Genomic DNA, 115,343 nt, shown 5'->3' on the forward strand with positions numbered 1-115,343 from the left:
TAAAATATTTATTATTTTTTAAAATAAAAACTACATAAAAATTTATGATTTGTTATTAATATTTTTTGTTAATTATAATTAATATAATATTATTTATTCTATAATAAAATTAAATAAAGGGGGATTTATTATGCATAAATTGATTATAATAGCTATCGCACTGTAAAGGGCTTTAATCGTCGAGTTCGTTTTCTAGTAATGCATTACACTGCAGCCAACTTTAAATCATCTGTTACAACTCTTACAGGACCTTCAGTCAGCGCCCATTATCTTATTCCTGATCCTTCAGAACAGACATACATTGATGCAGGTTTTAAAGATGTACGCATTTTTAATCTGGTTGATGAAAATGAGCGTGCATGGCATGCTGGTATTAGTTCATGGGCTGGACGTAACAATCTAAATGATACAGCTATTGGAATAGAAACAGTCAATCTAGCAACCGATCATAACGGGAAATTTACATTTCCACCTTTTCATCCAAAGCAAATTGATGCAATTAAAGAACTTGCATTTAACATTCTTCAACGTTATCCAGATATTTCACCAACTAATGTTGTTGGTCATAATGATATTGCTCCTGGAAGAAAAATGGATCCAGGTGCGGCTTTTCCGTGGAAAGAACTTTATGATTCAGGTATAGGAGCATGGTATAATGTAGCACGAAAAGATACTTATCAAGAAGAATTTGCTAAAGATCCTTCATTTTTTATAAAAGCAAAAACAGAAGTCGTAGCTAAACTAAAAAAATACGGATACGACACTTCAGATGCAAATACTGAAAGTGGGTATAAAAATTTGATTATGGCGTTTCAGCTCCATTTTCGTCAAAAAAATTATGATGGAGTTTTGGATATTGAAACCGCAGCAATTATTTATGCATTGGTAGAAAAATATTTCCCCTCAAAATAATTTAGCTTATTTAATTAAAATATACGAGATTGTTACAAAAGGTTTTTTTGCCTTCATAGAATTACTAATTTTACTGACTAAAGGCTAAATACTTTATATTTTTTCAGTATAATAACTATCTATTTTAGAATAAATAAAAGGAAGAGCTAAGAGCTTTTCCTAATCCTTTTATCTTTGATAAGCATAAAGAATTTCATTTAACCTTAGAATAAATTTTTAAAAAAGAGAAAACCGAGTATATTTTTAGTTTTTAAATCTATAAAATAGTTAACTATATAAATTTTAGTTGGATTTAACAATCAAATTAAAATTTTTTCTGTATTAATGATTTCATGTAGGATTTAATAAATTTTTCCTCAAACTTTTATAAGTCAGGAATCAAATAAAAATACCTTTCAATATAATAAAGGTAATAATATTTCTTATTAAGCTTCTCTTATAGAATTATTTTTTCAATAATATCAACTTCTGATCCTCATTTTTGTTAAAGGAAATCCTTTTTCTTTTTTATCAAATTATTTAATAATAAGCACAAGAAATCCACATGCCTTTCCTTAAGAGCATTATCTAATTTAATCCACTTATAAAATTTACAAAGCACAAAATTATCATACATTTCAGTTTTTATTTTGAACTGCAGTATTATTTTTCAAAGAGATGTGGATTCTCAAAAGCAAGATTCTGCCGTGCCTTTTGTAATCGTTGAATAATATCATCAATTTTAGATGAAGAATAAGACGTTTCCTGATTATTAGTTAATGAGTGTTGTTTCTCTTCATCTTCATAAAAATACTGAATTTGTGATTGAATCGTTCGTATTTCTTGGAATAAAAGGCGACTAGTTTCTTTAAAACTATTATTAAGTGAAAAAATTTGATCAGAAATTGACATTAAAATTTGTTTAAAAAAATGCTCGCTTTCTTGACGTTTGCGATACTCTAAAACAAGAGCATAACTTATTTCATCTAATTGCTGTTTGGTAGAATCAATTTTATGTAATAAATCCGGCGCTCCATTTATATTAGCTTTTTTTATTTTCAAAAGCATAGCATAAATATTTAATAGTCTAACTGCAGAATAAGATAAATAATCAACTAATGTAAGTGTCTTAGTATAGTATTTTTGTTGAACCATTATAAATCTACCTAGTGATTAGTTGTATACATTTATTCCACTATTCATTTTAAATCCTATAGAATCATTCTAAAAAAAGTGCTAAAAAAATTTCTTTTCTAATTTGCTGATATTAAATTATTATATTTGATTTTTTATACTTAATAATTAGTTAATGGAGATAAGAGATGCATAGGCGTATAAAGAATAAAATCCGCTGTTCTCTTTAAAATATTGTGACCATCAGCAAGAATCGCCTCACGAGGTGACAACTCCGTCCCTTGCATAATTGTTGAAGCTAAAGATCCTTCTCGAGATAGAGCCATTAATGTTGGTGAAGATGCAAATACATTATGCGTGCCACCATCAATATTAGATAAATCAAGAATAGCTATTCCGTTCTTCTGTAATATTTCAATATTTGAGCCATCTCCTACACGAGGATGTCCACCTGTAAGGCGCCCTGAAAGAGCAAGAGCTTTGTCCTTACGAGATACCAAAATAGCTGTTGGTTGAGGTAATATTTTAATATCATTAAGTTGACGCTCAAATACATCAAGGTCAATATCAGGCGCTGCCATTAAAAAACTCGTAATACGATGAATTAGCTTGTATTTTCCTTGTAATGCTAGAGTTCTAAACGCTTCCATTGTAACAAAATTACCCATAGAGTGTGCAATAATTGAAACCTTATCAGCATCTGTTTCACTGATAGTCATCAGAAGTTCTATCAGCCCATCACGCGCAAAATTAGCGCTATCACGATCATAAATATAAAGAGGTATTGCACCAGCCGAAGGCCATGAATAATGTACATTAACAACATTTAAAGAATAATCGTAAGCAAATTGAGCTGTACGGAATGTACCATCTGCAAAATTGTTATTGTAGCCATGAATAAAAAGAAAAATTTCTTTTTTTCCTTTTGTTTTTTTTGCTAACGCAATATTTAATTGCTGTTTAAACTGTTCTTTATTATCATATTTTTGCAAAGCGACTGCTGCAAAATATTTATCATGACTAGGCTTATAAGCATTTGTCTCCACCATGCCTTTCACATGTTGTTGAGGAATTCCTATATCAACGCGATTGTAATATACTTTATTTGACCGTTCTGCTCCATAAGGTTGAGAATAATTATCCTGCATCATACGACTTGTAGCAACATAAACTGGGATAACAGCCTTTGGAAGAATCTGTTTTTCAACTTTTCTCTGTGTAGCAACCATAGACGGTGTTGCATGTATTCCATGCCAAAGTACAGCACGCGACCCACCACACGCAACCAAAAAAGTAACACAAATAAAAAGCACTAACTGCTTTAACAGTAATACATTTTTCACTGCAATACTACCTAATCTTATCAGATAAACAAGAAATCATATTTCGTACCTATAATAATAACACAAGATACAGTTTCTAATAACCTGCAACAAAGCAATTAATTATATAAGACATTAGAAAAAAAAATGTATAAAATTCGCATCTTAATGCTCACTATTACAGCTTTTATCTGCACTTTAAACATCAATCACAAAAAATATAAATGGTGCGGTCGAGAAGACTCGAACTTCCACGAGTTGCCCCACAGCGACCTCAACGCTGCGCGTCTACCAATTCCGCCACGACCGCACACGATATAAGCAAAATACATTATCTCCGCATTTAACAAATCATACAATAAGGTACAAGTTTATTTTTATATTCTCATAATTTATTTTATTTCACACTACTTCATATTTAATAATATAAATCCTTAAAGGATACATTTTACAGATTACCATAATCAGCGTATTAATGACATAAAACTATCTTGTGCTATTTGATTACTTTGATAATATCCATGAAAACCTGTTGTAATAGTCGTAGCACCTTGCTTTCGTATCCCTCTCATGCCCATACACATATGCTCAGCCTCGATCATTACAGCAACACCACGAGGCTTTAGATGCGTATTTAAAGACTCAACTATTTGAGCTGTCATGTTTTCTTGTGTTTGTAAACGACGAGAAAAAACATCTACAACACGTGCAATTTTTGAAAGTCCAACAACTTTTTTATCAGGGAGATAAGCAATATGGGCTCTACCAATAATTGGAAGTATATGGTGTTCACAATGTGAATAAAAAGAGATATTCTTCAATATAATTGGTTCATTATATCCTGAAACTTCCTCAAAAACTGTATCTAAAATTTCTTTAACTGATTCGTTATAACCAGTAAAAAGCTCACGATACGCTTTAGCAACACGACTTGGAGTATTTAATAGCCCTTCTCGGTTTGGATCTTCTCCTATCCATAATAGTAATGTATGAATCGCCGCCTCCACTTCTTCAATATCAGGCTTTTTTTGCTCAGAGAGAAATAGATTAGTTGCTCCTCCTTTCATGATATCACACATTAAATAACTCCAACTTAATTATGTAGTAAGATATTTATTATTTTTTATATAATCTTTATATAAATGAATTAAAAGCTTAAATAGCAATAACTCTCAAAAATCAGATAATAGCTTATGATTGATAATATCTATAGCAATACAATACTTGAACATGCTGCACATATAAGCAAAATCGGTCGTCTTAACAATCCAGATGCAACATCAAAAAAGTGTGCACGCTTTTGTGGATCAACCGTTACCGTAGACCTAAAAATAGAAAATAGCACTATCATAGATTTTGCTCATGAGATATGTGCATGTGTACTTGGACAAGCTTCATCTTCTATTCTTGCATATCATATCATTGGTCAAAAAACGCAAGACCTTAAAATACTACATAAAATTATTCAGCATATGTTAACAAAAAATGGCCCTCCTCCTTCAGCTCCATTTGAAGCATTTGCCTGTTTAAAACCTATTAAAGACTATCAAACACGTCATGCATCGGTAATGCTTACTTTTGATGCAGTCATAGATTGTATTAAACAAATTGAAGAAAAAATAAATGGCTAAACAACACATAAAAACAAATAAAACATACACAAGAAACTACAAGGGGCCTTGGCAAAAAACACCTGGACGATTACTTGGTATCGGACTAATACGTTTCTATCAAATAACTCTGTCTAGCTTTATAGGCATTCATTGTCGTCACAGACCAACTTGTTCAGAATATGCCTACGAAGCGATTGCACGCCATGGTCTATGGGCAGGCGCATGGATGGGATTTTTTCGTCTTATACGTTGTTGTCCGTTTGGAACAAATGGCTTCGATCCAGTACCAACCTCTATTGAAAATTCCTATAAACCTTGGCACTACTGGAAAATTTCTATCAAACGTAATAAATAGTCTTTTCTTTTTTAATGCGTTATGCATAAAAAAGGGTTGATAAGAAATTAGCCTATTAGCTTTAATTGATTATTGCTAAATGTTCACGAAACCATCTGCAATCGTTAGCAGAATTGGATTAAAAGGGTTCTTTATGTCTTGCTCTATTTTTCTTTCTTTTCCTGATGGCTCAAAGCGCGATTACCCAACCGAAACAACTGGTTTAGAATTAGCTGAATCTATTTCTAAGTCCCTTGCAAAAAAAGCAGTTGCTTACAGTCTTGATGGAGCTCTTAGAGATCTTTCAGATCCATTAGAACAATCTGGACAAGTAGAAATCATCACCCGCGATGATCCACGCGCACTTGAATTGATACGCCATGATTGCGCACATGTTTTAGCTGAAGCAGTACAAGAGCTTTTTCCTGAAACACAAGTTACAATCGGCCCAGTTATTGAAAACGGTTTTTATTATGATTTTGCACGTAAACAACCTTTTACATTAGATGATCTTACTACCATTGAAAAGAAAATGCGTGAAATTATTCAACGCAATAAACCTTTCAGAAAAGAAATTTGGTCTCGTGAAAAAGCTAAGAAGATTTTTTCTGAAAAAAACGAATTCTATAAAATTGAGCTTATTGATTCTATCCCTGATGATCAAGATTTGAAAGTCTATTATCAAGGTGACTGGTTTGATCTTTGCCGTGGTCCACATATGCAATCTACTGGCCAAATTGGTAATGCGTTTAAATTGATGAAAGTTGCAGGTGCTTATTGGCGTGGTGATTCCAATAATCCTATGTTAACAAGAATTTATGGTACAGCATTTACTAATGAAAACGACTTAAAAGCCTATCTTCATATGCTAGAAGAAGCCGAAAAACGGGATCATCGCCGCTTAGGACGAGAAATGGATTTATTTCACTTTCAAGAAGAAAGCCCAGGAATGATTTTTTGGCACCCCAAAGGTTGGAAAATGTTCCAAAATTTGATCAGTTACATGCGTCGTCGTCTTGACAATCATAAATATGCTGAGGTTCAAGCGCCACAAGTTCTTGATAAGTCTCTTTGGGAAATATCAGGTCACTGGGAATGGTATAAAGAAAATATGTTCAAAACAATCCCAGCTGCTGATGACTGGAATAATGAACATATTTATGCTCTTAAACCAATGAATTGCCCTGGCCATGTACAGATCTTTAAACACGGTTTAAAATCTTATCGTGATTTGCCCATTAGACTAGCTGAATTTGGCCTTGTTCATCGTTATGAGCCTTCAGGTTCTTTACATGGACTTATGCGGGTACGTAGCTTTACACAAGATGATGCACATATTTTTTGTACTGAAGAACAATTAGCTGATGAATGTCTTAGTATCAATGATTTGATTTTATCAACCTACGCAGATTTTGATTTTAAAGAAATCAGTCTTAAGCTCTCAACACGCCCAGAAAAACGTGTTGGTTCAGATGAATTATGGGACCATGCTGAAAATATCATGACATCTGTTCTTAAAACTATTGAGAAAAAATTTTCAGGACGTGTTAAAATAAGCGTTCTTCCTGGTGAAGGAGCATTTTATGGACCAAAATTTGAATATACACTGACAGATGCTATTGGCCGCGAGTGGCAATGTGGAACAACACAAGTAGACTTTAATTTACCTGAACGCTTTGGAGCATTTTATATTGATAAGGATTCCGAAAAACGCCAACCCGTTATGATCCATCGAGCTATTTTTGGATCAATGGAGCGTTTTCTTGGTATATTAATTGAGAACTTTTCTGGTCATATACCATTTTGGCTTGCGCCTCAACAGATTGTTGTGGCAACGATTACATCCGATGCGAATGAGTATGCAAAAAAAATAACAGAAAAACTCAAAGCTATTGGTCTTTTAGCAACTCTAGATTCCCGCAATGAGAAAATTAACTACAAAATACGCGAACACTCTTTACAAAAAATTCCTGTAATTTTGGTATGTGGTAAACGTGAAGCTGAAACAAATAGCGTTAATATACGTCGCTTAGGAAGTGTAGAGCAAACCTTTTTACCTATAGAAAAAGTGTTTCAACAATTGTTGGATGAAGCAACACCACCAGATTTACGTTGTTAATTAATGCCTGATGTCATAAAATACTATATAATAGGTTATTATTATCTTGCTTTATCAAGAATACGTTTACACTCAATTAACTCAAATAGCACTTCCTGTAGCAATACTTTATCAGTTTTATCTCGATAATTATTTATAGCACCAACAGGGGCTTCTCCTTCATTCTTCATAAACCCCAAAAGCCCAAATGCTATTTTTTTTGACTTAGTAGGAACAGATTCAGATTCCTGTTCTGCACATTTTTTTTCCATTAAAATATTCATAGCGTCAAGATCACCACTGCCAAGAGCAACAATAAAAGGAGCTCCCTTCTCTTTTAAAATACGTTGTACACCTTTTATGGTATAACCTTGCCCGTAAAGTAATTGTTTTATACCATTGAGTAAATCGATATCATTAGGGCGATAATAACGACGTCCGCCCCCACGCTTCAATGGCTTAATCTGACCAAACCGTGTTTCCCAGAATCTTAATACATGCTGCGGAATCCCCAATAGATCAGCTACTTCACTAATTGTGCGAAAAGCATCGGGGCTTTTATCCATTTATAACACCTCACCTAAAATTACATCAATATTTTATAGTTCCTGATCAATTTAATATTTCTTATTGAGATTGATCACAATATGAAATCTCTTTAATAAGAGCCTCTTCACTTAAAATATAAGACTCTTTCACAAAGAATAAAAATCTTAATATTGTCTGTTTAATATAAAATTATTTTTTCTTCGCACGATGCGTATCTAAAATTCTTTTCTTGAGCACATTTGCAGCCTTGAATGTTACCACACGCCGTGGTGGAATGGATGCTTCAATACCTGTTTTTGGATTGCGTCCAACTCGTTCACTTTTATCACGAACTTGAAAAGTCGCAAAAGAAGATAATTTAACCATTTCACCTTTGACAAGTGAATTGCATATTTCGCCCAAGACCAACTCAACTAAATCGGCTGATTCAGTGTGTGACAAGCCCACTTTTCTACAAACCGCGCCAGCCAAATCTGCACGTGTTACTGTCTTACTTGTCATTATTCACCTATTTAAACATTAAAAATTACAAAAAATTTATACGTTTTATTTAAATGTAGTCAAGCTGCTATAGCTTACCAGCGGATAAGAATCGCTCCCCATGTAAAACCTCCACCCATAGCCTCTAGCATAATAAGATCTCCTTTTTTTATTCTTCCATCTTGAACAGCAGTTGCTAAAGCTAACGGTACCGATGCCGCAGATGTATTACCATGCTGATCAATGGTAATAACAATCCGATCTTTCGTGATCCCTAGCTTTCTAGCTGATGCTTCAATAATACGTTTGTTAGCTTGATGAGGCACAAACCAATCTAATTGAGAAGGCTTCATCTCAACTGCTGCAAAACAATCATCAACTACATCAGTTATCATACTAACTGCATGTTTAAAAACTTCCCGTCCATCCATGCGTAAATAACCTGTTGTTTGTGTTGTTGAAGGACCACCATCAACATATAGCTTATCTGCATAAGCACCATCAGAACGTAATTTAGCCGATAATATACCAAAATCAGCAAAAGTACCTTCAAATTCTTGCGCTTCTAAAATAGCTGCACCTGAACCATCACCAAATAAAACACATGTTGTACGATCTTTCCAATCTAAAATTCGAGAAAATGTGTCAGACCCAATCACCAAAATCCTCTTTGCTACTCCACAACGTAAATAAGCATCTCCTGTTACCAACGCAAAAATAAAACCAGAACAAACAGCTTGAACATCAAAAGCAAAACCATGTTTCATTCCTAAAGCATGCTGAATTTCAACAGCAGAAGCAGGAAAAGTACGATTAGGTGTTGAAGTTGCTAGAATAATACAATCAATATCTTTCACTGTCATACCAGAATTTTTCAGAGCTTCTTGTGCAGCTTTTATTCCTAAAGAAACAGTAGTTTCATTATTATCAGCAATATAACGTTGACGAATTCCTGTACGTTGAACAATCCACGAATCAGATGTTTCAACCAACTTTGTAATCTCATCATTCGATAAGCTTTTTTTGGGTAAGGCACTTCCTACACTACGCATAACTGATCGAATCATGTCGCCTTAACCTTCTCCTTTATACTACGAATCTCTATCATCTTCCCTCCATCATATTCATCTCAGCTTCCCTTTCATCATCCAAAAGTAATGCTTTACTCTCATGAAAAAGTCGTAAATCTGTGGCTATTTCTTTTAAGAGTCCATTACTTACCATTTCATAGCCAACGCGAATAGCAGAAGCGAAACCGTTAGCATTAGTACCACCATGGCTTTTTATAACCACACCATTGAGGCCTAAAAGAACACCACCATTAACCCTATCTGGATCCATTTTATGTTTCAATTTACGAAAAGCACTTCGCGATAAAAGATACCCCAAATATGAAAGAATAGAACTACGCATAGCAACATTTAAGGTTTCGGCCATCTGTCGAGCAGTTCCTTCTGCAGCTTTTAAAGCAATATTACCGGAAAATCCCTCAGTGACAACAACATCAACAGTTCCTTTTCCAATATCATTTCCTTCAACAAATCCTTTATATTCTAAACCATCTAATTGCACTTTACGTAATATCATTCCCGCTTTCTTTATTTCATCCAAGCCTTTAACCTCTTCAACCCCCACATTTAACAACCCAACGCTTGGTTTTTCAATATGATATAAAGCACGGAACATTCCAGCACCCATAACTGCTAAATCAACTAATTGACTAGCAGATGCTCCAATTGTCGCACCAATATCTAAAACAATACTTTCACTACGAAGAGTTGGCCAAATACCAGCAATACCAGGACGTTCAGCTTCTGCCATCATTTTTAAACAAAAGTAAGACATTGCCATGAGTGCACCAGTATTACCAGCAGAAACACAAGCATCAGCTTTGCCATTTTTTACGGACTCAATCGCATGCCACATTGACGATTTACCACGCCCATTACGAAGTGCTTGGCTTGGCTTTTCATCCATACGTGTATAACCTTCTGTAGGATAAAAGCATGATGCTGCAACCAAATGAGGGTATTTTTTTAAAATCGGTTCAACAACTTTACCTATTCCATAAAACAAAAAATGAATATTTGGTAAATATTTTTGAGCAATTGCAGCTCCCGCAAGAGTAATTTCTGGACCATAATCACCACCCATTACATCCACAGAAATTTTAATCACGCTTGCTTATCCTATATCTTTAAATTTACGTCGCAACTGTTTGCTATTAAACAATTATAAAAATTATCGCTACAATTTCTTTTTAGAAAAGACTGTTTTATACAACTATACAACAGACAATTTATATATTTACAATCACTTCCACTCTTTCAAAACAGAGAATGGTGACGAATTTTGTTTAATTTTTTCTAAATCTTTAACTGTTGTATCTAGACTAGCACCTTCTTTACGTGGATATTGATTAATTGATAATTCTAAAAATTCTTCCATGACTGCACCAATATCAATTTTATCTCCATAAAATACTTCTGGTATATCTGGCCCTTCCACATCTAAAAATAATTCACCCGTACCTTCTGATATTTTAGGTTTCACCAAATTTGAATCTTCAGGAACAAAAACAATATTAATATTCTCATGGATAATATCTTCTAGCAGCTCTAATGTAATAACGCATGATTGTATTATACGTGCCTGTAATAAACCTTTTACACGTACTCCACGTTTTTTCCATGGTAAAATACAAAATTCTCCCTCAAATAATTTTACATCAACTAAACCATGATTCTTAGCTAAATATGTACATTCCTGTTGATCTGCGCAAATATGAACTCTTATTCCTTTTATAGGTAATGAGCGCACTGATACTGGATAAGTGAAAGCAAATTCCATTCGGGAAATACTTGAAACAGCCATTAGAAACTCCAAGATATAAAAAAGAGTATATTATACTGTGTCTTCTATTTGACCAGATTATATTTATGATTTTTTTCTTTTCTAAAGAAACTCTATATGGCATTATAATAGTAAAGGTCATCGTAAGATATGGTGAATAATAATTAAATCAAAAATTTAAGAAAGACTTGAGATCACCTTTTCATCATATATTACTAAGTGTAAAATGGAGATATCATTGTTTCAAATACCCCACATAGTAATCACTAAACGTAAATTACTGATTGGCCTCTCAATAGTGAGCATAATCGGAATCGCAGGCTGTAATCCAATTAGTTATTTAAACTCAAGTCAAATATATAACTCTCTCAATTCAAGCCAAATATATAAAGAAGGTTATATTCTTGATCAAAGTGCTCTTGATTCTATTTCTGTTGGTTCAAGTCAAGAGCAAGTTCTTTTAGCTTTAGGCTCTCCCTCTCTGAAAACGCAATATAATAATGAAGTTTTCTATTATATTTCACAAACTCGATATCGAAAAATGCAGTTTATGAAAACAAAAATTACTGATCGCAAAGTTTTAGCAATTTATTTTAACAAAGATCGCCAAGTTATAAAAATAGCCAATTATGGTTTACAGGATGGGAGAATTTTTGATTTCATCACACAAACAACACCAACTGGTGGTAATGATCAACCGTTGTTGATTCAACTTATCAAGGGTGCTCCAGATCCTGCTGACGATCCGGTTGTTAACCATTAGTTTTTACATATTCAATTAAAATCCCAATATTATTGGGATTTTTTTGTAACTTTATTAACATATTTCCTTTGCTATACTGTCAAGAACTGCATTTACAAGCCTTGGTTCATTACTTTCAAAAAAAGCCTTAGCTATATCGACGTATTCATTCATAATAACAGCAACAGGCACATCTTTGCGATTGATCAACTCCCATAAGCCAGCACGCAAAATTGCCCGTAATGTAGAATCAAGACGTGAAAGCGCCCATTCTTCAGAAAGTTGTTGATGAAGCATAGGATCAAGCTGCTTTTGATCTTTTACAACTCCAACAACAATAGAGCGAAACCATTGAAAATCAGCATCAAGATACTGACTCCCATCAATATCTTTTCCTAAACGATAAGCCTTATATTCAGCTATTACCTCCATAACACCAATACCGACTATATCCATTTGATAAAGCGCTTGTACAGCAGCGAGTCTTGCTGCCCCTCGTTTATTAGCTAAAATTAAAGAATCTTTGCCTTTTATATCATCCATATTTAATGATTATCTCCAAATTTTTTCTTTAGAGCAACCATACATAAAGCGGCTTTAGCAGCAAAACCACCTTTATTTTTTTCATTATTTCTCACACGTTCCCATGCTTGCAATTCATTTTCAACGGTCAAAATTCCATTGCCAATAGCAAGTTGTTGATAAACAGTTAAATCCATTAATGCGCGACAGGAATTATCAGCCACAATTTCAAAATGATATGATTCTCCCCGAATAATACAACCAAGAGCTATATAACCATCATAGTATATTTCATTATTTTTTTCAGCCAGAGTTATTGCACAAGGAATTTCTAATGCTCCTGGAACCGTTACAATATCATAACTCACTTCAGCTTGTTGCAAAACACTAACCGCACCTGCAAGAAGAGAATCAGAAATTTCATCATAGAAACGCGCTTCAACAATCAAAACATGCAACTTTTTATGTGTATTTTTTGTCATATGGCTCCTATCAGAAAAATAAAATAATTTTACATCTTATTCATTTTAAAATCTGAAAGTCTAGCTACATAACGAGCCAATTGATCAACTTCCAAGTTCACCTGATCCCCAACCTTAGCTTGTCCCCACGTTGTCATCTCAAGCGTATGGCGGATAATAAGAACATCAAAAATATTATTTTCAACATAATTAACAGTCAATGATGTTCCATTAAGTGCAATAGAACCTTTTTCTGCTATAAATGGAGCTAATTTCATTGGAACCTGCAGATGAAAACGAATCGCATCACCTTCATTTTTTTTCTCAATAATTTCAGCTAAACCATCGATATGGCCAAAAACTAAATGTCCTCCCATTTCGTCACCAAGTCGTAGTGAGCGCTCTAAATTAATAAAAGTTCCTTTTGTCCATTGTGTAAGATTAGTTAAACATAGTGCTTCTTCCCATGCTTCAACAGTAAACCAATGAGCAACTGTGGACTTTAATGTGCGCTCAACAACTGTCAAACAAATACCTGAACACGCAATTGATGCACCTATCTCTAAACTCTCCACATCATAATGAGTAGAAATATTTAAACGTATTCCCTGTTTTAAAGGTTGAATATCTTCAACGCAACCAATATCCGTTATGATCCCTGTGAACATAATACCTTACGTCTCCATTTATACAAACGATCATTCCCCAGCATTCTCATTTCAATTTCATTAAACTCTGAAAGATAAGATTGAAAATGAGGAGCCTTAATTCGATCTTCCCCTAAAATAATCGGCGCATAAAAACATATCAAACAATCTACACAACCAGCATCTAAAAATATTTCTCCTGTCTTTGCTCCTCCCTCAAGTAAAACACTATTGATTTTGCGCTGATAAAGCAGTTGTAAAATAGCAAAAGGTGATATCAAATTATCATTAGTATCCACTGAACATATGGTTACACCATATTGTTCTAAAGCTGTTTTTTTTCTTTTTTTAGACAGGACTGTACCACAAATAACCCATGTAGGTATATTTGCTGCTGTTTGAACGACTTTCGCATCAAGAGGAATGCGTAAATCCTTATCCAAAATAACGCGTATAGGTGAACGCGTTTCAAGTCCTGGCAAACGACAATCTAATTGTGGATCATCTGCTAATATAGTGCCAATACCAACCATAATCACATTATTTTGAGCACGCAAAATATGAGTTTGTGCACGAGAAATTTCTCCACTAATCCCTACACTACTTTGCCTTTTTTTGCCTATGCCATTATCTGCGGAAATAGCCATTTTTAAAGTGACCTCACAGCGCTGCAATTTCTTTACACACAAATAAGCACTTAATGTTTCAAAGGCCTCTTCAGCTAAAACCCCTTCAACAACTTCAATACCTGCTGCACGTAAAAGAGTAATACCACAACCATAAACTCGCTGATCGGGATCAGAAAGAGCAATGACAACTCGAGTAATACCTGCATTAATAAGTGCATTAACACATGGTGAAGTTTTTCCATAGTGTGAACATGGTTCTAAAGTAACGTAGGCGGTTGCACCATAGGCCAAAGGACCAGCCATAAGTAAAGCTTGCACTTCAGCATGAGGTCTTCCTTGAATAGCAGTTACGCCATAACCAACAATAGACGCGCCTGTTTCTTTATTTTGTACAATTAATGCACCGACAGAAGGATTTTCACCCGTAAGACCAACGTGACGTTCTGCTAAACGAATAGCAACAGCCATAAATCGCTTATCTTGTGCTGCTTTATTCATTAAAACAAGCTTCTATATCCATTGCACCTTTTGATAATTCATCTATCACATTATGAAAATCAATCGCATTACGGAAATCACGATATACAGAAGCAAAACGAATATAAGCGATATCATCTATACCTTTTAAAGATTCCATTACAAGATGACCAATTTTTGCTGAGGAAATCTCAGGCTCTCCTAAACTCTCAAGCTGTCTCACGATACCGGAAATCGCCTGTTCAATACGCTCAGGATCAATATCACGTTTACGTATTGCTATATTAACCGACCGCATTAATTTATCACGATCGAACAACTCACTCCGACCACTTTTTTTGAGAACAAAAAGTTCACGCAACTGGATACGTTCAAAAGTTGTAAAACGACCACCACAAACAGAACACACACGTCGACGACGAATGACTGTTGCATCTTCCGCAGGACGTGAATCTTTAACCTGTGTATTTTCACATTGGCAATAAGGGCACCGCATATTTTCTATACCTCAACAAGAAACCAAATAAGAATAAAGAGGAAATTTACTTGTCATATCATGCACCTTCTTTTTGACAGCTGTTTCAACTGAAGTATTCTCTCCATCGCTTCTTGCCAAACTAAGACCATCAAGAACCTCTGTAATAAAATTTCCAATTTGAGTGAACTCACTTTCTGTAAAACCACGTGTTGTTGCAGCAGGTGTACCCAAACGAATTCCTGAAGTTATTGATGGCTTCTTGGGATCAAAGGGAATACTATTTTTGTTGCAAATAATATTAGCACGCCCCAAAGCTTGTTCCGCACCCTTTCCTGTTATATTTTTAGAACGCAAATCGACTAAAAATAAATGATTGTCTGTACCACCAGAAACAATATTAAAACCATTATTTTTTAAGCTTTCTGCTAAAGTTTTAGCATTAATAACTACATTAGCAATATAATCTTTAAAAGTAGGTTGCAAAGCCTCTCCCAATGCAACAGCCTTAGCTGCAATGACATGCATTAAAGGACCACCTTGAAGACCGGGAAAAACTGCCATGTTAATTTTTTGAGCTAAAGCTTCATCATTTGTCAATATCATACCACCACGGGGACCACGCAATGATTTATGCGTTGTTGTAGTGATAACATGAGCATATGGTACAGGTGAAGGGTGAGCATTTCCAGCAACTAAACCTGCAATATGAGCCATATCAACCATCAAATATGCTCCAATTTCATCTGCAATGTCACGGAACCATTTCCAATTCCATAAGCGTGAATAGGCTGTGCCACCTGCCAAAATAAGCTTTGGTTTATGCTTTTTTGCCAAACGATATATTTCCTCCATATCCAGAAGCTGATCTTCTTGACGCACACCATAAGAAACAACATTAAACCATTTGCCTGACATATTAACAGGCGAACCATGGGTGAGATGGCCACCAGAATTCAAGTCCAACCCCATAAATGTATCACCAGGCTGAAGCAAAGCTAAAAATACAGCTTGATTCATTTGGCTACCAGAATTAGGTTGCACATTTACAAAAGATGCACCAAAAAGTTTTTTTGCTCGCTCGATTGCCAATTCTTCAACCAAATCAACAAAATGACAACCACCATAATAACGCTTTCCTGGATAACCTTCTGCATACTTATTGGTTAAAATAGATCCCTGAGCTTCAAGAACTGCCCTTGAAACAATATTTTCTGATGCGATCAATTCAATCTCAGAGCATTGACGTCCAAGCTCACCACTAATTGCATCAAAAACTACAGAATCAGCAACTTGTAAACTATCATTAAAAAAACACTTACGCAGATCATTTGCTTGCTTGGTCATAAAACATGTCCTAAATTAGAGTAATGGAAGGTAACACAGCAAATCTTATAGACAAAACTTTTTAAAATTTAAGTTCAAAAACTGTAAATACAGCAAGAATTCAGCTTATATTTTTTTTAAAACAATAAAATTCTATCTTCATAAAAAATAAATGACGCAAAAATTACATGTTAAAACTTATATATGTAATACTATTATACTGTTTTCAAACAAGAAAAATAATAAACTTATAGTTCAAGATATCCAATCATTTAATTGGATAGGGTATTATAAAGTGGGATCACAGAAAAAATTGAATTCAAGGATAATAGATGGCAACAAAAATTTTTATTGATGGTGAACATGGAACAACCGGACTGCAAATACAAAAACGATTGGCAAAACGTTCTGATCTAGAATTGCTATCTATCCCTCACGAAGATCGCCATAATCTTGATTCTCGAAAAGACTATCTTAATCAAGCTGACATTGTTATTTTATGTCTTCCAGATGAAGCCGCACGGGAAACAATTAAACTCCTTAAAAACAATAAAAAAATTAGAATTATTGACAGCTCAACAGCACACCGCATTGCTGCAGATTGGGTCTATGGCTTTCCTGAAATGACAAAAGGACAAAAAAAACGTATCCAAGAAGCACACTATGTTGCAAATCCTGGATGTTATCCAACCGGTGCAATTAGTTTGATTCGACCATTACGTGAAGCAGGCTTAATAGACTCTAATTACCCAATATCAATTAATGCTATATCTGGCTATACAGGTGGTGGTAGACAATTAATTGCTCAAATGGAAAACCAATCCAGAAAAGATTCTCTGGAAGAAAACTATTTTATTTATGGTCTGAATCTTAATCATAAACATATTCCCGAAATCAAAACTCATGGACAAATTAGCCAAACACCTGTTTTCGTGCCAAGCGTTGGTCGTTTTCCCCAAGGAATGATTGTTAATATCCCCCTACATCGCAATTTATTTACAAAATCAGCTAACTGTTCTGATCTTCGTGAAATTTTTCATACCCATTATAACGAACAAAATACAATATCTATTGCATCACAAGAAGAAACCGAAACACTGACTAAACTAAACCCAGAATCCTTAGCACATAAAGATAGTATGAAACTTTTTGTTTTTGGCAATGATAATGACGGTATTTTCAATCTTTGCTCTATATTAGATAATTTGGGAAAAGGAGCATCCGCATCGGCTGTTCAAAATCTTGATTTAATGCTCTCAGGCTGAAATGTTGTTTAAAAAATTCTTATTTAACAACAAGATATGCTCCCTTTGTAGCTCGCCAATGAACAACTGAAAAGCATAATACTACTAACGCAACACTTTGATGAATAAGCCCCCAACTAATTGGCACTTCATTTAACAATGTAATGATACCCAAAAATGCCTGAACAACTATGATAATAAATAACAACAATGCACGACGAGCATGCATTGAACGAGGATTTTTTTTGCTTACATACAAAACATGAACAATCGCTATAATAAACAAAAAATACGCAAAAACACGATGTATAAATTGCACTGTTAAAGGATTTTCAAATAAACTGAGCCAAACGGGATTATAGTTCAGTAATCCGTCAGGTATAATCTGGCCATCCATTAATGGCCATGTATTATAAACCTTGCCTGCATGAAGACCTGCAACTAAAGCACCAAAATAAATCTCAACTAAAATGCAAAAAACAAACCAACCTGCGAAACGTTGCACAGCTTGATCTGCCGGTTGTTCTGAATATTCTGTGAGACCTCGAGATAAATAAGTAACAAAAATAATTACAAAGCATGCCGTTATTAGATGAAGCGCTAAACGATATTGACTAACGCTTGTTAAATTACTTGTCCCCAAACCAGAAGCTACCATCCACCAGCCAATCACACCTTGAACAGCAATAAGAACCGGTACGGATACAAGCTGAAGAAAAATATTTTTTTCAATACGCTTAGTTGCCCAAAACCAAATTAAACCCAACAAAGCTACAAGGCCAACCAAACGACCAAGAAAACGGTGTCCCCATTCCCACCAGAAAATCACTTTAAATGCGTTTAAAGTCATATCATGATTGAGTATTTTATACTGCGCTATCTGTTGATATTTCAAGAACTCTTCTTGCCATTGTTCTATAGTAATCGGTGGAATTACACCATAAATTGGCTTCCATTCAGTTATTGATAATCCGGATCCTGTCAAACGGGTAGCTCCGCCTATTACAACAATCGCTAAACAAAGCAGTAAAACAGCATAAAGCCATATCTGTATTTGTTTTCTATTTTGTTTTTGTAGTGGCGTCAAAGCTATCTCATTCAACCTTTTTATTGTCATTTTCGATTATCTCCAGTTCATCTACAACTACAAATTTGCAAAATTTAAATATTAAGCTTTAGTTATTACGACATATTTATTCATCAATGCACAAAAAACCAAAGTCTTGCTATTAAGATATAATTACCGCTGTTTTGGCACATTACAACTATGCATTGACACGATAAACCTTTTTGGGGAATTTATATACCATCTGCGCTATCCAATTATGTTTATAAAGTGGAACACCACAAACATAATAATCTGTCCATTCTACAATTTCTTCAAGTCCATATTGAGGCTCGATAGTCATCTCTAAAATAATAAAATCATAATCTTTTTTAAATTCTTGTAATATAACAGGAATAGCATTTGAAAATTTTTTTGCACGCTCAGCACTTGTTATTCCACGTGGAAAAATATCAATCCCTGTATCATAATCATGATAAATAACATCATGCAATTGCGCACATCCTGTTAAGACATCGCTCAATCCTGAACGTGAGCCAATCACTTTTTCTATTTGTTTCCCAGAAATATCTACCAACAAGATTGTTTTATGTTCCTTGATAAGATGAAGAGATAATTTTGCTGCTATTCGTGCGGCTTCTGGTCCGATTATTGAAACAACTGTCGAAACACGTGATTTCAGGAAAACTGATAATTCCTCTATTGTACTCAAAGTTTCAGAATTTCTTTTTGTCTTGAATAAGGAGATACTACTATTACATTTAAAACTTTCTTTCTCTGAGTGCTTTTTTTTTGCTCCAGAATATTTTTGCAATAATAGCCCTCCTCCCAAAGCGATTAAACTTGCAAATATAATAACAAAAATATTTCTGCTATAAAAATCGATAAAAGAAATTGAGGTTACTTCTATGGGAGCTATCACGTGAATCTTTATATTCTGTAATGAAAGAGTATCCTTACTTATTTCTTGGCTTTGTATATCTATCGCTGCTTTTATTTTATTTTCTAACTTATTTAACATCTGATTTAAGGATTGAGACTGATCCTCCACAAAAGTACTAATTTTCTCTCTTAACTGTGTTTCAACATTCTCTGCAATGATTTCATCTAAACGAGTTTGCTCAACAATCTGCGAAATTTTACTTTCTAACTGAGTAGAAAGTTCCTCTATTTCTGCAATCATTGCCTTGATTTGAGGGTGTCCCCAACCTAATTGAACAACCATATGAGCTTTTTGTGCATTCAAGAGATCAAGTTTAGCCTCTAGAGCCATAACAGTAGAATTATCTGCTATAAATGATAAGGATAATAAAGATTGTCCTTGTTGACGCATCATTTTAATAGTTGAATTTAAACTTTTTAAACGAATACGTCTCAAAATTGTATCCGTTAACTGTGCGTAAAGGCTATTAAACTCGACCTGTTTGGCTTCATGATAAATGATAGAAGCAATAGATGAACGAAATGTTTGAAAAATATGGAAAAATGCATTTTTATCATATTTTTCATCTCGCTTCATGATCTTCTCAGAAAAGTTAGAAAACCAAGTTTCTAAGCCTTGTCGAGCATCTTCGATAGTTTTTGCTTCAAAAGAAAGATCAATAAAATCACCTTTGCGTAATAATTGGATATTTTTATAAAAATTTTTCACGTATGAATCATAAGAAATTGCCCTGTCAGAACTTGAATAATTTAGAAGAAGAGGTTGCGAAAACAGTAATGCGATAATATTATTTTTTTTATCAGTCGATAATGGTACCCCACTAGAATCGGATAACATAAATGTTAATGTTGCTTGATAAGTTTTTGGATAAACAAAATAATATAACAAAATTGACAATACGCAGTGTATTGTTACTAACAAAGCAATTAGAGCTTTTCGCGGCATTATGAGTGCTAACAATTTTTTATCGCACTTAAAATTCATTTTTATTTTAATCCCAAAAATACATTACTTTTTTTATTTAAGAGAAAGTAGTAACTATCCCCTTAACTAAAGATTATATTATTGAGAGATAAGAAAATATAAAAATAAATTTTTTATTTACGATAACTTTAGTACATATTTTATTTTATATAGTTCAATCGTTTTTTTGCTTCAGCAGTAAGTACTGCTTTAATAGTAATAGAGCCATCATCATTGCTTTTTTGTTCTATTTGACTAGAGTTCTTATAGAACCAATCAATAATCCTCATTTCATTAGGCTTTAAAATCAGCTCAACACTCTGTATGTCCCCAAAAATTTTCTTTTCAATAAGGGCTAACAATTGATCCAACCCTTTACCAGTAAGGGCTGACATCATTAGTGCAGAATTTAACATTTTTTTTGAGTTTGTCTGCAAAACGCCCAATGCGTGGTGATCCAACATATCAATTTTATTCCAAATTTCCACGATATGATCTATGTTATTAATATCAATCCCAAGACTTGAAAGTATTTCAAAAACATCTTGAGCGTGAGCATGATGATCAGGATCGGACACATCTCTTACATGGAGAATTAAATCAGCTTCTATCACCTCTTCAAGGGTTGCTCTAAAAGCTGCAATTAAATGTGTTGGTAAATTAGATATAAAACCCACAGTATCAGATAAAAGAACTGTTTGCCCGTGAGGTAAAACAATTTTACGTAAAGTGGGATCAAGAGTTGCAAACAGCATATTCTTTGCCAGCACATTAGAATTACTTAAACGGTTAAAAAGTGTTGATTTTCCCGCATTTGTATATCCCACCAACGCAATGACAGGATGAGGTATCTTTTTCCTTTTAGCTCTATGAAGAGCGCGTGTTTTAACAACGGTTTCTAATTCGCGACGAATACTGATAATTTTTTTCTGCAAAATACGTCTATCTGCTTCAATTTGAGTTTCACCAGGACCACCTAAAAAGCCACTACCACCACGTTGCCTCTCTAAATGTGTCCAACTACGAACAAGCCTACTTTTTTGGTAAGATAAATGCGCCAATTCTACTTGTAGAACCCCCTCCTTTGTTCGCGCCCGATCACCAAAAATTTCAAGAATCAAAGCTGTTCTATCAATAACCTTACAATTCCATAATTTTTCCAAATTACGCTGCTGCACTGGCGTTAAAAAATGATCAATAATTGAAAGCATAATTTGATGCTCATTTATATAATGAGCAAATTCATTTACCTTACCTATTCTAAATAAAGTTGAAGAACATGGTGTAGCAATATTGATAATTTCATAATGAACAACATTCAACTTAATAGCACGCGCTAATCCTAACGCTTCTCTTACTCGAGAATCTACTGAGCGTTCATTGGAAGTCTTTTGCTGCTTGTCTCCGTAAGAATAGATCGGTACAAAAATAGCAACACGCATCGGCTCCTCAATCTGTGAAATAAACTTTCCAGATTTCTCATTTTTACCTATCATGATAATTTAAATATTATAAAAAGGATAAAAGATATACAATTTATTTATTATCTTCGTTTTCGAAAAGCTGTACAGATTGCCCTGGCATAATTGTAGAAATAGCATGTTTATAAACTAACTGCTCATGCCCATCACGGCGTAGAAGAATACAAAAGCTGTCAAATGATGCGACAATACCTGTCAGTTTAACGCCATTCACAAGAAAAATTGTAAGAGAAATTTTTTGCTTACAAACTGTATTTAAAAAAATATCCTGCAGGTGTTGTGATTGTTCTACCATTATTTTTACACCTTTTGTTGTGAAATGCATAAATATTTATCACAATATTTTTTAATATATATCGACTGAAAGTACTAACTTGTCAATGTATCCGTACTAAAAATTTTATAAGATATCATTTTATATTAATATTAGTTATGAGCATAACAATCAGTAAAATCAAATGCAAAGAAAGTATGATAACTTCTCAGTACTTACTGTACATTAATCAATATTATTTCAAGGTTCACTTTTTATTTTTCGGTAAAATATGATGTTTATTAATTAAAAAATAACAACAATATTTATTTTGTAATTAATAAACGATTAGTCTATCTAAGTCAGAAATATAGGAATAGTAATTTTATAAAATAGACTTGTATTCAAACGCATTTTAAACGCAATTTTTAATATCATGTCTCCTTATACAAGAAACCAAATTAGTGTGACTTAGAAATTTATCCTCATTATATTTAAATACAATTTCTATTAAATCGCCCCCATAAAATGCACTAAACTCGTAATATTTTCTATCAATTTGAGTTATCTATAGATAATTCCGTGATAGCTACAATTTTATATAATATTGTTTTTAATATATTTTTTGTTATTTTTGAACACAAAATAAAAGTTGCGTTAACTTTATCTTGATAAGTTTTTAAATTTTTCTTTAAACGTATTTCTTTCTAAACAATTAACGGTTAGTATATAGAATTATCTGGATAAGGGCGTATTCCTTTTCCATCTGTAAGAGTATGAGGCGAGTATGGCACGCAGAACCAAATTGCAAGCATTTGAAATCGAAGTCGAAGAAGCTCTTGAAAAAGCAATGAACTTTGATTTTGATAACACAGAGATTGAGAAAATAATATCAAGTGACTCTGACAATCTAATTAATGTAGATGATTTGATTCAAAAAATTGCGACTTCAGAAGAAGAAATCCTTTCTGAAAATGAAACTTCAGTTCTCACCTCATCTAATATTCATGATAATGCTGTTGTTGATGAATCAGTTGCTGAATTACTTTTTGGCCAAAAACCGATTCATGAACTTTCAGGTGGAACTGTGCGTGATACACTATTACCCACACACCCTCTCCCTGCTAATGATGATATAACAATACCTTTCAATTTCACATCACTGAAACAAAATGCTGTTTCTCGAATTTATTGGAGCACAACAGCTCTCAGCGCTCTATGGGTAACAGGAGGTGCTTTTATTGCTCATAAATTAGCTCCTTCTGGATTAAGTTCTTTAGCAAATATCATTGCCTTTGTTACATCTCCCCTTGGATTAGCTGTAGCAGCAGGAACTACAATCCCTATCCTTATGTCTTGGGGCGGAGCCCAACTAATAAAACGTTCAAATGAATTGCGTAATATTGCCATTCTTATGACCAATGCTGCACAACGCCTTAGCGAACCACAGAATATCTCTGAAAAGCAAGCAATTGCTATAGGCCAAACCATTCGTAAAGAAGTGGCTGCAATGAATGAAGGAATCGAACGCACCCTCGGTCGTGCTGTTGAACTCGAAGCTATCATTCAAAGCGAAGTTCATAATCTTGAACGGGCCTATTCTGAAAATGAATCACGTATTTATACCTTAATTAAGGAATTAAATAATGAACGTACAGCAATCTTAAACCATGCTGATCGCGTACAAACAGTAATCAAAGGAACACAAGAGCAACTGAGTGATGAATTTGACTTAGCTACTTCCAAAATTGCCACCAATGTCGAGAAACTTGCGCAAACTCTTACTCAAACATTACAAAAACAAGGAGAAGATCTTGTTAAGAAGCTCTCTTACGCAGGTGACGGTGTAACAAATCAGCTCTTTGAAAAATTTAATGAAACAACATTACAAGTTCAACAGAAAAATACAGAATTTTTTCATGTATTAGGGAAGACTTTTGATACTTTTTCAGAGCGTTTTGATAATAATGAAAAACAATTAGCAAAAACTTTCGATGAAACAGCCACTAAAGCTGAAATGCACATTGCTAAACTTGCAACACGTATACAAACTGCAACCGATCAAACTTTATCCAATGTTGATGAGAAATTTAAAACATTAGATGAAGCAATTATTGACCGTAATAATCAATCATTACAAGATTTTGATGAAAAAATTATGCAGCTTGATCAACAGGCATATAAACTCTCTTCTAAATTTGATAATATCACCTCAGAAGCAATTGAAGCGTTTGGAAATCGTCTTGTAAACGTTGACTTATCTCTTAAAAAACACAGCGATACCATTATCGAATCCTTCGTTGCTCGCAGTAAAGAATTAGAAAATAATGCTGAAAAGCTTAGTAGCTTTCTGGAAGCTCACGCCTCTCAAATCAACGTAAATCTTAAAGAAATAACTACTGATATTACTGATGTATTTACAAACGGACATGATCAGATTTTTTCTGCAGTTAATGCAAGCAAAAAAGTTTTGCAAGAAGAAATAAAAAATGTTGATAATGCAATTATTGACATAATAAATGAACGCTCACAAGACTTCAAAACACAAATTGCCAATCAAAGAGATGTAATGGCGATTATGCTCGATAGCGAAAAAAATAAAATTGCTGATACATTAAAAGATCAAATTGATGTATTAACAAAAAATGTTTCAGATGTTGAAAAGATGCTAAGTCAGAATATTCAAATTGTTGATCAACATGCTAAAGATCATGCGACTAACATAGTTCAATGTACAGAAAAACTACAAGAATCCATCACACAAAGCTGTGAAACAACTAAAAATGCTGTAGAAGAACAAATTAAAAATATTGATATACGTGCCGATGCCCTTCGTGATTCCTTGGCTATTAATAGTTTTTCTCTTAATGAAATTCTTGCAGATCAAGCACGTGTACTTGAGCAACGTATAGAAACAATTCACAATCTCATCGCTAAAAGCGATATACATGTTGATATGGCATTAAAACAACAAACAGACTTAGTTGAAAATGCAATTATTAATAGTAATAAAGTCGTCACAGAAACTGTTCAAAACCATATAAAAAATCTTGAAGGACATACTGATCTCCTTAAGAATACTCTTTCTCAGTCAAATGATGTACTCCTTGATACTCTTCAGACACACGTAGGATTATTCGACGAAAATTTGGAAAGCCGTGCACGTCAAGTTTTTGAACGAGCCGCTACATTGGAAGAAACGTTATCCGAAAAACTTGAGAAAGTATGCGAAACTATTGACATACAAACATCCACTTTTGAGGAACGATCCGATAGCCTAAAAAGATCTATGATCCTTAATAATGAACATAACCAAACAATCCAAAAAGCGCTGGAAGAAAGCGCAGATAATATACGTATCTCATTAGAAAGTTCTGTTGATACAATTACAGGTAGCGTACAAGAAAAGTTCATCAATATTTCTGAAAAATTAGCATCAGCAATGGCTAATGAAACAGAAAAGTCAGAGGCTTCTCTTGTCGCTGCTGGTAATCAATTTATTTCATCTTTTGCAGATGTTGCTATCAAAGCAACAAATATTATCTCAGAATCTAGCAACCGTATTACATCAAATGTTGAACAAACAGCCCATGAAACTAGTGAGAAAATCGTTTCTACCCTAACTGAACAGACAACTCATACTGCAAATGCCTTCGCAACAGTAACTAATAATGCACAAGCACTGATTAATGAAACAATTCACGCTTCAGCAGAAGCAGTTAATCAATTACTCAATGAACGCTCCAATGTTCTTCATCAATCGATGTTAGATTTTGAAAATAATTTAAGTCATCAATTAGCTAATGTAAACAATCGCTTAGAAGAGGCAAAAGATCAAACATCCGAAAAAATTTCAGGCCATATGGCGCAATTAACGGAATTAACAGGTTATTTGAATCAAGCTGCATACAATGCAACTGAATCCATTGGTAATTTAACACAGCAAATTGGTGAACAGCTTTCTCTTTCAACACAAGAAGCTGAACAAAGAATTTATGCGCAAAATGAATCCTTAGTGAATACTCTTACACAAAAAAATTCCGAAACTATTCAAACCATGGCTACTGTACAAGAAGATCTTATCAATAATGTTTCAGCTGTGCTCGAACAATTAAATCAGTCCATTTATAATATTCATGAGAATAGTAACATATTGATATCAACGGTTCAAAGTCTTGATGGTCAGTTAAATGAAACTGCAAATAATTTCTTCCATAATACCAATCAAGTAGCAGAATACTTATCAACATCAAATCAAGAGCTCAATAGCAACGTAGAGACTTTACAAGGACTTTCTCAAAATACATTTGAGCAAATTAGTCATATAACAAATAATTTTGGTGAACATGCTAAAACTCTTTCTGAAGCTATTCGAGTTTTTGAACAATCAGAAAACACACTTAATATAACACTCCAAGAAAAGCAAAACGCACTTTCTGTATTAAGTAACGCTCTTGTTTCAAAATCTGATGAAGTTAATCAACTTATAAAACATTACGAAAATGTTCTTAGCTTAACCTTTGAACGTACTGATGAAAATACACGTAACTCGACACATTTAATGCAACGAACACTTCATGAATTGATTAATGAAGCTTCAACACGTTTTTCAGAAGCTGCAGAAAATATACGCTTTTCAGCCAATGAAATTCGCTCAGAATTTTCAAAAATTAATAACGATATTGATGAAAGTATTCAAAAATTACCAGAAAAAGCCAAAGAAACAACACAGACAATTCGACATGCCTTAAGTGAACAAATTACAGCACTAAAAGACTTGACAAATATTATGCAAAATACTGAAAAAGACCAATCAGCACCAACAATAGCCGCGTTGTTAACGTCAAATAGTGTAACTCCTGAAATCAATAAAAAAATAGTACCACCACAACCTGTTGTGCAAACAGGGCAAAACAAAACAAAACAAAACAAATGGGTATCAGACCTTTTAGAAAGAGTCTCACGTGAAGAAATATTATGTTCTGAAAAAAATAACAATTTCTCTTCTTCACCAGAACAAAAAAAATCTGATTCTATGAATGGATCTCTTAACTCATTAGTAAATGGTATTGTTCAAACCATTAATCATAATGCGGCTGTTGAGTTATGGAATCGTTATAAACGTGGACAAAAAAATATCGAAGTTGAACATCTTTATACACCGAATGGAAAAATAATATTTGAAACAATTAGAAAAAAATATCTAAATAATATAGACTTTAGAGATTCAGTTAGTCAGTATATTTCAGATTTTGAAAAATTATTACGTGATATATCTCGCAATTCTGGAGATATCCGTTTAGCTCGCCAATATCTGACATCAGATACTGGGAAAGTTTATACTATGCTTGCTCATGCAAGTGGACGAATTCAATAAAACAAAAAGAAAGGTGAAAAAGAGAAAATTTTTCACCTTTTTTCTTTTCAATTTTATCTATTTTACGTAATTATATTATATCTTTACTGAAAGCTTAATCTATTTAAACTTAATAAATAAACATCATAAAACTTTCCGTCAGAAGGATAAAATAATACTACTAATATTAATGAACTTATCAATTAATACACTCTCACAAATTGGTTTAGCAATCTGGAAAAATAACTTATCCTTACACTTTAATATGAAAAAAAATCAGAGCCTGTAGTAGATAAAATTGATTATAAATAACAACGCTTCTGTAAATATATACTAACTCGGATATTATAAAAATGTCTAAAAAACAAAATAGCAATACTCGCCTGCAACAAACTGAACTTGAAAGTGCAGCACTTTTTTATCACCAACATCCAAAACCTGGAAAACTAGAGATACAAGCAACAAAGCCCTTAGATAATCAACGTGATCTAGCACTTGCTTATTCTCCAGGTGTTGCTGCACCATGTCTTGCCATTTATAATGATCCACAACTTGCATCTCAATATACTTCTCGTTCTAACTTAGTAGCTGTTATATCAAATGGAACTGCCGTTCTTGGCTTAGGAAATATTGGCCCACTTGCTTCCAAACCAGTTATGGAAGGAAAAGCTGTTTTATTTAAAAAATTTGCAAATATTGATGTTTTTGATATCGAGCTTGATGCTCCCGATATCACAAAAATGGTAGAAATTGTGTCTGGATTAGAACCAACATTTGGTGGAATCAATCTTGAAGACATTAAAGCTCCAGAATGCTTTGAGATTGAAGAACAACTTCGTGCTAAAATGAATATTCCGGTTTTTCATGATGATCAACATGGGACTGCTATTATCGCTTGTGCTGCTGTATTAAACGCCTTAGGTCTTGTTAACAAAAAAATTGAAAATGTAAAAATAGTTTCCTCAGGTGCAGGCGCAGCTGCCTTGGCCTGTATTAACCTTTTAGTCTGCCTTGGAGCAAAAGTTGAAAATATTTGGCTTAGCGATTTAGATGGTGTTGTGTATAAAGGTCGCAAAACACTTATGGATCGTTGGAAAATTAACTATGCACAAAAAACTGATGCGAGAACCCTAGCCGACATCATTGATAATGCAGATATCTTTTTAGGTCTTTCAACAGCTGGAGTTTTGAAACCTGAATATTTAAAAAAAATGGCTTCAAAACCTTTAATTCTAGCGCTTGCCAACCCAACACCGGAAATTATGCCAGAAGAAGCAAGCGCAGTACGACCCGATGCAATGATCTGCACAGGACGTTCCGATTATCCTAATCAGGTTAATAATGTTATCTGTTTTCCTTATATTTTCCGTGGTGCATTAGATGTTGGTGCAACTGCAATAAATGAAGAAATGAAAATGGCCGCAGTTCATGCGATTGCTGCCCTTGCTCGTGAAGAAACTTCAGACGTTGCAGCATGTGCATATTCAAAAAAACCACCTAGTTTTGGACCAGAATACCTCATTCCTTCGCCTTTTGATCCGCGTTTAATACTACGCATTGCCCCTGCTGTTGCCAAAGCAGCAATGGAATCAGGTGTAGCAGCACGACCCATTGAAGACATGGAAGCCTATCATGATACCCTTAATCGTTTTGTATTCCGTTCTGGTCTTATAATGAAACCTGTTTTTGCAGCAGCCAAAACAGCAAAATGTAAACGTGTAATCTATGCTGACGGTGAAGACGAACGTGTTCTTCGTACCGCACAAATTGTTCTTGAAGAACAAACAGCTATTCCTCTTCTTATTGGTCGCCCACATGTAGTAGAGACAAGATTAAAACGCTTTGGTTTAAAAATTCGTCCTGGCATAGATTTCGAAATCACAAATCCAGAAAATGATCCACGTTTTCGTGACTATGTTAATTTATTTCTACATTATACAGGCAGACGTGGTGTTTCACCTGAAGTTGCGAAAACAATCGTAAGAACATCAACTACAGCTATTGCAGCTCTTGCAGTTATGCGTGGTGAAGCTGATGCAATGATTTGTGGTCTAGAAGGACGTTTCGAACGTAATCTTGAATTAATTGAACAAATTATTGGACTTGACCCAAATGTTAATCATTTTTCTGCAGTCAGTCTCCTCATCTCTACACGTGGCACTCTCTTTCTAACGGATACTTACGTTAATGAAAATCCTTCTGCGGAAGAAATAGCAGAAATGACAATCCTAGCAGCACAAGAAATTGAAGCATTTGGTATAAAACCAAAAGTAGCTTTATTATCACATTCAAATTTTGGTTCTAAAAACACAGCAAGCGCACGCAAAATGCGTCGTGCTACCGAAATCCTTGCTGAATTATATCCAAATTTAGAAGCAGATGGGGAAATGCATGGTGACGCTGCACTGTCCAAAATTCTTCGTGACCGTGTTTTCCCTGCTTCACGCCTTACAAGCGAAGCTAATTTGCTGGTCTTTCCAACACTTGATGCTGCTAATATCACGCTTAATATCGCCAAAAACTTAACAAATGCACTGCATGTAGGTCCTATTTTGATTGGAGCTGCACGTCCCGCACACATTCTAACACCTTCAGTAACTTCACGAGGTGTTGTCAATATGACAGCTCTTGCAGTCCTTGCTGCAAATAGAAAAAATCTTACAATAAAACAAATGAAAACAAAAAATCCTCACGTAAATAAAACTTAAAAGCCTTTTATAGGAACACTTGAGAGACCAAGCTAAATTTATTGTAAATTCATTTTCAATATTGAAAAGACAATTGTATTTTGGATTAAGTCTTTTTTTTTAAGGTAAAAAAGGCTAGATAGAATCGCAATTGAAGTTTTTGATAAAGCTACTAACATAATAAGGAATCATACATTGTCTTCTACTTTTGACAAAGTCGCTGATATTATTGCAGAAATTAGTGAAATTGATCGCAGCATGATTACACCCGAAAGCCATACAATTGATGATTTAGGAATTGATAGTCTTGATTTTCTTGATATTGTTTTTGCCATTGATAAAGCCTTTGGAATTAAAATCCCACTAGAACAGTGGACACAAGAAATCAACGAAGGTTCAATTACAACTGAAGAGTACTTTGTTCTCAAAAACCTTTGTACAAAAATTGATGAACTCATTGCTTTAAAACAAGCTGACTAATTTTTTTGCTATGCAGAATCATGCTGTATTCATTACTGGTATAGGTATTATAAGCTCTTTAGGTGAAGGGGCTATTCATCATTGGAATCAATTAAATAACCCGGCAATTAAACCGAATCTTGATTGTATAACTTTTGCACCCTATGCTGTCCACCAATTGACAGAAGTTGATTGGAATCTGCAAATCCCAAAACGAAGCGACCAACGGCAAATGGGAATATGGCAACGCCTTGGTACCTATGCAGCTGGTCTTGCTCTTGATGATGCAGGTATGAAAAATGATCAACAGTTAACATCAACAATGGATATGATCGTAGCAGCGAGTGGAGGAGAACGTGACATTACTGTCGATACACAAATTCTTGCAAAAGCACGTACAATCACTCATTATGAACCTATGTTAAATTTAACCCTTTCGACTGAACTTCGGCCAACTTTATTTTTAGCGCAACTATCAAATCTTCTAGCTGGAAATATTTCTATTGTTCATAAAATAACTGGATCTTCTCGTACCTTTATGGGTGAAGAAGGAAGTGGACTTTCTGCTATTCAAATTGCTGCTGCACGTATTCGCTCAGGACAAAGCACACACGTACTGGTAGGTAGCTCCTATAATGCACAAAGCTATGATATGCTGTTAGCTCATGAGCTTGGAGGGCTCTTAACACGTGGTGAATGGACACCAGTTTGGTCTCGTAAAAATTGCTCTGGTGGTGGATTAATTACTGGCTCTGGTGGTGTTTTTCTTGTTCTTGAAAATGGTGAACAAGCCCAAAAACGCAATGCACGTGTTTATGCTGAAATTAGTCAAATTATCACGAATCAAACAAATAGAACAAAAAATTCCCTTAAAGATACAATTACTACAATGTTAAAAACAGTAAAAGCTGAATCTTCCTTTATAATTTCAGCTGCCTCAGGTTGTCATGATGTAACACGAGCAGAACAAAGTGCTCTTGACAATGCTAATATATTTTACCGTGGTATTACGACATTATTTGGCTATATGCGAGAAGCACAATTTCCTTTAGCGCTTGCATTAGCGGCTATTGCTGTTAGAAAAAAACGTAGCTTTCCATCCCTCAGTTCTCATGAAAAGTTATTTTCTGAAGAAATACGTGAAGCATTTATCACAACCATTGGTATAAAAAGAGCTGAAGGTATAGTGCGCCTCACTGCTGCATAAAAGAAAGTTTCTATGATGAAATATAACGATCATCTCGGACGTCCGCTTGTAGCAATCACTGGAGCAGGAGTTGTAACATCACTGGGACAAGGAAAACAGGAAAATTGGAACAAATTAATTAATGGTGTTAGCGGCATCCATAAAATTACACGTTTTCCTGTTGAAGGATTAAATACACATATTGCAGGAACAATTGATTTTCTTGAAGAAAGTACAATCAGTGCTATAGCTCTTTCCGAAAAATTAGCGCATCTTGCTGCAGAAGAAGCTTTAGAACAAGCAAAACTTGATAAAGAAGATTTTAATGGACCATTGTTTTTGGCTGCTCCTCCAGTTGAACTTGAATGGAAAGCGCGCTTCGCTCTTGATAAAGAAGTAATATCTAGTCATGAGCCCACTTATGCACATCTTCTTGAAGTTTGTAGCCAAAAACCTCATCATGAGCTTTTTGAAACCACTCAATTTGGGACAATTGCAGAAAAAATTCAAGAAAGATTTGGAACAAAAGGACTTCCCATTACGCTTTCAACCGCTTGTGCATCTGGTGCAACAGCTATCCAGTTAGGTGTTGAAGCAATTCGACGAGGTGAAACAGATCGTTCCCTCACAATTGCCACTGATGGTTCGGTTTCAGCGGAATCCCTTATCCGTTTTTCACTATTATCTGCTCTTTCTACCAAAAATGATCCAGCAGAAAAAGCAGCAAAACCGTTTAGCCGCGATAGAGATGGTTTTGTGATGGCAGAAGGATCAGGTGCTCTTGTCCTTGAGTCTGTTCAAAGTGCTTTAGCTCGTAAAGTGGAAATTCTAGGAATTTTGGCAGGCTGTGGAGAAACAGCCGATGATTTTCATCGTACGCGTTCAAAGCCCGATGCCTCGCCTGCAATTGGAGCAGTCCGTAAATCTTTAGCTGATGCAAAAATAACTATCAATGAAATTGATTACATCAACGCGCATGGAACCTCTACACCCGAAAATGAAAAGATGGAATATCTAGCATTATCAACAGTTTTTGGTGATATTTTAAAGAACATTCCAGTCTCTTCTAATAAATCAATGATTGGTCATACATTAACTGCTGCAGGAGCCATAGAAGCTGTTTTTTCACTTCTAACCATCCAAACAGGGATACTTCCCCCTACAATTAATTATGATGATCCTGATCCTACAATTCCTTTAGATGTCGTTCCTAATCATAAGCGTAAAGCTTGCATAAATGCAATTTTATCCAACTCATTTGGTTTTGGAGGTCAAAATACTAGCCTTGTTATTACAGCGTATAAAGGATAATTATTTAAATCGATCTGAAAACTATCAATCTTTATAGACATTCAAAGAGAATAACGATGCGTGCACTGCAACTAATTAATGAGCGCCAACTTAAAATTACTAATATTACTCCACCACCACCACCAAATCCGGGTGAAGTCACAGTACGTATAAAGGCCATTGCTCTTAACCATATTGATGTATGGGGATGGCGCGGTATGGCCTTCGCGAAAAGAAAAATGCCACTTGTTATAGGTGCAGAAGCTTCTGGTGAAATTGCTCAATTAGGAGATGGCATTGAAAATTTGCAAGTTGGGCAACTCGTTTCAATTTACGGAGCTCATACTTGTGGTCTATGCCAAGCCTGCTGTGAAGGGCGCGATAATCTTTGCGATCATGTAAAAGGTGTATATGGTTTTCATCTTGATGGATTTGCATGTGAACTCGTCAATCTGCCAGCGCATTTATTAGTCCCAGCTCCTTTAGAATGTGATGAAATAAAAGCAGCTGTTGCTCCTATTACCTTTGGAACCGTAGAGCATATGCTGTTTGATAACGCGAAATTACAAGCTGGAGAAACAATTCTAATACATGCGGGTGGTTCTGGTATTGGATCAGCAGCTATTCAGATTGCAAAAAACACGGGATGTACAGTCATCACTACAGTGGGCTCAGACAACAAAATTAAAAAAGCACAATCTCTCGGAGCAGATCACGTTATTAATTATCGTAAAGAACGTTTCGAAGGTATTGTTCGTAAATTAACTCAAAAAAAAGGTGTTGATGTTGTTTTTGAGCATGTAGGCGCTGATACATGGGCAGGTTCTATGCTAAGCATGAAACGTGGAGCACGTTTGGTAACTTGTGGTTCAACTTCTGGTATTTCAACATCTATGAATTTAATGCAATTGTTTCAACAACAACTGAAAATATTTGGTTCATTTGGTTGTCGTATGGAGAATATGACAAACGCCATGCAGAAAATGGCACAAGGAATTGTATATCCTGTCATTGATACAATTATTAACTTTGATAAAATCGACATAGCTTTAAAACGCATGGAAAGCCGTGATGTTTTTGGAAAAATCATCCTAATGATCAATTAATTATGATAAAGTATTATATTAAATTTTTAATGTATCGTATTAAAATTAATACAAAAAATTATTTTAATTTTTTGTGGGCATACCTATTAACCGGTTTTTTAACCATTTTACGATATCTTCCTGCTAATATCGGTTTTTCTTTTTTTTCCTGGTTAGCAAAAACATTTGGCCCTTTTGTACCTCGTCATAAAATTGTACTTTCTAATCTTAGAGCTGCGTACCCAGAAAAGACAGAACAAGAATTGCGCACAATTGCAATAGAAATGTGGAAAAATATGGGGCGGCTTCTAGCCGAATACGTTTTTCTTGATAAAATTTTTGATTTCGATCCTAATGCTGATAAGCCAGGATTGGTTGAAGTCAACGGCATTGAAATATTTCAACGACTAAAGAACGAAAAAAAACCATATATTTTTTTCACAGCCCATACTGGAAATTTTGAACTCCTTCCTATATGCGCTCAAAGTTTTGATCTTAACGTTACAGTATTATTTAGGCCTCCCAACAATCCCTATATTGCAAAACAAGTTCTTAAAGCTCGCAGAACCTCTATGGGACATCTTGTACCATCCAAAGCTGGCGCAGTCTGGACACTGGCAGCTAAATTAGCAAAAGGTGAAAATATCGGTGTTCTTGTCGATCAAAAGTTCCGTCGAGGTATTCCTGGAAAATTTTTTAACCGACCAGTTAAAACAAATCCTTTAATTATAAAACTCGCTCGGCAATATAATTGTGATATTTATCCAGCACGTTGTATCCGACTCACTGAAGGGCGTTATCGTTTAGATTTATATGAACGTGTAGACTTACCTCTTGATGAAAAAAACGAAATTAACATAGCTGCTGCCACACAAAAATTAAATGATATTGTTGAAGCTTGGATACGTGAATATCCTGAACAATGGATGTGGTTTCATAGACGTTGGGATGTATAATTATACCAGGATAAAGAGACATTAATGCTAGCATCAAAAGATATTAATGACCTTATTTCAATTGTAACAATATTACGAAATCGTGAGAGTGGTTGCGCTTGGAATATAAAACAAACTTTTGAGTCTATTATACCTTATATGCTTGAAGAAACTTACGAAGTTATTGATGCCATTGAACGAGGTAATCGAACAGATCTTTGTGAAGAACTCGGCGATCTTCTTTTACAGATAGTGTATCAGGCTGTGATTGCTACAGAAGAAAAAAGTTTTACTTTTGAAGATGTTGTTTATGCAATTACGGCAAAAATGGTTCGCCGTCATCCTCATGTTTTTGGAAATGCAGAGCAAAGAAGCCGTGGTTTTGTAGAAGGAATGTGGGAATGTATCAAGAAAATGGAAAAAGCTGAACAGACAAAACAATATGGAGAAATAAGTGTACTAGATAATCGACTAACAAGTTATCTTATCCAAGTAAAATCAGCTCAACCAGCAGATCAAGAAGCACTCGCATTACAAAACATAGCTGCTAAAGTTGGTTTTGAGTGGTATGAGAGTGATCAAATTTTTGCAAAAATCAAAGAAGAACTCAATAATCTCAAAGAAGCAATAAAAATCGAAAAAAAATCCGATATAGAAATAGAATTTGGTGATCTTTATTTCACGCTATTGAATCTCGCACGTCACTTGAATATCGACCCACAAAAAGCACTTAAAAAAACTAATATAAAATTTCGAAATCGCTTTGCGAATATTGAAGAAAATCTATCAGCTCAATCTAAAATACTAACCGATGTATCTTTACAAGAAATGGAAGATCTTTGGAATAAAGCCAAAAATAAATAATAAAAAAATAATTTGTAATAGCTTAACAGATACAATTAGAAATATTATTAACCATCTGTTATTTAACTAAATTTTATTGTATATTTCATTTATCTTATTTTGTGAAATAGGACGAATCTCTACGGACTCACCGCATCCACAGGCCGAAACTTGATTAGGATTATTAAATATAAAACCTGAGCGCAGTGTTGTTACTTCATAGTCCATCTGCGTTCCTAATAAAAATAATACTGCATTGCGTGCAACAAAAACACGTGCACCATTAACTTCAACAATATCAGCATCATGAATCTCTTCTGTTACAAGAGTTATTGTATATTCCATACCTGCACACCCACCTTTCTTAACACCAACAAGAATACCGTATGCATTTTTTGTTTCCATAATAGCTTTAACGCGATCTATGGCAGCTTCTGTCAAATTTATTACTGAAAAACGGCTCATCGTTTATTCTTCTTTCACTAAACAAAGATTTTAGCTGCAATAATGTTATTTTTTAAGATTAAAACAAACGTCGGATTAAACAGATAAAATTATGTATACATCTCTTTAGATTTTTATGGCTACTCCTTTTACCATCCCTTTAAAGTAGTTAAAAAGTTCTTTTTGTTCTATTTAATCTATAACTGTGTCAATATAATTGATTTATTCTCAAAGCAGATTCTTAGCATACACAGAAACATGAAAGAGAGTTCCTTTTCTCTTCCACCAATGCCGCAGATTCAAAATCTATCCACTTTCTCCATCATTATACTACAATAATCCTTAAGCTATGCATACAGCAGCTACTAAAAATTAGTAAATAAATAAAAAAACTTGGTAACCTAATTACTTATACCAAATAAATTATAAACACTGGATTATAAAATCTTTCTTTCATCATCTTAGTGGTTCTTTCTTGCCACAAGAAAAGTACTCTGGTAGATTTAATGTTGTTTTTTCCTTGCTTTTAAAGAAACAGTTGTTTAGTCGTGCTAAATAGTTCGGAGCGTAGCGCAGCTTGGTAGCGCACTTGACTGGGGGTCAAGGGGTCGTGGGTTCAAATCCCGCCGCTCCGACCATCCCTTTAAAATCAAGAGAAAGGATCTTTTCCTAAAGAAAAAAATTCTCCAATGTCATATGTAATTTCAAAAATCTATTCTACTTTTTCAATTATTTATGACCGTTTTTTACATAAAGAATCTTCAGAGTTTCTCTTCAAGATCATAAAAAACGCGAGAATTTTATCCCGCGTTATTCAAATAACTTTAAATTATAATTGTTCTTTTGCCTTAAGTTTTAAATTTTCTGTACATGTATTATGATTATTACTATTTTTAGTAACAGATGGCGATGCTTGCACAACTATTTTTCTTGGTTTTAATTCAGCTGGCATTTCCCTTTTAAGTTGAATATGGAGAAGACCATCACTCAGTTCAGCTCCAATAACTTTAACATGATCAGCTAAATGAAAACGACGTTCAAAAGCACGTGAAGCGATTCCTCGATAAAGAAATTCACGTCCTGCACCATCATTTTCTGGCATTTTCTCACCCTTAATGGTTAGCTGATTACAATGTATTTCAATATCGATTTCATTTTGTGAAAAACCAGCAACAGCCATAGAAATTCTATAAGAATCCTCACTTAAACGCTCAATATTATATGGTGGATAAGAAGAAATATCATCCAATTGTGTCCTGGAATCAAACCAATTAAGAAGATGATCAAAACCTACTGTTGAACGATAAAACGGAGAAAAGTCTACTTGACGCATAAGTTTGCCCTCCTTTAGAGCGACTATAATTGATCCTTCAAGTCTTCAAATGACAGATATATTTGCAGACCAACAGTCCCATTATGGCGACTGTAATGTTTATTTGGGAATAAATCTTTTTTATTTCAACTCTTTTGTATCGTAATTTGCAAAAATACAATAAATAACTGTTTTTTAACCCTTTATCAGCATTACAAGTAACAAATTTTTTATTTTGCATCAACTTGTGCACATACCATCAACAAAGGATGCCTAATTGAAAACACCTCTTTATTCTCTAGACTATAATTCTTCTCTCTCTAATATGTGTAGTAGCTATTTCAAAATAGCTAATGATTGTCAGATTCGTTTTGCAATAACAAATTCTGCAACAGAAAAAGCTAAAGGAACAGTTATTATTCTCAAAAACTATGTAGATACTTTAGAAGAATATTTTTTACCAATGAATGAAATCTCTCAACGCGGTTTTTATACCACAATATTTGATTGGTTTGATCAAGAAATAAACCAATTTAATAAACAGAAATGGTATCGACATAATTATTTTAATATTAATAACTATATCAATAACTTATCTGAATTTCTTAAAATAATTATTTATCCTAATTATCCTCCACCTTACTATATGCTTACTTATGGTATGGGAGGAGTAATAGCACTTAGCGGGCTAAGCCTTATCAATCATCAATTTAACAGAATGCTTTGCGTTTCTCCTCTTTTTGCTCCGTTAGGCAATAAAACAAATAGTTTTCAACATAAATTAACACAATTTTTTTCCGATATAGGCCTTGGCTTTTTACCTGTTAAACATGGAAAAAAATTAAAACAGGAAAATACGCAATCTTTTAATCCAACCACATCCCAATGGTTGTCCTCAACACTCAATGCGATCGACGCAATGAAAACAAATATACTTCATGGAAAGTTACAAATCCCAACACTGTTTATCCTTGCTAATCAAAATAATATTGCGAATAATATTGAAGTGCGACAATTATGTCGATCAACACGTTTAATAGACAGTATTACAATTATAGGAGCTGAGCTTGATACTATTATGCATGAAAAATACTATTGTAAACAATTTTGGGCTGCATTTGACTCTTTTATTTCCCAAAGCCATTAAGAATATAAAATTTTCCAATAAATACATAGTTTTCATACTATCAAAGGCATTGCGTTATCACATAAACTTTCAATATAGAAAATAATTAATAAGTTTTTAATATTAGCAGCTCCTACAAACTGATATAATAGCGAAAGTATATAATCAATATAATAAGAATCAGAAGAAGTGAAAAGAAATAAAGCCCGCAATTAAGTGAGCTGAAAACTTATAACTATCTGATTCTTAAATAAAATTATGTGCATAATGAATTAAAAAATTAAAAATAATAATGCGAATTCTGGATAACAGCTAAGAAATTAACCATTTCGCCATTCATTTTGAGTAATACGTATTTTATAGCTTTTTCTATAAATGCTCTCATTGTATAAATCAATATGATAAATTCTGATAAATAAAGTAACTGGACATAATGATGAAACGAATCTTGCTTGCAGAAGATGATAATGACATGCGTCGCTTTCTAGCAAAAGCACTCGAACGTGCAGGTTACGAAGTTACTGATTTCGATAATGGCGTTAGTGCATATGAATGTTTACAAGAAGAACCATTTTCTCTTCTACTTACCGATATTGTGATGCCAGAAATGGATGGAATTGAATTAGCACGACGTGCAACTGAAATTGATCCTGATTTACGAGTAATGTTCATTACAGGCTTTGCAGCAGTTGCATTAAATTCAAATCATGATGCTCCTCCTGATGCTAAAGTTCTTTCTAAACCATTCCATTTACGTGAATTGGTTAGTGAAATCGAAAAAATACTTATAGCTGCTTGAAAAAGGTGTTTTAAATTATTCGTAATTTTATTATAAAAATTCAATCAAGCATTAACATTTATAGTTTTATATGTGATGCTACCATTATATAATGGGCGTGTAGCTCAGCGGGAGAGCACTACGTTGACATCGTAGGGGTCACAGGTTCAATCCCTGTCACGCCCACCAGATTCTTTTATTAATATGTAAGAAAAGATGCAGAAATTAGAGTTTTATACTTTCTTCTAACAAGATATTGTCAATCAATACCTTTTTTGAATTGTTTTTCCGTTTTTATAAGTTCTTTAATTTTTATAGCTTAATCTTTTTTTAATAAAAGAACTAAAATCAAAATTAAGATGTAGAATTTTCAAACTTATCTATAATCTGTTATGTTTTTCTATCTTTACTTTTTTCAATTGATTTTTTTAAACTTTTCTGTGTCTTTTTTTTAAGAATTATTGTAAATATAAAAATAACTTTTCAATACAATAAGTGTAAAATTCTTAGAAAAGATTACTCTCTCTTCTTAAAATAGAAACGTTATCTTAAAATTATATCGCCCAATAATTTTTTTATATTTCAAAGTACTCCTCTCAATTATAACTCATTATATTTTAATTGCACTGCTTTGGACTGTAAGCCTTCTTTTCTTCTTGATAGATTTTTCTTTTCTTTAAATTATAAAGTTTAAGTGCATAAAAACAAATAACAAGTGAAGAAAGCCAAATAGCACCTATAATCAACACTGATCTCGTATTATCAAAAAACCACAATAAAACAAAAATAAAGATCATAAATAAAGTAGCAAAAATTGATCCTATTGGCCAAAATGGCATTGGAAATTTTAGATCAAGGTGTTCTTCTGAAGACATTTTAAGCCGCATAAAAATTTGCGAAAGCAAAATCATCTTCCAAACAAAAACTGTTGCAAATGTCGCCATTGCTGCAATGAGAAAAAAAAGATGATTATGATAATAATAATTAAGAATAACACCAAAAAGAAATACGCTAAATATGAGTAAAATAACAAAAATCGGTACACCGTTTTTTGATAAATACTGGAATTTTTTAAATGCATAACCTTCCTGAGACAAACCATGTATCATGCGAACTGCACCATACATTTCGCTATTAATTGCAGAAACCACAGCTGTAATAACAACAATATTAAGAATATGGGTTGCTGACGAAATACCAAACCTTTCAAAAATTGTAATAAAAGGACTACTAATAAGGCGGATTTCATTCCAAGGATAAAGTGACATTAAAACTGCTAAAGTCATAACATAAAAAAGCAAAATTCGAATTGGAATAGAATTAATTGCTCTCGAGATTGTTTTATTAGGATCCTGTACTTCCATTGCTGCCATTCCAATAATCTCTACGCCACCAAAAGCAAAAACAACAACACTAAAGCAAGCTAGAAAACCAAACAAACCATTTGGAAATACTCCACCATTTTGCCATAAATTATGAATGCCAATAGTAGAGACTGTATTTGTATTCGAATCAAAAAAAATAATTGCTATGCCTAAAATAATCATAGTGATAATGGCGATAATTTTTATGGAAGAAAGCCAAAATTCTAGCTCACCATATACTTTCACTGCTGTTAGGTTAACACCGGTAATGATAAATGTAATGCTCAATGTCCATATCCAAGGAGCAACATCAGGATACCAAAAATTCATATAAGTTGCAAAAGCCGTAATATCAGCTAAACCAACAAGTACTACCTCAAAAACATATGTCCACCCTGTTAAAAAACCAGCTAATGGCGATATATAAGTTGTAGCGTAACGAGCAAAAGAACCAGGCATTGGATTATGAATAATCATCTCACCTAAAGCACGCATAACTATAAAAATAGCTAAACCAGAAATACAATAAGCAATTAAAACACTTGGACCAGCAAGATTAATCGCTTGAGCAGATCCATAAAAAAGCCCTGTCCCAATAGCAGAACCAAGAGCTAAAAATATAACCTGACGCTGATTTATACCCCGTTTAAGCTTATTTGTTGTCATTTCTATCCTTCATCAAATATCATTCCAGCCTTTACAGAACAAAATTGGCAGATTAATAAGAATCAAAATCGATTGAAATGTGAAAAAACTCTAAAATATCTGAAGAACTTAAATTTTTATTTTCTTTAGTTCCATAAAAAAATACAATTCATAACAGCTAAGATGTATAATCTCATCTCGTATGGCAATACAACATATACCGTTTACAATAAAAAAGCTGCACTCTTCTTTCCCCTTCAGATTTGAGGAAATATGGATAATAAGATAATTGTGTTATGATAATACACATCGCCCTCTTACTTAAACTAAGCTGCTTTTCAATTTATCAAAAAAAATTTCGATGAGCAAGTATCATTAAAAAACGAATCTCTAGTCTCTCTCTATTATAATTATAACGTCCTGATCATAGTTCAAAATTAATTGCTTATCACTAATGGTGGAAAATTGTTTTTGTTAAAATAGATAACAAGTATCCTTCACTCACGAATGCACGTGCTTTCCCAAGATCTGAAAACATATAATGATCTTGTTCTAGAATCTGAATATGTGCACGTAAACGCTTCATAACAGATTATAATAAGGGGCTTAAAAGGAACATGATATTCAATTCCTTGTTCTGCAACAAGTGTCTTAATACCAATAATAGAAAAGATTCTCATTTTTCACTAACAACTAACGAGCACCGTAACAAAACCATTGAAACATAATCTTCTTTATTTGCCAAAGTCGGTGTCGAATCAACTGAAGTAGGGTATGCTATTTGTTTGTTTTCAGACAATAAAGTAGCAGCTACCATCAGAATATCAAAACATGCACCCATAACTTGCGGTTGATAACCTATACAATAAGGATCCTTGACATAATTATCTCAACATAAATGTGCCTCCTGAATTTCTGAATCTTCTAAAAGATTTTCTAATTTTTATAACACAATAATTGGTCCATAATAGCCCCGCAGAATATGAATATCAGGATGAAATGATGCCATTGAACTCATAACAACATCTGTTGTTAATGCGCCTAAAAAAAATCCGCCACACAGTTTTTAATAACTATGAAAAGGTCTGCAAAAGCAAGGGATGTCGATGTTTTAGTATCATTGATCAGGACTAATCCTTCTTTCGCTTCTAAAAAATGAGGAATAATACTGCTTTTTCTAAATCAGCCTTTTCGCTCATACGAATATTTTGAAAAAATGCTTCTCCTTCTCCCATTATCACAGCAGCCATATGAGAACAAGAAGCGAGACTAACTGATGTGCTCACTGAATCTTTTCGGAAATGACAGGAATAAGTCCATTTGCAAGCATGTTCTCTAGTAAATACCTAATTCCAGATGAACATCTAAACCCATTCATCTCAGAAAAATAAGCTTCAGAGTCATCATTAATCATACAACATTTTCAGGAGGAAGCACCCCTACTCTATAACAATGTTATAAAATATGATTCTTTGTAAAATGAACATATTATCTATATCAATTTTAATCGAAGCTAATTTGCCAAATCCAGTATTAATTCCATAAACTGGTTCACTGCTAGCAGCAATTTCAGCAATATGTTTCTGCTTCTTTTTAATAACCAAATGTGTATCATGATAAAGCTTGCTCGTTTTGCCATCTCAGTAAACAACAGTTTCAAATTCATCCAAAGTAACTTTAACTGGATTCAGTCTTTATAAGAAATATGAAGCAAAACGGGAAATTTGGTGCACCCGACAGAATTCGAATCTGTGACCTCTGCCTTCGGAGGGCAGCGCTCTATCCAACTGAGCTACGGGTGCTTAAAAATGGCGATTAAAATTGTTATATTCCTTTAGCTGATCATACTCTCAGCTTCAATAATGAATTATTCCTTTTAAAACTTAATAAAGAATATATGCTTATTTTTGATAGAATTATATTATTTTTTAATGCTACTTTGGATACATATCCATCTATTTTAATAAATTACTCTCCATATAAAATTCTTTCTTTTACCAAAACAATCCTTATATAAACTTTTTAAATTCTAAAAAATTTTAAAAATAAGTTGCGAATACCAGGACAATTCTTAATGACTACATTACCAAGCCGCTTTCATTTCATTTCTGCTGAAACCGAAGAAGCTATTAAAGCTACCAATAAATTAATATCTATTTATGGTCACTCTTCTCTTGAAGAAGCTGATGTCATTGTTGCACTTGGTGGAGATGGAACAATGTTGCAAACAGTACGGGATGTCATGAATACTAACAAACCTATTTATGGTATGAATCGAGGCTCAGTAGGTTTTCTAATGAATGAATTTCATGAAAAAAAATTACCAAGCCGTATTGCTGCTGCACATAAAAAAGAAATTCATCCCTTACGCATGATCGCAAATGCACAACCTCAAGGACATATCGAAGCACTTGCAATCAATGAAGTATCCTTATTTCGCCAATCATATCAAGCTGCTAAAATTCGTATCAGCATTGATAACCAGGTCCGCATGGAAGAATTGATTTGCGACGGTATTCTTGTTGCCACACCAGCAGGTTCTACCGCATATAACTTATCAGCACAAGGACCTATTTTACCTCTTATGGCCCCCCTTATGATCCTCACTCCCGTTAGCCCTTTTCGTCCTCGAGGCTGGCATGGAGCCTTACTTCCAAATACTGCCACAGTATGCTTTGATATGCTTGAATATGACAAACGTCCCGTCAATGCAGCTGCTGACAACGTTGAAATGAAATCTGTTTATTCAGTTATTATTTCATCAGCAACAGAAATAACAGTCTCTATCCTTTTTGATCCTAACCATTCTTGGGATGAACGCATTTTATCAGAACAATTTCGTTATTAATTTTTTTTTATCATTCTTTTTGCGGATATTATAGTAGTTACAGTTGACTTTTTTTTAAATGCACCTTAACCCGTCTTCAAGAGGATGGAATGTTTACTTAGCCAATATCCTAAAAAAAATCGTTAAAATTGCAGAGTAATCAGCAAAAAGAAAGAATGATACTAGCTTTGGACAGTTTCGATAGTTTAGGCCTTTCAAAAAAGGTTATTAAAGCTATAAAATCAGCAGGATATACGATCCCAACACCTATTCAAAGTGGGACAATTCCTCATATTCTTCAAAAAAAAGATATTTTAGGGATTGCTCAGACAGGTACTGGTAAAACAGCTTCCTTTGTGCTCCCCATGCTTACCCTACTTGAAAAAGGACGTGCAAGAGCAAGAATTCCTCGTACCCTCATATTAGAACCAACACGAGAGCTTGCTACCCAAGTGAAAGAAAACTTTGATAAATATGGTGTTAATCACAATTTAAATGTTGCACTGTTAATCGGTGGTGTGTCTTTCGAACACCAAGATCGCAAACTTGAACGAGGTGCAGATGTTTTGATAGCAACACCAGGACGTCTGCTGGATCATTTTGAGCATGGTAAATTACTCCTGGTAGGTATTGAAATTCTAGTCATTGATGAAGCTGATCGCATGCTAGATATGGGTTTTATCCCTAACATTGAACGCATTTGCAAACTGACTCCTTTTACACGTCAAACCTTGTTCTTTTCAGCAACAATGGCACCAGAAATTACAAAATTAACAAAGCAATTTTTACATTCCCCCATATATGTTGAAATTACAAAAGCATCTTCAACAGCAAAAAAAATCACGCAACGACTTGTTAAATCTGGAAGTAAACCATGGAATAAAAGAGCTATTTTAAGAGAACTTATTCATAACGAAAGTGACGAACTTAAAAACGCTATCATTTTCTGTAATCGAAAAAAAGATATTTCTGAACTTGTCCGATCTCTTATTAAACATAACTTCAGCGTAGGTGCACTTCATGGTGACATGGACCAACATTCACGCACAAGCACATTAGCTAATTTCAAAGACAATAAACTTACACTTCTTGTTGCTTCTGATGTTGCTTCTCGTGGGCTTGACATCCCAGCAGTCAGCCATGTTTTCAACTATGATGTACCGACACATGCAGAAGATTATATTCATCGTATCGGTCGCACAGGACGAGCAAAACGTAGTGGTAAAGCTTTCACAATTGTCACAAAAGCTGATGAAAAATATATTAGTGCTATTGAAGAAATAAGCCAAGAAAAAATTGAGTGGCTCAATGGCGATCTTTCTACTTTAATAGATTATGATGAAACAAATGACATTGTTGCAAAGACAAAATTTACAAAATTACAACAGAAAACTGCTCAAAAAAAACATAAAACTGAAAAGAAAAAAAATCTAAAAAAAGAAAAACTAGCTTACGTTGAAACTAAAGATAATAAAGAGGAATCATCAAACCAATGTCATGAAAAAAACAAAACTCCTATTTCAATCGGATTTGGCGATGATATTCCAGCCTTTATGCTTATAAAAAAACATACTTAAACTCTCTAATTTTATTACTGAGAAATAATAGTAAGTGTTTTACTGGGCTTAAAGTTTTCCACTGCCTACCGTGATTAATCTTTTTACTATCTTTTCACGTCCTAAAAGTGGCAAAAACTTTCCCATTTCAGGTCCATGTGTCATCCCCGTGAGAGCTTGACGCAACGGCATAAACAAAGCTTTTCCTTTACGACCCGTTTTTTCTTGCAATACCGTCGTCCAAATTTTCCAGCTTTCATCACTCAATATCCCCTCAGGTAACGAATGAACAGACTGTTGCGCATAAGCGCGATCTTCAGGCAAAGTTATATCAAAGCTCTCATCAGTATAAATAATTTTCCACCATAAGACTGCATCACTCACCTTAGTAATATTGTTTCTTACCGTATTCCAAAAATGTTCTGCTTGTTCTCCATAAATAGAAAATTTTTCAAGTCGTGCTCTAATGTCTTCATAAGTTAATTTATGAACAAAATACCTATTCAATACAAGAAGATCAACCACATCAAATTTTGCTGCTGATTTTGATATATCTTGGAGATCAAAATGATTTAAAAGAGCAGCTTGATTAGGGTATGCTTGTACATTTTGCGATGTCCCAAGTAACACTGAAAGACATTGAACAGCCATAGATTCAAAGCCATCTTCGCGCAAAGAACGAACGGAAAGATCACTATTCCGTTTTGAAAGCCCTTCTCCTGAAGCTGTCGTTAATAAATTAATATGACCAAAAATTGGAGGCACCGCATCGAGAGCCTCAAAAAGAGCAATCTGAGCACCAGTATTGGTAATGTGATCGCTTCCACGAATAATATGTGTAATAGCCATATCTATATCATCAATGACAGAAGGTAGAGTATAAAGATAGCTTCCATCTTCACGAATTAAGATAGGATCTGACATAGAAGCCAAATCAATCGTCTGCCTACCTTTTATAATATCATCCCAATGAACTTCTGTTCGTTTAGTTTGAAACGGACTATTTTCAAAATTAGGTAAAAGAAAACGCCAATGAGGCCTACGACCTTGATTCTCAAAGGCTTTTTTATCTTCTAATGACAATTTTAATGCATCACGATTATAAACAGGAGGTAATTTGCGTGAAAGTTGTATTTTACGACGCCGATCCAATTCTTCTGCCGTTTCATAACAGGGATAAAGAAGCCCACGTTGTTTTAAAATTTCTGCAACTTCATCATATCGATTAAAGCGTTTAGACTGATAATAAACTTCATCCGGTTGAATATTAAGCCATTCGAGATCAACCATAAGAGCGTCAATGTATTCTTGTTTGGAGCGCTCAACATCTGTATCATCATAACGTAAAATAAATATACCATTATGCGCTTTCGCATACAACCAATTAAATAATGCAATACGAGTATTGCCTATATGAATATAACCTGTTGGAGATGGGGCAAAACGAACTTTTATCATCAAAATAATGCTCAACTTTTATCGCGAAAATGATTGGTAATAGGATAACGACGATCGCGTCCGAAGTTTTTATAACTAATTTTCACACCTGGTGCAGATTGTCGCCTTTTATACTCAGCTAAATAAAGCAAATGTTCAACTTTCTCAACTGTTTGCCGTGAATGTCCACGTTTAACAATATCACAAACATTCATGTCATCTTCCACAAGAGATTGCAAGATATCATCTAAAATAGGATAAGGAGGAAGAAAATCCTCATCTTTTTGATTTTCCCGAAGTTCTGCAGAAGGCGCTTTCTCTATAATACTAGATGGAATAATAATTCCTTTTGGTCCCAATAAATTCTGCAAGTAATTTTTATTACGCCACTCAGCTAATTTGTAAACCTGCATTTTATAAATATCTTTAATGGGATTAAAACCACCATTCATATCGCCATAAAGTGTCGCATACCCAACAGCCATTTCCGATTTATTACCTGTTGTTATGACCATAGAATCAAATTTATTTGAAAGGGCCATTAAAACGCTTCCACGTATACGACTTTGAAGATTTTCTTCTGTAACATCAGTTCGCAACCCTGAAAAAATAGGAGCCATTATGCTCAAAAAACTCTCAACAGGTTTAAAAATAGGTATTATCTCATAACGACACCCTAAAAGACGCGCACACTCTTTAGCATCCTTTAATGATTCCTGTGATGTATAACAATAAGGCATCATCACAGCACAAACTCTTTCAGCTCCAAGAGCATCGACCGCAATTGTAGCACAAAGTGCTGAGTCAATTCCTCCTGAAAAACCAAGAAGAACATCTTTAAAACGGTTTTTATTGACGTAATCCTTTAATCCTAAAACGCAGGCATGGTAATCAGCAGCTAGCCCATCTAAAAGCTCTTCATTTGGACCAGAAATACATTGCCACCCAATAGATTTTCTTTGCCAATGACTCAAAGCAATATGATTTTCAAAGTGCTTCATTTGAAACACCATTTGACCATGCTCATCAAGTGCAAAAGAGCCTCCATCAAATACTAATTCATCTTGACCGCCTACTTGATTAGCATAAATAATTGGCACATATGATTGAACAGCTTGTGCGCGAACAATGTCTAAACGTTTTTTTGTTTTATTACGGTGATAAGGAGACCCATTAGGAACGAGAATAATTTCAGCTCCTTTATAGCTAAGCTCAGCACAAATAGAAGGATCGTTCCAAATATCTTCACAAATCACAACTCCTAACGTCATCCCCCGATAAACAATAGGTTCAGGACGTGGACCAGGAGAAAATACGCGCTTTTCATCAAATTCACAATAATTAGGTAAATCACACTTAAAGCGTTCCGCAATCACCTGTCCATCATCGAGAAGCATGATACCATTATAAAGGTCATTATCACGTTTTAACGGGATACCAATAATAATTCCCGGCCCCTCTTTCGTAAGCTGCGCTAACTTTTTAACAGCATCTTCACATGCCTTTGTAAAAGCAGATTTAAGAACAAGATCTTCAGGGGGGTAAGCACTTATGAAAAGCTCAGTCAACAAAACAAGATCAGCATCCTGTTCGTAAGCTTTTTGATATGCCATTTCTGCAAGAGCGAGATTTCCTTCAATATCACCAATAATGGGATTTAATTGAGCAATTACAATCCGCAAATCATCTTTTATAAGTTTTTGTGCCATTGCATCAATTTAGTGTGACCATTAATTAGTTTCAATCATCAAAGCATTTTTTATCAAAAGTGCTGAATTTCATAAAAATTAGAAATAAATAACAGGATAGGATTGTTATATAAACCTTCTCTCCAACAATTAACAAATCAGTAACACAACTTTCTTCAGGAATTCAGCAACAAGAAAAGTTAATTCAGTGATTGATTCGCATTTAATCTTGGATTATTATCGATACGGTAATGATCAGAAAGATCTTTTTCTGAAATAGTATTAGCATTATCTGTACATTTAGTTACATTACTTTCTGTCATTACAGAATGGCATCTGGTTAAGTGCCCTCATTCCTAATGAACTGAAAAAATTCTCAACTTCTTTTAAAACATAATCAAAAAGATGCATTTATAACTGTTAGCCATAATCGTATTGCCACACATTAAATCATAAAATTAAACAATACTATGATTCTCTTTGAACCGCACGAATTAATTTAGGAAGATAATTCTAAACTCTATCATCACTAAAACAAACAATTAAGGACAAGCGAACTTGGTTTACAGAATTAAGAATATCAATCAATTTTAAAAACTCGTCAGAATTAATAGAAAGATTACATTTTAATCCGATAAAATTTTTAAGACTACGACAATATTCTACACATATATGACTAAGCTGGCGTGTACGATCGCTAATCTCTATAACGTATGGACAAATGCTGCGTACTAATCATCAGAGGTTTTATCAATCGTGTCAAATTCTCTTCACACCCCTTAATGATATCTCCTTTATAAAATGGTAGCTCCCCTGCACCTTTTCTTTTATATCAGAAAAGCGTGGCTTCTCAAATTAACTAGCAATATAACCAATTTTAATAACTAGCTTTAAGCTGCCAAAGATTAAAATAATTGCCATTTGCAAAAATACATGAAAAAATCATAAATATTATCAGTCTTATACTCAACAAAGCTTTCTGTATTATCACCTCCCTTGCAATAAAAAAGCTTAGCCTTCCGCAACCGCTGTTAATTCATTCTTTAAACTGCGCATTTCATCAGTAAAAACCAAAAGAGGATATTTGCTCAATTCCTTTTCAATTTTCGTAATGCAGATTTACCGGAATAAGTTAGAACTTGTCTAATTAGTTTTTATCTTCAAGATTCGCGCTCATTTTTCATCGTCGCATTCTCTCTAAAGCTTACCTAATCAGCCTACAGTACGCAAAGCTTTGTGTAATTCTCTATAACACTGATTATTTAACTTTCCAATTTTTTTCCATTTTTATATATATAACTTGGTTTATACATCGTCACTAGCTCTTCTGCCGCTGTTGGATGAATTGCCATAGTTTCATCAAAGATATCTTTCGTCAGCTTTCCTTTTAGCGCTATTCCAATAAGCTGCGCCATTTCACCAGCACCTTCTCCTAAAATATGTGCACCAACAACAATACGACTCTCGCCATCAACAACTAATTTCATAAACATCTTTTCTGAATTACCAGAAAGAGTATTACGTAAAGAACGAAATTGTGTACGATAAATTTCAACATACTTATAACAACGTACAGCACATTCTTCTGAAAGACCAACTGTCCCAATTTCTGGCTGCGAAAAAACAGCTGTCGCAATTAAATTATAATCCGGTATAGTTGGAATTTCCTCAAAAGCAGTTTTAATAAAACACATTGCTTCGTGGATAGCAATAGGTGTTAACTGAACATGACCAGTGACATCACCAACAGCCCAAATATGAGATACACTTGTTGTCATTTTTTCATCAACAACAACGGCTCCATTTTCATTAAGTTTAACACCTATTTTCTGGAGCCCTAAATCCTTTGTATTTGGCACACGTCCTGTAGCCAACATAACTTGATCAGTGCTAATAATTTGCCCATTTGATAAAACAACGTTATAGTGATTGTTTTTGGCTTCAACCTGAGCAACTGTAGCTCCATAGATAATAGAAATGCCCTTTTCAATCATCGCATCACTTAGTAATCGCCGCAAATCATAATCAAAATTACGAAGAATTAAATCACCACGATGAACTAATGTTGTTTTGACACCTAATTCGTGAAAAATACTAGCAAATTCAAGACCAATATAACCGCCACCAACAATAACTATTGATTTTGGTAATTTTTCAAGATCAAAAACCTCACTAGAAGTAAGACATAATTCACTGCCTTTTATTGCAGAATTTGGAGCAATCATTGCTCCTGTCGCGATCAAAATCTTTTCTGCTTTTACTCGCTCGCCTGTTGCAGAAAGCTCTAATGTATGCTCATCAATAAAAACAGCGCGACTCTTATAAATTTGAACATTGTTATTTTTTAATCCCCTACAATAAAGTTCCTCCAGCCTCGATATTTCTTTATTTTTAGCTTCAATCAATTTGCTCCAGTTAAAAATTGGATCAACACATTTCCACCCAAAACCAATGCTATCCTTAAATTCGCGCGTATATTGCGACGCATAAACAAACAATTTTTTAGGAACACAACCGCGAATAACACAAGTCCCCCCTACACGATGTTCTTCTGCTATAGCGACACGCTTACCAAGCTGCCCAGCAAGACGAGCAGCACGTACTCCACCTGATCCCCCTCCAATAACGAACAAATCAAAAAGCATTATATAGCACTCCTTCCCGTACATTTTTACTGTACAGGTATTGCTCCTTGTCATCAAATAAAAATTTTTTCTTTTTTCTGAAAATAATTTTTTTGTACAAAGATAATACTTTCAGTGTAATCTTTTTTCTTTAAAGTAATAATCTAACTAATGCTTTTAAATAAAACGCTTATGCAATTACTGCATTGGAGATTTTGAAGAAGTAGACTCCATAGGAGTAATAGAATTATTTAAGTTAAGTGTTTGAGACATTTCTTTTTCTACATTTTTTATAAGATTTTGCATTATAGTAGAACACCATGCATCAAATACAGAATAAGCATCGCGTGCAACATCCGGAACTTTCATCAAAAATTTTTTACCAACATCAGAACTATAAAATGCTGAAATTTTATCAAGTTCTTCCTCACTAAAATGCTTTGCATATACATGAGCAACTTCTTTTTCCAAATCAGCACGTCGTTTAGCTAAAGCAAGTGCTTGTTTATCAACAATCGTAGCAATATTTTTTTCTAAGTTTGGATCAGTACTTATTAATTTTTCTTTAATATCACGTGCTGCCATTGGCAAAAAACTATCAAACTGATCAGTTGCACGAATAGCATTAATCACATTTTGGGCTGAATTTAAATGTTTTTCACTCATATCTTGCGCATAAGTTATCCCAATATTTACAGTCAAAATAGCAACTGCACTAAGCGATATTATAAATTTTTGAAAAAAAACTATTATTCTCATAATAATGATAACTCCGTAAAATATCATAGCTTAAATTTCTAACAACTCTTTAATTACTAGATGACTCTAAAACTTTTATTGTACTATCTGCCATAGCTATAATTGCACGAGAAGCAAAACCTAAAAAAAGACCATGTTCAACAACACCAGGGACTCTCAATAACGCATCTGATAATACTTTTGGATTTAAAATAAATCCTAAAAATGCATCAAAAATAAAGTGACCACCATCAGTCTCAAAAGGAATATCTCCATTCATACGCAACCTAATTTCTCCTGAGAGTCCTAAATCATTCACTACCTTTTCAATTGCTTTACATGTAGCATTCATTCCAAATGGATTAACTTCTATTGGCACCCCACAAGCACCAAGCGTTTTTACCATCTTTGTTTCATCAGCAATAATAAGCATCTCGTCAGATACAGATGCTACAATTTTCTCATGCAATAATGCCCCACCTCTTCCTTTAATCAAGGTCATCTTAGGATCAATCTCATCAGCCCCATCAATACAAAGATCAAGTTTAGATACTTTATCTAAAGTAGTGATAGGCACTCCAAACTGACGACATAACTGCTCGGAATGATATGAAGTAGCAACACCAGTTATCCTTAAGCCATCTGCAATGCGCTCACCAAGAAGACGAATAAATTCATTTATTGTGGAACCAGTGCCTATACCAAGATGCATATTATTTTGTACAAATTCAAGTGCCTTAGCAGCCGCTATTTTTTTTAATTTTTGGATCTCCATATATTATCCTTTCTTCATATCAATTAGCAATATTCATTATAAATTATAAAAAACGATTTATTGCTCTAATCAGCTATGACTTTATTTGTTATCTTATTGAAAATAATATTGGTTACAAAGAATACAGTAATTAACTATTTTGTTTTTTTTAATAAAAGACCTATAATTTATAAAATAATTATTTGAAAATCGTAATACAAAGTGCATTCTTGTGAACTTATAAAGCAAATAAGAATCAAAAAAAATACTTACTTTAAAAAAACGATTATTAACTATTGATTCTTTCTAATTAGTTTAGAAATTAATGGAATGGTGTAGTAAGATGTGATAATTATTTCCCTCATGTTATCGGATCTTTAACATTCAGGATACAGAAGATTAGCCGACACTTAATCAAAGCAATATATTTTGTATTAGTCGTATCTAGTACTACAAAAATAGGACAATAGAATACTATGAAAGGTCACCCACAAATTATCGAGCAGCTCAATAAAGCCCTTTCTCTTGAGCTTAGTGCTGTTAATCAATATTTGTTGCATTCTTCTCTTATAGAAAACTGGGGCTATATCAAATTAGCCAAAATAGAACGTAAAGAATCTATAGAAGAAATGGAACATGTAGATAAACTCGTTAAACGTATTACTTTTCTTGAAGGACATCCAAATATTCAATCTTCTGGGCCATTACGTATTGGAAAAAACCTCAAGAATATTTTAGAATGTGATCTTGCAAGTGAATATGAAGCTCGAGAATTTTATTTAAAATCACGCGAAATTTGTGCTAAGCTTTCTGATCATATCTCAAAGAAATTATTTGATGAATTGCTTGAAGATGAGGAGAATCACATTGATTTTCTTGAAACTCAGCTTCAGCTTTTTAACACAATGGGAGAAGAGAAATATAGTCAGCTCAATGCTAGTTCTACTGAATGTGAATGCTAAAAAGCCATTGTCTCATCTGTGAAAAAGGTTATTATAAATTTATATAGAGGCTGTAAATTAGCTAGTCTTTATAAACTTTTCCTATGAATATTCCATGGTCTATAAGAACCTGCAGAAGACCAAAGAGTGTTTTTATTTTTAGTAAGTATAACACTCCCTCGTGATAATAATTGTTGAGGTGTAAATATTATTGAGTTTATTGTATCGCATGTCCGATTACTTGTTGCATGTTTTCTAATTATAATATCTGCTTTTACACAGTGATCTGTTTCTCCATATAAGATAGCAATTTTAAATCCATTTTCTAATAAAGTTGTACAGATATTATCATCGCAAATAAATTGTCCTTTGAGAGATGGGCCAATCTTTGTTGGTTTAATGGTTTTATTTATGCGAAACGATTTTTCCCATAGAGATATTGTAAACTTAGAAGGATGATAACGATCAATATATAATATATCGTCATTGAAAACACCCACAATTTTCATATTATCTGCTATGATTAACTGTACAGGTGACTGCATCATACAAACTAAAATACCCCCTAAAATAAAGAAACCAAAAAAGAATCTAATAGCTGTTTTTAAAAAAGTGAGCCCAACTAAACCGATACTTAATAAAATCAATGCAGATAACGGGATAAATCCAGGATTTAAAATAGGAGAAATAGCTTTTACAGCATAAGAAATTTTTATCATAAGGCTCGTACCAAATCCCATAATCTGTAATGGCCACCATTCAAGGCCAAAAAACATTGAAAAAACTGAGAGTAGTCCAAATGGAATGATAAAAATTGATACAATAGGGAAAGCTAAAGCATTGCTGATAATACCTAAAAGAGCTACATTAGAAAAATGATAAGCTGCGTAAATCCCACTTGCAAAACCAGCAATCAATGAGGACATGCAAGTTGAAACAATAGATAAAGAGATAAAACGAAGTACCCTTCCTCCAACATAAGAAGGGGCTGTATTTCCTTTATGAGAAAAATGCCCCTCACTCCACCAAGCAAAAGCAGTAATCAAAGCCGCAGTTGCAGAAAATGACATTTGAAAACTAGGCCCTAATATCTCATGCGGACTTATAGCTACAGTTACTAAACCAGCAATAGCAAAATTACGCATTGTGATAGCAGAATGGTTACATAATATAGCAGTCAACATAACAGCAACCATTAAAAAACTTCTTTGTGCTGCAATATTTGAACCAGATAATATCAAATAAAAAGCTGTAACTATTAATGCAGCAATGGCAGCAATTTTTTTAACTGAGTAATAAGATGAAAAGACTGGAAAAAATGCAAAAAAGCTCCGTACAATAACAAAAACCACGCCACTCAGTAAAGCCATATGCAAACCCGATATTGATAAGATATGTGCCAATCCAGCTATACGTAATGCTTCATTAGTATTATTTGAAATCCCCCCTCTCTGTCCTGTTATTAAAGCAGCAGAAACTCTTCCTTCTTCCCCACCAATTGCTTTATTAACTTTTTCAGTCATTTGCATGCGTAAATTTTCAATTTTTTGTAAAACTTTTCCTAACATCGTATTAGACTGAAAAACCGATATCTTTTTTGGTTTTCCTAAATAAAATCCTTGAGCACCAATTCTTTTAAAATAATTATGAAAACTAAAATCATAACTTCCTGGACGTATTGCGCCAGATAAAGCACGAAGCTTTACTTTTCCATATAAGCCGTCTCCAGGATTTAACCCATATGGTAAAGACTTTGCGACTAAATGCACTCGATTGAGCTTATAGGGTAAAGTAGGTCGTTCTGTCTTCAAAACATCTACTTTTAAACGAAATCCCCCTTTTCCTACAGACTTAATAGAAACAATTCGTCCTGTTAGCATGGTTATAACATCGCAGCTCAACATTGGCGTAGACATACGCCATGTTTCTATTTTTGCTGCCAAAGCGCCTAATACAATACAAAATAGAAATCCAGTTATAATCCATATTTTCTGATAACACCGTAAAACATATAACATGCCAAGGAATATAGTAATCAATACAACAAATTGTTTCCAACTTGGTTCTTGCTCTAAACTGAAATAAAAAATAACACCTGTACAAAAAAATACCAAAATTAATGAGAAAAGTAGTCCAAAAGAAATTTCCTTGTTTATGCAATCTATCAGCCATTTCCATAAAAAAACTACTTTTTCTTTAAAAAAAGAAAATAGAGAATCCTCTTTCCCATTATAGGTAGCATTGCTTGCACCATCAATAACAGACCGATCACCCTTCTGTATCAAAATAAGACGTTTGCTCTGTGAGAAAAGACTTTTTGATAGATCATCTTCAACTTTATTTTGATCTAACATCCGCAAATCCTCACTTTACTTGCAACGCGGCTATTGCACACCCTAATACCTATGTTAACATAGTTCTTCAATAAAATATCATAAATAACATCTCAATTTTAGAGGATAAGATCTGTGTCTGTTATTACCCGTTTTGCACCATCACCTACAGGCTTCCTTCATATTGGTAGCGCTCGTACCGCACTTTTTAATTGGCTTTATGCGAAACATACTGGAGGAAAAATGCTTTTACGTATTGAAGATACAGATCGAGAGCGTTCAACAGAAGCTGCAGTTAAAGCTATCATAGAGGGTCTGCACTGGATGGGACTTCACTATGAAGGAGATCCCATTTCGCAATTCAAACGAGCAGAGCGTCACCGTCAAGTCGCTGAACAACTCGTAAAAAATGGCAAAGCTTATTATTGCTATGCAACACCTGAAGAATTAGCTGAAATGCGAGAAAATGCCTTTGCAAAAGGCTTACCGCCACGCTACGATGGGCGCTGGCGTGACCGTGATATTGCTGAAGCCCCCAAAGGAATTAAACCTGTTATTCGAATTAAAGCTCCACAAGATGGAGAAACGATTTTGCACGATCGTGTGCAAGGTGATATTCGCTTTCCTAATAAAGATCTAGACGATTTTATCATTTTACGTTCTGATGATTCTCCAACTTATATGCACGCCGTTGTTGTTGATGATCATGATATGGGGATAACACATATTATTCGCGGTAATGATCATCTTACAAATGCAGCTCGCCAAGCAATTATCTTCAATGCAATGGGATGGGATATTCCTATTATGGCCCATATTCCGCTCATCCATGGTGAAAACGGTGCAAAATTATCAAAAAGGCATGGCGCACTAGGTATTGATGCTTATCGAAAAATGGGGTATCTCCCCGCTGCCTTGCTCAATTACCTTGTTCGTCTAGGTTGGAGCCATGGTAATGACGAAATTATTTCAATAGAAGATATGATTGCTTGGTTTGATATTGATGATATCAATAAAAGTGCTGCCCGTTTTGATTTCAAAAAATTAGATGCCATCAACGGACATTATATACGTCTCAGTAATGATGAAAATCTATGTGATGCTGCTCTTAATATTTTACAGGAAAATGCAAATGAATTAAAAATAACAAAACAACTTGATGAAAAATGTCGTGCTCAATTTCTAGCTGCAATACCAAGTTTAAAAGAACGTTCAAAAACATTACTTGAACTTATTAATAACGCATCATTTATCTTCGCACAACGACCGTTACCTCTTGATGTACAAGCAAAAACACTCTTAAATGAAAATGGTCGGACTATTTTAAAAGGAATTTATCCTATCCTAATATCGTGCCCAAATTGGGATGCAAAAACTTTGGACAAAACCATCCGACATTATGCACAAATACAAGAACTTAAATTTGGAACTGTTGTTCAACCACTTCGAGCGGCTCTTACAGGACGCATAACATCACCAGGAATTTTTGATATGCTTATCTTATTAGGAAAAGATGAGGCTCTTAACCGCATCAACGACCAAATTACCTGAACAGCATATTAATGAAATATATAAAACTAGCAAATATTAAAGTATAATTCTCTTAATGAAAAATAAAATTGTTTTTTAATTTAAAAAATTGAAATAAATATTAAAAAAAAACTATACTAAACAATATTTCAGATTGCCTAACCAAAATTTTAGAGTCAATATATTCTTAATATAAGTAGGAAAAGCTTTAACTATAAATTGCCATAGCGAATAAAACAGCATATTAATTTTAAAAAATGGCAGCACTGAAAGGAAATATTTAATGTCCGAAAATAAAGCATGTATGACTGTCAATGATAAAAAAATAGAATTACCTATCCGTAAAGGGACTATTGGCCCTGATGTCATCGAGATTGCGTCTCTTTATAAAGAAACTGACACCTTTACTTATGATCCTGGCTTTACCTCAACTGCCTCTTGTGAGTCAAAAATCACGTATATCGATGGTGACAAAGGAATCCTACTTTATCGTGGTTATTCTATTGATCAGCTCGCTGAAAAAGGAGACTTTCTCGAAAGCTGCTATCTTTTGCTTTATGGAGAATTACCAACCAAACAAGAAAAAATTGATTTTGATCAGCGTATTATGCAACACACGATGGTACATGAACAATTTGCAAGATTTTTCCATGGCTTTCGTCGTGATTCTCATCCTATGGCTGTTATGGTTGCTTGCCTCGGAGCAATGTCTGCATTCTATCATGATTCCATTGACATTACAGATTCCCAGCAGAGAATGATTGCTTCTATTCGTCTTATTTCCAAAGTGCCAACTCTTGCTGCGATGGCATATAAATATAGTATTGGGCAACCATTTGTTTATCCACGTAACGATCTAAGTTACGCTGCAAATTTCCTTCATATGTGCTTTTCCGTTCCTTGTGAAGAATATAAAATTAATCCAGTGCTTGCTCGAGCTATGGACCGAATTTTCACCCTTCATGCAGATCATGAACAAAATGCATCTACATCAACAGTACGTCTTGCTGGTTCATCAGGAGCTAATCCATTTGCGTGTATAGCAGCAGGTGTAGCATGTCTTTGGGGACCAGCGCACGGTGGTGCTAATGAAACGTGTCTAAAAATGCTGCAAGAAATAGGCGCTGTTCAAAAAATTCCTGAGTTTATTGCGCGTGCAAAAAATAAAAATGATCGTTTCCGTCTTATGGGCTTTGGTCACCGTGTCTATAAAAATTATGATCCACGTGCGAAAATCATGCAGCAAACCTGCCATGAAGTCTTAAAAGAACTCAATATTCAAGATGATCCACTTCTTGATATTGCTATGGAACTTGAAAAAATTGCTCTAAATGATGAATACTTTATTGAAAAGAAGCTTTATCCTAATGTTGATTTTTATTCTGGTATTACATTAAAAGCTTTAGGATTCCCGACTGAAATGTTTACTGTCCTCTTTGCGTTAGCACGCAGTGTTGGCTGGGTTGCACAATGGAAAGAAATGATTGAAGATCCAGCACAAAAAATTGGCCGTCCACGCCAACTGTATACAGGCCCTGCAGCACGCGAATATATCCCGATGAATAACCGTACGAATTCAAAAAAATAAAAAATCAATCAATAAAGCCTTAATTTATTGGGGCTTTATTTTTTTGTATTTTCTTCAAATTACCACTCTCATTTTTAATTGCTCTTTCTATTTTTAAAAACATAGAGACGTTATATTAAGTTAAGATTTAAAATAAGGTTTTATTATATTACGTCTAACTCTTACTTAGCAACGGCTTAAATTGCGTGCCAATAAACCAAAAGTCTTTGAAAGATGTAATATCAATCACAAAAAAAGCAATACAAACTGCTTCAAGCCATGAAAAGTTTTAATTACCTTATTAAAAAATGATTTTGCGCTAGTAATCTATTCTATCATTGCTTTTTTATCTATATTTCACCACGCACAAACTGATTTATCGTATTTTCTACGCTTTTTACATGTTTCTTGCTAAATTCGAGCTGACAGAATTAAAAGCATGTTATCATGACATAATAGAATAGTGCTCAGCCATTCTCAAAATATTAAGCCATCGCATTATTAATGAAAACAAATTGAATAATTTAAAATAATTCTTGTATAAAGATAATGAAAATACAATTCATATTTTACTTACTGTGAACTTTTTCCTGTGCGTATATTATACACTCCTAACATAATAAAGACTTGTTATGATTATAACAAAAATAAACACCAATAAATTTTTGTATTGCTCTTCATAAAGCTTACAGATTATAAAATATGTAATAGCGTAGTATCTTTTTGTGCACCTCATAGGAGAGGATAATGAAATTATTGGCTGCAGCCTTCATAATAAGTGCAACACTATTTTCCCAGTTAGCTCATGCTAAAACTTTGAAAATTGCAACTGAAGGCTCCTATCCTCCATTCAGTTATATTGACTCAAATAATAAACTTCATGGTTTTGATATTGATATAACTCATGCACTCTGCAAAAAAATGAAAATTAAATGTGTCATCACCATTCAAGATTTTGATGGAATTATTCTCGGTCTTCTTGCTCAAAAATATGATGCTATTATTGCGTCCCTATCCCCAACACAAGAGCGACTAAAAAAAATTGACTTCACAGATGCTTATTACAGCACAGAATTAGCTGTAATTGTTCTTAAAAACTCACAAATTAAAGAAATCTCGGCAGAAGCATTTAAAGGAAAAAATCTTGGTGTACAATTAAACACAACACAAGCTATATATGCGGAAAATCATTATGCATCTAAAGGAGTCAACATTAAATTTTATCCCACAACAAAAGAAGTAATACGCGATTTGTTAAGTAATCGCCTTGATATTGTTATTCTTGATAAATTACAAATATTAGATTGGTTTAAAAACAAAGGAAAGGATTGTTGCCATTTTTTAGGAAGTATTAAAGGAACTCAACTTCCTATTGCAATTGCTATACGCCAAAATAACGACGATCTTAAAAACCAGTTCAATAAAGCCATAAAAGAAATTCGTGATGATGGAACATATGATAAAATTACTAAAAAATACTTCTAAAGTGATACTTATTAAACATAAAATTAATTACAAATTGAGCAAATGATTTAAATTTTCAGCAAATAACTACTCAAATCTTTATTAGGAGAATGGAGATGATTGACAGTTTATCATTGCTATCATTTAGCAATGGTGGGTGGGGTGTAGTAATACTTACAAGTGCAGGAATGACATTATCATTAGCTCTGTGCTGCCTAATTTTAGGACTTCCTTTAGGACTTATGAATGCAATAATGATTCAATCCAATATCAAGATACTTAAAGTTACAGCAACTTTATTTTCATCGGTATTTCGCGGGCTACCAGAAATTTTAACATTGTTTTTTGTTTATTATGGCTTACAAAACTTTATTCAAGCTATATTTGATTTCTTAAATATTGACATAATATTTAGTATTAATGCTTTTATTGCTGGTATTATTGCATTCAGTGTGGTTTTTGCAGCTTTTTCTTGTGAAGTTTGGCTTGCGGCATTTAATATGTTTGATAAAAGCCAATATGAATCAGCTCAAGTTTTAGGTCTCTCATGCTCGACAACGTTTTTCCGGATTGTTTTTCCTCAACTTCTCCGCAATGCTTTACCAGGACTTTCTAACAATTGGCTTACTCTGCTTAAAGATACATCTCTTGTTTCAACTATTTCACTTCTTGATCTCATGCGACAAACTAATTTAGCTGCTACAGCAACTAATGAACCTATTCTGTTTTATCTTGTAGCATGCTTACTCTATCTATTGTTTTCAGCAGTTTCTTCCACAATTTTACATTATCTAAATAACATGAACTCAAGTAGGATATAAAAGGTGCTGATCTAATGATTCCTGAATGGCTTTATTTTCTTTTTAATCCTGCACTTTTAAGCCGTTATAGCTTAAAATTATTTGATGGCTTTATTGTTACTTTAAAACTTGTTTCTATTTCTTGTTCAATAGGATTTCTTCTTGGTATATTAATTACATTCATACGTGTATCTAACAATAAACCCTTACAATATTTGGCACGTGCTTATATCTACTTTTTCCGCAGTTCTCCTTTATTGGCACAGCTCTTTCTCTTTTACTATGGACTTGGATCATTGAGCAGTTTCTGGCAACAAATTGGTTTGTGGTGGTTTTTTCAAAATGCTTGGTATTGCTGTCTTTTTATTTTTTCGCTTAATTCTTCTGCCTATCAAGCTGAGATCTTTAGAGGAAGCTTGCTAGCAGTAGCAACAGAACAACGAGAAGCATCAAAAGCTTTAGGACTGAATCGCTCTACAACATTTTTCAAAATTATTTTTCCACAAGCAATGGTAGCAGCATTACGCCCCTTAGGAAATGAATTTATTTTAATGACTAAATCTAGTGCGATTGCTTCACTCGTAACTGTTTATGATTTAATGGGTACAACTAAACTAATCTACTCACGTACTTTTGATTTCCAAGTTTATGTTTGGACTGCTATTATTTATCTTATTATCGTCGAGTTTATTCATCGAGTTATTATTCTGATTGAACACTATCTAACCCGATATTTACGATAAATAAAAGATAATTATAAAAACTCTTAATCCAATAAAGATATTAAATTAATCGATTTATTCATCAATTGAGAAAATAAAAAATGAATCTAGAGAATAAAAATAATCATCCTATTGATAATGCAAAAAGCTTAATTATCTCTATTCGCCACTTAAATAAATGGTATGGGGACTTTCAGGTACTATGTGACATCAATTTAGATATAGAAACTGGCGAACGTATTGTTATTTGCGGCCCTTCAGGATCAGGAAAATCAACTTTAATTCGTTGTATTAATCAACTAGAACAAGCACAAGAGGGTTCAATCTTAGTCCACAATGTTGATATTAATAAAGCTCCCATACAACAGCAAAAAAGTATTTTACGCACAATAGGAATGCTTTTTCAAAACTTTAATTTATTTCCCCATATGACTGTTATACAAAATTGTATCTTAGCACCTATAGCAGTTCAAAAACTTTCTAAACAACGAGCAACAGAAAAAGCAATCCATTATCTTACACAAGTTGGTGTTGAAAAACACTGTAATAAGTATCCTTTACAACTATCTGGTGGACAAAAACAGCGTGTAGCTATAGCACGTGCTCTTTGTATGGAACCTCAAATAATGCTTTTTGATGAACCAACATCAGCACTTGATCCAGAAAGCGTTGGAGAAGTCTTAGAGGTTATGGCACAACTAGCAAATACTGGAATAACAATGCTTTGTGTTACCCATGAAATGGGTTTCGCTCGCAAAGTTTCAGAAAGGATACTCTTTCTAGAAAACGGAAGAATTATAGAAGACACAATATCAAGCACATTTTTTACTAATCCTAAAAGCCAACGTGCTCGTGATTTTCTAGCTAAAATCAAACATTAACCATAAACATTATGGTATCAACAATTTTAAACATTCTGTTTTTCCTTAAGAAAGCGCATAATGGTTTGAGCAGCAATGTCTCCTGAGGGTATTTTTGTTTTCATTTTCGTCTCTATTATATCAAAAGAATCAAATTGTACATGTCGTAATAAATGGTTATGTAAAAGTTGTTCTATCTGCCTCGCTAACATACCAGGTCGCAAAAACTCATTAAAATATTCCGAAACAACAGGCTTATCGGCAATAATATTCGGCAGAGCAGAACTCCATAGTAATACTTTTGAAAAAAAAAATAATTTAGAGAAATAATCAAGTTTATAGCACAGAACCATTGGAATTCCTGCCAGTGCTAATTCAAGTGAAACTGTTCCTAACGCTGCAAGAGCAACATCAGCTTCTGCAAAAGCAGACCATTTTGCATCTTCACCAACAACAATCTCAACCTCATTTTTCCAATCTTGCGTTAAAAGACGAGTCTCATTTATTAAATCTGGTAAAGTTGGTAAAATAATACGTAAATGAGGAATGCGTTGTTTAGCAATTTCTATTGTTTGTCCAAAAATAGGCATCAAATTGCGTATCTCTGAATTCCGTGATCCTGGTAAAATAACAACTGTAGGTTGTGATATTTGTTCATTACGTAAACGTTTTTTTTTCGATTGCACAGCTAAAAGCGGTGGGTAGGTTAAAAGACGATGCCCAACATAAGTTGTAGCTGGCCCATTCAAATCTTTTATAATCTTTTCTTCAAAAGGAAAAACTGCCAATACATGATCAATAAATTTACGCATAATTTTAGCACGTTCTGGCCGCCATGCCCAAACAGTTGGAGCAACATATTGGATAATAGGAATAGAAGGCGCTAAAATGCGTACTCTTTTTGCTACACGATGAGTAAAATCAGGGCTGTCAATAATAATTAAACAATCAGGTTGTTCCTGGGCAATGAACTTAGACAAATTACGAATATGCATCAATAATAATGGTAGTTTCTTTAACACTGCTCCTAAACCTATTAAAGCAATATCATTAAAGTTAAAAAAGCTTTTCAAGCCTAATGCTTCTAAATGTCTGCCTCCAACACCAATCAAATGAATACCGCATCTTGTCTGTTTGGATAAAGATGAAATTAAGTCTGCTCCAAGTAAATCACCAGATTCTTCACCTGCAATAACAGCAATTTTTAAAGAACTATTATTCATTGCCCGTTATCCTAAATGTTTCTATAAACAAAGAATGTTTGTTAGCTTCTTCTATCGTTTTATCTAAAGATAATATCAAACTTTTCTTTGCTTCCACTGCAATGCCAGACAATCCACTTTTGGCAGCATTAATTACTGTTGTAGGTCCAATTGATGGCAAATCCACTCGATGATCTTGTTGTGGTTTTACACATTTCACAAGAACACCGCCTTGCGGCATAATTTGCTGCCTTTCTCGCATTTCCTGGACTCGCTTTAACATATTATCAGTTCCCTCTGAATCTTCTACTGCAACTACTCGGCCATCAATAACTACAGCCGCTTGTCCAATATCTAATCGACCTAAAATCCTTGCTGCTTCAACCGCCACAAGAATATCAGCATTCTGCTTAGGAGTAGCACGTTGCACTGTTAAATTAAATTCTATTGGAGCAAGCAAATCTGGTACAACCTCATGAGCACCAATAACACAAAAACCACGATCCTCCAGAATACGTATAAAAGTTCTTAATAATGTATCATCTCCACTTCTCAATGCCTTAAACAACTTTGATAAAGCCAATAAAGTTGTCCAATCGGGTCGCAATTGCAAAAGAGATGGACGCTTTTTCACACCACCTGCCAAAATAATATTGCGAATTTCAGTCGCTTTTAAAATTTTAAATAACCGTGCTAATTCTACAATTGATAGTTCACAATATTCATAACTATAAAGTGCTACATCGGCTTCACCACGCAAAAGAACAAGAAAAGGATTTTGTCCACGTTTTTCAAGTTCTTGAGCAACTACTGTAGGTAAAATACCGCTTCCAGCAATGATAGCAGTTCTACCGGAAAAGCAACTTCTAACATTAGAAAAAGGCACTTTTAGTCCTTATTTGAATTTATTATGTTATCTTCAAATCTAGGCGTACAATAAAAACGTTTTCCTTTTTCTTGAATAAAACTAATTACATCAATTACAGATTGCGAAGTAGGATAAGAAGAAAAAACATCATTAACACGTTCTTTAAACGGTTTATTACGATCAAAAAGCATAAAAACTGCATGACGTAAAGCATGAATCTCTTTACGTGCAAGACCAGCACGCTTCATCCCAATAATATTTAGTCCGGCAAGTTTTGCTTGTACACCAACAGCTGTTCCATAAGGAATCAAATCTCCAACCAACGCAGATACACCACCAATAAATGCATGATGTCCAATACGAACGAACTGATGAACAGCAGCGCCACCACCAATAATAACATAATCACCAACTGTAACATGGCCGCCAATCATTGCATTATTTGCAAATGTCACATGATTCCCTACACAACAATCATGTGCAACATGAGCATAAGAAAAGAATTGACAATTATCGCCAACAACTGTTGTTCCTGAGCTTGAATCCGAACCTCTATGCATCGTAACACCTTCACGAATCATACAGTTTTTACCAATAAAAAGAGTTGTATGCCCCCCTTTATGTTTATTATTCTGTGGATCTGCACCCAAAACTGCATGAGGAAATATCTTACTATTTGCACCTATCACTGTCTCGCCCATTATTACAACGTGACTCATTAGATGACATCCATCATCAATAATAGCTTTTGGACCAATATGACAAAACGGCCCTATTGATACATTTTTACCAAGTTGTGCTCCTTTTTCTACAAAAGCAGTTGGATGGATTTTTGTATCAGACATTCCCAAATTCCTAATTTACTTTGATTCAACAATCATCGCAGAAACTTCTGCTTCAGCAACGCGAACATCTTCTACTTTTGCAATACATAAAAAACGTCTAATATTTGACCGCTTTTTTAATAGTTGGACATGAATTTTCAGTTGATCACCGGGTATAACCGGCTTACGAAATTTCGCATTATCAACAGTCATAAGATAGACTAAACCTAATTCCGTACTATTTAAACTCAAAAGTGAAATCGCTCCTGCTGTTTGTGCCATAGCTTCTAAAATCAAAACACCAGGCATAACTGGCTTTTCAGGAAAGTGCCCCATAAAATGTGGTTCATTAATTGTTACATTTTTAATACCAATAGCTCCTTGATCACCATCAATTTGGACTATACGATCAATCAATAAAAATGGATAACGATGTGGTAATACTGATAGTAATTTATCAATATCTATAGCCCCTAAACTTTTAGTCTCTTCAGTATCGGTCATATCAGCGTTTCTCCCTTTTTACTTTCCCGATACTACGCAATGCTGCTACTTCGCGAAACCACTGTTTAAATGGTCGCGCCGGACTACCTCCCCACTTTTCTCCATCTGGAATATCATTCATAACACCACTACCAGCAGCAATTTGAACACATTCACCTATTGTGATATGATCCGCAATTCCAACACTTCCCCCAAGCTGAGACATATCTCCTATAAATGTGCTTCCAGCAATTCCGCATTGAGCAGCAATAAGACAATAACGACCAATCTTTACATTATGAGCAATCTGCACCAAATTATCAATTTTGCTCCCCTCACCAATGATTGTATCATCAAATGTACCACGATCAATCGTCGTGTTTGCACCAATTTCTACACCATCTTGAATTATCACACGACCAAGATGTGGAATTTTTTCAACGCCAACGGCACTTCTAACGTAACCAAAACCATCCTGCCCAATACAAACACCAGGATAAATATAAACTCTATCACCTATTAAAGAATATTGGACCGTTACCTTAGGAGCAATATAGCAATCACGTCCGATACGACAATTTTCTCCAATAACAGCTGTTGATGAAATAAGAGTACCTGAACCAATTTCAACGTTTCTACCAATAACAGCTCCCGCCTCAACACACACATCATTTCCAAGCTTAGCACTTGAATGAATATGAGCATGTGGTGAAATTTCTTTTTGACCGAACCAAGGGGTTGGCCTAACAGAAGCAGGAAATAAAATACGCCCCACTTGAGCAAAATCACGTTGCGGCGTAGATGTCACCAAAATTGCAATAGTTTCAGGTACTTTAAAAACAATATCACTCGTACAAAAGACAGCAACTGCAGAACTCCCCAATAGAGAATCAGAAAGTTTTTGATTCTCTATAAAGACAAGAGAACCCTCCTCAGCACTCTCAACAGAAGAAAGAGTATTTATAACTGTATTAGAAAACTCTGGATTAAGAAGCTTTGCACCCGTCAACTTTACTACGTCAGCAACCGTCAACCGCCGAGACGGCGTAAAAAAAAATGTATCCGCCATCAAAACACTTTCTCTCCCAGTTTAATGTAATTTCCCTTAAAACTCACCTTCCTGGAGAAAATCCAAATTAAAACTTGGTAGAAATACCAAAGTTCAGACTTTGCACATTATCGCCTTTTTGCTTAGTTAATGGCCAAGCATAATCAAAACGAAGCGGACCAAATGGAGATTCCCACATTAAACTAACCCCCGCAGATGTACGCCATGAGCTATGGGTATTTGTAACTGGTGTCTCATTTGTCAGAACAGGCTTATAATTATTGCCATAAAGTGTTGCAGCATCTAAAAATACAGCACCGCGGAATCCTAAACTATCAGGCACGATAGGTATAGGAAACTGCACTTCAGCAGTTCCATTCATATATGTTGTACCACCTAAGAAATACACTTCACCCTGCTCAGAAATCTGGCGAGGCCCTATTCCATTATACTTAAAACCTCGAATCATATCATTGTTGCTTTTAAACATATCAAAAATACGAAGACCATTATCACCTATTCCATATATATAACCAGCACCAACAGAAAATAAACCAACAACATCCATTCGATCAGAGAGTGTTTTGTACATCATCGCCTTACCAGTTGTCTTCAGGAACTGCGCATCTCCACCAAGCCCTGCATACTCCTGAAGAAGGCGTGCGTATATACCATCATGAGGATTTTTCATATCATCGATAGAATTATAAGTTAAACCATAACTAATAGATGAACGATGCCAAGGACTATGCTTAGCAGCTTGAACAATTGCACCAGAATATTTTTGGTACAATTCTCTTATAACTTCATCATCAGTTAAATCATATTGTGCACCAAAATCATATTCTTCTTGCACGTAAGAATAAGCTAAATTAGCAGATAATTGATCATTAATTGGTAACCCAAATCGAAGCGAGCTACCTGTTTGCCGTACATCATATGCTTTATCAGCACGATAAGTACTGCGAAAAATATCAAGACCAGCAGATGAACGATAACCTAAGAAATGGGGATCAACAAACGATAAATTATAATTACGGGACTTTTCTTGACCAGCTCCTAATCCCAAACGTACATATTGGCCACGCCCTCCGAGATTACGCTCAGTAACAGATACTTCAAGTGACATACCTGGACTCGTACCACCTGTAGTATATCCTCCAGAGAAAGAAAGATCTCCTGTTGGAACTTCTACTACATCTATAACCAATGTAACCTGATCAGATTGATCCGTCGAAACCATTGAAATATTAACTGCTTTAAAAAAGCCCAGAGATTCTAGTCGACGTTTTGCACGTTGCACCAGCGTTTGATTGTAAGCATCACCTTCATTTAAATCAAGTTCACGCCGAATAATATAATCACGCGTCTTTTCATTACCACGGATCTCAATTCGTTGAACATATGCTCGAGGGCCTTGCTCAATGTTATAAACAATTGAAATTGTATGATTCTTAAAATTACGGTTTCTCCTTGGATCAACCTTAGCGAAGGCATATCCAGAGTCAGCAACTTTATTATTAATAAGTGTTACAGACTGCTCAACATATTCGGCATTATAAACATCACCTGTACGAGTCTTAATAATCTTTTTTAGAGACTGAGTATCAACTCCTTCAATATCACTCTCAATCTGAATATCACCAATTTTATAGCATGCTCCTTCATCAAGAATGAAATGAATTTTATAAGCATTATTGCTTTCATCATAAACTGCTTTAGATGAAACAACGCGAAAATCAGCATAACCACGACTATAATAAAATCGGCGAAGAGCCTCTTCATCAGCAGCTAGACGATCTTCTGTATAAACATCACCCTTCAACAATAATGAGAATATTCCTGAAGGCTTCGTTAAAATCACATCACGCAAACGACGCACTCCAAATGTCTTATTCCCTTGAAACGTAATATCGGCAATTTTTGTCCTCTGGCCTTCAACAATATTGAAAACCACATTTACACGTCCTTTACCTAAATTAATAGTTTGAACTGTAACAGAAACATTATTGCGACCAACAGTCCTATACGCTTCACGAATCACTTTTATATCAGCTGAAAGCTTATCAGAACTGAAAGTTTCATTTGGTTTCAGAGTAATGAAACGCTTAAGATCAGGATCTTTAAATGTTTTATTCCCTTGAAAAAGTACCTGATTAACAGTCTCATATTCCTTAACAGCTACAACAAGCTTATTGCCTACCTGATTTATTTTAATGTCATAAAATAATCCTAGCTCAAAAAGGCGTTTCACTTCAGCATCAATATCACCTTCAGAAAAATTTCTTCCAGTTTTAATTTTCATATTATCTCTAATAGTCTGAGCACCTACATACTTATTACCACGAACTTCAATAGAATGAACAATTGATGCCTGTGTTTCCTTAACAATTGCAATTGACATAACAGCTGCTGCTGGAACAACTGCAACTATAGCTAGCACCAATGCAGATGTTGCGTTTAAAAATCTTGAACTCGCAGTCATTAGCCTCTTCACCTTAATACTCTTTTATTTTTACACATATACCCCAATAAATTAAGCTACAACAACTTTTTATTAGGAACTATTTAGCACTTAAATTACTATCTATAGCCTACTATGCCACAATATTTTGTGAATATAGTAAACAACCTCTTAATCTTTATTATTCCTCAATTTGTAAAATATTTTCCATAACTAATAGCCAAACCACAAAAATAATCATTAAATAGTGCAAAAATCGTAAACACGATGACAGTAAAAAATCCTATACGAAAAGCAATTTCCTGAATTTTAGCTGGAACTGGCTTACCAACTATAGCTTCAATAATATAAAACAATAAATGTCCACCATCAAGCGGTGGAATAGGAAAAAAATTAATAAGCCCAATACAAATTGAAAAAAAAGCTGTAAAATACGACATAGAGGAAAAGCCTGTTTCACTAATTTCCCAAGCAATCTGCACAGTTTTAGAAGGACCACTTAATTGACAATGATCTTCCTGTCCACCGATTAAACGACTAAAAAAAGAAATTGTTTGGATAATAATCAATATTGTACGCCTTAATGACTCTTTTATTGATTCTATCCAATTATAGTGAATATGTTTTTTATAAACTGGATCTAAATGCTCAGGATTATCGCGAACAACCGGAGCTCTTATACCAATCATACCGACCCGAACCTGATTGCCAAATCCATCATCCCGCTTGATTACTTTAGGTGTAATTACTACAGTTAAAATTTGCCCCATACGCTCTATTTTAAATTCTATAGGATCTCGACCATGCAAAGTTACATAAGCTACTAAATCTCCAAAACTTTCAATCTGTTTACCATCCATTTCAACAAAACGATCACCTGGTATTAAACCAGCTTGAATAGCAGGAGAATCTTTTTCTAGATAACCAACAACGGGTTCAACAACTACACGACCATAAAAAAAGAAAAAAAATGTTAAAATAACAATAGCAAATAAAACATTAAATAAGGGTCCTGCAAAAACCGTCATCGCTCTTTTCCAAGCATGAGCAGCCATAAATGAAGCAGGTGGAAATGAAGATGATTTTATTCCGTTACTATCTTCAATAAATTTTACATATCCCCCTAAGAAAAAAAGCCCTAAACGCCACCGTGTACCCCATTTATCTGTATAATTCAGCAATTCTGGTCCAAATCCAATCGAAAAAACAGATGCCTGAATACCACACCATCTTCCAATAAGATAATGTCCCATCTCATGTACAAAAACAATAATTAAAATGGAGAAAAAAACATTTAAACCTCTTAAAAAGAGATCACTTACATTAAGTATATGACTTAAAAAGTCCAAAGTATCATTTTCCAATAAAATCATATAAAAAAGATTAAAGGTATATTCATATCAAATATAAACAAGCCAATTATATAAAAAAGGCAAGTAGCACCGATCAACCCATCCATACGGTCCATAAACCCTCCATGTCCAGGTAACAGAAAACCAGAATCTTTAACAGAGAATCGCCTTTTAAACCATGATTGCCCTAAATCACCTATTTGTGAAATAATGGATAACACTAAAGCAAGAGAGAATATAAAATAATCCACGGCACCGATACCAAAAACATAAATCACAACCACTATACCACTAGAAAGCCCAGCAAGTGTTCCGACAATTGCCCCTGACCATGTTTTATTAGGAGAAAATCGTGGTGCTAACTTAGGACCCCCAAATGCACGACCACTGAAATATGCAGCAATATCTGTGCTCCATACCACTGTAAATAAAAAAATCACTCTCCAAAAACCCAATAAGTCATAATCTCGTAAAAAAGATAAAGCCACTACTGGAAAAGACGCGTATATAAATCCTCCAAGAATCCAACCAGCATTTCCAATAGATGGAAGAGCTAACAATATTGCTAGAATCATTAAAACACTGAAAACTAATGAAGCAGATGTACTGAAAATCAACAAGAAACCAAAAATAAAATAAAAACCACTAGCTAATATTTTTTGTAAGAGGCTCCACTTCTCTTCAGTGATATCAATCCACTCATAAAGAATAAAACCACCTATTCCCCAGGTAAACAAAAAAAATAAAATCCCGCCACACCATGTTAGGTACAAAGTAATAGCACCCAAAACAATAGCTGTCAGAATGCGAGACATAAGATTAGACAAAATAATCTCCAAACGATAAAAAAAGAAGAATTAAATGAAGAAATAATATCCAAAATTTGCTACGCAATATTTTATACTCGTACTTTTCTAAGATTTACTAATAATTGTAATAAAACTTGATAAAAAATAGCATTTACAAAACCAATCATCGTTTATAATTGATTCAAAATTTTATCTATTAAAATTGAAATAAAATACAGTTTAAATATGTTAGTCAATGTAAAAAATTAAAAAACTTCTGTTTATTACTCATATAAATAATTAAGTTTAAGATTTATATTCTGTTCATATTAAGATATTTTACTATCACAATCATAAATAACTTAACTCAAAAGCTAAAAGATTATGTGAGATAATATATTTTACCTTTTTTATCTACAGCAAATGGCAGTATAATAAGAATATGATATCCTTATCTAACGATAAAAATCTAAATTTGCATAATTTCAGTCTCTTTCAAAACCAAAATTTTATCAATCTCAGCTATGGTTTCATCCGTAAGCTTTTGAACTTTCTCAGACAAACTACGTGCTTCATCTTGTCCAATTTCTCCTTCCTTTTCTAACTTCTTTAAGTTATCCATACCATCACGACGAACATGGCGAGCAGCAATACGGGCTTGCTCTGTATATTGATATGCAATTTTTACCAATTCTTTTCGGCGTTCTTCATTTAATTCAGGTAAAGGAATACGTAAATTCATGCCATCAGTAATAGGATTTAAACCAAGACCAGAATCACGAATAGTACGCTCAACAGCCCCAATCATCGTTTTATCCCATACAGAGACTGATAGCATCCGTGATTCCGGAACAGAAATATTGGCAACTTGATTTATTGGGACAACAGAACCATAAGCCTCAACCATCAAATGTTCCAATAAACTAGCTGATGCTCGCCCAGTGCGCAAACTACCTAACTCATGTTTAAAAGATGAAATAGCACCCTCCATGCGACGTTTCAGATCATCCATAATTAGTGTTATATCCATATTTATGTTTCCCTTCATTGTATCCTAAAAATCACTTTCATTCTGATACTATCGTAAATTGTCCCTCTCCATTCAATACTTTAGCTAAACCGCCCTTTTCATGAATAGAATATACAATAATGGGTACATTATTTTCACGTGCTAAAGTCACAGCCGTTGTATCCATAACAGATAACCCCCATTGCAAAATCTCAATATGCGTTAATTGATCAAAACGCTTAGCCATAGGATCTACTTTAGGGTCTGCAGAGTAAATGCCGTCTACTTGTGTTCCCTTCAATAACACATCCGCACCTATTTCTGCTGCACGTAAAGTAGCTGCAGAATCAGTGGTAAAAAATGGATTACCTGTACCACCAGCAAAAATAACAACTTTTCCTTGATTCATATAGCTTATCGCTTTACGCTGCGAAAAACTTTCGCAAATTTGTGGCATAGCAATCGCCGATAATACAACTGATTCAATTCTTAATTTGGTCAATGATGTCCGTAATGCCAAAGAATTAATAGCAGTTGCAAGCATTCCCATATGATCACCAGTTACACGATCCCCACCACGTGAAGCAACAGCAACTCCACGAAAAATATTACCTCCACCTATAACAATAGCAACCTCTACACCCATTGCTCGCACTTCAGCGATATCAGTAGCAATACGATCTACAACTGAAACATCAATGCCAAAACTTTGTCCTCCCATAAGCGCTTCACCAGACACTTTCAATAGGATACGTTTATATCGAAGAGCTAATGTCATTGATAATCTCCCAAAAAGTATTCGTACTTTTTGTCTTCGATACACTAAGGGCATCACCTTGTCACGTAATACCCCTGAAATAATTACAATTTATATTAATATTATTGTGCTATAATTTGAAATTTCTATCAAATAATTCAAAAAAATAACTAGCTCTTTGCTACAGCTGCAACCTCTGCAGCAAAATCAGACTCTTCTTTCTCTAGACCTTCACCCAAAGCAAAACGGATAAAACCCGTGATTTTCACTGGTGCACCAATGGATTTCTCTGCATTTTTCAAAGCAGCTTCAACAGTAATATCAGGATTCATAACAAAAGATTGAGAAAGCAAAACAACTTCTTCATAAAATTTGCGCATGCGTCCTTCCACCATTTTTTCAATGATATTTTCAGGCTTTCCAGATTGGCGTGCTTGATCTGAAAAAATCGATTTTTCGCGCTCAATAGCACTAGCATCAATATCTTGCACCGTTAATGCTAACGGGTTAGTTGCAGCAATATGCATAGCAACTTGACGACCAAAAGCATCAGCAGCTTCTTTATTTCCAGAAGTCTCAATAGCAACTAAAACACCAAGTTTACCAAGACCATCAGCAACAGCATTATGCATATAGGAAGCAACAACACCATCGGTAACAGATAATTTAGCTGAACGACGAAATGTCATATTCTCGCCAATTGTACCAATTGCATCCTTAATAACTGTCTCTACAGTCTCTTTAGAACCTGGATAAACAGATGCAGAAACAGATTCAGCATCCCCCTTCGTATCTAAAGCAGCAATTGCTACATTGCGAACTATTTCTTGAAATGCATCGTTACGAGCGACAAAATCTGTTTCAGAATTAACTTCAACTAAAACAGCACTGAAACCTTTTGATACAACGCCAATCAATCCTTCAGCTGCCGTACGACCAGCCTTTTTGTCTGCTTTAGCTATTCCTTTTTTACGAAGCCAATCAACTGCAGCCTTCATATCACCATTGCTTTCTGCTAAAGCTGCTTTACAGTCCATCATACCAGCACCTGATAATTCTCGAAGTTCTTTCACTTGTGCAGCTGTAATACTCATATTTTCCTCTTTATTTTTATAATAATGAAAGCACGTATAGAAAAATCCCATGTATATTCGAAACCTTTTCTATACAAAACAAGTGCTTTAACAGAAGTTTTCAAATTATTCTTCAGTAATAACAACTGAATCTTTTAAAATGGGTTCTACAGGCACATCTAAAGTAGGCTCTATGGGCGTATCAACTTGAGCTCCTAAATCAACTCCCATTGTACTTTGCTGACGAGCAATACCATCAAGAGCAGCACGCGCAATAAGATCACAATAAAAAGCAACTGCACGCGAAGCATCATCATTACCTGGAATTGGATAATCAATATTATCTGGATCGCAGTTAGTATCAATAACAGCAACAACTGGAATGCCTAAACGCTTCGCTTCTTGGATAGCAATATTCTCTTTATTCGTATCAATGATAAACATAAGATCTGGAACAGATCCCATATCTTTAATACCACCAAGCGCACGATTAAGTCTTTCACGATCACGTTCAAGATTTAAACGTTCTTTCTTAGTAAAACCCTGAACTTCAGAAGAAAGAGTTTTATCCAGCTTCCGTAAACGATGTATCGAATTAGAAATTGTTTTCCAGTTCGTTAACATACCACCAAGCCAACGTGCATTAACATAGTATTGCGCAGAACGATTAGCTGCATCAGAAATAATATCAGATGCCTGCCGTTTAGTACCAACAAATAAAACACGCCCTCCACGTGCAACCGTATCTGAAACAATCTTAAGCGCTTGATGTAAAAGCGGAACAGTCTGAGAGAGATCAATAATATGAATATTATTACGCTGACCATAAATATAAGGAGCCATCTTTGGATTCCAGCGATGCGTCTGGTGACCAAAATGCACACCTGCTTCTAAAAGCTGGCGCATAGTAAAATCTGGTAATGCCATAATTTTATCCTTTCCGGTTTGACCTCCGCGGAAAAAGTAAGCAAGCCTACTACCGGTGGACATTTGCTAGAATCACTCTATCAACACCCAAAAATCCGCGTGTGGAATGATATCACCATAATAACATTTGATTTTTTTTCAAGTTATTTTCTGTACATTATTCAATATTCAATGTTTGCAGTTATCCAGATTATTTTGTTTATCGAGAAATTGAAGACTCTTCAATTTTGAACGTATTGAAAAATCTCCATAATCTATAAACAAATCACGCATCACACCATTTTCATACAAATGGAAACTCTCACGATAAATCGGTAAACCATCTTTATTTTTTGTATCATCGAAATGAGAAATTATGACATGCCAATAGCTACTCTCATCTAATTTTTTCAATTCCTTTATCTCAGAATCAGATATTGATTTTTTCTTTTCCCCAATAACAACACTTGTTTTTATCACTTTATCGGCACCATTATCTCCATCAAATAGAGTTGCATGATAAAAACGATGACCAGCCCTTGCTTGTCGAATAATATTTTTTAGGCTTGTAATTGGAAAATCAGCTTTCGCAAGCTTATACACATTTTCTTTTGGCTTCTTTAATTTAACTAAAGTTTTATCTTTAGTACGCTCAGCAACTCCTTCGATGCTCTTTTCAATATTTTGTTCCATTATCTTTTTTATGTCAAAGCGGAATATGCTGCCATCACCTGCTTCATAAGCTTTTATCTCCTGATTCATTAAACGGACTGGCATACCTTCCGTATAAACGCGAACAATAAAACTGGCACGTATTGTATACCCCTGACATGCAGAACCCGTGATCTCATGAACCATGCGCCCAAATATTCCTACAGCCGTCATTTCCCGAGAAGCATTATCTAACTGAAAATCATAAACTGCCCGATGAGGAACCAAAAAAACAGATTCTTCAGCTCTTACAGAACATAAATAAATAATATAAAAACCTATTATAAACAAAAGCTTAATCATTCTTAACTTCCAACCTCATCTCATACCCATCAGATAATCAAAAACAAGAAAAGCTTATATCTTAATTAACGACAGCATTTTTACTAAATTAAAAATTATGCAATATGCAACAAGTCATTATATAATAATTATGGAGCTAAAATATGACCGAATCAATCGAAAAACGTTTAGAAGAATTCAACATTATCATTCCTGAAGCATTACAACCTGTTGCAAATTATATAACAGTATCACAAAACGGTAATCAGCTTTTTATCTCTGGTCAACTACCACTTACTAATGGCAAACCAATAGCGATTGGAAAAGTTGGTGAAACTGTCAACATTGAACAAGCTTAAAAATCAGCACAAGTGTGTGCTATCAATATCCTTGCACAAATAAAAACAGCCCTTGGTAGTTTAAATAAAATAAAAAAAGTAATTAAAATCAACGTCTTTGTCGCAGCAGATTCCAACTTTACTGATATCTCCCTTGTTGCTAATGGAGCTTCTGATTTATTTGTAAACATCCTTGGTGAGTCTGGAAAACATGCTCGCTCTGCTATTGGGGTTGCTGTTCTACCTATGAATGTCCCAGTAGAAGTTGAAGCCATTATAGAAATCTAATATTTTAAACAAAAACAAAAAAATTAATTCATATGCTACCAATGCTACCAAATTTTCACATTCCTTCTCTTGTTTTAAGATCTAAACATTGTAACTAATGCTCTTTCTGGATTAAAATGCTATGAAAGGAAATACTTCATGCAACAAATTTATGATAATAATAATATTTTTGCTCGATTAATTCGTAATGAAATTCCATCTATTAGAGTTTATGAAAATAAAGATGTTATTGCATTTATGGATATCATGCCTCAAGCGCAAGGTCATACGCTAGTCATTCCTAGAAAAAGCTGTAGAAATTTATTGGATGCAGATCCTAAAATATTATTTCCAGTTATTAAAGCCGTTCAAAAAATTACCAAGGCAGTAAAAAAAGCCTTTGAAGCAGATGGAGTAACAGTTATGCAATTTAACGAAGCAGCTAGTAAACAAACAGTTTTTCATCTTCATTTCCACATTATACCCCGTATGGCAGGAGTAGAGCTCAATGCCCATACTGATGCAATAACTCCCACAAAAATACTTGAAGAAAATGCAAAAAAAATCCGAGCAGCTCTTTTAACACATCCCTAAATTATAAAAATTCTTCTGATACGTTTTTGACAGAAATAAATGAAATGCTATCAACTTTTCCTATTTTTAAAAACAAACATACTAGAAGGTGAAGCTTTAGCTGTAACTTCCCTTCTCCTCTATCTAATTTGGAGATAATTATATTGATTGTATTACTATTTCATAGTTTACCAAATAAAGTTTCATCAGCTATGATAAAATCAGTTATTTTAAAATGGGCTTTTCGATTCACCAATTGTACCTTAAGCTAAAAATAGTTTTTTGCACAATCTAACTAGTAATTATGGAATATATTCTAACAAATTCAATAGCTTATTGTATAATATTTGAGTTATCAGTATTGGTTATCATGATTTAAATATACAATAATCAAATTTCCTTACTATTCTAGTCTACCAACTAGCTATAATGTACTGTCTACAATAAAATATTAAACAATTTTGGATGAGCTTTCTCAAGCTCATCTAACAATACAACTGTATAAAATTTTAATCAATGATATTTATAAAAAACAAATATGATATAATTTAGATCTTTAAATTTATTGAATTACATGATATATAGTGAGTAAGAGCTTGTTTATTTTTTCCTCAATTTTTTACCTTTTTCATTATGTATATGGCATAAGATATAAAATTGGTATTTTATTTTATATCATTATAATCTTATTATTTAGTATACTTCCCTATTTTTATGAATTGCAAAACAGCTGTTGTAATGTGATTGCACATAGAATAAAAGCCTTCCCTTTCGGCTAGATTCTTTATACTTAAATTAAAGTAGGTATAAAAACTCATAAAATGATGCTTATAAATAAATTAGTAATATCATTCGTTTAAATTTATACAAAATAAACTAAAATGATAAAAATTTCTTAGCATAAATAGGATGTTATTTAAGTGTATATCAACTGGCAAAAAATTGTACATTGCTATAAAAAAGTAGGAATTTCCCTTACTGTTTTAGTCATTTCTCACTCTTGGGCAGTAGCCACTCCTAAAGAAGCTCATCCTGACAAATATGCAGCTATTGTTATAGATGCAAATACAGGAAAAACATTATTTCAAGCTAATGCAGCTTTGAAGCGTTATCCTGCTTCTTTAACAAAAATGATGACGGTATACATGATCTTTGAGGCTATAAAAAACGGTCGTATAACGCCAAATACACCCATTCCTATTTCTAATCATGCAGCAACACGCCCACCAACAAAAATTGGTATTAAGGCAGGACAAACAATTTCTATAGAAGCTGCTACTAAAGCCCTTATTACAAAATCAGCAAATGATGTAGCTGCTGCTATTGGTGAATATCTTGGTGGGAGTGAACAAAAATTTGCTCAAATGATGACAATAAAAGCGCGCAAACTTGGAATGAAAAATACTCGTTTTGCCAATGCTTCAGGCCTCCCCGATACACGTAATTATTCTACAGCACAAGACATAGCTACTTTAGCATTAGCCTTACGCAAACATTTTCCGGAACAGTACAAGCTTTTTAAAACAACACATTTTACATTTCGTGGACAGACAATTAATAACCACAATACACTAATCAAAACAATAAAAGGTGTTGATGGAATTAAAACAGGCTATACGCAAATGTCAGGTTCTAATTTAGCAACATCAATGCGTATCGACGGACGTTCTATTGTTGCTGTCGTTATGGGAGGAAAGTCATCTACCACACGTAATATTCATATGGCTAACTTATTGAAGCAGTACTTACCAAAAGCAAGTCGTATAGAGACTAATAAAAATTTGGTAGCTACTGCCCACTATAAATTACCCACTGTATCTGCAACACCTATACCTATTATAAAAGACAATTTAATTAATTCTGATGATGAAATTTCTAGCCTTTTAACAGCACTTGCAGAACAGTCTAATGATTCTAATACAGCTGTAGCCGCTGTAAATCAAGTTATTATACCAATTCCTAATCCTCACAAAACTAAAACTGTCAAAATGAATAAAGTTATTTCTGCTTCTTTATCTAGCAATAGTGGATGGGCTGTGCAAATCGGCTCTCTTCCTAGCGAAAAGCAAGCTAAGATTATGCTTGCAAAAGCAACAAATGCCGCTCATTCTACTCTACAACATGCATCTCCACATATGCAACCCTTTGAAAAAGATGGACGTCATTATTATCGCGCTCGATTTATTGGCTTTCCATCAAAAAAAGCTGCACTTAATACTTGTACTGCTTTAAAGAAAGCAAATTTTAACTGCTATACTGTAGCTTATTAAAAATTTTGAATTCTACGTTAAGGATAGTGCTATGACACATAATGCTACTACCCCATCTAAAAAAGAAAAGCTTTTAAAACAACCATCTCTTCTTTCATTACGATCCCTTCACGAAGCTGCAACGAAACTAGCTAATTTAAAACATAACTCCACTACATTGAATACTCATTCTCTTGTCAGCCTTTTCATTTGCCAAACGACTCGAAATCGTCGTTTAGCAATGCCTTCTGTACACATTCACTTACGTGTTGCAAGTAAAACTGGCAATGTACCTGTTAAACTCCGCTTAGGAGCAACAAATAAATAATCTACAATCAAATTTCAGAAAAATATTTTATAAATAATATTTATTTATGATTTTAAAAATTTGAATAATCCTTGTCTTAAAATCTATTAAAGATTATGTTTAAAATTCTCACTTATGGCTTAATACTTTTTACTGCCAGTTTTAAAAAATATCATTCTTAAAAGAAAATCCTATAAAGAATAACAACAATATTCAGTATTATTTTTAAATAACTTAAAAACTTTCTTCAACAGTACATGACTGCTTAAGTAAAGCGAATATATTATTGACTAGATTGATGCCTACCCTACGTACTAGATGATTTAACAAGATAAAACATTCAGCGCAAGACCACCCTTGCTTGTTTCTTTATAACGCTCACTCATATCATGTCCTGTCTGACGCATTGTTTCAATACAAGTATCAAGAGAAACAAAATGGCTTCCATTGCCATGTAAAGCAAGAGAAGAAGCTGTTACAGCTTTAACAGCACCCATTGCATTACGCTCAATACAAGGAACCTGAACAAGACCAGAAACTGGATCACACGTCATACCTAAATGATGCTCAAGAGCAATCTCAGCTGCATTTTCAATCTGCGCTGGCGTACCACCCAATGCGGCTGTCAATCCCGCTGCCGCCATAGCGGACGCCGCCCCAACTTCACCCTGGCAGCCGACCTCAGCACCAGAGATAGAAGCATTATGCTTAATGATACCACCTATAGCTGCTGCTGTTAACAAAAAATTATGTATTCCCTCTCTATCTGCACCATCATGAAATTGAGTATAATAGTGTAAAACAGCGGATACAACACCAGCTGCACCATTTGTCGGAGCTGTAACAATACGACCACCAGCAGCATTCTCTTCATTCACTGCCATAGCGTATACAGAAAGCCAATCATTTGCTAAAAGCGGTTTGTTGCAATTTTTTTTCTGGTCCTCCAACAGCTTATCATGAAGTTTTTTAGCTCGCCTTTGGATACGTAATCCACCTGGTAATTCACCTTCTTGTAAAAGCCCCCTATTAATACAATTTATCATAGCATAAAAAATCTCATCAAGTGCAATATTAAAGGCAGCACGCTCCATTTTTGTTTCTTCATTTATACGCTTCATTTCTGCAATTGAAAAACCTGAAGTTTTTGCCATTGATAGCATTTTATCAGCCGTATCAAAGGGATATGGCACCTGTGATATTTTTAATTTCGTATTATAATCCGCACGATTTAATTCATCTTCGGTTACAACAAAACCACCACCAATAGAATAATAAACCTGCCGTAAAAGAACATTGCCTTCGGCATTAAGCCCTTCAAATGCAAGACCATTAGCATGTCCAGATAAAATCTTTTTTCTCTCAAAAATGAGATCACTTTCTAAGTCAAAGCGATAAACAGGATGGCCTTTTGGCCACACTTTTTTTTCACGTTTAACTTGTTCAAAAAGTAATTCCATACAATCAGGATCAACAGTAGAGGCTTTTTTCCCTAAAAGTCCTAATACAATAGCCCTATCGGTAGCATGACCTATTCCTGTAAAAGCTAATGAACCATGAAGATAAACCCGAATATGAGAAATCTTAAGATGAGATAGCTGAGAAAGATTTCTTGTAATAATCTCTTGCAAAAACATATTAGCAGCTAACATTGGCCCCATTGTATGAGAACTAGAAGGACCAATGCCAATCTTAAAAATTTCAAAGACAGATAAAAACACCGCTCACCTCAAAATCAAACGCGGATCTTGAGTACATGTTTTTCATTAAAACTAAATTGTAAAGTAAACAAAAAAAATAACAGCCACGAACATGAACGTAGCACGTCTTGCTACCATCCAACAATCTTTTTCTACAGCGTTTTCCATATCTAATCCTTAAGGAGTAAATAATAACTCAAAACAACCCCACATCTCACTCTATGAAATATAGTAAAATAAGCATTAATACGCAATATTAAAATAAAATATAAAATGAGAAGTCTCATAAAACATTTTGTATCATGCTTTATTCTATACTCAAACAAATAAAAATGCCTACTAACATGACTGAACAAAACGCACAAAATTTTTAATCGGTTCACGCTCAGTCTCAAAATTATTCTCTGGAGCATTTGAATCACGATAACCAAGAGCCATACCACAAATAAGACGCTGTTCGGAAGGTACTGACAAAAGTGCACATAATTGCTTATGATAATCAGCAAACGCAGCTTGAGGACACGTATCTAATCCAAAGCCACGTGCAACTAACATAATAGTTTGCATAAACATACCCAAATCAAGCCAACTGCCAATCTCCATGTCTTGATCCATCATAAATAAAAGTCCAACAGGCGCACCAAAAAATGAAAAATTCCGTGCTTGTTGGTGAATTATCTTTTCCTGCTCATCTTTTTGAATTCCAAGACTTTTATAAAGATCCAAACCAATTTTTCTACGTCGAGAAAGATAAGGCTCACGCCATTGGCGTGGATAATATTGGTATTCACGCTCCCCTTTTACACCTGATAATACCAGTTGTGAAAGTCTCTCTCCAACTTTCTGCAATGCTTCCCCTGTCAAAACAATCACTTTCCAAGGTTGAAGATTTGTTCCAGATGGAGCCCGTGCCGCAAATTTTAATATTTTCTCGATTACTTCTTGCTTAACAGGTTGATCAATGAAAGCTCGAATTGATTTGCGCGATAAAACGGATTGAAAAACATCAACAATAGAATCCTTCATTGTTCTTACTTTCTCTTATATGAAAGATAATTTAAATACCGTTCTTCTTTTTTCCTTAATGAAACAAAATGAAAAACTCTTACACTCCTAATTTAATATCTCCAATCACTGAATAAGGCAAGCTTGTCAAGCACATACTTTACCTGCTAATCTTGTTTTTTTCTGACCTATCATAACTTTCTCTCACCAACTAAATTATATAAAAACAAGATACAATTAATAGATCCTATATTTTAAAAATCATTTTCAGAAATTACACTTTAATGCATGCTTCAGTTACCTTTTCTTTATAAAAGAGAAAAACTAGCCAAATTTTAACAAAATATTAAGGAGAAAATAGCGATACAGATATCATAATGCATATAAATACTCAATAAAGTATAAAATAACTTTTATTATTACAGCACCAAACCGTGTAACATGTTCTTATTATAACATCACAAAGAATTCATTAAGAATACAGTATTTTAAAATTATCAATAAAACTAATGATATATATTTCTAGAAATCTTATTTTATTTAAAAACCGAAATTATTAATTGCAAAAAATATGATTGTGTAGAAAAAAAACTATAAAGATATAGAATATTGAATAAAAATAAAGTACAAAGCAAAATATATTGTACCAAACATAAACAGAAATATGGGATCTCTTGAACGCTTATTATTTACATTATTTTGCGTAAAATCCTACCATAAAATATGATAACTAACAGTAATTTTATGATAAGATTTCCGTGTTTACGAAATAAATAATCGTTGGATACTGTAGTCAACAATTTAATTGTCTCATACTCATTACATTGATATGTATTATGTTATTATTGAAAATACGTAAAAATCGTCCATACTCAATTTGATAACATTCCAGATCAAAAGAGAGGATAACTATCGGCAGCAATTCCAACTACTAAAATAAAACAACTAAAATTACTCAGCCCAATTTTGAGTTTAGTGCTTCTCAATCCAATTTTCGATATTTAATGTTCTATTTTACACGTGATTTCCTCTTATTATCAGTGTAAACACTAAAACAAACACCTTAAATTTGAGATAGAATTCTACTAAAATTTAGTCAAACTTATAAAACTTCAAACTAACGGTTAACTCCTAATTCAGCTAAACTCTCAAAAAAAGTCTCTTCGATACATTCTAAATCATGCAACAAATCATCAATATCACGCCGCATCTGCTGCAAATCAGTACGTTTTTTATTGATATCTGCAATTAATGCTTTAATTTTTTTTTCATTATCAGGTGGTTTTCTATCTATTGCTAATATATTAGATATCTCAGATAAGGAAAAATTAACCCTTCTAGCCTGTAATATTTGCTTCAATTTATAACGGTCCATTTGTGTATACAACCGCTTATACCCACGCCGAAAAGGTATAAGTAATCCTTCTTCTTCATAATAACGCAGAGTCCGAGCAGTTATCGAAAATTCTCGCGTTAAATCACTAATTGAATAATATCCTTGCATTCTAATATCTGTTCAATAAATCAACTACATTGTTAACTAAAATGTATATGTTCTTTATCAAATCTTAGTTAGGGTTTTCTTATTGTTTTCTTTTGAAAGATGAAAAATATAAACTGAAGCAAACTCTCTAAAAAGAGTAGCTTTTTATCCGATAATCTGCTCTTTTCATCTTATTTCTTGAAAGATAATGGTCAACTACATCTATTTTATAGATTTCTCAATTTTCAATACACCAAAATAAATTTCTCTTTTTAATTACCTAAATATTACAAACGTATAGTAAAATAATAAAAATGCCGAATACTATAATGAAAAATCTTATTTGCACCAAAATTTCTTAAATCTAAGATTACCTTATAAAATTTACAAAAACACACTTATCAGAAATGCTATTCTGAATCTTAAAGCCTAATAAAATGCCTAATTTTATTTCAGATGCTTCACGTCATTTTTTAGCATTATTAATCATTCTACAACATTACTAGCTGTCATATTTGTTAACATAGCTTTCGCGGCTTCGCCATCACTAGATTTTCGGCGCTCATTCATAATCAAATCATCGCGAACAGTAGCAATACGACGAATTTGGGCAATCGCACCACCTGTACCTGCAGGTATAAGCCGACCAACAATAACATTTTCCTTAAGTCCTTGCAGAGTATCAATTTTTCCTGAAACTGCTGCTTCAGTGAGCACACGCGTTGTTTCCTGAAATGATGCTGCTGAAATAAAAGAAGGTGTCTGAAGAGACGCTTTTGTAATTCCAAGAAGTATAGGATTACCTGCTGCAGGTTTTTTACCTTCCGCAATTAGATTATCATTGATTTCATCTAGTTCAATGCGATCAACATGATCACCTGAAATATAACCAGAATCACCAGATTCAGTAATTTCAACTTTTTGCAACATCTGGCGAACAATCACTTCAATGTGCTTATCATTAATCAAAACACCCTGTAAACGGTAAACTTCCTGTATCTCATTAACAAGATAAGATGCCAAAGCTTCAACACCTTTAATTGCTAAAATATCATGAGGAGCTGGATTACCATCAAGGATATAATCACCTTTCTCAATTTGGTCACCCTCTTGCAAGTGAAATAATTTACCCTTCGGAATTAAATATTCTATTGGCTCAAGGGATTCATCATGTGGTTCAATAATAATACGGCGCTTATTTTTATAACCACGACCAAATCGAATTGTACCACTAATTTCAGCAATAATAGCATGATCTTTTGGACGACGTGCTTCAAAAAGCTCAGCTACACGTGGCAAACCACCCGTAATATCTTTAGTTTTAGCGCTTTCCATTGGTAGGCGTGCAATAACATCGCCTGCCTTAACATAAGAACCCGGCTCAACAGAAAGAATTGTCTCTACCGACATCATATAACGGGCTTCACCACCTTTATACAATTTAGCAATAGCCTCATTTTTCTTATCTGTATAAATAATAATCGCTGGTTTTAGCTCCGCACCACGTGGATTAGCACGCCAATCAATAACCAAACGCTTAGTAATACCTGTAGATTCATCAGCCGTTTCAGTAACTGATAAACCATCAACCATATCTTCGAAGCCTATATAACCATCAACTTCAGTCAGAACTGGCCGTGTATAAGGATCCCACTCTGCTATACGTTGACCGCATTTTACAACATCACCATCATCAACGAAAATACGTGCACCATAACTAATACGATGCACAACACGTTCTTTGCCAGCTTCATCCTTAATTATAATAGCCATATTGCGCCCCATAACAACCAAATGGCCTTCAGAATTCCGAACCACGTTACGATTACGAATTTCTATTGTTCCCTCATAAGACGCTTCAAAATAAGATGAATCAACAACCTGTGCTGTTCCACCTAAATGGAAAGTACGCATTGTAAGTTGAGTTCCTGGCTCACCAATTGATTGAGCTGCAATAACACCAACTGCTTCTCCCTGATTAACTAATGTTCCACGTGCTAAATCACGACCATAACACTTAGCACAAACACCAAGACGCGTTTCACATGTCAAAGCAGAACGTATTTGGACAGACTGAATTCCTGCCTCTTCAATCTTAGCAACATCAGATTCTTCGATCATTGCACCACCTTCAAGAATAACCTCACCAGAAACCGGATGCAAAATATCAAGAAGTGCCGTACGACCAAGAATTCTCTGACCAAGAGAAGCAACAATTTGTCCTGAATCAACAATTGGCTGCATAGTAAGACCTTTTACAGTACCACAATCAATCGCTGAAATAATAGCATCCTGAGCAACATCAACAAGACGCCGTGTTAAATAACCAGAGTTAGCAGTCTTTAATGCAGTATCAGCAAGCCCTTTACGTGCACCGTGAGTTGAATTGAAGTATTCATTAACGGTCAAGCCTTCTTTAAAATTAGAAATAATTGGTGTTTCAATAATTTCACCCGATGGCTTTGCCATCAAACCACGCATCCCAGCCAGCTGCCTCATCTGATTAGCAGAACCACGAGCACCAGAATGCGACATCATATAAATTGAATTCATCTGACGTTTACGACCTGTTTTAGGATCAAATTCAACTGCCTGAATACGCTTCATCATCTCATCAGCAACACGATCTGTGCATTTACCCCAGGCATCAACGACTTTGTTATATTTCTCACTTTGGGTAATTAAGCCATCACTATATTGTTGCTCATATTCCTTAGCAAGAGCTTCCGTTTCTGCTACTAAACGAGACTTACTATCAGGAATAACCATATCGTCTTTACCAAATGAAATTCCAGCACGACAAGCATGAGAAAAACCAAGCTGCATAATACGATCACAAAAAATCACTGTTTCTTTTTGCCCACAGTGTCTATAAACTTGGTCAATCATTTTAGAAATATTCTTTTTAGTCATTTCTTGATTAACAATATCAAATGAAATATTCGGATTCTTTGGTAAAAGTTCACCAATAATTAAACGACCAGGCGTTGTATCATAGAGTTTGGAAACAATTTCACCATCTTTATTAAGATCCTTAAAACGGCCTTTAATTTTCGTATGCAAAGTGACAATTTTATTTTCTAAAGCATGATGCAACTCACCCATATCTGCAAAAGCCATTCCTTCGCCCGGTTCTTTTTCAGAAACAATTGAAAGGTAGTAAAGACCAAGAACCATATCCTGTGATGGAACAATAATTGGTGCACCATTAGCTGGATGAAGAATATTATTGGTTGACATCATCAAAACACGAGCCTCAAGCTGTGCTTCAAGAGAAAGAGGGACGTGAACAGCCATCTGATCACCGTCAAAATCCGCGTTAAATGCTGTACACACCAACGGGTGAAGTTGTATAGCCTTTCCTTCAATCAAGATAGGCTCAAAAGCCTGAATTCCTAAGCGGTGAAGCGTCGGTGCACGATTCAATAACACAGGATGTTCACGAATAACCTCATCTAAGATATCCCAAACTTCTGGATGTTCTTTTTCAACAAGCTTCTTGGCTTGCTTGACAGTAGATGAATAACCTTTTGCATCAAGTCGCGCGTAAATAAAAGGCTTAAATAACTCGAGAGCCATTTTTTTCGGAAGACCACATTGATGTAATTTCAATTCAGGACCCGTTACGATAACAGAGCGACCTGAATAATCAACACGCTTCCCAAGTAGATTCTGACGGAAACGTCCTTGCTTACCTTTTAGCATATCTGAAAGGGATTTTAATGGACGCTTATTTGCTCCAGTAATCACACGCCCGCGACGACCATTATCAAATAACGCATCAACGGCTTCTTGCACCATACGCTTCTCATTTCGGACAATAATTCCAGGAGCACGTAACTCAATTAACCGCTTTAAACGGTTATTCCGGTTAATAACACGTCGATAGAGATCATTCAAATCTGATGTCGCAAAACGACCACCATCTAATGGAACTAATGGACGCAAATCCGGTGGGATGACTGGAATAGTCTTCATAATCATCCATTCTGGTTTATTACCAGATTCAAGAAAATTCTCAACGATCTTAAGCCGTTTAATCAGTTTTGCCTGTTTTAATTCTGAAGTTGTTTCAGCTAATTCAGTACGCAAATCATTTGCAATTTTATCCAACTCCATCCCCGCAAGAAGCTCATAAATAGCCTCTGCACCTATCATAGCTGAAAATTGGTCCTCCCCAAATTCATCAACAGCAAGCATATATTCTTCTTCTGATAGAAGCTGATGTAACTTAAGAGATGTCAATCCTGGTTCTGTAACAATATAATTCTCAAAATAAAGAACTCTTTCGATATCTTTTAAAGTCAAATCTAAAAGAGTAGAAATGCGACCAGGTAATGACTTAAGGAACCAAATATGAACTACTGGAGCCGCAAGCTCAATATGACCCATACGTTCACGACGTACCCGTGAAAGAGTGACTTCTACACCACATTTTTCACAGATAATACCCTTATATTTCATACGTTTATATTTACCACATAAACATTCATAATCTTTAATAGGACCGAATATACGTGCACAAAAAAGACCATCACGCTCTGGTTTAAATGTCCGGTAGTTAATAGTCTCTGGCTTTTTAATTTCACCATATGACCAAGACAGAATCTTCTCAGGACTCGCAATTGAAATACGAATAGAGTCAAATGTCTGCGCTGGTGCCTGAGGATTGAAAAGATTCATGACCTCGTGGTTCATGCTGTTCTCCTTCAAAGATTCTAAAACTAGCCACAATAGCTTTTTTCTTTGTTAAAGCTTTATTTAAGACCTGTTTTCATTTTTAAAATATTTTTCCATCTAATAGAAATTTCTCTATTATAATTTTATAAAAAATCAGAGCACACTATTTTAATATGCTTCCTAAAAATTAACCTTCTGAATCAGATAATGCTCGTTGCGCAATAAGTTCACGCGCATCATCAAGCTCTACATTAAGACCAAGAGAACGCATCTCCTTAACTAATACATTAAAGCTTTCAGGAATACCTGCCTCAAATGTATCATCACCACGAACAACGGCTTCATAAACTTTTGTTCGACCAGCCACATCATCCGATTTAACCGTTAACATCTCTTGCAAAGTATACGCAGCACCATAAGCCTCAAGCGCCCAAACTTCCATCTCACCAAAACGCTGACCACCGAATTGAGCTTTACCTCCTAACGGCTGCTGTGTAACAAGTGAATAAGGCCCAATCGAACGCGCATGTATCTTATCATCCACAAGGTGATGCAATTTAAGCATATAGATATACCCTACAGTTACTGGACGATCAAAAGCCTCTCCAGTACGACCATCATAAAGCGTAACTTGTCCTGAACTATCTAAGCCTGCATCTTCGAGCATCATATTGATATCAGCTTCATGAGCTCCATCAAAAACAGGTGTCGCAATCGAAACACCCTGCTTCATCTGAAGTGCTAGCTTAAAAATACTTTCATTATCATAGTGGCGAACTGGTTCATTGCGATCATCATCAGGAATAAGATTTTCAATACGTTGACGCAAAGGTAATATATCTCCGGTTTCCTGATAAAGCTCTATTAAATCACCAATTTTTTTACCCATACCTGCACATGCCCACCCAAGGTGTGTTTCAAGAATTTGACCAACATTCATACGACTTGGCACACCCAAAGGATTCAAGACAATATCAGCATGCGTTCCATCTTCAAGAAATGGCATATCTTCTACTGGAAGAATACGTGACACAACACCTTTATTACCGTGACGCCCTGCCATTTTATCACCTGGTTGAATTTTGCGCTTCACTGCAACAAAAACCTTCACAATTTTCATAACACCAGGAGGCATTTCATCGCCTCTTTGAACTTTTTCAACCTTATCCATAAAACGACGTTGCAGTGCTTTTTTTGATTCATCATACTGCTTATGCAAAGCTTCAATTTCATTCTGAAGCTTTTCATCTTCAACAGCGAACTGCCACCACTGATACCGTGGATACTGCTCCATTACTGTACTATCAAGAGTCTTCCCTTTGGGAAAACCTTTTGGACCTTCTATCACAACCTTGCCTGTTAATATATCTGCAAGACGTGTATAAACACTCCGATCCAGAATTGATTGCTCGTCATCACGATCTTTAGCCAAACGCTCAATTTCTTCACGTTCAATTGCCATTGCACGCTCATCTTTTTCTACACCATGGCGATTAAAAACACGAACCTCTACAACAGTACCAAAAGTTCCAGGAGGCATTCGCATAGAAGTATCACGAACATCCGAAGCTTTTTCACCAAAAATCGCGCGTAAAAGCTTTTCTTCCGGCGTCATTGGACTTTCACCTTTTGGTGTAATTTTACCGACTAAAATATCACCAGGATGGACTTCGGCACCAATATAAACAATACCAGCTTCATCAAGATTTCTTAATGCCTCTTCTGCGACATTAGGTATATCTCGGGTAATTTCTTCTGGTCCAAGCTTTGTATCACGTGCTGCAACCTCAAACTCTTCAATATGAATCGAAGTAAATACATCATCAGCAACAATACGTTCAGAAAGTAAAATAGAATCTTCATAATTATAACCATTCCAAGGCATAAATGCCACAAGAACATTTCTACCAAGAGCTAAATCACCAAGATCTGTAGATGAACCATCTGCAATAATATCGCCCTTTTCTATCCGATCTCCTACATGTACGAGAGGACGCTGATTAATACAGGTAGACTGATTGGAACGCTGAAATTTCTGTAGACGATAGATATCAACACCAGACTTTGAAGGATCTAAATCCTCTGTTGCACGAATAACAATACGCATTGCATCAACTTGATCAACAATACCACCACGTTTTGCACCAATAGCAGCACCTGAATCACAAGCAACTATTGCTTCCATACCTGTACCAACAAGAGGTGCTTCTGCACGTAAAAGTGGAACTGCTTGACGCTGCATATTAGATCCCATCAATGCACGATTTGCATCATCATTTTCTAAAAATGGAATAAGTGCGGCAGCTACAGAAACCAACTGTTTTGGTGAAACATCCATCAAATCTATATGATCACGTGGTGCCATTAAAACTTCACCAGCATGACGACAGACAACAAATTCTTCTGTAAAACGTCCTTCTGTATCCAATGAAGAATTTGCCTGAGCTACATAGTGTTTTGATTCTTCCATAGCAGAAAGATAGATGACTTCTTTCGTCACCTTACCATCAATAATTTTCCGATATGGACTTTCAATGAAACCATACTTATTAACTCGAGCGAATGTTGCTAAAGAATTAATCAGACCAATATTTGGCCCTTCTGGTGTTTCAATCGGACAAATACGACCATAATGCGTAGGATGCACATCGCGCACTTCAAAACCTGCCCGCTCACGAGTTAAACCACCTGGACCAAGAGCAGAAAGACGACGCTTATGAGTAATCTCTGACAATGGATTAGTTTGATCCATAAATTGCGATAATTGTGAGGATCCAAAAAACTCGCGAACTGCAGCAGCAGCTGGCTTTGCATTAATCAAATCCTGTGGCATAATCGTGTCAATTTCAACCAACGACATACGCTCTTTTATTGCGCGTTCCATACGAAGCAAACCAATCCGATATTGATTTTCCATCAATTCTCCAACCGACCGAACACGACGATTGCCAAGATTATCAATATCATCAATCTCACCACGACCATCACGCAATTCAACTAACATCTTGACAACGGCAAGAATATCTTCTTGGCGCAAAACGCGAACTGTATCTGGACAATCAAGCCCCATACGCAAATTCATCTTAACACGCCCAACAGCCGAGAGATCATAACGCTCTGGATCAAAAAACAATGAATGAAACATAGCCTCTGCTGTGTTAATTGTTGGCGGCTCACCTGGACGCATTACTCGATAAATATCGAATAGAGCATCCTGTCGGCTTTCATTTTTATCTATTTTTAAGGTATTGCGAATGTATGCACCAACATTCATATGATCAATATCAAGAATATTAATCTGATCAGCACCAACATCAGACAAAATCTTTAATGTTTTTTCGTCAATTTCATCTCCAGCTTCAAGATAAATCTCACCTGTTTGATAATTTACGATATCTTCTGCAAGGTAGGAGCCCAACAAATCATCTTCACTAATTTCAATCGCTTTTAGACCTTTTTCTTCTAAAAGCTTTGCAGCACGAACTGTTAGTTTTTTACCAGCTTCAGCTACAACTTCACCGCTATCTGCATCAACAAGATCAGAAACCAGTTTCATCCCCTTAAAACGATCAACTGAATAGGAAATACGCCATCCATTCTTGGTACGTTCATAAGAAATTTTATTATAAAATGTCGATAAAATATCTGATGCATCCATACCCAATGCCATTAAAAGACTGGTCACTGGAATCTTGCGCCGCCGATCAATACGAACATAGACAATATCTTTAGCATCAAACTCAATATCAAGCCACGATCCACGATAAGGAATCACACGAGCTGCAAAAAGAAATTTACCTGATGAATGAGTCTTCCCTTTATCATGGTCAAAAAAGACACCAGGAGAACGATGCATCTGCGAAACAATAACACGTTCTGTACCATTAATGACAAATGTACCATTATGGGTCATTAAAGGCATATCGCCCATATAGACACCTTGCTCTTTAATGTCTTTAATATCTTTTGAACCAGTATCTTCATCAACATCAAAGACAATTAAACGCAATATCACCTTTAATGGTGCTGCATATGTCAAATCACGTTGATGGCATTCTTCTACATCAAATTTAGGTGGATCAAATTCGTAACGAACAAATTCAAGCATGGCTGTACCGGAAAAATCCGAAATAGGAAACACCGATTTAAAAACAGCCTGCAAACCTTCATCTAAACGCCCACCCTCCGGTTCCTCAATCATAAGAAATTGATCATATGAAGCTTTCTGAACTTCAATAAGATTTGGCATTTCTGCTACTTCAGGAATCTTACCAAAAAATTTGCGCACACGTCTACGGCCATTAAATTGGGACATCATCGCTAAAGTCTGAGCCATTGTTGCTCCTCGATCTTTACTGCTCAAGGTAGACTAAACCTTGATAGCTCCATGTCATCAGCCTGCATATATACAGACCAGCTCATTTGATACCCTTTTAAGTATCACTTAATTTTTATATACCTAAACAACCAATTTTCTACTTAATTTGACTTTACTATTAGGTTGTTTAAAATACCCCCTTCCCTTACAGCCACTAAACTGTAAGGAAAAGGCTTTCCTCAATCAAGCCCCTTTTCTGGGTAAGGGGAGAGGGAAATTGATATACATCAATACTTATCAATAAAATAAACTTACTTAAGCTCAACTTTAGCGCCAGCAGCTTCAAGTTGAGCCTTAATTTTTTCTGCTTCGTCCTTAGAAGCACCCTCTTTAATAGGCTTAGGTACTCCCTCAACTAAGTCCTTTGCTTCTTTAAGTCCAAGCCCCGTAAGAGCACGAACTTCTTTAATAACATTAATTTTTTGAGCACCACCATCAGTAAGAATAACATCAAATTCTGTTTTCTCTTCGACAGCTGGAGCAGCAGCGCCAACAGCAGCAACAGCCACAGGAGCAGCAGCGGAAACACCCCATTTTTCTTCAAGTAATTTCGAAAGCTCTGCAGCTTCCAGAACAGTAAGGTTAGAAAGATCTTCTACGATCTTTGCTAGATCAGCCATTTTAAAATTCCTTCACTTAAAAGATTTGAATTATTGTTTAGAATTTATCCAAAAAACAGAAAAACATTAAGAACCTCTGTAAACTTGGATTACAAAAAACAGCACAGCTGCTTTATCCTCCCCGAGCATATGCACCAATAACACGCGCAACCTGACCCGCAGGTGCATTAACAACTTGAACAATACGGATCGCAGGAGTAGAAACCATACCCAGAATTTTTGCCCGCAATTCGTTCAGTGAAGGCAATGAAGCCAAAGACTTTATAGCATCAACACTTAAAGTTGTTGCACCCATTGAGCCACCAAGGATAACAAATTGATCATTAGCCTTCGCAAAATCAACAGCAACTTTCGATGCTGTAATTGGATCTTCTGAATAAGCAATAAGCGTTTGTCCGGTGAATAAACCCATCATTGCTTCAGATTTTGTACCTTGAAGAGCGATTTTAGCAAGACGGTTTTTGGCCACTTTAATAGCACCACCTGCTTCATTCATTTTTGAACGAAGATCGTTCATTTGTGAAACAGTCAAACCGGAATAATGTGCAACAACAACAGAACCTGACTCTTGAAAAGTCTTGTTAAGCCATGTAACAAATTTTCCTTTTTCCGCTTTATTCACTATCTTTCTCCATTTAACAGGTTTACTAAAATAAACCTGTTGGTTACCTTTGATAGCATGAAATTCTTCTATGCTAACGACGAGGATCCTGCCCCCTTCTTCACGCACAAACGATCAAAGGCAATCCTGGCTCAAACCTTTTAAGTTTATCAACTTCAAAGTTCTTACCCCAGTCTCATGCAGGCTTTTTCTAATTAAGATACCCAAACAAAGTATCACCTACAATCTCGGACAGGACATTCCGGAATTTCTCCCGGTATGACCTGAGCTCAATAAAGCTCAGATAATTGAATACCAACAAAAACTGACAACTAAAATATAATCTCAGCCATCAGATACACAAAAAAACTACAAGTTTCATATTGACTCTGAACGAACTGTTGCAGGATCAACCTTTATTCCAATACCCATCGTTGAAGAAACTGCAATTCGTTTAATATATTCACCTTTTGCACCTTGCGGCTTAGCTTTAGCAACTGCACCAACAAAAGCTATAACATTTTCTACTATTTTCTCAATTCCCAAAGAAGCCTTACCGATACCAGCGTGCACTATACCAGATTTTTCAACACGAAATTCAACAGCACCACCTTTAGAAGCCTTAATAGCATTAGCAACATCAATTGTTACAGTACCAACTTTTGGGTTTGGCATCAAACTCCGTGGGCCAAGAATTTTACCAAGACGACCAACAAGAGGCATCATATCGGGCGTTGCAATACACCTATCAAAATTAATTGTTCCGCTATTAACAATTTCAAATAAATCTTCAGCCCCCACAATATCTGCACCAGCAGCTTTAGCCTCTTCAGCCTTAACACCACGTGCAAAAACAGCAACACGAACATTTCGTCCTGTCTCATTAGGCAAATGAGCAACTCCTCGAACCATCTGATCTGCATGACGAGGATCAACACCTAAATTCATTGAAATCTCAATTGTTTCATCAAATTTAGCAACAGCACGTTCTTTGACCATTGAAATAGCATCTGTTAAAGCATAAAGCTTATTAAAATCAACACCCTCACGAATTTTATGTATTCTCTTTGCTATCTTTACCATAATATTAGCCTAATACCTCTAAGCCCATAGAGCGAGCAGAACCTTCAACCATGCGCATTGCCGCTTCGATATCATTTGCGTTAAGATCTTTCATCTTTGCCTCCGCAATCGAATGAATCTTATCACGAGAAACCGTTCCTACAAACACCTTACCTGGCTCTTTCGAACCACATTTTAAATTTGCTGCCTTTTTCAAAAAAAAGGATACCGGAGGAGTCTTCAACAAAAACGTAAAAGACTTATCTTGATAGTAAGTAATAACTACTGGAATCGGCGCACCTTTTTCCATTTCCTGCGTCGCTGCATTAAACGCCTTACAAAATTCCATAATGTTAATACCACGCTGTCCAAGAGCAGGACCTACTGGAGGTGATGGAGTAGCCGCTCCTGCAGGAATCTGTAATTTCAACTGACCTACACTTTTTTTTGCCATAATACCCTGCCTCTAAATTTATACTGGTAAATTGGCTACTAAAATTATGCCAAAAACCCACTGCAGTTTAATAGTCTGGATCATTAAGCCGGCAAAAGCTATAAATCACCTTCTATCCTAATCTATTTTCAAAGTGAACAAAAAAACACCTTGATCCCAATCAAAGCTTTTCAACCTGATCAAACTCCAAATCAACAGGCGTAGGACGCCCAAAAATTAATACTTCAACCTTAAGACGAGAACGCTCTTCTTCAACCTCTTGAACAATACCATTAAAAGAAACAAAAGGTCCATCTGCTACTCGAACTTGCTCACCCACTTCAAATGACATAGAAGATTTTGGAGACTCAACTCCCTCTTTAACTTGTTTAAGAATTTGCTCAGCTTCGCGATCAGAAATAGGAACAGGACGCGCATCTGAACCTAAAAATCCCGTCACTTTAGGAGTATTTTTAATGAGATGATAAACCTCATCCGTCAACTCAGCACAAACAAGAATATAACCAGGAAAGAATTTGCGCTCGGAATCAACCTTACGACCACGACGAATTTCAACAACACGCTCAGTCGGAACAAAAACCTTTTTAAATAAATAATCAAGCCCTTTTTGCTTTGCCTCTTTATCAATAGCTTCCGCTACCTTTTTTTCAAAGTTTGAATACACTTGAACAATATACCAACGAGCAGCCACAGTCACACTTTCCTTGCACTATCAACTAAAAAGATATTTTAGAAGATCAATACCCTGCCATACACCAAAATTTACCGTCTGATCCACAACGAAAAAGAAAACTGAAGCCAACGCCGTCACTACCAACACCATAGCAGTAGAAATCACTGTTTCACGACGTGTAGGCCATTTTACTTTAGCTGTTTCTGCACGAACTTGTTTTAAAAAGGTAATAGGATTGATTTTAGATGCCATTAATCACACTACATTCCTTCTAACCTTATTGTAAACTACACAACAAAAAACACGACAAAAATGCAAAAAATTACAACCATCCTTATACAATCTCATCATCTTTCATTCAATACAGATTCATGTACAAAAAAACAAGCCCTATATAAAAAAAAGAAAATAAACGTAATCACTCTATCCTCTCTCTAACCTATGATTCAAATCACAATCCGCGGCAGGGGCAGCAGGATTTGAACCCGCGACCTGCGGTTTTGGAGACCGCCGCTCTACCAACTGAGCTATACCCCTAATCTTTTAGGAAGCACTTAAATACATCCTAAGTAATTTATTTCACCTATTCAATAATTTTAGATACGATACCGGCCCCAACGGTGCGCCCCCCTTCTCGGATAGCAAAACGAAGCTTCTCTTCCATTGCAATTGGCACAATCAAAGAAACATCCATAGCAACATTATCACCTGGCATAACCATTTCCGTTCCTTCAGGGAGGGTAACTATACCGGTAACATCTGTTGTACGAAAATAAAATTGCGGGCGATAATTCGTGAAAAATGGTGTGTGACGACCCCCTTCATCTTTCGTTAAAATATAAGCCTCAGCTTTAAACTTAGTATGAGGCGTAACAGAACCAGGCTTCGCCAATACTTGACCACGCTCAATCCCCTCACGATCAACACCACGAAGCAAAGCTCCAATATTATCACCAGCCTGACCTTGATCTAAAAGTTTGCGGAACATTTCGACTCCGGTAACTGTCGTCTTAGATGTAGGACGTATACCAATAATCTCTATTTCTTCGCCAACTTTAATAACACCACGTTCAACACGACCCGTAACAACCGTTCCTCGACCAGAAATAGAAAAAACATCCTCTATAGGCATCAAAAACGGCTGATCAACTGGACGCTCAGGCGTCGGTATATACTTATCAACTTCACTCATCAAAAGACGAACAGAATCTTCACCTATGCTCTTATTAGAATCCTCAAGCGCTGCTAAAGCCGAACCCTTAACTATGGGAATATCATCACCAGGAAAATCATATTTCGATAAAAGCTCACGAACTTCAAGCTCCACAAGCTCTAAAAGCTCGCTATCATCAACCTGATCAACCTTATTGAGAAAAACAACAATCGCTGGAACACCAACCTGACGCGCCAACAAAATATGCTCACGCGTTTGAGGCATAGGTCCATCTGCTGCAGAAACAACTAATATGGCACCATCCATTTGCGCCGCTCCTGTAATCATGTTCTTAACATAATCCGCATGACCAGGACAATCAACATGAGCATAGTGACGGCTCTCCGTTTCATACTCAACATGCGCAGTAGATATCGTTATACCACGCGCCCGCTCTTCAGGCGCCGCATCAATTTGGTCATATGCTTTAAATTCACCAAAATATTTCGTAATCGCTGCCGTCAATGAGGTCTTCCCATGGTCAACATGACCAATCGTTCCTATATTAACATGCGGCTTCGTACGTTCAAATTTGCTCTTTGCCATTGCCGTCAATCTCTCGTCTTAAATTAGTTAGCACAAAAAAGGATCTCAAAACCAAACCAAACCGGCCTAATATCTCAGTCCGGCATAGCAACTATAAAACGAAAATATTCGTCTCTATTTTATAATGGAAAAATACTTCCACCATTTTACTCAATCGCCAGTTTATGTTTGGAGCGGGTAGCGGGAATCGAACCCGCGTATTCAGCTTGGAAGGCTGCTGCTCTACCATTGAGCTATACCCGCAATATATCAGCTCTATTTGATGAATGGTGAAGGGGGTTGGATTCGAACCAACGTAGCATACGCAACGGATTTACAGTCCGTCCCCTTTAACCACTCGGGCACCCCTCCATTACATCGGCAGAGCTGGGCGATAAAGCATCACTACAACCAATCTCTTTCTATTAAGTTCAGACTGGCTGAGGGTTGGTTATGGCGTTTAGTATTGTATCTGTCAACAAAATAAATATGGTTCTTTACAAATTTCCTACTAAATAATTTAAAATTTTATATTTTTTCTATATACAAATGCATTATAAGTGCAATATGAAAAAAAATATACCTCAAGACTCTCATTACGCTCATCTTCGTCGCCGATATCGCGATATAAAAAGCCCTTTTTGTCAATCTTCAACATATGTAAAACAACCATTTATCCCGTTACAAAAAGCACAAATTTACCTTTATGGTATTCATCCAGTTCACGCAGCATTGAAGAATCCTCGAAGAATCTTAAGGCATCTGTATGCTACATCAAATGCTTTAAAACGTCTTAATATAAACGAATCAAATATACCGTGTCCTATAACATCATGCTCACCTAAAAAACTGGAAACATTTGTAGGAAGCGAAGCAGTTCATCAAGGAATTGTATTAGAAACTGAACCTCTAAAATCACATTCTTTATCGGAATTAACCAATACTAATCTTATCATTGTCATGGACCAAATTACTGATCCACATAACGTTGGCGCTATTATGCGCTCTGCAGTAGCCTTTAAAGCTGGAGCAATCATTACTACTAATCGCCATTCACCACAAGAAAGTGGTGTACTTGCCAAAGCAGCTTCTGGAGCTTTAGAGCTCATTGAATACATCACAGTACACAATCTTTCTAAAGCACTTAAAGAGCTTCAACAAATGAACTTTATTAGTTTTGGGCTTGATTCAGAAGGTGAACTTCCTTTAGAGACGGCGTTAACAGGAAATAAAATCTCTCTTATCTTAGGAGCAGAAGGTAAAGGTCTACGTCAAAAAACACGCGCAAATGTTTACTCATTAGTACGCCTGGATCTACCTGGAGATATCAAGTCATTAAACGTTTCAAATGCAGCAGCAATCGGGCTCTACGCAGCTCACAAATATCTTAGACGATAATTTTTATTGTTCTATAGTAAATTGAGATGAGAATTTCACTTAGAGCAAACAGCAATAATTGTAGCTGCTGCATTAAATTCGGCCCTTTTATAAGCACGACGTGCTATTGTTTCCTCATCTTTTCCCCATTGTTCCATTGTCCAATCTTCATCTAAATGCGCTATAGCCCAAGCATCATCTGTACAAATTTTCCTCTCAGCTACAGCAAAAGCAATAAGAGCTGATCCTGTTAAAGTAGTCATCGTATGAAGTGCAGCCAGCGTGTAAGGAGACTCTATCTTGCGTAAATAATTGCTCACCGCTTGAATAGACTCAGGTGGTTGTTCAACATGCATAAGCCCTTCCACTAAGTTAAAATGTGTACCTAATTTTTCTTCTGCCCAATCAAGTAAAAAATCCCATTTTTCAGATTGTCGTTCCACTAATTCTTTTGGTGTTTGTGCTCGATAAAAAATCATATCACATGCAACAAAACGCAACAAATGTTCAAAAATAATTTGCATATTATCAATTATACCGTCAATAATAGTATTAACCAAACGCGTCATCGGCATTTTTACTGGATCAATCACCGCTTTTTGTGCAGTAAATTCCTGCGCTACTAATGCAGCAAGCGTTTCTACCGGTACAAAAAAATCACGTTTTGCAGGTGTCTTTAATAGTCTCCCATCTAGTAAAATAAAAAATTTTTCCTCTTTACAAATAACATTTACTTTTTCATAAAACCGCTTAGGCAATGGCTTACATAATAACTTCTGAGGATGATGAAGAGATTTACCTTCATTCAATAACATATCAACATCACCTAAAATTTCACGCATTTCGTTCTACCTTTAATATTTTCAATAAGCCCAACTAAAGTTTCTAGAATAAAATTTGCAATCAGCAGCTACAAAAAATACTTTACAACAATTTTGAAACGTATCAACTACAGTCATTCCAACTAATACTAAAGTATTATGCACATTTAACCATCAATAATCTTATACTACATTTCTGAATGATAATCTCAGCATCAGCTCACAATCTCTTATAATCATTGATTTATAACTCAATATCCTTAAATATTTTTCATATAACAGCGAATGCTAAAATACTTTCTGATAAAGGTGCTTTCAAATTACATAAAACACTATTTTGTAGAAAATTTAAATTCTTAATCACTTCATTTGCTCATATAAAGAGGTATTTTGATATTATAACTTTATACACTATGTGAAGGGATTTCTTCATATTCCTTCTGAGATTTAAGGATTTTTTAGAAACAAAGAGCATATATTATCATTATAAATCAATTAATTATTAACCTAAAAAAACAAAATACAGTGTTTTTTCTATTATTCTGTGCTGCCATCGCTTTCGTTAAAAGCGAAAAGATTAAAACTTTGCAGCATATGAGGTGGTAAAGGTGCAGTAATATCTAATATACCTCCTGAAGGATGAGGTATACGAATACGACGTGCATGAAGATGAAGCCGATTTTGCATTCCTCCTGGCAATTCCCAATTACTATCAGAAAAAAAATATTTTGAATCGCCAATAATCGGATGATTCATATAAGCAGCATGGACACGTAATTGATGTGTTCTACCTGTATAGGGCTCCATTTCAAGCCAAGAAAGAGCTTTTCCTCGTGTATCCAAAACACGATAATAAGACACTGCATGATTGGAATCTGGTTGTCTATGTTCACAAACACGCATTTTATCACCTTGTTCAGTTATTTCTCTAACCATCCATGTCGAAATTTTATCTTGTTTTTTTCTAGGTACTCCCCGTACCAAGGCCCAATAAGTTTTCTTTGTCTCTCGTGCTCTAAAAGCAGCAGTCAAAGCCTGTGCCGCTCCTCTTGACCGTGCCACAACAAGAACTCCCGATGTCTCACGATCAATGCGATGAACCAATCGTGGTTTTTCCCCTTTTTTATTGCGCCATACTTCAAGCATACTATCAACATGACGTGTCAAACCAGAACCGCCCTGTACAGCTAAACCTGCTGGTTTATTAAAAACAAAAATTTTTGAATCTTCATAAAGGAGCATATCTTTTAAGATTACTTCAGCATCCTGTCCACAAATGATTTTATTGATTACAGGAACGCTATCCTCTTTATCTATAAGTAAAGGGGGCACACGGATAGATTGACCTACAACAAGACGCACATTATTTTTAACACGTCCACCATCAACGCGTATCTGTCCAGAACGTAGAAGCTTTTGCAAATATCCAAACCCAACATCTGGATAATATACCTTAAACCAGCGATCTAAACGCATTCCACTTTCATCTGCCTCAACCTTTTTTATTTTTACACCCACCATAACAATTCTCTTGCTATAAAATTTGTTATTAACATTCTCATCCTACTGTATATAAACACAAAAAAACGATCTTATAAATTGATGCTATCACGCTGCATTACAATCCGTATCCAAAATTGCATTCTCCTACTGCATAAATTTTATTAGTTCAAAGACTAATCACTAATATTAGAGAATCAAAAACCTGATTGTGAGAATTGGAGATAATCATCTGTGTCTTTATTTAAAATTTATGCTCGTGTTCTTTCTTATCTCAACAAAGAAAAAAATGCATCCATTTTAATCTGTTCAGCTAATGTCACTTTAGCTATAATTACAATTATAGAACCTATTTTATTTGGACAGGTTATTGATGCAATTGCAGATAAATCAGGCATTATTTCTACCCTCATAATGTGGGTAGGCTTTGGAGTTTTTAATATTATTTCTTATGTACTCGTAGCGCGTAGTGCTGATCGCTTAGCACATAGATGTCGCTTAACTGTTTTAATAGAATCTTTCGAACGTATCATTGCTATGCCATTAATCTGGCATCAGCAACGTGGAACTTCTAATGCTTTGCATACATTACTACGTGCAATAGACTCTATGTCAACCATATGGCTTGACTTTATGCGTCAACATCTCTCAACTCTTGTTGCATTATTTGTTCTCGTACCAATAGCTTTTAAAATGAATTGGCGTCTTTCAATAGTCTTGCTTGTCCTCGCTATTATCTATGTATTAATTGCACGCTTAGTGATGCAAAAAACAAAAGATGGACAAGCGGCAGTAGAACGCTACCACCATGATCTTTTTAAACATGTCAGTGATTCAATTTCCAATGTTGCCATTGTACAAAGTTATAATCGAATAATAGAAGAAACCTGCGCACTTCATCAACACGCAGATAATCTTCTTAAAGCTCAGAATCCTGTTTTAAATTGGTGGGCTCTCGCTAGTGGATTAAATCGAATGGCTTCAACAATTTCCATAGTATGTGTCCTTCTTCTAGGTGCCTTTTTTGTAACAAAAGGCCAAGTGCGAGTGGGAGAAGTTGTGGCTTTTGTTGGATTTGCTCAATTAATGATTAATCGTCTTGATCAAATTAGCAATTTCATCAATTTAGCTATATCTTCACAGGCGAAGCTAAAAGATTTTTTTGAAATGGAAGACTCTACTGTTCATATCAATACACCAGAAAATCTCCCTTCTCTTCAAAATGTTAAAGGTGTAATTCAATTTCATCATGTATCCTATAAGTTTCTCAATTCTTCTCAAGGTGTTTTTGATATTTCATTTAAAGTTAAAGCAGGACAAACCGTTGCAATTGTCGGGCCAACAGGTGCTGGAAAGACAACATTAATCAATTTGTTACAACGCGTATACGATCCCACAATTGGACATATCAGTATTGATGGAATAGATATACGAACAATTAATCGTGAATCTTTGCGCAAAGCTTTAGCAACAGTCTTTCAAGATTCTGGTCTTTTCAATCGTAGTATTCGCAATAACATTTCAATAGGCAAAGCAACCGCAACAGATGAAGAACTTTATAAAGCCGCAAAGACAGCTGCTGCTCATGACTTTATTTTAAGAAAAAATGATTGTTACGATACATTAGTTGGTGAGCGAGGCTCACAATTATCAGGTGGAGAAAGACAACGATTAGCAATCGCACGTGCTATCTTAAAAAATGCACCCATCCTTATTTTGGATGAAGCAACAAGTGCTCTTGATGTTGAAACAGAAACTCGTGTTAAAGATGCTATTGATTGTGTAAGTCAAAACCGCACTACCTTTATTATAGCACACCGTCTTTCAACAGTTCGCAATGCTGATCTTATATTATTTTTAGATCATGGTCGTTTAATTGAAAAAGGTAGCTTTCAAGAACTGATCAGCAAAGGCGGTCGCTTTTATAAATTATTACAAACTAGCGGTTTAATGATTGATCAAGAAACAATAAAAACAGAAGATGAAAACATAGTGCCATTACACAAAGCCATTGCATCATAAAATTGTTTCTTTCTGTGCCTTTAAATTAAAATTTAATTTAACTATATCCAATTTAAGTCTTCTTAAAAACTGAAACATAAAACAAGAATAAAAATTACCCTTTAAGAAAAGCCTTTAACGCCGTAATCGCTTCTTCAGCTTTATCTCCTTTGGAACCACCAGCCTGTGCCATATCAGGGCGTCCGCCACCACCTTTACCACCAAGAACAACCGAAACAATGCGTACTAAATCAACAGCATTTAATATATTTATTAAATCATCAGTAACCCCAACAACAGCGCTTCCCTTGCCATCTTCCGAAACACTAATAAAAGCAATCACTCCAGATTTAATTTGCTTTTTTCCAGAATCCACCAATGTTTTAAGATCTCGTATTGCAATGTTTCTAAGAACACCCCCCATAAAAGAAATGCCATTAATATTAACAGTTGTAATTTCCTCTTTTCTACCCTGTAATGCCTTACCATTTAGAACAACATTCTTACGTGTATTATTCAACTCTTTTTCAAATTTACGACGATCATCAAACAAATTCCTTACACGTTCCTCCAAATTAGCAGGAGAAACTTTTAAAAAACTAGCAATTTCATAAATTCGCTTATCTTGCTGACGCAGATAAAGGCGCGCAGTTGTACCCGTTAAAGCCTCAATACGACGAACTCCAGAAGCTACAGAACTTTCAGCAACAATATGAATTAAACCAATATCACCTGTTCTCTGTACGTGAATACCCCCACAAAGCTCAATTGACCAATGCTTTTTTAATGCTATTGCCTCACATCTCTCTCCCATAGAAACAACACGCACTTCATCGCCATATTTTTCACCAAACAATGCCATTGCCCCTTCAGAAATTGCATCATCCAGCGCCATCAAGCGGGTTGTGACCTGACTATTTTGCAATACAATATCATTTGCCAAATCTTCTACTCTTTTTAGCTCTTCTGATGAAATTGGCTTTGGATGAGAAAAATCAAAACGCAACCGACTAGGAGATACTAAAGATCCCTTCTGTGCAACATGAGGTCCTAGTATACAACGCAAAGCTTCATGCAATAAATGGGTAGCAGAATGATTGGCACGAATTTTGCTACGACGCTCAGAATCAACGGTAAGTTCTACACAATCAGATATCTTTGCTTGACCAGATTTTACTTCTCCAATGTGAATAAAAACACCATCACCTCTTCTCTGGGTATCACGCACTTCGAAAACAAAAGACTCACCAGAAATAACACCACTATCACCTATCTGCCCACCAGACTCAGCATAAAAAGGTGTCTGATTGACAACAAGCATGGCATCTTGCCCTGAAGAAATATGATCAACAATTTCACCATCACAAATAAGAGCCGTAATAACGCCTTCAGCTTTTTCTGTTTCATAACCTAAAAATTCTGTAGTTCCTACCTGGTCATGAATAGAAAACCATATTGTTTCTGTTATTGATGCGCCAGAACCAGACCAATTGGCACGATTTTCCGCTTTCTGAAGCTCCATTGCTTTTTCAAAAGCTTCAATATCAACAGATATTCCACGACGTCGAAGAGCATCTTGCGTCAAATCAAGTGGAAAGCCATATGTATCATAAAGTTTAAAGGCAACTTCACCATCAAAATGATCACCTTCCTTAAGATCAGTGCTTGCTTCATTTAATAAACTAAGTCCTCGTTCAAGAGTTTTATGAAAACGCGTTTCTTCCAACTTTAAGATTTCTGAAATTAAGGACTCAGCACGCACTAACTCAGGATAAGCTTGCCCCATTTCGCGAATTAAAACAGGCAAAAGTTGCTCCATTAATAACTCTTTAGCACCAAGAAAATGAGCATGACGCATAGCACGACGCATAATACGACGCAAAACATACCCCCGGCCTTCATTGGAAGGAAGGACACCATCAGAAATCAAAAACGCAGAAGAACGGAGATGATCAGCAATAACACGATGGCTAGCAATAAACTCACCTGTTGCCTTTACTCCTGTTATCTCTTGTGAAGCATGAATTAATTTACAAAAAAGATCAATATCATAATTATCATGAACACCTTGCAAAACAGCTGCAATGCGTTCTAATCCCATACCAGTATCAATAGAAGGACAAGGTAATTCAATTCTCTCTTCTTTATTAACTTGCTCATATTGCATAAAAACAAGATTCCAAATTTCAATAAAGCGATCACCATCCTCATCAGCACTTCCCGGAGGCCCCCCAAAAATTTCACCACCATGATCATAAAAAATTTCTGAACAAGGACCACAGGGACCTGTATCCCCCATCGACCAAAAATTATCATTGGTCGCAATACGGATAATTTTTTCGTTTGGAAGTCCCGAAATTTTACGCCATAATTCAGCTGCAATATCATCAGTATGATAAACTGTAACTAATAATTTATCTTTCGAGAGACAAAACTCTTTGGTTAAAAGATTCCACGCAAAAAAAATTGCTTCTTCTTTAAAATAATCACCAAAAGAAAAGTTCCCAAGCATTTCAAAAAAAGTATGATGACGTGCTGTATAACCAACATTATCAAGATCATTATGCTTTCCACCCGCACGGACACATTTTTGTGCTGTTGTTGCCCTTTTATAAGGGCATTGTTCAAATCCAGTAAAAACGTTTTTAAACTGAACCATTCCTGCATTTGTAAACATCAATGTAGGGTCATTACGTGGAACCAGCGGACTCGAAGAAAGAATTTCATGTCCATTACGACGAAAATAATCCAGAAAAGTTGACCGGATATTATTAACACTATTCATATTTACTCCTGTAGAATAAAGTAAAAAATCGCAAAAAACAAATGACTACCTAATACAGCAATTCTTTGCTACCTTTAGAGCTTTAATCAAGACAGAAATATTCTCACAAAAAAATAAAAGTAAACGATCTTCTACTTCAAAATTCTAACAAATAAAAACAGAATAAACTTTAAGTAAAGAAACCTTATTCAAAATAATATTGTATCAGATTGATTCATCACCCTCTGTACTTTCTAATCCAGAATTTTCTAGCAATTCAATTGCGATTAAACCAGCATTTTGTCGTAAAGCTGTTTCAATCTCAGAAGCTATTTCTGTATGCTCACGTAAAAACTGCTTTGCATTTTCACGCCCCTGCCCTAAACGTTGAGAATTATAAGAGAACCATGAACCAGATTTTTCTACAAGACCAACTTTAACACCTAAATCTACCAATTCCCCCAATTTAGAAATGCCCTCACCATAAATAATATCAAATTCAACTTGCTTGAATGGAGGTGCTAACTTATTTTTTACAACTTTAACACGAGTCTGACTTCCAATAATTGTGTCACGATCTTTAATAGCCCCAATGCGACGAATATCCAAACGAACGGAGGCATAAAACTTTAAAGCATTTCCACCTGTTGTTGTTTCAGGAGAGCCAAACATTACACCAATTTTCATACGAATTTGATTGATAAAAATAACCATACAGTTAGAGCGAAAAATCGATGCTGTCAATTTTCGTAATGCCTGACTCATTAACCTAGCTTGTAATCCAGGTAAAGCATCTCCCATTTCACCATCAATTTCTGCACGTGGTGTCAAAGCTGCCACTGAATCCACAACAAGCACATCAACGGCACCAGAACGAACAAGTGTTTCGGTAATTTCCAACGCCTGTTCACCAGTATCTGGCTGAGAAATAAAGAGATTTTCTAAATCAACACCAAGTTTACGTGCGTAAATAGGATCAAGAGCGTGCTCTGCATCAATGAAAGCACAAATCCCACCATTTTTCTGGGCTTCAGCAATAGAATGAAGAGCCAGTGTTGTTTTCCCAGAACTTTCTGGTCCATAAATCTCAATAATGCGGCCTTTTGGTAGTCCGCCTATTCCCAAAGCAATATCCAAAGATAACGAACCAGTTGAAACTGTCTCAATTTCAACAACCTGCTCTTTCTGCCCAAGACGCATAATTGAGCCTTTACCAAACGAACGTTCAATCTGTGAAAGAGCAGATTCTAGAGCTTTTGTTTTATCCACAATTATATCCTTAGTGAGTTATAACAAATTTAATATACAATATGTACTCGCACTATATACTGTACTCTTCATCTAATTAAAGCCTCTAATTTGAATGTTCACAGACTATTTCTTTTTATACTTAGTTGATTCAATAGTACCAGATTCTCTCCACTTAAAAGAAACTACGTTTTCTTTTAACAATATGACTAAATACAAAAAACTATCAAAAGTACACTCTTATTCTCTCTAAAATCTTATTTTTAATTAACTCGTTTTTGTCGTAGCTTCTTCCACCACTCAAGGCGCTTCGTAATTTCGCGCTCAAAACCACGTTTTTGTGGTTGGTAATAAATCTGACGCCCAAGTTCTTCAGGAAAATATTCCTGCCCTGAAAAAGCATCTTGTTCATCATGATCATAACGATAACCATAACCATATCCCTCTTCTTTCATAAATTTTGTGGGAGCATTAAGAATGTGCTTAGGAGGAGATAAAGAACCGTTTTTGCGAGCACTATACATTGCCGCTTTATAAGCAAGATAAGTTGCATTTGATTTTGGTGCAGTTGCAACATAAAGACATGCTTGCACAAGAGCTAATTCCCCTTCAGGCGATCCTAGATAATTATAAGCATCTTTTGCTGCATTACAAATTACAAGAGCTTGTGGATCTGCTAAACCAATATCTTCAATAGCTATACGAACCAGCCTACGCCCAATATATAAAGGATCTTCACCTGCATCAAACATACGTGCAAGATAATAAAGTGCAGCATCAGGATCAGAACCACGAACTGATTTATGCAATGCTGAAATAAGATTATAATGACTATCTCGTCCTTTATCGTAAATCGGAGCTCGACGCTGAATAATGGCTTGCAAAGTTTTGGCATTAAACACTTCTTCTGACTGTGCAACACGCCAAATCTCTTCTGCTAATGTTAAAGCTGCTCTTGCATCACCGTCAGACATCCTTATCAAAATTTCTCTAGCTTGATCATCTACAGGCAGTGATCTTCCCTCCATTTTTTCAGCACGCTTTAAAAGTATGTCCAAACTTTCCTTATCATGTGTGTGAAAAGTTAAAATACGCGCACGTGAAAGAAGAGCAGCATTAAGTTCAAATGAAGGATTTTCAGTTGTTGCTCCTACAAGAATTATAGTTCCATCTTCCATAAAAGGTAAAAAACTATCCTGTTGAGCGCGATTAAAGCGATGAATTTCATCAATAAATAATAATGTCTGACATCCAGACATCAAACGAGCTCGAGCTACTTCAAAAATTTTCTTTAGTTCTGCTATTCCAGTAAAAATAGCAGAAACTTGTTCAAAAGCAAAATTTGTTTCAAGTGCCAATAAACGTGCTATCGTCGTTTTACCTGTGCCTGGCGGTCCCCAAAAAATCATGGAACTAAATGAGCCAGATGCAACCATACGTGAAAGAAAACCTTTCGCTCCAATTAAATGGTTTTGCCCTACCACTTCGTGAAGAAAGCGGGGACGCATCCTTTCTGCAAGGGGACGACTTTGATTAACACAAGAATCAAAAGATAAAGTAAAAAAATCTTTATTCAAATAAAATCCTCAGCGAATCAATTGACGAATATGTACACCATTGCGCTCATATTCTAGTTCCCAAATATGTGAGTGTTTTTGCGTAAGCACTTTTTTCAATTGACTCACAGTTCGAATTTTATGGCCATTAACAGTATGCAAAATATCTCCAGGACGAAAAATACCTGCAGCGTTACTTATTTGGTCAACATTGGTAATTATTACACCTTTCGCAGTGACAGGAAGATGAAATCGTCGACTATTATACTGCGTTAAATCTAATACTTCAGCACCAGAAAGAGGGTTTTCTCCTACAATTTTTTCAGATTTTACAAACGCAGACTCTGGTGTTGATAATACAGTTATTTCTGTTTTAAAAATTTTTCCATCCCGTAAATATTCTAAAACAAGGCTCTGTCCAATCCTAGTTGTCATCAAACGATATCCAAGACTATCTGGACTCTCAATTTGCACTCCTTGCACACTCAAAATAACATCACCTACTTTTAAACCAGCTTTCTCAGCGGGACTACCTTTGGTAATCTCAATAATGAGAGCACCATACGAATGTTCTAAGCCTAAACCACCCGCAATATCAGGTGTAATATTTTGAAAAGATGCCCCAATATAAGGCGGCACAAAAAACTTTCCACCACGCTTAACTGTATCAAGAACGACTTTAATAAGATTAGCTGGAATAGCAAAACCAATCCCGACAGAACCACCTGAACGTGAATAAATAGCTGTATTAATCCCTATTAATTGGCCTTTCATATCAATTAAAGCACCACCAGAATTACCTGGATTAATAGCAGCATCTGTTTGAATGAAAAAATCAAAATCAGAAATACCTATACGCGTACGCGCTTGTGCTGAAACAATACCGCTTGTAACTGTCTGACCAACACCAAAAGGGTTACCAATTGCTAGAACAAGATCTCCAACTTCCACTGTATCAGAATCCCCCAAAGGGAGAACAGGAAATTGAGAACCTTTCGAATTAATTTCAAGTACTGCAATATCAGTTGTTTCATCCTTTAATATAACTGTACTTTCAAATTCCCGGCCATCAGAAAAAGCAACTTTAATTTCGCTAGCATCCTTAATGACATGGTAACTAGTAACGATCAAACCACGTGTATCAACAATCACCCCAGATCCTAATGATGCCTGAGTACGCAAAGACTGCTTACCTTGATAACGACCCAAAAATTGTTCAAAAAATGGATCTCCCTCAAAAAGCGAACGCACTCTAACTTTCCGTGCAGCATAAATATTCACAACAGATGGAACAGTCTTTTTAACTAAAGGAGCAAATGAAAAAGCAATATCTGATTGTTTTTGTGGAATTTGAGCATTCGCATAACGGAACGTTATTTGTGCCATAATCACAAAAAAAAGCCCCATTAAAATAGAATATTTCATTATTAGCTCCTTCATAAACTAAAGGCTTATTTCTTAATAAGATAAGAAGCCCTCCTACTTACCTCAAAAATCTATAATCATCATTAAATAACTGATGATTTAGGCGCAAAAAACTTATCTAAACAACGAACTAATATATAAATTAAACAACTCAACAAATAGAAATCGCCCCTCTCCTTTTTATATACTGGAAAAAATTAGCCTTACAATTTTAATAAAAAACCGTTCTTAAAATTTAATAAAAAAAAACCGCCTTTTAAAAACGGTTTTTAAAAATCTAATAAAAAATTGCTCTTTTTATGAAGTAGGCTCTTCTTTAACAGCCGTTGTCTCCATACGTGCATGATCGACAGCACCTTTTGCATCAATATCACGATCCACAAACTCAATAACAGCCATAGGAGCATTATCACCAGTACGAAAACCTGCCTTCATAATACGCAAATAACCACCTTTACGTGATACATAACGTGCTGCTAACGTATCAAACAATTTTACAACATGTTTCGCATCACGAAGAGCTGAAATCGCTTGGCGACGTGCATGCAAATCTCCACGCTTACCAAGCGTAATTAATTTTTCAACAATAGGACGAATTTCTTTAGCCTTTGGAAGCGTCGTCACAATCTGCTCATGCTCAATAAGCGAAGCCGCCATATTTGCAAACATTGCTTTACGATGACTAGCAGTCCGGTTCAGCTTGCGACCTGATTTACTGTGGCGCATAAGCCTTCTCCTTCAATTTTAATTTAATACTGATCTTCATAACGTTTAGCAAGATCATCAATGTTTTCAGGAGGCCACGCAGGAATTTCCATTCCAAGATGGAGCCCCATACATGCGAGAACTTCCTTAATTTCATTCAATGACTTCCGCCCAAAATTTGGTGTCCGAAGCATTTCAGCTTCCGTTTTCTGGATAAGATCACCAATATAAACAATATTATCATTTTTAAGACAATTTGCTGAACGCACTGAAAGTTCTAATTCATCTACCTTTTTGAGCAAGGCTGGATTAAAAGCAAGCTCAGAATCCGGCTCTTCAATCAATTCTTTTTGTGGTTCTTCAAAATTAACAAATACCAATAACTGATCCTGAAGAATACGCGCTGCAAAAGCAATTGCATCTTCACCGTTAACAGCACCATTAGTTTCAATTGTTAATGTCAATTTATCATAATCCAGAATCTGTCCTTCACGTGTATTCTCTACTTTATAAGACACTTTACGAACTGGTGAATAAAGGCTATCAACAGGAATAAGACCTATTGGTGCATCATCAATACAATTTCGTTCCGATGGAACATAACCCTTCCCCGTATTGACAATAAGTTCCATGCGAACTTCTGCATCTTCATCCAATGTGCAAATAACATGCTCCGGATTAAGGATTGCCATATCTCCAATTGTTTGTATATCCCCAGCTTTAACCACACCAGGCCCTTCTTTACACAGAATAACCCGCTTAGGTCCCTCCTCTTCCATACGTATAGCAATCTCTTTGATATTTAAAATAATATCTGTAACATCTTCACGAACACCTGGAATTGACGAGAATTCATGTAAAATACTATCAATTTGTACAGCAGTAACTGCAGCACCGCGAAGTGATGACAACAACACACGACGCAATGCATTTCCTAATGTCAGACCAAAACCACGTTCAAGAGGCTCCGCAACTACACTTACAATATTCGGATCATTATGCGTATGAAACTCAACTTTACTGGGTTTAATTAATTCCTGCCAGTTTTTCTGGATCATATTTTTATTCCTGTTCTTTAGTTCCGTTACCATTCAATCGCAACGGCCAGTGTGAACATCGGAGAAATCTCCGACAATGAAAAACAATACCCAAATTAAACACGCCGTCTTTTACGCGGACGACATCCATTATGAGGGATTGGTGTCACATCACGAATAGAAGTAATTAAAAAGCCAACAGATTGCAATGCACGTAAAGCAGACTCACGACCTGCTCCAGGACCACAAACTTCAACTTCCAATGAACGCATACCATGTTCTTGCGCTTTTTTAGCACAATCCTCTGCTGCAACCTGTGCAGCAAAAGGCGTAGATTTACGTGATCCCTTAAATCCTTGAGCTCCAGCAGATGACCATGCAATTGTATGTCCCTGAGAATCAGTAATAGTAATCATCGTATTATTAAATGTTGAATTGATATGTACAACACCTGATGAAATATTCTTACGCTCGCGACGGCGAACACGCGTGGCTTCCTTGGCCATAGCTTTCCTTTCAATGATCTCTCTACTGCCGTAACACCAGCAGCTCCACCTTATTCGCTTTTGTTTTAAAGTTCAACAAAAACAAAATATCCAAAATAAAACTTCACAATCAATTAAAGCAATTAAAGTTTTTACTTCTTCTTACCAGCAATTGCTTTAGCAGGACCTTTACGTGTGCGTGCATTTGTATGCGTACGTTGCCCACGAACAGGTAAAGAGCGACGATGACGTAAACCACGATAACAGCCAAGATCCATCAAACGCTTCACACTCATCGCAACTTCGCGACGAAGATCTCCTTCAACTTGATAACTTTGGTCTATTGTCTCACGAATCTGTAAAACCTCCGCATCCGAAAGCTCATGTACACGACGCTCTAGAGGAATACCAACTCTCTCGATAATTTCTTGAGCAAATTTTTGTCCAATCCCATAGATATATTGAAGCGCAATAACTACACGCTTATTTGTCGGGATATTGACGCCAGCAATACGGGCCACGCCTACTCTCCTTGAATATGTTAACAGTTTACCATAAAATACCTGAAGCATTTTATAGAAAAAAATGGCTTCGGTTCAAACATGTTCCGAATCCCGTTATTCCTACCGAAATGAATCAAAGCAATTTCTGATAGATTTCATTATAAAAGTCAAC

At 35.1% G+C, this 115,343-nt stretch carries 94 protein-coding genes, 7 tRNA genes and 2 pseudogenes; 33 read left to right on the top strand and 70 right to left on the bottom strand.

All coding sequences use genetic code 11. The annotated features are described in order from the left end of the window. Positions 1 to 138: 138 nt before the first annotated feature. Positions 139 to 912, top strand: a complete 774-nt coding sequence (locus M4Z11_RS03005) for an N-acetylmuramoyl-L-alanine amidase (RefSeq protein WP_249676411.1) — start codon at positions 139 to 141, stop codon at positions 910 to 912. Positions 913 to 1,554: 642 nt separating this feature from the next. Here M4Z11_RS03005 and M4Z11_RS03010 read toward each other — a convergent pair. The 4 genes from M4Z11_RS03010 to folE form a co-directional block, all read right to left on the bottom strand. Beyond that, positions 1,555 to 2,046, bottom strand: coding sequence for a hypothetical protein (locus M4Z11_RS03010; RefSeq protein WP_249676076.1), 492 nt, complete (start codon positions 2,044 to 2,046; stop codon positions 1,555 to 1,557). A 140-nt stretch (positions 2,047 to 2,186) separates the two neighbouring features. Further along, on the bottom strand, positions 2,187 to 3,368 hold the full coding sequence (locus M4Z11_RS03015; protein WP_249676078.1) for an alpha/beta hydrolase: 1,182 nt from the start codon (positions 3,366 to 3,368) through the stop codon (positions 2,187 to 2,189). 204 nt (positions 3,369 to 3,572) lie between these two features. Further along, positions 3,573 to 3,657, bottom strand: a tRNA-Leu gene (locus tag M4Z11_RS03020). Positions 3,658 to 3,811: 154 nt separating this feature from the next. Then, positions 3,812 to 4,426: a GTP cyclohydrolase I FolE gene (folE, locus tag M4Z11_RS03025; protein WP_249676079.1), complete on the bottom strand. Its 615-nt coding sequence runs from the start codon at positions 4,424 to 4,426 to the stop codon at positions 3,812 to 3,814. Positions 4,427 to 4,540: 114 nt separating this feature from the next. Here folE and M4Z11_RS03030 point away from each other — a divergent pair, with 114 nt between their 5' ends. From M4Z11_RS03030 to thrS, 3 genes are all read left to right on the top strand, one after another. Continuing rightward, positions 4,541 to 4,978, top strand: a complete 438-nt coding sequence (locus tag M4Z11_RS03030; RefSeq protein WP_249676082.1) for an iron-sulfur cluster assembly scaffold protein — start codon at positions 4,541 to 4,543, stop codon at positions 4,976 to 4,978. Beyond that, positions 4,971 to 5,315, top strand: a complete 345-nt coding sequence (gene yidD / locus M4Z11_RS03035; RefSeq protein WP_249676085.1) for a membrane protein insertion efficiency factor YidD — start codon at positions 4,971 to 4,973, stop codon at positions 5,313 to 5,315. Before M4Z11_RS03030 ends, yidD begins: the two co-directional genes overlap by 8 nt. A 133-nt stretch (positions 5,316 to 5,448) precedes the next feature. Further along, positions 5,449 to 7,413 carry a threonine--tRNA ligase gene (gene thrS, locus M4Z11_RS03040; protein ID WP_249676087.1) on the top strand — a complete coding sequence of 655 codons (1,965 nt, stop codon included), beginning with the start codon at positions 5,449 to 5,451 and terminating at the stop codon, positions 7,411 to 7,413. A 41-nt stretch (positions 7,414 to 7,454) separates the two neighbouring features. On the opposite strand, the gene M4Z11_RS03045 is transcribed toward thrS, so the two are convergent. From M4Z11_RS03045 to M4Z11_RS03065, 5 genes are all read right to left on the bottom strand, one after another. Then, entirely contained in the window at positions 7,455 to 7,958 is a 504-nt protein-coding gene (locus tag M4Z11_RS03045) for a MerR family transcriptional regulator (protein ID WP_249676089.1), read from the bottom strand. Between the two features lie 172 nt (positions 7,959 to 8,130). Next, positions 8,131 to 8,442: an integration host factor subunit alpha gene (locus M4Z11_RS03050; RefSeq protein WP_249676093.1), complete on the bottom strand. Its 312-nt coding sequence runs from the start codon at positions 8,440 to 8,442 to the stop codon at positions 8,131 to 8,133. A 74-nt stretch (positions 8,443 to 8,516) separates the two neighbouring features. Continuing rightward, the gene (locus M4Z11_RS03055) at positions 8,517 to 9,488 is read right to left on the bottom strand and encodes a beta-ketoacyl-ACP synthase III (RefSeq protein ID WP_249676095.1); all 972 of its coding nucleotides are present in this window, start codon (positions 9,486 to 9,488) and stop codon (positions 8,517 to 8,519) included. A gap of 37 nt (positions 9,489 to 9,525) precedes the next feature. Next, positions 9,526 to 10,599 (bottom strand): phosphate acyltransferase PlsX, encoded by a 1,074-nt coding sequence (plsX, locus tag M4Z11_RS03060; RefSeq protein ID WP_249676097.1) that lies wholly within the window; start codon positions 10,597 to 10,599, stop codon positions 9,526 to 9,528. 135 nt (positions 10,600 to 10,734) lie between these two features. Then, a complete protein-coding gene (locus tag M4Z11_RS03065) occupies positions 10,735 to 11,295 on the bottom strand; it encodes a DUF177 domain-containing protein (protein ID WP_249676098.1) in 561 nt (186 codons plus the stop codon). 226 nt (positions 11,296 to 11,521) lie between these two features. On the opposite strand from M4Z11_RS03065, the gene M4Z11_RS03070 reads away from it, so the two are divergent. After that, the gene (locus M4Z11_RS03070) at positions 11,522 to 12,037 is read left to right on the top strand and encodes an outer membrane protein assembly factor BamE (protein ID WP_249676414.1); all 516 of its coding nucleotides are present in this window, start codon (positions 11,522 to 11,524) and stop codon (positions 12,035 to 12,037) included. A 54-nt stretch (positions 12,038 to 12,091) separates the two neighbouring features. Here the strand turns inward: M4Z11_RS03070 and nusB are convergent, their stop codons facing one another. Genes nusB through glyA form a run of 6 tightly spaced genes read right to left on the bottom strand, consistent with a single transcriptional unit; the run spans position 12,092 to position 16,574 of the window. Then, positions 12,092 to 12,559 carry a transcription antitermination factor NusB gene (nusB, locus tag M4Z11_RS03075; protein WP_249676101.1) on the bottom strand — a complete coding sequence of 156 codons (468 nt, stop codon included), beginning with the start codon at positions 12,557 to 12,559 and terminating at the stop codon, positions 12,092 to 12,094. A 2-nt stretch (positions 12,560 to 12,561) separates the two neighbouring features. Then, a complete protein-coding gene (locus M4Z11_RS03080) occupies positions 12,562 to 13,020 on the bottom strand; it encodes a 6,7-dimethyl-8-ribityllumazine synthase (RefSeq protein WP_249676103.1) in 459 nt (152 codons plus the stop codon). Between the two features lie 29 nt (positions 13,021 to 13,049). After that, on the bottom strand, positions 13,050 to 13,667 hold the full coding sequence (locus tag M4Z11_RS03085) for a riboflavin synthase (RefSeq protein WP_249676109.1): 618 nt from the start codon (positions 13,665 to 13,667) through the stop codon (positions 13,050 to 13,052). Continuing rightward, entirely contained in the window at positions 13,649 to 14,773 is a 1,125-nt protein-coding gene (ribD, locus tag M4Z11_RS03090) for a bifunctional diaminohydroxyphosphoribosylaminopyrimidine deaminase/5-amino-6-(5-phosphoribosylamino)uracil reductase RibD (RefSeq protein WP_249676115.1), read from the bottom strand. Before ribD ends, M4Z11_RS03085 begins: the two co-directional genes overlap by 19 nt. Then, positions 14,766 to 15,248, bottom strand: coding sequence for a transcriptional regulator NrdR (gene nrdR / locus M4Z11_RS03095; protein ID WP_249676118.1), 483 nt, complete (start codon positions 15,246 to 15,248; stop codon positions 14,766 to 14,768). The genes ribD and nrdR overlap by 8 nt, the downstream gene beginning before the upstream one ends. Positions 15,249 to 15,260: 12 nt before the next feature. Continuing rightward, positions 15,261 to 16,574, bottom strand: coding sequence for a serine hydroxymethyltransferase (gene glyA / locus M4Z11_RS03100; protein WP_249676120.1), 1,314 nt, complete (start codon positions 16,572 to 16,574; stop codon positions 15,261 to 15,263). 311 nt (positions 16,575 to 16,885) lie between these two features. Here glyA and argC point away from each other — a divergent pair, with 311 nt between their 5' ends. Next, positions 16,886 to 17,818, top strand: coding sequence for an N-acetyl-gamma-glutamyl-phosphate reductase (gene argC, locus M4Z11_RS03105; protein ID WP_249676123.1), 933 nt, complete (start codon positions 16,886 to 16,888; stop codon positions 17,816 to 17,818). 19 nt (positions 17,819 to 17,837) lie between these two features. Here argC and M4Z11_RS03110 read toward each other — a convergent pair whose 3' ends face one another. The 4 genes from M4Z11_RS03110 to hfq form a co-directional block, all read right to left on the bottom strand. After that, a complete protein-coding gene (locus M4Z11_RS03110; RefSeq protein WP_249676125.1) occupies positions 17,838 to 18,914 on the bottom strand; it encodes a COX15/CtaA family protein in 1,077 nt (358 codons plus the stop codon). Between the two features lie 148 nt (positions 18,915 to 19,062). Continuing rightward, positions 19,063 to 20,790: a hypothetical protein gene (locus tag M4Z11_RS03115; protein ID WP_249676127.1), complete on the bottom strand. Its 1,728-nt coding sequence runs from the start codon at positions 20,788 to 20,790 to the stop codon at positions 19,063 to 19,065. Between the two features lie 140 nt (positions 20,791 to 20,930). Then, positions 20,931 to 22,265: a GTPase HflX gene (hflX, locus tag M4Z11_RS03120; protein ID WP_249676129.1), complete on the bottom strand. Its 1,335-nt coding sequence runs from the start codon at positions 22,263 to 22,265 to the stop codon at positions 20,931 to 20,933. Between the two features lie 40 nt (positions 22,266 to 22,305). Continuing rightward, the gene (gene hfq, locus M4Z11_RS03125) at positions 22,306 to 22,545 is read right to left on the bottom strand and encodes an RNA chaperone Hfq (RefSeq protein WP_249676131.1); all 240 of its coding nucleotides are present in this window, start codon (positions 22,543 to 22,545) and stop codon (positions 22,306 to 22,308) included. Positions 22,546 to 23,290: 745 nt separating this feature from the next. Between hfq and M4Z11_RS03130 the strand changes: the two genes are divergently transcribed. The 8 genes from M4Z11_RS03130 to mazG all read left to right on the top strand — a co-directional run bounded on the left by M4Z11_RS03130 (position 23,291) and on the right by mazG (position 36,365). Then, complete coding sequence (locus tag M4Z11_RS03130; protein WP_249676134.1) at positions 23,291 to 27,880, top strand: hypothetical protein; 4,590 nt, start codon at positions 23,291 to 23,293, stop codon at positions 27,878 to 27,880. Positions 27,881 to 28,212: 332 nt separating this feature from the next. After that, positions 28,213 to 30,567 carry an NADP-dependent malic enzyme gene (locus M4Z11_RS03135; RefSeq protein WP_249676135.1) on the top strand — a complete coding sequence of 785 codons (2,355 nt, stop codon included), beginning with the start codon at positions 28,213 to 28,215 and terminating at the stop codon, positions 30,565 to 30,567. Between the two features lie 174 nt (positions 30,568 to 30,741). After that, positions 30,742 to 31,026 (top strand): acyl carrier protein, encoded by a 285-nt coding sequence (locus M4Z11_RS03140; protein WP_249676137.1) that lies wholly within the window; start codon positions 30,742 to 30,744, stop codon positions 31,024 to 31,026. A 10-nt stretch (positions 31,027 to 31,036) separates the two neighbouring features. Next, complete coding sequence (locus M4Z11_RS03145) at positions 31,037 to 32,212, top strand: beta-ketoacyl-ACP synthase (protein WP_249676139.1); 1,176 nt, start codon at positions 31,037 to 31,039, stop codon at positions 32,210 to 32,212. 15 nt (positions 32,213 to 32,227) lie between these two features. Then, the gene (locus M4Z11_RS03150) at positions 32,228 to 33,502 is read left to right on the top strand and encodes a beta-ketoacyl-ACP synthase (RefSeq protein WP_249676416.1); all 1,275 of its coding nucleotides are present in this window, start codon (positions 32,228 to 32,230) and stop codon (positions 33,500 to 33,502) included. 56 nt (positions 33,503 to 33,558) lie between these two features. Further along, the gene (locus M4Z11_RS03155) at positions 33,559 to 34,587 is read left to right on the top strand and encodes a zinc-binding dehydrogenase (protein WP_249676141.1); all 1,029 of its coding nucleotides are present in this window, start codon (positions 33,559 to 33,561) and stop codon (positions 34,585 to 34,587) included. 5 nt (positions 34,588 to 34,592) lie between these two features. After that, a complete protein-coding gene (locus tag M4Z11_RS03160; protein WP_249676419.1) occupies positions 34,593 to 35,522 on the top strand; it encodes a lipid A biosynthesis lauroyl acyltransferase in 930 nt (309 codons plus the stop codon). A 24-nt stretch (positions 35,523 to 35,546) separates the two neighbouring features. After that, on the top strand, positions 35,547 to 36,365 hold the full coding sequence (mazG, locus tag M4Z11_RS03165; protein WP_249676143.1) for a nucleoside triphosphate pyrophosphohydrolase: 819 nt from the start codon (positions 35,547 to 35,549) through the stop codon (positions 36,363 to 36,365). Positions 36,366 to 36,431: 66 nt separating this feature from the next. Here the strand turns inward: mazG and M4Z11_RS03170 are convergent, their stop codons facing one another. After that, positions 36,432 to 36,809: an iron-sulfur cluster assembly accessory protein gene (locus M4Z11_RS03170; protein ID WP_249676145.1), complete on the bottom strand. Its 378-nt coding sequence runs from the start codon at positions 36,807 to 36,809 to the stop codon at positions 36,432 to 36,434. A gap of 540 nt (positions 36,810 to 37,349) precedes the next feature. Here M4Z11_RS03170 and M4Z11_RS03175 point away from each other — a divergent pair. Further along, positions 37,350 to 37,426: transfer RNA gene (locus tag M4Z11_RS03175), tRNA-Pro, on the top strand. 191 nt (positions 37,427 to 37,617) lie between these two features. Here M4Z11_RS03175 and M4Z11_RS03180 read toward each other — a convergent pair. Next, on the bottom strand, positions 37,618 to 38,121 hold the full coding sequence (locus tag M4Z11_RS03180; protein WP_249676149.1) for an Hsp20 family protein: 504 nt from the start codon (positions 38,119 to 38,121) through the stop codon (positions 37,618 to 37,620). A 256-nt stretch (positions 38,122 to 38,377) separates the two neighbouring features. Between M4Z11_RS03180 and M4Z11_RS03185 the strand changes: the two genes are divergently transcribed. The 3 genes from M4Z11_RS03185 (at position 38,378) to M4Z11_RS03195 (ending at position 40,193) form a co-directional block, all read left to right on the top strand. After that, the gene (locus M4Z11_RS03185) at positions 38,378 to 39,247 is read left to right on the top strand and encodes a serine aminopeptidase domain-containing protein (protein ID WP_249676154.1); all 870 of its coding nucleotides are present in this window, start codon (positions 38,378 to 38,380) and stop codon (positions 39,245 to 39,247) included. Between the two features lie 415 nt (positions 39,248 to 39,662). After that, on the top strand, positions 39,663 to 40,025 hold the full coding sequence (gene cpdR / locus M4Z11_RS03190) for a cell cycle two-component system response regulator CpdR (RefSeq protein ID WP_035006684.1): 363 nt from the start codon (positions 39,663 to 39,665) through the stop codon (positions 40,023 to 40,025). 93 nt (positions 40,026 to 40,118) lie between these two features. Next, positions 40,119 to 40,193, top strand: a tRNA-Val gene (locus M4Z11_RS03195). A gap of 428 nt (positions 40,194 to 40,621) precedes the next feature. Here the strand turns inward: M4Z11_RS03195 and M4Z11_RS03200 are convergent. From M4Z11_RS03200 to M4Z11_RS03210, 3 genes and pseudogenes are all read right to left on the bottom strand, one after another. After that, complete coding sequence (locus M4Z11_RS03200; RefSeq protein ID WP_249676158.1) at positions 40,622 to 42,034, bottom strand: amino acid permease; 1,413 nt, start codon at positions 42,032 to 42,034, stop codon at positions 40,622 to 40,624. Positions 42,035 to 42,464: 430 nt separating this feature from the next. Further along, positions 42,465 to 43,704 (bottom strand): annotated as a pseudogene (locus M4Z11_RS03205) (aromatic amino acid lyase). Positions 43,705 to 43,738: 34 nt separating this feature from the next. Further along, positions 43,739 to 43,815: transfer RNA gene (locus M4Z11_RS03210), tRNA-Arg, on the bottom strand. 272 nt (positions 43,816 to 44,087) lie between these two features. On the opposite strand from M4Z11_RS03210, the gene M4Z11_RS03215 reads away from it, so the two are divergent. Continuing rightward, positions 44,088 to 44,861, top strand: coding sequence for an NAD kinase (locus tag M4Z11_RS03215; RefSeq protein WP_249676163.1), 774 nt, complete (start codon positions 44,088 to 44,090; stop codon positions 44,859 to 44,861). 155 nt (positions 44,862 to 45,016) lie between these two features. Beyond that, positions 45,017 to 46,417: a DEAD/DEAH box helicase gene (locus M4Z11_RS03220; protein WP_249676166.1), complete on the top strand. Its 1,401-nt coding sequence runs from the start codon at positions 45,017 to 45,019 to the stop codon at positions 46,415 to 46,417. Between the two features lie 48 nt (positions 46,418 to 46,465). Here the strand turns inward: M4Z11_RS03220 and gltX (M4Z11_RS03225) are convergent, their stop codons facing one another. The 7 genes from gltX (M4Z11_RS03225) to rpiA all read right to left on the bottom strand — a co-directional run bounded on the left by gltX (M4Z11_RS03225) (position 46,466) and on the right by rpiA (position 53,658). After that, positions 46,466 to 47,854 carry a glutamate--tRNA ligase gene (gene gltX, locus M4Z11_RS03225; protein ID WP_249676172.1) on the bottom strand — a complete coding sequence of 463 codons (1,389 nt, stop codon included), beginning with the start codon at positions 47,852 to 47,854 and terminating at the stop codon, positions 46,466 to 46,468. Positions 47,855 to 47,865: 11 nt separating this feature from the next. After that, positions 47,866 to 49,542 (bottom strand): NAD+ synthase, encoded by a 1,677-nt coding sequence (locus tag M4Z11_RS03230; RefSeq protein ID WP_249676178.1) that lies wholly within the window; start codon positions 49,540 to 49,542, stop codon positions 47,866 to 47,868. A 179-nt stretch (positions 49,543 to 49,721) separates the two neighbouring features. Then, on the bottom strand, positions 49,722 to 49,844 hold the full coding sequence (locus M4Z11_RS03235) for a 3-deoxy-7-phosphoheptulonate synthase (RefSeq protein ID WP_249676180.1): 123 nt from the start codon (positions 49,842 to 49,844) through the stop codon (positions 49,722 to 49,724). A gap of 190 nt (positions 49,845 to 50,034) precedes the next feature. Next, the gene (locus tag M4Z11_RS07415; RefSeq protein WP_349628746.1) at positions 50,035 to 50,244 is read right to left on the bottom strand and encodes a 3-deoxy-7-phosphoheptulonate synthase; all 210 of its coding nucleotides are present in this window, start codon (positions 50,242 to 50,244) and stop codon (positions 50,035 to 50,037) included. 539 nt (positions 50,245 to 50,783) lie between these two features. Next, positions 50,784 to 52,166 (bottom strand): glutathione-disulfide reductase, encoded by a 1,383-nt coding sequence (gene gorA / locus M4Z11_RS03250; protein WP_249676183.1) that lies wholly within the window; start codon positions 52,164 to 52,166, stop codon positions 50,784 to 50,786. Positions 52,167 to 52,343: 177 nt separating this feature from the next. Continuing rightward, on the bottom strand, positions 52,344 to 52,904 hold the full coding sequence (locus tag M4Z11_RS03255) for a DUF2059 domain-containing protein (protein ID WP_249676188.1): 561 nt from the start codon (positions 52,902 to 52,904) through the stop codon (positions 52,344 to 52,346). Between the two features lie 49 nt (positions 52,905 to 52,953). Further along, positions 52,954 to 53,658: a ribose-5-phosphate isomerase RpiA gene (rpiA, locus tag M4Z11_RS03260; protein ID WP_249676190.1), complete on the bottom strand. Its 705-nt coding sequence runs from the start codon at positions 53,656 to 53,658 to the stop codon at positions 52,954 to 52,956. A gap of 455 nt (positions 53,659 to 54,113) precedes the next feature. Between rpiA and bfr the strand changes: the two genes are divergently transcribed. Beyond that, on the top strand, positions 54,114 to 54,599 hold the full coding sequence (gene bfr, locus M4Z11_RS03265; protein WP_249676193.1) for a bacterioferritin: 486 nt from the start codon (positions 54,114 to 54,116) through the stop codon (positions 54,597 to 54,599). 68 nt (positions 54,600 to 54,667) lie between these two features. Here the strand turns inward: bfr and M4Z11_RS03270 are convergent, their stop codons facing one another. Beyond that, positions 54,668 to 56,932: a ComEC/Rec2 family competence protein gene (locus M4Z11_RS03270; protein WP_249676196.1), complete on the bottom strand. Its 2,265-nt coding sequence runs from the start codon at positions 56,930 to 56,932 to the stop codon at positions 54,668 to 54,670. 114 nt (positions 56,933 to 57,046) lie between these two features. Here M4Z11_RS03270 and gltX (M4Z11_RS03275) point away from each other — a divergent pair, with 114 nt between their 5' ends. The 6 genes from gltX (M4Z11_RS03275) (at position 57,047) to M4Z11_RS03300 (ending at position 63,875) form a co-directional block, all read left to right on the top strand. Next, positions 57,047 to 58,462 carry a glutamate--tRNA ligase gene (gltX, locus tag M4Z11_RS03275; RefSeq protein ID WP_249676200.1) on the top strand — a complete coding sequence of 472 codons (1,416 nt, stop codon included), beginning with the start codon at positions 57,047 to 57,049 and terminating at the stop codon, positions 58,460 to 58,462. 262 nt (positions 58,463 to 58,724) lie between these two features. Continuing rightward, entirely contained in the window at positions 58,725 to 60,029 is a 1,305-nt protein-coding gene (gene gltA, locus M4Z11_RS03280; RefSeq protein WP_249676203.1) for a citrate synthase, read from the top strand. Between the two features lie 726 nt (positions 60,030 to 60,755). Continuing rightward, positions 60,756 to 61,493 (top strand): transporter substrate-binding domain-containing protein, encoded by a 738-nt coding sequence (locus M4Z11_RS03285; protein WP_249676206.1) that lies wholly within the window; start codon positions 60,756 to 60,758, stop codon positions 61,491 to 61,493. A 95-nt stretch (positions 61,494 to 61,588) separates the two neighbouring features. Then, positions 61,589 to 62,293, top strand: a complete 705-nt coding sequence (locus M4Z11_RS03290; RefSeq protein WP_249676209.1) for an ABC transporter permease — start codon at positions 61,589 to 61,591, stop codon at positions 62,291 to 62,293. Between the two features lie 14 nt (positions 62,294 to 62,307). Continuing rightward, positions 62,308 to 63,015, top strand: a complete 708-nt coding sequence (locus M4Z11_RS03295; protein ID WP_249676212.1) for an ABC transporter permease — start codon at positions 62,308 to 62,310, stop codon at positions 63,013 to 63,015. Positions 63,016 to 63,095: 80 nt separating this feature from the next. After that, positions 63,096 to 63,875 (top strand): amino acid ABC transporter ATP-binding protein, encoded by a 780-nt coding sequence (locus M4Z11_RS03300; protein WP_283772498.1) that lies wholly within the window; start codon positions 63,096 to 63,098, stop codon positions 63,873 to 63,875. A 26-nt stretch (positions 63,876 to 63,901) separates the two neighbouring features. On the opposite strand, the gene lpxB is transcribed toward M4Z11_RS03300, so the two are convergent. From lpxB to M4Z11_RS03365, 13 genes are all read right to left on the bottom strand, one after another. After that, positions 63,902 to 65,077, bottom strand: a complete 1,176-nt coding sequence (lpxB, locus tag M4Z11_RS03305; protein WP_249676216.1) for a lipid-A-disaccharide synthase — start codon at positions 65,075 to 65,077, stop codon at positions 63,902 to 63,904. Next, positions 65,070 to 65,942, bottom strand: a complete 873-nt coding sequence (locus M4Z11_RS03310; RefSeq protein ID WP_249676220.1) for an LpxI family protein — start codon at positions 65,940 to 65,942, stop codon at positions 65,070 to 65,072. Before M4Z11_RS03310 ends, lpxB begins: the two co-directional genes overlap by 8 nt. 2 nt (positions 65,943 to 65,944) lie before the next feature. Beyond that, complete coding sequence (gene lpxA / locus M4Z11_RS03315; RefSeq protein WP_249676223.1) at positions 65,945 to 66,769, bottom strand: acyl-ACP--UDP-N-acetylglucosamine O-acyltransferase; 825 nt, start codon at positions 66,767 to 66,769, stop codon at positions 65,945 to 65,947. Positions 66,770 to 66,784: 15 nt separating this feature from the next. Next, entirely contained in the window at positions 66,785 to 67,252 is a 468-nt protein-coding gene (gene fabZ / locus M4Z11_RS03320) for a 3-hydroxyacyl-ACP dehydratase FabZ (RefSeq protein WP_249676227.1), read from the bottom strand. A gap of 1 nt (position 67,253) precedes the next feature. Next, entirely contained in the window at positions 67,254 to 68,300 is a 1,047-nt protein-coding gene (gene lpxD, locus M4Z11_RS03325) for a UDP-3-O-(3-hydroxymyristoyl)glucosamine N-acyltransferase (RefSeq protein WP_249676230.1), read from the bottom strand. A gap of 67 nt (positions 68,301 to 68,367) precedes the next feature. Beyond that, positions 68,368 to 70,764, bottom strand: a complete 2,397-nt coding sequence (gene bamA / locus M4Z11_RS03330) for an outer membrane protein assembly factor BamA (RefSeq protein ID WP_249676232.1) — start codon at positions 70,762 to 70,764, stop codon at positions 68,368 to 68,370. Between the two features lie 167 nt (positions 70,765 to 70,931). Further along, complete coding sequence (rseP, locus tag M4Z11_RS03335; protein ID WP_249676235.1) at positions 70,932 to 72,092, bottom strand: RIP metalloprotease RseP; 1,161 nt, start codon at positions 72,090 to 72,092, stop codon at positions 70,932 to 70,934. A 20-nt stretch (positions 72,093 to 72,112) separates the two neighbouring features. Continuing rightward, the gene (locus M4Z11_RS03340) at positions 72,113 to 72,922 is read right to left on the bottom strand and encodes a phosphatidate cytidylyltransferase (RefSeq protein WP_249676238.1); all 810 of its coding nucleotides are present in this window, start codon (positions 72,920 to 72,922) and stop codon (positions 72,113 to 72,115) included. Positions 72,923 to 73,352: 430 nt separating this feature from the next. Further along, positions 73,353 to 73,913, bottom strand: a complete 561-nt coding sequence (gene frr, locus M4Z11_RS03345) for a ribosome recycling factor (RefSeq protein WP_249676240.1) — start codon at positions 73,911 to 73,913, stop codon at positions 73,353 to 73,355. 37 nt (positions 73,914 to 73,950) lie between these two features. Then, entirely contained in the window at positions 73,951 to 74,670 is a 720-nt protein-coding gene (gene pyrH / locus M4Z11_RS03350; RefSeq protein ID WP_249676242.1) for a UMP kinase, read from the bottom strand. Between the two features lie 149 nt (positions 74,671 to 74,819). Beyond that, the gene (gene tsf, locus M4Z11_RS03355; RefSeq protein ID WP_249676244.1) at positions 74,820 to 75,743 is read right to left on the bottom strand and encodes a translation elongation factor Ts; all 924 of its coding nucleotides are present in this window, start codon (positions 75,741 to 75,743) and stop codon (positions 74,820 to 74,822) included. A 105-nt stretch (positions 75,744 to 75,848) separates the two neighbouring features. Continuing rightward, positions 75,849 to 76,649 (bottom strand): 30S ribosomal protein S2, encoded by an 801-nt coding sequence (rpsB, locus tag M4Z11_RS03360; RefSeq protein WP_249676426.1) that lies wholly within the window; start codon positions 76,647 to 76,649, stop codon positions 75,849 to 75,851. Positions 76,650 to 76,817: 168 nt separating this feature from the next. Further along, positions 76,818 to 77,642: an EipB family protein gene (locus M4Z11_RS03365; protein ID WP_249676246.1), complete on the bottom strand. Its 825-nt coding sequence runs from the start codon at positions 77,640 to 77,642 to the stop codon at positions 76,818 to 76,820. Between the two features lie 143 nt (positions 77,643 to 77,785). Between M4Z11_RS03365 and M4Z11_RS03370 the strand changes: the two are divergent. From M4Z11_RS03370 to M4Z11_RS03385, 4 genes and pseudogenes are all read left to right on the top strand, one after another. Beyond that, positions 77,786 to 78,247: pseudogene (locus tag M4Z11_RS03370) on the top strand (RidA family protein). Positions 78,248 to 78,385: 138 nt separating this feature from the next. Beyond that, the gene (locus M4Z11_RS03375; protein ID WP_249676248.1) at positions 78,386 to 78,820 is read left to right on the top strand and encodes an HIT family protein; all 435 of its coding nucleotides are present in this window, start codon (positions 78,386 to 78,388) and stop codon (positions 78,818 to 78,820) included. 899 nt (positions 78,821 to 79,719) lie between these two features. Then, a complete protein-coding gene (locus tag M4Z11_RS03380) occupies positions 79,720 to 81,069 on the top strand; it encodes a D-alanyl-D-alanine carboxypeptidase (protein ID WP_249676250.1) in 1,350 nt (449 codons plus the stop codon). Positions 81,070 to 81,100: 31 nt separating this feature from the next. Further along, positions 81,101 to 81,376 (top strand): hypothetical protein, encoded by a 276-nt coding sequence (locus M4Z11_RS03385; protein WP_249676252.1) that lies wholly within the window; start codon positions 81,101 to 81,103, stop codon positions 81,374 to 81,376. A gap of 302 nt (positions 81,377 to 81,678) precedes the next feature. Here the strand turns inward: M4Z11_RS03385 and M4Z11_RS03390 are convergent, their stop codons facing one another. From M4Z11_RS03390 to M4Z11_RS03460, 15 genes are all read right to left on the bottom strand, one after another. Beyond that, positions 81,679 to 83,076 carry an L-serine ammonia-lyase gene (locus tag M4Z11_RS03390; RefSeq protein ID WP_249676254.1) on the bottom strand — a complete coding sequence of 466 codons (1,398 nt, stop codon included), beginning with the start codon at positions 83,074 to 83,076 and terminating at the stop codon, positions 81,679 to 81,681. Positions 83,077 to 83,394: 318 nt separating this feature from the next. Further along, positions 83,395 to 84,081 carry a nitroreductase gene (locus M4Z11_RS03395; protein WP_249676257.1) on the bottom strand — a complete coding sequence of 229 codons (687 nt, stop codon included), beginning with the start codon at positions 84,079 to 84,081 and terminating at the stop codon, positions 83,395 to 83,397. 1,096 nt (positions 84,082 to 85,177) lie between these two features. Beyond that, positions 85,178 to 85,564, bottom strand: coding sequence for a MerR family transcriptional regulator (locus tag M4Z11_RS03400; protein ID WP_249676260.1), 387 nt, complete (start codon positions 85,562 to 85,564; stop codon positions 85,178 to 85,180). 465 nt (positions 85,565 to 86,029) lie between these two features. Further along, on the bottom strand, positions 86,030 to 90,241 hold the full coding sequence (rpoC, locus tag M4Z11_RS03405) for a DNA-directed RNA polymerase subunit beta' (protein ID WP_249676262.1): 4,212 nt from the start codon (positions 90,239 to 90,241) through the stop codon (positions 86,030 to 86,032). A gap of 169 nt (positions 90,242 to 90,410) precedes the next feature. Next, positions 90,411 to 94,559, bottom strand: coding sequence for a DNA-directed RNA polymerase subunit beta (rpoB, locus tag M4Z11_RS03410; protein WP_249676264.1), 4,149 nt, complete (start codon positions 94,557 to 94,559; stop codon positions 90,411 to 90,413). Positions 94,560 to 94,852: 293 nt separating this feature from the next. Continuing rightward, entirely contained in the window at positions 94,853 to 95,221 is a 369-nt protein-coding gene (gene rplL / locus M4Z11_RS03415) for a 50S ribosomal protein L7/L12 (RefSeq protein ID WP_249676266.1), read from the bottom strand. 112 nt (positions 95,222 to 95,333) lie between these two features. Next, positions 95,334 to 95,843: a 50S ribosomal protein L10 gene (gene rplJ / locus M4Z11_RS03420; RefSeq protein ID WP_249676268.1), complete on the bottom strand. Its 510-nt coding sequence runs from the start codon at positions 95,841 to 95,843 to the stop codon at positions 95,334 to 95,336. Between the two features lie 357 nt (positions 95,844 to 96,200). Next, the gene (gene rplA / locus M4Z11_RS03425; RefSeq protein WP_249676270.1) at positions 96,201 to 96,905 is read right to left on the bottom strand and encodes a 50S ribosomal protein L1; all 705 of its coding nucleotides are present in this window, start codon (positions 96,903 to 96,905) and stop codon (positions 96,201 to 96,203) included. Positions 96,906 to 96,909: 4 nt separating this feature from the next. Beyond that, entirely contained in the window at positions 96,910 to 97,338 is a 429-nt protein-coding gene (rplK, locus tag M4Z11_RS03430; protein WP_249676272.1) for a 50S ribosomal protein L11, read from the bottom strand. A gap of 160 nt (positions 97,339 to 97,498) precedes the next feature. Beyond that, on the bottom strand, positions 97,499 to 98,029 hold the full coding sequence (gene nusG, locus M4Z11_RS03435) for a transcription termination/antitermination protein NusG (RefSeq protein ID WP_249676429.1): 531 nt from the start codon (positions 98,027 to 98,029) through the stop codon (positions 97,499 to 97,501). A gap of 21 nt (positions 98,030 to 98,050) precedes the next feature. Continuing rightward, entirely contained in the window at positions 98,051 to 98,263 is a 213-nt protein-coding gene (gene secE / locus M4Z11_RS03440; protein WP_249676275.1) for a preprotein translocase subunit SecE, read from the bottom strand. Positions 98,264 to 98,475: 212 nt separating this feature from the next. Then, positions 98,476 to 98,548: transfer RNA gene (locus M4Z11_RS03445), tRNA-Trp, on the bottom strand. Positions 98,549 to 98,594: 46 nt separating this feature from the next. Further along, complete coding sequence (gene tuf, locus M4Z11_RS03450) at positions 98,595 to 99,770, bottom strand: elongation factor Tu (RefSeq protein ID WP_249676279.1); 1,176 nt, start codon at positions 99,768 to 99,770, stop codon at positions 98,595 to 98,597. A gap of 169 nt (positions 99,771 to 99,939) precedes the next feature. Next, positions 99,940 to 100,013, bottom strand: a tRNA-Gly gene (locus M4Z11_RS03455). A gap of 24 nt (positions 100,014 to 100,037) precedes the next feature. Next, positions 100,038 to 100,121, bottom strand: a tRNA-Tyr gene (locus tag M4Z11_RS03460). Positions 100,122 to 100,316: 195 nt separating this feature from the next. Between M4Z11_RS03460 and rlmB the strand changes: the two genes are divergently transcribed. Further along, positions 100,317 to 101,147 (top strand): 23S rRNA (guanosine(2251)-2'-O)-methyltransferase RlmB, encoded by an 831-nt coding sequence (gene rlmB, locus M4Z11_RS03465; RefSeq protein WP_249676282.1) that lies wholly within the window; start codon positions 100,317 to 100,319, stop codon positions 101,145 to 101,147. A 35-nt stretch (positions 101,148 to 101,182) separates the two neighbouring features. Here rlmB and M4Z11_RS03470 read toward each other — a convergent pair whose 3' ends face one another. Together M4Z11_RS03470 and M4Z11_RS03475 are read right to left on the bottom strand one after the other, a co-directional pair. After that, positions 101,183 to 101,968, bottom strand: coding sequence for an ATP12 family chaperone protein (locus tag M4Z11_RS03470; RefSeq protein WP_249676285.1), 786 nt, complete (start codon positions 101,966 to 101,968; stop codon positions 101,183 to 101,185). 516 nt (positions 101,969 to 102,484) lie between these two features. Next, a complete protein-coding gene (locus M4Z11_RS03475) occupies positions 102,485 to 103,468 on the bottom strand; it encodes an RluA family pseudouridine synthase (protein ID WP_249676288.1) in 984 nt (327 codons plus the stop codon). Positions 103,469 to 103,681: 213 nt separating this feature from the next. Here M4Z11_RS03475 and M4Z11_RS03480 point away from each other — a divergent pair, with 213 nt between their 5' ends. Beyond that, positions 103,682 to 105,469 (top strand): glucan ABC transporter ATP-binding protein/ permease, encoded by a 1,788-nt coding sequence (locus M4Z11_RS03480; protein WP_249676291.1) that lies wholly within the window; start codon positions 103,682 to 103,684, stop codon positions 105,467 to 105,469. A 94-nt stretch (positions 105,470 to 105,563) separates the two neighbouring features. Here the strand turns inward: M4Z11_RS03480 and alaS are convergent, their stop codons facing one another. The 8 genes from alaS to rpsM all read right to left on the bottom strand — a co-directional run bounded on the left by alaS (position 105,564) and on the right by rpsM (position 115,189). Then, positions 105,564 to 108,233 carry an alanine--tRNA ligase gene (gene alaS, locus M4Z11_RS03485; RefSeq protein WP_249676296.1) on the bottom strand — a complete coding sequence of 890 codons (2,670 nt, stop codon included), beginning with the start codon at positions 108,231 to 108,233 and terminating at the stop codon, positions 105,564 to 105,566. A 204-nt stretch (positions 108,234 to 108,437) separates the two neighbouring features. Continuing rightward, complete coding sequence (gene recA, locus M4Z11_RS03490; protein ID WP_249676298.1) at positions 108,438 to 109,481, bottom strand: recombinase RecA; 1,044 nt, start codon at positions 109,479 to 109,481, stop codon at positions 108,438 to 108,440. Between the two features lie 242 nt (positions 109,482 to 109,723). Beyond that, on the bottom strand, positions 109,724 to 111,037 hold the full coding sequence (locus tag M4Z11_RS03495; protein WP_249676301.1) for a replication-associated recombination protein A: 1,314 nt from the start codon (positions 111,035 to 111,037) through the stop codon (positions 109,724 to 109,726). 9 nt (positions 111,038 to 111,046) lie between these two features. After that, on the bottom strand, positions 111,047 to 112,441 hold the full coding sequence (locus M4Z11_RS03500; RefSeq protein WP_249676302.1) for a DegQ family serine endoprotease: 1,395 nt from the start codon (positions 112,439 to 112,441) through the stop codon (positions 111,047 to 111,049). A 297-nt stretch (positions 112,442 to 112,738) separates the two neighbouring features. Further along, complete coding sequence (gene rplQ / locus M4Z11_RS03505; RefSeq protein WP_249676304.1) at positions 112,739 to 113,167, bottom strand: 50S ribosomal protein L17; 429 nt, start codon at positions 113,165 to 113,167, stop codon at positions 112,739 to 112,741. 23 nt (positions 113,168 to 113,190) lie between these two features. Further along, entirely contained in the window at positions 113,191 to 114,204 is a 1,014-nt protein-coding gene (locus tag M4Z11_RS03510) for a DNA-directed RNA polymerase subunit alpha (protein WP_249676306.1), read from the bottom strand. Between the two features lie 95 nt (positions 114,205 to 114,299). Next, positions 114,300 to 114,689, bottom strand: a complete 390-nt coding sequence (gene rpsK, locus M4Z11_RS03515; RefSeq protein WP_249676308.1) for a 30S ribosomal protein S11 — start codon at positions 114,687 to 114,689, stop codon at positions 114,300 to 114,302. 131 nt (positions 114,690 to 114,820) lie between these two features. Further along, complete coding sequence (rpsM, locus tag M4Z11_RS03520; RefSeq protein ID WP_078680093.1) at positions 114,821 to 115,189, bottom strand: 30S ribosomal protein S13; 369 nt, start codon at positions 115,187 to 115,189, stop codon at positions 114,821 to 114,823. Positions 115,190 to 115,343: the final 154 nt, after the last annotated feature.

Source organism: Bartonella bilalgolemi (assembly GCF_023500045.1).
GTDB lineage: Bacteria > Pseudomonadota > Alphaproteobacteria > Rhizobiales > Rhizobiaceae > Bartonella > Bartonella bilalgolemii.

Coding starts and splice junctions, on each gene's coding strand:
- M4Z11_RS03500 (WP_249676302.1), bottom strand. CDS start 112,441: ATGAAATATTCTATTTTAATGGGGCTTTTTTTTGTGATTATGGCACAA.
- M4Z11_RS03145 (WP_249676139.1), top strand. CDS start 31,037: ATGCAGAATCATGCTGTATTCATTACTGGTATAGGTATTATAAGCTCT.
- lpxA (WP_249676223.1), bottom strand. CDS start 66,769: ATGTCTGATACAAAAATCCATCCAACTGCTTTTGTAGAAAAAGGAGCA.
- rlmB (WP_249676282.1), top strand. CDS start 100,317: ATGAAAAAAAATATACCTCAAGACTCTCATTACGCTCATCTTCGTCGC.
- M4Z11_RS03220 (WP_249676166.1), top strand. CDS start 45,017: ATGATACTAGCTTTGGACAGTTTCGATAGTTTAGGCCTTTCAAAAAAG.
- cpdR (WP_035006684.1), top strand. CDS start 39,663: ATGAAACGAATCTTGCTTGCAGAAGATGATAATGACATGCGTCGCTTT.
- M4Z11_RS03110 (WP_249676125.1), bottom strand. CDS start 18,914: ATGACAATAAAAAGGTTGAATGAGATAGCTTTGACGCCACTACAAAAA.
- fabZ (WP_249676227.1), bottom strand. CDS start 67,252: ATGACCGATACTGAAGAGACTAAAAGTTTAGGGGCTATAGATATTGAT.
- pyrH (WP_249676242.1), bottom strand. CDS start 74,670: ATGACATTAGCTCTTCGATATAAACGTATCCTATTGAAAGTGTCTGGT.
- alaS (WP_249676296.1), bottom strand. CDS start 108,233: ATGAATAGTGTTAATAATATCCGGTCAACTTTTCTGGATTATTTTCGT.
- M4Z11_RS03155 (WP_249676141.1), top strand. CDS start 33,559: ATGCGTGCACTGCAACTAATTAATGAGCGCCAACTTAAAATTACTAAT.
- tsf (WP_249676244.1), bottom strand. CDS start 75,743: ATGAGTATTACAGCTGCACAAGTGAAAGAACTTCGAGAATTATCAGGT.
- gltX (WP_249676172.1), bottom strand. CDS start 47,854: ATGATAAAAGTTCGTTTTGCCCCATCTCCAACAGGTTATATTCATATA.
- rpoC (WP_249676262.1), bottom strand. CDS start 90,241: ATGAACCACGAGGTCATGAATCTTTTCAATCCTCAGGCACCAGCGCAG.
- M4Z11_RS03010 (WP_249676076.1), bottom strand. CDS start 2,046: ATGGTTCAACAAAAATACTATACTAAGACACTTACATTAGTTGATTAT.
- M4Z11_RS03400 (WP_249676260.1), bottom strand. CDS start 85,564: ATGCAAGGATATTATTCAATTAGTGATTTAACGCGAGAATTTTCGATA.
- M4Z11_RS03065 (WP_249676098.1), bottom strand. CDS start 11,295: ATGGCTGTTTCAAGTATTTCCCGAATGGAATTTGCTTTCACTTATCCA.
- M4Z11_RS03295 (WP_249676212.1), top strand. CDS start 62,308: ATGATTCCTGAATGGCTTTATTTTCTTTTTAATCCTGCACTTTTAAGC.
- M4Z11_RS03055 (WP_249676095.1), bottom strand. CDS start 9,488: ATGATTCGATCAGTTATGCGTAGTGTAGGAAGTGCCTTACCCAAAAAA.
- tuf (WP_249676279.1), bottom strand. CDS start 99,770: ATGGCAAAGAGCAAATTTGAACGTACGAAGCCGCATGTTAATATAGGA.
- thrS (WP_249676087.1), top strand. CDS start 5,449: ATGTCTTGCTCTATTTTTCTTTCTTTTCCTGATGGCTCAAAGCGCGAT.
- M4Z11_RS03510 (WP_249676306.1), bottom strand. CDS start 114,204: ATGATCCAGAAAAACTGGCAGGAATTAATTAAACCCAGTAAAGTTGAG.
- M4Z11_RS03080 (WP_249676103.1), bottom strand. CDS start 13,020: ATGACAAAAAATACACATAAAAAGTTGCATGTTTTGATTGTTGAAGCG.
- M4Z11_RS03200 (WP_249676158.1), bottom strand. CDS start 42,034: ATGACAACAAATAAGCTTAAACGGGGTATAAATCAGCGTCAGGTTATA.
- M4Z11_RS03085 (WP_249676109.1), bottom strand. CDS start 13,667: ATGTTCACAGGGATCATAACGGATATTGGTTGCGTTGAAGATATTCAA.
- nrdR (WP_249676118.1), bottom strand. CDS start 15,248: ATGCGGTGCCCTTATTGCCAATGTGAAAATACACAGGTTAAAGATTCA.
- M4Z11_RS03170 (WP_249676145.1), bottom strand. CDS start 36,809: ATGAGCCGTTTTTCAGTAATAAATTTGACAGAAGCTGCCATAGATCGC.
- secE (WP_249676275.1), bottom strand. CDS start 98,263: ATGGCATCTAAAATCAATCCTATTACCTTTTTAAAACAAGTTCGTGCA.
- M4Z11_RS03255 (WP_249676188.1), bottom strand. CDS start 52,904: ATGAGAATAATAGTTTTTTTTCAAAAATTTATAATATCGCTTAGTGCA.
- nusB (WP_249676101.1), bottom strand. CDS start 12,559: ATGGATGATATAAAAGGCAAAGATTCTTTAATTTTAGCTAATAAACGA.
- rplQ (WP_249676304.1), bottom strand. CDS start 113,167: ATGCGCCACAGTAAATCAGGTCGCAAGCTGAACCGGACTGCTAGTCAT.
- gltA (WP_249676203.1), top strand. CDS start 58,725: ATGTCCGAAAATAAAGCATGTATGACTGTCAATGATAAAAAAATAGAA.
- yidD (WP_249676085.1), top strand. CDS start 4,971: ATGGCTAAACAACACATAAAAACAAATAAAACATACACAAGAAACTAC.
- rpsB (WP_249676426.1), bottom strand. CDS start 76,649: ATGGCATTACCAGATTTTACTATGCGCCAGCTTTTAGAAGCAGGTGTG.
- ribD (WP_249676115.1), bottom strand. CDS start 14,773: ATGAATAAAGCAGCACAAGATAAGCGATTTATGGCTGTTGCTATTCGT.
- M4Z11_RS03050 (WP_249676093.1), bottom strand. CDS start 8,442: ATGACAAGTAAGACAGTAACACGTGCAGATTTGGCTGGCGCGGTTTGT.
- frr (WP_249676240.1), bottom strand. CDS start 73,913: ATGGATATAACACTAATTATGGATGATCTGAAACGTCGCATGGAGGGT.
- argC (WP_249676123.1), top strand. CDS start 16,886: ATGGCAACAAAAATTTTTATTGATGGTGAACATGGAACAACCGGACTG.
- M4Z11_RS03235 (WP_249676180.1), bottom strand. CDS start 49,844: ATGACAGAAAGTAATGTAACTAAATGTACAGATAATGCTAATACTATT.
- M4Z11_RS03290 (WP_249676209.1), top strand. CDS start 61,589: ATGATTGACAGTTTATCATTGCTATCATTTAGCAATGGTGGGTGGGGT.
- lpxB (WP_249676216.1), bottom strand. CDS start 65,077: ATGAATAATAGTTCTTTAAAAATTGCTGTTATTGCAGGTGAAGAATCT.
- M4Z11_RS03475 (WP_249676288.1), bottom strand. CDS start 103,468: ATGGTGGGTGTAAAAATAAAAAAGGTTGAGGCAGATGAAAGTGGAATG.
- M4Z11_RS03230 (WP_249676178.1), bottom strand. CDS start 49,542: ATGGCACAAAAACTTATAAAAGATGATTTGCGGATTGTAATTGCTCAA.
- folE (WP_249676079.1), bottom strand. CDS start 4,426: ATGTGTGATATCATGAAAGGAGGAGCAACTAATCTATTTCTCTCTGAG.
- rpsK (WP_249676308.1), bottom strand. CDS start 114,689: ATGGCCAAGGAAGCCACGCGTGTTCGCCGTCGCGAGCGTAAGAATATT.
- bfr (WP_249676193.1), top strand. CDS start 54,114: ATGAAAGGTCACCCACAAATTATCGAGCAGCTCAATAAAGCCCTTTCT.
- M4Z11_RS03150 (WP_249676416.1), top strand. CDS start 32,228: ATGAAATATAACGATCATCTCGGACGTCCGCTTGTAGCAATCACTGGA.
- hfq (WP_249676131.1), bottom strand. CDS start 22,545: ATGGTAGAACAATCACAACACCTGCAGGATATTTTTTTAAATACAGTT.
- M4Z11_RS03215 (WP_249676163.1), top strand. CDS start 44,088: ATGACTACATTACCAAGCCGCTTTCATTTCATTTCTGCTGAAACCGAA.
- gorA (WP_249676183.1), bottom strand. CDS start 52,166: ATGCTTTTTGATTTGTTCGTTATTGGAGGGGGATCAGGTGGAGTACGT.
- rplA (WP_249676270.1), bottom strand. CDS start 96,905: ATGGTAAAGATAGCAAAGAGAATACATAAAATTCGTGAGGGTGTTGAT.
- rplL (WP_249676266.1), bottom strand. CDS start 95,221: ATGGCTGATCTAGCAAAGATCGTAGAAGATCTTTCTAACCTTACTGTT.
- M4Z11_RS03285 (WP_249676206.1), top strand. CDS start 60,756: ATGAAATTATTGGCTGCAGCCTTCATAATAAGTGCAACACTATTTTCC.
- M4Z11_RS03375 (WP_249676248.1), top strand. CDS start 78,386: ATGCAACAAATTTATGATAATAATAATATTTTTGCTCGATTAATTCGT.
- rpoB (WP_249676264.1), bottom strand. CDS start 94,559: ATGGCTCAGACTTTAGCGATGATGTCCCAATTTAATGGCCGTAGACGT.
- rplK (WP_249676272.1), bottom strand. CDS start 97,338: ATGGCAAAAAAAAGTGTAGGTCAGTTGAAATTACAGATTCCTGCAGGA.
- M4Z11_RS03115 (WP_249676127.1), bottom strand. CDS start 20,790: ATGAATTTTAAGTGCGATAAAAAATTGTTAGCACTCATAATGCCGCGA.
- M4Z11_RS03130 (WP_249676134.1), top strand. CDS start 23,291: ATGGCACGCAGAACCAAATTGCAAGCATTTGAAATCGAAGTCGAAGAA.
- hflX (WP_249676129.1), bottom strand. CDS start 22,265: ATGATAGGTAAAAATGAGAAATCTGGAAAGTTTATTTCACAGATTGAG.
- M4Z11_RS03300 (WP_283772498.1), top strand. CDS start 63,096: ATGAATCTAGAGAATAAAAATAATCATCCTATTGATAATGCAAAAAGC.
- mazG (WP_249676143.1), top strand. CDS start 35,547: ATGCTAGCATCAAAAGATATTAATGACCTTATTTCAATTGTAACAATA.
- M4Z11_RS03365 (WP_249676246.1), bottom strand. CDS start 77,642: ATGATTAAGCTTTTGTTTATAATAGGTTTTTATATTATTTATTTATGT.
- M4Z11_RS03395 (WP_249676257.1), bottom strand. CDS start 84,081: ATGAAGGATTCTATTGTTGATGTTTTTCAATCCGTTTTATCGCGCAAA.
- lpxD (WP_249676230.1), bottom strand. CDS start 68,300: ATGGCGGATACATTTTTTTTTACGCCGTCTCGGCGGTTGACGGTTGCT.
- M4Z11_RS03180 (WP_249676149.1), bottom strand. CDS start 38,121: ATGCGTCAAGTAGACTTTTCTCCGTTTTATCGTTCAACAGTAGGTTTT.
- bamA (WP_249676232.1), bottom strand. CDS start 70,764: ATGACTGCGAGTTCAAGATTTTTAAACGCAACATCTGCATTGGTGCTA.
- M4Z11_RS03385 (WP_249676252.1), top strand. CDS start 81,101: ATGACACATAATGCTACTACCCCATCTAAAAAAGAAAAGCTTTTAAAA.
- rpiA (WP_249676190.1), bottom strand. CDS start 53,658: ATGGAGATCCAAAAATTAAAAAAAATAGCGGCTGCTAAGGCACTTGAA.
- M4Z11_RS03470 (WP_249676285.1), bottom strand. CDS start 101,968: ATGCGTGAAATTTTAGGTGATGTTGATATGTTATTGAATGAAGGTAAA.
- M4Z11_RS03270 (WP_249676196.1), bottom strand. CDS start 56,932: ATGTTAGATCAAAATAAAGTTGAAGATGATCTATCAAAAAGTCTTTTC.
- M4Z11_RS03045 (WP_249676089.1), bottom strand. CDS start 7,958: ATGGATAAAAGCCCCGATGCTTTTCGCACAATTAGTGAAGTAGCTGAT.
- glyA (WP_249676120.1), bottom strand. CDS start 16,574: ATGACCAAGCAAGCAAATGATCTGCGTAAGTGTTTTTTTAATGATAGT.
- M4Z11_RS03135 (WP_249676135.1), top strand. CDS start 28,213: ATGTCTAAAAAACAAAATAGCAATACTCGCCTGCAACAAACTGAACTT.
- M4Z11_RS03030 (WP_249676082.1), top strand. CDS start 4,541: ATGATTGATAATATCTATAGCAATACAATACTTGAACATGCTGCACAT.